The organism is Rhodococcus sp. SJ-2 (assembly GCF_053750035.1).
On record NZ_CM132340.1, the window covers coordinates 5,149,859 to 5,265,201 of the forward strand.

Annotated in this window: 107 protein-coding genes, 2 tRNA genes, 3 rRNA genes and 1 riboswitch (2 of these 113 running past the window's edge); of the genes, 33 read left to right on the forward strand and 79 right to left on the reverse strand. The window is 65.1% G+C overall.

What is annotated here, in order from left to right; genetic code table 11:
• The 11 genes from gcvP to ACSYG9_RS24080 all read right to left on the reverse strand — a co-directional run.
• Positions 1-1,048: the 5' portion of an aminomethyl-transferring glycine dehydrogenase gene (gene gcvP, locus ACSYG9_RS24030; RefSeq protein WP_440124825.1), read on the reverse strand. The gene continues 1,811 nt to the left of window position 1, outside the view; 1,048 of the gene's 2,859 nt are visible here — the first part of the coding sequence; it begins with the start codon at positions 1,046-1,048; its stop codon lies off the left edge, out of view.
• A gap of 166 nt (positions 1,049-1,214) precedes the next feature.
• Positions 1,215-1,312, reverse strand: a riboswitch (glycine riboswitch).
• 68 nt (positions 1,313-1,380) lie between these two features.
• Positions 1,381-2,007 (reverse strand): MerR family transcriptional regulator, encoded by a 627-nt coding sequence (locus tag ACSYG9_RS24035; protein WP_374229952.1) that lies wholly within the window; start codon positions 2,005-2,007, stop codon positions 1,381-1,383.
• Positions 2,008-2,257: 250 nt separating this feature from the next.
• A complete protein-coding gene (locus ACSYG9_RS24040) occupies positions 2,258-2,731 on the reverse strand; it encodes a bifunctional nuclease family protein (protein ID WP_169690164.1) in 474 nt (157 codons plus the stop codon).
• A gap of 157 nt (positions 2,732-2,888) precedes the next feature.
• The gene (gene ftsR / locus ACSYG9_RS24045; protein WP_440124826.1) at positions 2,889-3,626 is read right to left on the reverse strand and encodes a transcriptional regulator FtsR; all 738 of its coding nucleotides are present in this window, start codon (positions 3,624-3,626) and stop codon (positions 2,889-2,891) included.
• Entirely contained in the window at positions 3,626-4,090 is a 465-nt protein-coding gene (garA, locus tag ACSYG9_RS24050; protein WP_169690162.1) for a glycogen accumulation regulator GarA, read from the reverse strand. Before garA ends, ftsR begins: the two co-directional genes overlap by 1 nt.
• Before the next feature lie 152 nt (positions 4,091-4,242).
• Positions 4,243-4,647 (reverse strand): glycine cleavage system protein GcvH, encoded by a 405-nt coding sequence (gcvH, locus tag ACSYG9_RS24055; protein ID WP_440124827.1) that lies wholly within the window; start codon positions 4,645-4,647, stop codon positions 4,243-4,245.
• A 43-nt stretch (positions 4,648-4,690) separates the two neighbouring features.
• Positions 4,691-5,428, reverse strand: a complete 738-nt coding sequence (locus ACSYG9_RS24060) for a DUF881 domain-containing protein (protein WP_440124828.1) — start codon at positions 5,426-5,428, stop codon at positions 4,691-4,693.
• A 3-nt stretch (positions 5,429-5,431) separates the two neighbouring features.
• Complete coding sequence (locus ACSYG9_RS24065) at positions 5,432-5,791, reverse strand: small basic family protein (RefSeq protein ID WP_378565832.1); 360 nt, start codon at positions 5,789-5,791, stop codon at positions 5,432-5,434.
• The gene (locus tag ACSYG9_RS24070; RefSeq protein ID WP_440124829.1) at positions 5,788-6,651 is read right to left on the reverse strand and encodes a DUF881 domain-containing protein; all 864 of its coding nucleotides are present in this window, start codon (positions 6,649-6,651) and stop codon (positions 5,788-5,790) included. Before ACSYG9_RS24070 ends, ACSYG9_RS24065 begins: the two co-directional genes overlap by 4 nt.
• Entirely contained in the window at positions 6,648-7,268 is a 621-nt protein-coding gene (locus tag ACSYG9_RS24075) for a CDP-alcohol phosphatidyltransferase family protein (protein ID WP_440124830.1), read from the reverse strand. Before ACSYG9_RS24075 ends, ACSYG9_RS24070 begins: the two co-directional genes overlap by 4 nt.
• A gap of 75 nt (positions 7,269-7,343) precedes the next feature.
• Positions 7,344-7,961 (reverse strand): NUDIX domain-containing protein, encoded by a 618-nt coding sequence (locus ACSYG9_RS24080; RefSeq protein WP_440124831.1) that lies wholly within the window; start codon positions 7,959-7,961, stop codon positions 7,344-7,346.
• A gap of 147 nt (positions 7,962-8,108) precedes the next feature.
• Here ACSYG9_RS24080 and ACSYG9_RS24085 point away from each other — a divergent pair, with 147 nt between their 5' ends.
• Entirely contained in the window at positions 8,109-9,128 is a 1,020-nt protein-coding gene (locus ACSYG9_RS24085; RefSeq protein WP_440124832.1) for a phosphotransferase, read from the forward strand.
• Positions 9,129-9,137: 9 nt separating this feature from the next.
• Complete coding sequence (locus ACSYG9_RS24090) at positions 9,138-9,533, forward strand: MmcQ/YjbR family DNA-binding protein (protein WP_440124833.1); 396 nt, start codon at positions 9,138-9,140, stop codon at positions 9,531-9,533.
• Between the two features lie 36 nt (positions 9,534-9,569).
• Here ACSYG9_RS24090 and ACSYG9_RS24095 read toward each other — a convergent pair whose 3' ends face one another.
• Both ACSYG9_RS24095 and ACSYG9_RS24100 read right to left on the reverse strand, forming a co-directional pair.
• The gene (locus ACSYG9_RS24095; RefSeq protein WP_440124834.1) at positions 9,570-9,986 is read right to left on the reverse strand and encodes a VOC family protein; all 417 of its coding nucleotides are present in this window, start codon (positions 9,984-9,986) and stop codon (positions 9,570-9,572) included.
• Positions 9,987-10,108: 122 nt separating this feature from the next.
• Positions 10,109-10,759 carry an NAD(P)H-binding protein gene (locus ACSYG9_RS24100; protein ID WP_440124835.1) on the reverse strand — a complete coding sequence of 217 codons (651 nt, stop codon included), beginning with the start codon at positions 10,757-10,759 and terminating at the stop codon, positions 10,109-10,111.
• 141 nt (positions 10,760-10,900) lie between these two features.
• Between ACSYG9_RS24100 and ACSYG9_RS24105 the strand changes: the two genes are divergently transcribed.
• Positions 10,901-11,908, forward strand: a complete 1,008-nt coding sequence (locus ACSYG9_RS24105) for a cupin domain-containing protein (protein WP_440124836.1) — start codon at positions 10,901-10,903, stop codon at positions 11,906-11,908.
• Positions 11,909-11,982: 74 nt separating this feature from the next.
• On the opposite strand, the gene ACSYG9_RS24110 is transcribed toward ACSYG9_RS24105, so the two are convergent.
• The 40 genes from ACSYG9_RS24110 to infC form a co-directional block, all read right to left on the reverse strand.
• Positions 11,983-12,056 (reverse strand) — tRNA-Pro (locus tag ACSYG9_RS24110).
• A 91-nt stretch (positions 12,057-12,147) separates the two neighbouring features.
• Positions 12,148-13,578 carry a ribosome biogenesis GTPase Der gene (gene der / locus ACSYG9_RS24115; protein WP_440124837.1) on the reverse strand — a complete coding sequence of 477 codons (1,431 nt, stop codon included), beginning with the start codon at positions 13,576-13,578 and terminating at the stop codon, positions 12,148-12,150.
• Positions 13,575-14,237 carry a (d)CMP kinase gene (gene cmk, locus ACSYG9_RS24120; RefSeq protein ID WP_440127785.1) on the reverse strand — a complete coding sequence of 221 codons (663 nt, stop codon included), beginning with the start codon at positions 14,235-14,237 and terminating at the stop codon, positions 13,575-13,577. Before cmk ends, der begins: the two co-directional genes overlap by 4 nt.
• Before the next feature lie 29 nt (positions 14,238-14,266).
• Positions 14,267-15,319 (reverse strand): pseudouridine synthase, encoded by a 1,053-nt coding sequence (locus tag ACSYG9_RS24125; RefSeq protein ID WP_440124838.1) that lies wholly within the window; start codon positions 15,317-15,319, stop codon positions 14,267-14,269.
• A gap of 10 nt (positions 15,320-15,329) precedes the next feature.
• A complete protein-coding gene (scpB, locus tag ACSYG9_RS24130; protein ID WP_440127786.1) occupies positions 15,330-15,962 on the reverse strand; it encodes an SMC-Scp complex subunit ScpB in 633 nt (210 codons plus the stop codon).
• 89 nt (positions 15,963-16,051) lie between these two features.
• Complete coding sequence (locus ACSYG9_RS24135; RefSeq protein WP_440124839.1) at positions 16,052-16,930, reverse strand: segregation/condensation protein A; 879 nt, start codon at positions 16,928-16,930, stop codon at positions 16,052-16,054.
• Positions 16,931-16,933: 3 nt separating this feature from the next.
• Entirely contained in the window at positions 16,934-17,782 is an 849-nt protein-coding gene (locus tag ACSYG9_RS24140) for an AAA family ATPase (RefSeq protein WP_440127787.1), read from the reverse strand.
• Between the two features lie 360 nt (positions 17,783-18,142).
• Positions 18,143-19,069, reverse strand: a complete 927-nt coding sequence (gene xerD / locus ACSYG9_RS24145; RefSeq protein ID WP_440124840.1) for a site-specific tyrosine recombinase XerD — start codon at positions 19,067-19,069, stop codon at positions 18,143-18,145.
• The gene (locus tag ACSYG9_RS24150) at positions 19,066-19,692 is read right to left on the reverse strand and encodes an NUDIX domain-containing protein (RefSeq protein ID WP_440124841.1); all 627 of its coding nucleotides are present in this window, start codon (positions 19,690-19,692) and stop codon (positions 19,066-19,068) included. Before ACSYG9_RS24150 ends, xerD begins: the two co-directional genes overlap by 4 nt.
• Positions 19,693-19,695: 3 nt before the next feature.
• A complete protein-coding gene (locus tag ACSYG9_RS24155; RefSeq protein ID WP_440124842.1) occupies positions 19,696-21,456 on the reverse strand; it encodes a CTP synthase in 1,761 nt (586 codons plus the stop codon).
• A gap of 172 nt (positions 21,457-21,628) precedes the next feature.
• The gene (locus tag ACSYG9_RS24160) at positions 21,629-22,573 is read right to left on the reverse strand and encodes a copper transporter (protein WP_440124843.1); all 945 of its coding nucleotides are present in this window, start codon (positions 22,571-22,573) and stop codon (positions 21,629-21,631) included.
• Positions 22,570-23,754 (reverse strand): putative cytokinetic ring protein SteA, encoded by a 1,185-nt coding sequence (steA, locus tag ACSYG9_RS24165; protein WP_440124844.1) that lies wholly within the window; start codon positions 23,752-23,754, stop codon positions 22,570-22,572. The genes ACSYG9_RS24160 and steA overlap by 4 nt, the downstream gene beginning before the upstream one ends.
• A gap of 98 nt (positions 23,755-23,852) precedes the next feature.
• On the reverse strand, positions 23,853-25,622 hold the full coding sequence (gene recN, locus ACSYG9_RS24170; protein WP_440124845.1) for a DNA repair protein RecN: 1,770 nt from the start codon (positions 25,620-25,622) through the stop codon (positions 23,853-23,855).
• Positions 25,623-26,567 carry an NAD kinase gene (locus ACSYG9_RS24175; protein WP_440124846.1) on the reverse strand — a complete coding sequence of 315 codons (945 nt, stop codon included), beginning with the start codon at positions 26,565-26,567 and terminating at the stop codon, positions 25,623-25,625. It lies immediately after the preceding gene.
• Positions 26,564-27,388 (reverse strand): TlyA family rRNA (cytidine-2'-O)-methyltransferase, encoded by an 825-nt coding sequence (locus tag ACSYG9_RS24180; RefSeq protein WP_440124847.1) that lies wholly within the window; start codon positions 27,386-27,388, stop codon positions 26,564-26,566. Before ACSYG9_RS24180 ends, ACSYG9_RS24175 begins: the two co-directional genes overlap by 4 nt.
• Before the next feature lies 1 nt (position 27,389).
• Entirely contained in the window at positions 27,390-27,608 is a 219-nt protein-coding gene (locus ACSYG9_RS24185) for a hypothetical protein (RefSeq protein WP_440124848.1), read from the reverse strand.
• 53 nt (positions 27,609-27,661) lie between these two features.
• The gene (locus tag ACSYG9_RS24190; RefSeq protein WP_440124849.1) at positions 27,662-28,678 is read right to left on the reverse strand and encodes an HAD-IIA family hydrolase; all 1,017 of its coding nucleotides are present in this window, start codon (positions 28,676-28,678) and stop codon (positions 27,662-27,664) included.
• Complete coding sequence (locus ACSYG9_RS24195) at positions 28,675-29,841, reverse strand: tetratricopeptide repeat protein (protein ID WP_440124850.1); 1,167 nt, start codon at positions 29,839-29,841, stop codon at positions 28,675-28,677. The genes ACSYG9_RS24190 and ACSYG9_RS24195 overlap by 4 nt, the downstream gene beginning before the upstream one ends.
• A 250-nt stretch (positions 29,842-30,091) precedes the next feature.
• Positions 30,092-30,208, reverse strand: a 5S ribosomal RNA gene (gene rrf / locus ACSYG9_RS24200).
• A 91-nt stretch (positions 30,209-30,299) separates the two neighbouring features.
• A 23S ribosomal RNA gene (locus tag ACSYG9_RS24205) occupies positions 30,300-33,434 on the reverse strand.
• A gap of 304 nt (positions 33,435-33,738) precedes the next feature.
• Positions 33,739-35,260 (reverse strand): 16S ribosomal RNA (locus tag ACSYG9_RS24210).
• Together the 16S, 23S and 5S rRNA genes form the textbook arrangement of a ribosomal RNA operon.
• Positions 35,261-35,728: 468 nt before the next feature.
• A complete protein-coding gene (gene tyrS / locus ACSYG9_RS24215; RefSeq protein WP_454840269.1) occupies positions 35,729-37,006 on the reverse strand; it encodes a tyrosine--tRNA ligase in 1,278 nt (425 codons plus the stop codon).
• A gap of 22 nt (positions 37,007-37,028) precedes the next feature.
• The gene (locus ACSYG9_RS24220) at positions 37,029-37,634 is read right to left on the reverse strand and encodes a DNA-3-methyladenine glycosylase (protein WP_440127788.1); all 606 of its coding nucleotides are present in this window, start codon (positions 37,632-37,634) and stop codon (positions 37,029-37,031) included.
• Positions 37,631-37,852, reverse strand: coding sequence for a Trm112 family protein (locus ACSYG9_RS24225; protein ID WP_054807378.1), 222 nt, complete (start codon positions 37,850-37,852; stop codon positions 37,631-37,633). The genes ACSYG9_RS24220 and ACSYG9_RS24225 overlap by 4 nt, the downstream gene beginning before the upstream one ends.
• 38 nt (positions 37,853-37,890) lie before the next feature.
• Complete coding sequence (locus tag ACSYG9_RS24230) at positions 37,891-40,878, reverse strand: alpha/beta fold hydrolase (RefSeq protein WP_440124852.1); 2,988 nt, start codon at positions 40,876-40,878, stop codon at positions 37,891-37,893.
• Between the two features lie 131 nt (positions 40,879-41,009).
• Positions 41,010-42,434 (reverse strand): argininosuccinate lyase, encoded by a 1,425-nt coding sequence (argH, locus tag ACSYG9_RS24235; RefSeq protein ID WP_440124853.1) that lies wholly within the window; start codon positions 42,432-42,434, stop codon positions 41,010-41,012.
• Positions 42,435-42,436: 2 nt separating this feature from the next.
• On the reverse strand, positions 42,437-43,636 hold the full coding sequence (locus ACSYG9_RS24240) for an argininosuccinate synthase (RefSeq protein WP_169686759.1): 1,200 nt from the start codon (positions 43,634-43,636) through the stop codon (positions 42,437-42,439).
• Between the two features lie 57 nt (positions 43,637-43,693).
• The gene (locus ACSYG9_RS24245) at positions 43,694-44,203 is read right to left on the reverse strand and encodes an arginine repressor (protein WP_440124854.1); all 510 of its coding nucleotides are present in this window, start codon (positions 44,201-44,203) and stop codon (positions 43,694-43,696) included.
• A 2-nt stretch (positions 44,204-44,205) separates the two neighbouring features.
• Positions 44,206-45,135: an ornithine carbamoyltransferase gene (argF, locus tag ACSYG9_RS24250; RefSeq protein ID WP_440127789.1), complete on the reverse strand. Its 930-nt coding sequence runs from the start codon at positions 45,133-45,135 to the stop codon at positions 44,206-44,208.
• Between the two features lie 2 nt (positions 45,136-45,137).
• Positions 45,138-46,328 (reverse strand): acetylornithine transaminase, encoded by a 1,191-nt coding sequence (locus tag ACSYG9_RS24255; protein WP_440124855.1) that lies wholly within the window; start codon positions 46,326-46,328, stop codon positions 45,138-45,140.
• A complete protein-coding gene (gene argB / locus ACSYG9_RS24260) occupies positions 46,325-47,236 on the reverse strand; it encodes an acetylglutamate kinase (RefSeq protein WP_440124856.1) in 912 nt (303 codons plus the stop codon). The genes ACSYG9_RS24255 and argB overlap by 4 nt, the downstream gene beginning before the upstream one ends.
• A gap of 40 nt (positions 47,237-47,276) precedes the next feature.
• Complete coding sequence (gene argJ / locus ACSYG9_RS24265; RefSeq protein ID WP_454840272.1) at positions 47,277-48,533, reverse strand: bifunctional glutamate N-acetyltransferase/amino-acid acetyltransferase ArgJ; 1,257 nt, start codon at positions 48,531-48,533, stop codon at positions 47,277-47,279.
• On the reverse strand, positions 48,530-49,603 hold the full coding sequence (gene argC / locus ACSYG9_RS24270; protein WP_440124858.1) for an N-acetyl-gamma-glutamyl-phosphate reductase: 1,074 nt from the start codon (positions 49,601-49,603) through the stop codon (positions 48,530-48,532). Before argC ends, argJ begins: the two co-directional genes overlap by 4 nt.
• Positions 49,604-49,669: 66 nt before the next feature.
• A complete protein-coding gene (locus ACSYG9_RS24275; RefSeq protein WP_454840274.1) occupies positions 49,670-50,086 on the reverse strand; it encodes a PspA/IM30 family protein in 417 nt (138 codons plus the stop codon).
• Between the two features lie 40 nt (positions 50,087-50,126).
• Complete coding sequence (gene pheT, locus ACSYG9_RS24280; RefSeq protein ID WP_440124860.1) at positions 50,127-52,613, reverse strand: phenylalanine--tRNA ligase subunit beta; 2,487 nt, start codon at positions 52,611-52,613, stop codon at positions 50,127-50,129.
• Between the two features lie 79 nt (positions 52,614-52,692).
• Positions 52,693-53,763 (reverse strand): phenylalanine--tRNA ligase subunit alpha, encoded by a 1,071-nt coding sequence (gene pheS / locus ACSYG9_RS24285; RefSeq protein ID WP_440124861.1) that lies wholly within the window; start codon positions 53,761-53,763, stop codon positions 52,693-52,695.
• Positions 53,764-53,844: 81 nt separating this feature from the next.
• Positions 53,845-54,657 carry a TrmH family RNA methyltransferase gene (locus ACSYG9_RS24290; RefSeq protein WP_440124862.1) on the reverse strand — a complete coding sequence of 271 codons (813 nt, stop codon included), beginning with the start codon at positions 54,655-54,657 and terminating at the stop codon, positions 53,845-53,847.
• A 38-nt stretch (positions 54,658-54,695) separates the two neighbouring features.
• On the reverse strand, positions 54,696-55,076 hold the full coding sequence (rplT, locus tag ACSYG9_RS24295) for a 50S ribosomal protein L20 (RefSeq protein ID WP_440124863.1): 381 nt from the start codon (positions 55,074-55,076) through the stop codon (positions 54,696-54,698).
• Between the two features lie 63 nt (positions 55,077-55,139).
• Positions 55,140-55,334 carry a 50S ribosomal protein L35 gene (gene rpmI / locus ACSYG9_RS24300; protein ID WP_054807968.1) on the reverse strand — a complete coding sequence of 65 codons (195 nt, stop codon included), beginning with the start codon at positions 55,332-55,334 and terminating at the stop codon, positions 55,140-55,142.
• A 68-nt stretch (positions 55,335-55,402) separates the two neighbouring features.
• Complete coding sequence (infC, locus tag ACSYG9_RS24305) at positions 55,403-56,233, reverse strand: translation initiation factor IF-3 (RefSeq protein ID WP_440124864.1); 831 nt, start codon at positions 56,231-56,233, stop codon at positions 55,403-55,405.
• 218 nt (positions 56,234-56,451) lie between these two features.
• Between infC and ACSYG9_RS24310 the strand changes: the two genes are divergently transcribed.
• On the forward strand, positions 56,452-56,817 hold the full coding sequence (locus tag ACSYG9_RS24310; protein WP_440124865.1) for a DUF1844 domain-containing protein: 366 nt from the start codon (positions 56,452-56,454) through the stop codon (positions 56,815-56,817).
• A 26-nt stretch (positions 56,818-56,843) separates the two neighbouring features.
• Here the strand turns inward: ACSYG9_RS24310 and uvrA are convergent, their stop codons facing one another.
• Positions 56,844-59,777 (reverse strand): excinuclease ABC subunit UvrA, encoded by a 2,934-nt coding sequence (gene uvrA / locus ACSYG9_RS24315; protein ID WP_454840279.1) that lies wholly within the window; start codon positions 59,775-59,777, stop codon positions 56,844-56,846.
• A 126-nt stretch (positions 59,778-59,903) separates the two neighbouring features.
• On the opposite strand from uvrA, the gene ACSYG9_RS24320 reads away from it, so the two are divergent.
• The 4 genes from ACSYG9_RS24320 (at position 59,904) to ACSYG9_RS24335 (ending at position 64,933) form a co-directional block, all read left to right on the forward strand.
• On the forward strand, positions 59,904-60,593 hold the full coding sequence (locus ACSYG9_RS24320) for an MBL fold metallo-hydrolase (protein ID WP_454840281.1): 690 nt from the start codon (positions 59,904-59,906) through the stop codon (positions 60,591-60,593).
• Between the two features lie 407 nt (positions 60,594-61,000).
• Positions 61,001-62,026, forward strand: a complete 1,026-nt coding sequence (locus tag ACSYG9_RS24325; protein WP_440124868.1) for a DoxX family membrane protein — start codon at positions 61,001-61,003, stop codon at positions 62,024-62,026.
• A 121-nt stretch (positions 62,027-62,147) separates the two neighbouring features.
• Positions 62,148-64,496: an ATP-binding domain-containing protein gene (locus ACSYG9_RS24330; protein WP_440124869.1), complete on the forward strand. Its 2,349-nt coding sequence runs from the start codon at positions 62,148-62,150 to the stop codon at positions 64,494-64,496.
• A gap of 50 nt (positions 64,497-64,546) precedes the next feature.
• Positions 64,547-64,933, forward strand: a complete 387-nt coding sequence (locus tag ACSYG9_RS24335; protein WP_440124870.1) for a DUF732 domain-containing protein — start codon at positions 64,547-64,549, stop codon at positions 64,931-64,933.
• A 2-nt stretch (positions 64,934-64,935) separates the two neighbouring features.
• Here the strand turns inward: ACSYG9_RS24335 and ACSYG9_RS24340 are convergent, their stop codons facing one another.
• The 3 genes from ACSYG9_RS24340 to uvrB all read right to left on the reverse strand — a co-directional run bounded on the left by ACSYG9_RS24340 (position 64,936) and on the right by uvrB (position 68,639).
• Entirely contained in the window at positions 64,936-65,388 is a 453-nt protein-coding gene (locus ACSYG9_RS24340) for a universal stress protein (protein ID WP_440124871.1), read from the reverse strand.
• A 158-nt stretch (positions 65,389-65,546) separates the two neighbouring features.
• Positions 65,547-66,419, reverse strand: coding sequence for an SCO6745 family protein (locus ACSYG9_RS24345; protein ID WP_440124872.1), 873 nt, complete (start codon positions 66,417-66,419; stop codon positions 65,547-65,549).
• A gap of 60 nt (positions 66,420-66,479) precedes the next feature.
• Positions 66,480-68,639 (reverse strand): excinuclease ABC subunit UvrB, encoded by a 2,160-nt coding sequence (gene uvrB / locus ACSYG9_RS24350; RefSeq protein ID WP_440124873.1) that lies wholly within the window; start codon positions 68,637-68,639, stop codon positions 66,480-66,482.
• A 91-nt stretch (positions 68,640-68,730) separates the two neighbouring features.
• On the opposite strand from uvrB, the gene ACSYG9_RS24355 reads away from it, so the two are divergent.
• The 3 genes from ACSYG9_RS24355 (at position 68,731) to ACSYG9_RS24365 (ending at position 71,555) form a co-directional block, all read left to right on the forward strand.
• Positions 68,731-69,240 (forward strand): DUF402 domain-containing protein, encoded by a 510-nt coding sequence (locus ACSYG9_RS24355; protein WP_440124874.1) that lies wholly within the window; start codon positions 68,731-68,733, stop codon positions 69,238-69,240.
• 489 nt (positions 69,241-69,729) lie between these two features.
• Positions 69,730-71,427 carry a sodium:solute symporter family protein gene (locus tag ACSYG9_RS24360; protein WP_454840285.1) on the forward strand — a complete coding sequence of 566 codons (1,698 nt, stop codon included), beginning with the start codon at positions 69,730-69,732 and terminating at the stop codon, positions 71,425-71,427.
• Positions 71,424-71,555 carry a putative transporter small subunit gene (locus ACSYG9_RS24365; RefSeq protein WP_440124876.1) on the forward strand — a complete coding sequence of 44 codons (132 nt, stop codon included), beginning with the start codon at positions 71,424-71,426 and terminating at the stop codon, positions 71,553-71,555. The genes ACSYG9_RS24360 and ACSYG9_RS24365 overlap by 4 nt, the downstream gene beginning before the upstream one ends.
• 162 nt (positions 71,556-71,717) lie before the next feature.
• On the opposite strand, the gene ACSYG9_RS24370 is transcribed toward ACSYG9_RS24365, so the two are convergent.
• From ACSYG9_RS24370 to coaE, 3 genes are all read right to left on the reverse strand, one after another.
• Complete coding sequence (locus ACSYG9_RS24370) at positions 71,718-72,341, reverse strand: FMN reductase (RefSeq protein WP_454840288.1); 624 nt, start codon at positions 72,339-72,341, stop codon at positions 71,718-71,720.
• On the reverse strand, positions 72,338-73,477 hold the full coding sequence (locus ACSYG9_RS24375) for a CE1758 family FMN-dependent luciferase-like monooxygenase (protein WP_440124878.1): 1,140 nt from the start codon (positions 73,475-73,477) through the stop codon (positions 72,338-72,340). Before ACSYG9_RS24375 ends, ACSYG9_RS24370 begins: the two co-directional genes overlap by 4 nt.
• Positions 73,478-73,600: 123 nt before the next feature.
• The gene (coaE, locus tag ACSYG9_RS24380) at positions 73,601-74,818 is read right to left on the reverse strand and encodes a dephospho-CoA kinase (protein WP_440124879.1); all 1,218 of its coding nucleotides are present in this window, start codon (positions 74,816-74,818) and stop codon (positions 73,601-73,603) included.
• Positions 74,819-75,032: 214 nt separating this feature from the next.
• On the opposite strand from coaE, the gene ACSYG9_RS24385 reads away from it, so the two are divergent.
• Complete coding sequence (locus ACSYG9_RS24385) at positions 75,033-75,245, forward strand: hypothetical protein (protein WP_440124880.1); 213 nt, start codon at positions 75,033-75,035, stop codon at positions 75,243-75,245.
• Positions 75,246-75,434: 189 nt separating this feature from the next.
• Here ACSYG9_RS24385 and rpsA read toward each other — a convergent pair whose 3' ends face one another.
• The 3 genes from rpsA to ACSYG9_RS24400 all read right to left on the reverse strand — a co-directional run bounded on the left by rpsA (position 75,435) and on the right by ACSYG9_RS24400 (position 79,317).
• Complete coding sequence (rpsA, locus tag ACSYG9_RS24390; protein WP_440124881.1) at positions 75,435-76,901, reverse strand: 30S ribosomal protein S1; 1,467 nt, start codon at positions 76,899-76,901, stop codon at positions 75,435-75,437.
• A gap of 182 nt (positions 76,902-77,083) precedes the next feature.
• A complete protein-coding gene (locus ACSYG9_RS24395) occupies positions 77,084-77,761 on the reverse strand; it encodes a DUF305 domain-containing protein (protein WP_454840291.1) in 678 nt (225 codons plus the stop codon).
• Positions 77,758-79,317 carry an LVIVD repeat-containing protein gene (locus ACSYG9_RS24400; protein ID WP_454840293.1) on the reverse strand — a complete coding sequence of 520 codons (1,560 nt, stop codon included), beginning with the start codon at positions 79,315-79,317 and terminating at the stop codon, positions 77,758-77,760. Before ACSYG9_RS24400 ends, ACSYG9_RS24395 begins: the two co-directional genes overlap by 4 nt.
• 137 nt (positions 79,318-79,454) lie before the next feature.
• Here ACSYG9_RS24400 and ACSYG9_RS24405 point away from each other — a divergent pair, with 137 nt between their 5' ends.
• On the forward strand, positions 79,455-80,351 hold the full coding sequence (locus tag ACSYG9_RS24405; RefSeq protein WP_440124884.1) for a methyltransferase domain-containing protein: 897 nt from the start codon (positions 79,455-79,457) through the stop codon (positions 80,349-80,351).
• A gap of 22 nt (positions 80,352-80,373) precedes the next feature.
• Here ACSYG9_RS24405 and ACSYG9_RS24410 read toward each other — a convergent pair whose 3' ends face one another.
• The 4 genes from ACSYG9_RS24410 to ACSYG9_RS24425 form a co-directional block, all read right to left on the reverse strand.
• The gene (locus ACSYG9_RS24410; RefSeq protein WP_440127790.1) at positions 80,374-81,126 is read right to left on the reverse strand and encodes an ATP-binding cassette domain-containing protein; all 753 of its coding nucleotides are present in this window, start codon (positions 81,124-81,126) and stop codon (positions 80,374-80,376) included.
• Between the two features lie 38 nt (positions 81,127-81,164).
• Positions 81,165-82,142 carry an ABC transporter permease subunit gene (locus tag ACSYG9_RS24415; RefSeq protein WP_440124885.1) on the reverse strand — a complete coding sequence of 326 codons (978 nt, stop codon included), beginning with the start codon at positions 82,140-82,142 and terminating at the stop codon, positions 81,165-81,167.
• 11 nt (positions 82,143-82,153) lie between these two features.
• Positions 82,154-83,008, reverse strand: coding sequence for an ABC transporter substrate-binding protein (locus tag ACSYG9_RS24420; protein WP_440127791.1), 855 nt, complete (start codon positions 83,006-83,008; stop codon positions 82,154-82,156).
• A gap of 161 nt (positions 83,009-83,169) precedes the next feature.
• On the reverse strand, positions 83,170-84,303 hold the full coding sequence (locus tag ACSYG9_RS24425; protein ID WP_440124886.1) for an isocitrate/isopropylmalate family dehydrogenase: 1,134 nt from the start codon (positions 84,301-84,303) through the stop codon (positions 83,170-83,172).
• Between ACSYG9_RS24425 and ACSYG9_RS24430 the strand changes: the two genes are divergently transcribed.
• The 3 genes from ACSYG9_RS24430 (at position 84,302) to trxA (ending at position 86,392) form a co-directional block, all read left to right on the forward strand.
• Positions 84,302-84,820 carry a 2'-5' RNA ligase family protein gene (locus ACSYG9_RS24430; protein ID WP_440124887.1) on the forward strand — a complete coding sequence of 173 codons (519 nt, stop codon included), beginning with the start codon at positions 84,302-84,304 and terminating at the stop codon, positions 84,818-84,820. The two genes, ACSYG9_RS24425 and ACSYG9_RS24430, sit on opposite strands and share 2 nt — an antisense overlap.
• 75 nt (positions 84,821-84,895) lie before the next feature.
• On the forward strand, positions 84,896-85,909 hold the full coding sequence (locus ACSYG9_RS24435; RefSeq protein WP_440124888.1) for a helix-turn-helix domain-containing protein: 1,014 nt from the start codon (positions 84,896-84,898) through the stop codon (positions 85,907-85,909).
• A gap of 111 nt (positions 85,910-86,020) precedes the next feature.
• Positions 86,021-86,392 carry a thioredoxin gene (trxA, locus tag ACSYG9_RS24440; protein ID WP_169686676.1) on the forward strand — a complete coding sequence of 124 codons (372 nt, stop codon included), beginning with the start codon at positions 86,021-86,023 and terminating at the stop codon, positions 86,390-86,392.
• Positions 86,393-86,469: 77 nt separating this feature from the next.
• Here the strand turns inward: trxA and polA are convergent, their stop codons facing one another.
• The gene (gene polA / locus ACSYG9_RS24445; RefSeq protein WP_440124889.1) at positions 86,470-89,193 is read right to left on the reverse strand and encodes a DNA polymerase I; all 2,724 of its coding nucleotides are present in this window, start codon (positions 89,191-89,193) and stop codon (positions 86,470-86,472) included.
• A gap of 75 nt (positions 89,194-89,268) precedes the next feature.
• Complete coding sequence (locus ACSYG9_RS24450) at positions 89,269-89,880, reverse strand: response regulator (protein WP_440124890.1); 612 nt, start codon at positions 89,878-89,880, stop codon at positions 89,269-89,271.
• 111 nt (positions 89,881-89,991) lie between these two features.
• Here ACSYG9_RS24450 and ACSYG9_RS24455 point away from each other — a divergent pair.
• Positions 89,992-90,068 (forward strand) — tRNA-Leu (locus ACSYG9_RS24455).
• Between the two features lie 156 nt (positions 90,069-90,224).
• On the opposite strand, the gene ACSYG9_RS24460 is transcribed toward ACSYG9_RS24455, so the two are convergent.
• Complete coding sequence (locus ACSYG9_RS24460) at positions 90,225-90,905, reverse strand: IclR family transcriptional regulator domain-containing protein (protein WP_440127792.1); 681 nt, start codon at positions 90,903-90,905, stop codon at positions 90,225-90,227.
• Between the two features lie 71 nt (positions 90,906-90,976).
• On the reverse strand, positions 90,977-92,434 hold the full coding sequence (locus ACSYG9_RS24465; RefSeq protein WP_454840297.1) for an APC family permease: 1,458 nt from the start codon (positions 92,432-92,434) through the stop codon (positions 90,977-90,979).
• Between the two features lie 457 nt (positions 92,435-92,891).
• On the opposite strand from ACSYG9_RS24465, the gene ACSYG9_RS24470 reads away from it, so the two are divergent.
• The 11 genes from ACSYG9_RS24470 (at position 92,892) to ACSYG9_RS24520 (ending at position 101,276) form a co-directional block, all read left to right on the forward strand.
• Positions 92,892-93,479, forward strand: coding sequence for a MauE/DoxX family redox-associated membrane protein (locus tag ACSYG9_RS24470; protein ID WP_440124891.1), 588 nt, complete (start codon positions 92,892-92,894; stop codon positions 93,477-93,479).
• A gap of 43 nt (positions 93,480-93,522) precedes the next feature.
• Entirely contained in the window at positions 93,523-94,122 is a 600-nt protein-coding gene (locus ACSYG9_RS24475; protein ID WP_454840299.1) for a redoxin domain-containing protein, read from the forward strand.
• Positions 94,123-94,246: 124 nt separating this feature from the next.
• Positions 94,247-94,864 (forward strand): methylamine dehydrogenase light chain, encoded by a 618-nt coding sequence (locus ACSYG9_RS24480; protein WP_440127794.1) that lies wholly within the window; start codon positions 94,247-94,249, stop codon positions 94,862-94,864.
• A complete protein-coding gene (locus ACSYG9_RS24485; protein WP_454840301.1) occupies positions 94,861-96,168 on the forward strand; it encodes a hypothetical protein in 1,308 nt (435 codons plus the stop codon). Before ACSYG9_RS24480 ends, ACSYG9_RS24485 begins: the two co-directional genes overlap by 4 nt.
• Positions 96,169-96,203: 35 nt before the next feature.
• A complete protein-coding gene (locus ACSYG9_RS24490; protein WP_440127795.1) occupies positions 96,204-97,781 on the forward strand; it encodes a multicopper oxidase domain-containing protein in 1,578 nt (525 codons plus the stop codon).
• 10 nt (positions 97,782-97,791) lie between these two features.
• Positions 97,792-98,133, forward strand: a complete 342-nt coding sequence (locus tag ACSYG9_RS24495) for a plastocyanin/azurin family copper-binding protein (RefSeq protein ID WP_440124894.1) — start codon at positions 97,792-97,794, stop codon at positions 98,131-98,133.
• An 11-nt stretch (positions 98,134-98,144) separates the two neighbouring features.
• On the forward strand, positions 98,145-98,480 hold the full coding sequence (locus ACSYG9_RS24500) for a cupredoxin domain-containing protein (RefSeq protein WP_440124895.1): 336 nt from the start codon (positions 98,145-98,147) through the stop codon (positions 98,478-98,480).
• A 46-nt stretch (positions 98,481-98,526) separates the two neighbouring features.
• Entirely contained in the window at positions 98,527-99,363 is an 837-nt protein-coding gene (locus tag ACSYG9_RS24505) for a methylamine utilization protein (protein ID WP_440124896.1), read from the forward strand.
• Between the two features lie 242 nt (positions 99,364-99,605).
• Entirely contained in the window at positions 99,606-100,178 is a 573-nt protein-coding gene (locus tag ACSYG9_RS24510; RefSeq protein ID WP_440124897.1) for a hypothetical protein, read from the forward strand.
• A 103-nt stretch (positions 100,179-100,281) separates the two neighbouring features.
• Positions 100,282-100,548 carry an Atu4866 domain-containing protein gene (locus tag ACSYG9_RS24515; RefSeq protein WP_440124898.1) on the forward strand — a complete coding sequence of 89 codons (267 nt, stop codon included), beginning with the start codon at positions 100,282-100,284 and terminating at the stop codon, positions 100,546-100,548.
• Positions 100,545-101,276, forward strand: coding sequence for an SDR family NAD(P)-dependent oxidoreductase (locus tag ACSYG9_RS24520; protein WP_440124899.1), 732 nt, complete (start codon positions 100,545-100,547; stop codon positions 101,274-101,276). Before ACSYG9_RS24515 ends, ACSYG9_RS24520 begins: the two co-directional genes overlap by 4 nt.
• Here the strand turns inward: ACSYG9_RS24520 and ACSYG9_RS24525 are convergent, their stop codons facing one another.
• Positions 101,277-102,149 (reverse strand): MmyB family transcriptional regulator, encoded by an 873-nt coding sequence (locus ACSYG9_RS24525; protein ID WP_440124900.1) that lies wholly within the window; start codon positions 102,147-102,149, stop codon positions 101,277-101,279.
• 211 nt (positions 102,150-102,360) lie between these two features.
• Between ACSYG9_RS24525 and ACSYG9_RS24530 the strand changes: the two genes are divergently transcribed.
• Entirely contained in the window at positions 102,361-103,443 is a 1,083-nt protein-coding gene (locus ACSYG9_RS24530) for an ABC transporter ATP-binding protein (RefSeq protein ID WP_454840306.1), read from the forward strand.
• A gap of 65 nt (positions 103,444-103,508) precedes the next feature.
• On the opposite strand, the gene ACSYG9_RS24535 is transcribed toward ACSYG9_RS24530, so the two are convergent.
• Positions 103,509-104,180: an HAD family hydrolase gene (locus ACSYG9_RS24535; protein WP_454843034.1), complete on the reverse strand. Its 672-nt coding sequence runs from the start codon at positions 104,178-104,180 to the stop codon at positions 103,509-103,511.
• An 8-nt stretch (positions 104,181-104,188) separates the two neighbouring features.
• On the reverse strand, positions 104,189-105,037 hold the full coding sequence (locus ACSYG9_RS24540) for a DeoR/GlpR family DNA-binding transcription regulator (RefSeq protein WP_454840307.1): 849 nt from the start codon (positions 105,035-105,037) through the stop codon (positions 104,189-104,191).
• A 318-nt stretch (positions 105,038-105,355) separates the two neighbouring features.
• Here ACSYG9_RS24540 and ACSYG9_RS24545 point away from each other — a divergent pair, with 318 nt between their 5' ends.
• From ACSYG9_RS24545 to ACSYG9_RS24560, 4 genes are read left to right on the forward strand one after another with little or no spacing between them, the layout of a single operon-like run.
• Positions 105,356-106,318 (forward strand): carbohydrate ABC transporter permease, encoded by a 963-nt coding sequence (locus ACSYG9_RS24545; RefSeq protein WP_454843035.1) that lies wholly within the window; start codon positions 105,356-105,358, stop codon positions 106,316-106,318.
• Positions 106,315-107,214, forward strand: coding sequence for an ABC transporter permease subunit (locus ACSYG9_RS24550; protein WP_440124903.1), 900 nt, complete (start codon positions 106,315-106,317; stop codon positions 107,212-107,214). The genes ACSYG9_RS24545 and ACSYG9_RS24550 overlap by 4 nt, the downstream gene beginning before the upstream one ends.
• A gap of 53 nt (positions 107,215-107,267) precedes the next feature.
• A complete protein-coding gene (locus ACSYG9_RS24555) occupies positions 107,268-108,656 on the forward strand; it encodes an ABC transporter substrate-binding protein (protein WP_440124904.1) in 1,389 nt (462 codons plus the stop codon).
• Entirely contained in the window at positions 108,656-109,432 is a 777-nt protein-coding gene (locus ACSYG9_RS24560; protein ID WP_454840310.1) for a glycerophosphodiester phosphodiesterase, read from the forward strand. Before ACSYG9_RS24555 ends, ACSYG9_RS24560 begins: the two co-directional genes overlap by 1 nt.
• Before the next feature lie 19 nt (positions 109,433-109,451).
• Here ACSYG9_RS24560 and nuoN read toward each other — a convergent pair whose 3' ends face one another.
• The 5 genes in view from nuoN to ACSYG9_RS24585 are tightly spaced (at most 53 nt apart) and all read right to left on the reverse strand, a layout consistent with a single transcriptional unit that may run on beyond the window.
• Positions 109,452-111,101, reverse strand: coding sequence for an NADH-quinone oxidoreductase subunit NuoN (nuoN, locus tag ACSYG9_RS24565; RefSeq protein ID WP_454840311.1), 1,650 nt, complete (start codon positions 111,099-111,101; stop codon positions 109,452-109,454).
• Entirely contained in the window at positions 111,098-112,798 is a 1,701-nt protein-coding gene (locus ACSYG9_RS24570) for an NADH-quinone oxidoreductase subunit M (protein WP_440124907.1), read from the reverse strand. Before ACSYG9_RS24570 ends, nuoN begins: the two co-directional genes overlap by 4 nt.
• A gap of 15 nt (positions 112,799-112,813) precedes the next feature.
• Positions 112,814-114,706: an NADH-quinone oxidoreductase subunit L gene (gene nuoL / locus ACSYG9_RS24575; protein WP_454840313.1), complete on the reverse strand. Its 1,893-nt coding sequence runs from the start codon at positions 114,704-114,706 to the stop codon at positions 112,814-112,816.
• A gap of 53 nt (positions 114,707-114,759) precedes the next feature.
• A complete protein-coding gene (gene nuoK / locus ACSYG9_RS24580; RefSeq protein WP_054719375.1) occupies positions 114,760-115,059 on the reverse strand; it encodes an NADH-quinone oxidoreductase subunit NuoK in 300 nt (99 codons plus the stop codon).
• A protein-coding gene (locus tag ACSYG9_RS24585) for an NADH-quinone oxidoreductase subunit J (RefSeq protein WP_454840315.1) crosses the window boundary here: on the reverse strand, positions 115,056-115,343 show its 3' end. 546 nt of this gene lie beyond the right edge of the window; only the last 288 of its 834 coding nucleotides appear in the window; the start codon falls outside the window, past its right edge; the stop codon is at positions 115,056-115,058. The genes nuoK and ACSYG9_RS24585 overlap by 4 nt, the downstream gene beginning before the upstream one ends.

A 115,343-nucleotide genomic window follows, 5' to 3' on the forward strand; every position in this document is an offset into this window, starting at 1 on the left:
TCGCGGCGAGAACCGCCAGAAGCACCTGAGCGGTACAGATGTTGCTGGTCGCCTTCTCACGGCGAATATGCTGTTCACGGGTCTGTAGCGCAAGCCGGTAGGCAGAGGCACCGTCAGCATCGACCGAGACACCGACGAGACGTCCCGGCAGATTCCGCGTGTGCGCAGCGTTCACAGCCAGATATCCCGCGTGTGGGCCACCGAATCCCATGGGCACCCCGAATCGCTGAGTGGTGCCGAAGCAAGCATCAGCGCCCTTCTCCCCGGGCGGAGTCATCAGCGTCATTGAAAGGAGGTCCGCGCCCACCGCGACCATCGCACCGCGCTCATGTGCCGCATCGATCACGGGCGCAACGTCGAACACTCGGCCCGACGCACCCGGTACCTGCAGGATTACACCGAAGAACTCACCCTCGGGCAGTCCCTCCTCCACAAGGTCAACGGTGACGAGCTCGATGCCGAGCGGCTCGGCGCGGGTTGCGAGCACCGCGGCGGTTTGAGTGAACAGGTCGGAATCGACGACGAACCGGTGGCTCTGGGACTTGCGGTTGGCACGACGCAGCAAGGTCATCGCTTCCGCCGCAGCAGTGGCCTCGTCGAGCATCGAGGAGTTCGCGACTTCCATACCGGTCAGGTCCGCGACCATCGTCTGGAAATTGAGCAACGCTTCGAGCCGACCCTGACTGATCTCCGGCTGATACGGCGTGTAGGCCGTGTACCAAGCGGGATTCTCGATGATGTTGCGGAGCAGCACCGGCGGAGTGAGCGTGTCGTAGTAACCGTGCCCGATCATGGAGGTGGCGACCGCGTTGCGCGACGCCAAGGCTTTCAGACCGGCGAGAACTTCGTGTTCGCTGAGCGGCGCATCCAGGACACCGAGCCCGTCGGCCACTTCGCCGGCACAGTGGTCGAGAATGCCCGCGGGCAGCGCCTTTGCGACGAGGTTCTCGAGCGTATCGACTCCGACAACGTCGAGGATCCGGCGCATTCCCTGCGCATCAGGTCCGATGTGACGGTCGGCGAAATTCCAGGTGACGGCATCTGTCATCGCAGCTCCCAGGCTGGTCGGCGAGGTTCACACGTGCTCGGTCGGCACGGGCGCTTCCTCCCCCTCTGTCCTGAGCTCGCGAGGCGAGCGCCTGAGAGATTCGGTCCTGGTCGGCGAACCTTTCCCCGTGGGCGGGTGGGTGCTCCCACCACTTTCCAGAGACGTCGTAGCTCACGCGGTCCTGGGTGCCTGAGAGATTGACGGGGAGGTGCTGCTCCTTCGGCGCCCGGACATGTTGGTCCGGGGCTCTCCCGCGGGACGGCGACGCACACCGATTCTAGAGCACGAGCGGGCCGATCGAGTCCACGCTCTCCCGGCGGGTGACGTATGCCCTATCCGATGCGGCGGTTGATACGGTTTCGACGGCGGGAAGCCAGTTCGTCCTCGGGCTTCTCTTCGACGTCGTATCCCTCGGCGCGCTCGGCCGGGAAATCCGCGATACTGCCTGTCAATTCTCGGACTGCCCCACTGACTGCGATACCGAACACACCTTGCCCGCCTTGGAGCAGGTCGACGACCTCTTCCGGGGAGGTGCATTCGTAGACAGTGGTGCCGTCGGAGAAAAGGGTGATCTTGGCCAGGTCCCGTACGCCACGGCTCCGGAGATGATCGACCGCTACGCGAATGTTCTGCAGAGAGACTCCGGTATCGAGGAGGCGCTTGACTATCTTGAGGACCAGAATGTCCTTGAACGAGTACAGGCGCTGGCTTCCGGAACCCGCCGCGCTCCTGATCGAAGGCACTACCAGATTGGTTCGTGCCCAGTAGTCGAGTTGACGGTAACTGATACCTGCAATCTGGCACGCGATCGGGACCCGATAGCCGACAAGTTCATCGGGGACCGAGTTGTCGGGAAACAGCCCCGGCTGCAGATCCTCGGAAGTGTCCGATACCGGTACCGGAGCCACGCGATCGCCGGTGCCGGCACCGAGTTGCTGTCCTTGCGGCCGATCTCGCACTTTGTGACTTCCTCTCGCGCGCCCCGTTGTCCCTCGCCACCACCGACCAGGCGGATCTCCTCCGCATCCGATCCCGTACATCCCCCGGTTCACCCGACTTGTCCCGTAACGGATCAACCAAGCGTACGCCCTGTGTGATTCAGGTCGAGCAGCAACACGCCGACTCGGAAAGTAACGTTCGACATTACACGGGTTCGTCGCAGTGCGTCGTCGAACAACTTCGACCCGAGCCGTCGGCGCGACGAGCAGATCAGCCGTCGGTTGCCTTGAAGTCGTCGGGCGAGACCGATTCGAGGAATTCCTTGAACTTCTCGACCTCGTCCTCCTTCTCCTCGGGCATCGCGAGGCCGGCTTCTGCCAGAACTGATTCCTCGGCAAACACCGGTGCACCGGTGCGCAAGGCGACGGCAACTGCGTCCGAAGGACGACACGAGACCCGCATCTCCCCCTCGAAGAGGAGATCGGCGTAGAACGTACCCTCCTGAAGATCCACTATCCTGACCTCGAGGAGGGCATGACCGAACGCGTCGAGAAGATTCTTGATCAGGTCGTGCGTGAGCGGCCGGGCCGGCTCCACTCCCTGCTGTTCCAGCGCAATGGCGGTGGCCTCCATCTGACCGATCCAGATCGGTAGGTACCGCTCGCCCTCTGCTTCGCGCAGCAGAAGGACAGGCTGGTTCTGGGGTTGCTCGACTCGGATACCGACTATCCTCATCTCGCTCATAGCGGCGCCTCCGTCCCGGTGCCTGTCAGTCGCGTGGTCGCTGACACGTACTGCCTGAATTCTAGTGCGCTCGTTCGTGTACGTCAGGTGCCCGAATCCGGAAGGTGCACCGCTTCCCGTGCTCAATACTGCTGCAGGGCTGCCTCGACGATCGAGGTCAACGATCGAGTGAACCCTGCACCGCCGACTTGACGAGGCACGTGTGCAAGGTCAGAGATAGCGCAGCCAACTCACGAACCATCTCTTCTGCGCGTTCCCGCGCCCCTGCATCGCGTCCCTTGGCGACAGGACCGGCGATCTGGGCGACGAGGCCCGCTTCGCGGTCTGCCGCCAACTTGAACGCGCGTAGGTGCCGGACTTCGAGTCCGAACTGGGACATCGCCTTCGCTGTCCGCGCCAGCAATACCGCATCGTCGTCGAAGAAGCCTGCGGCACCCGGCGTGAGGAGCCCCGCGCCCACCAGCTCGGTGAGGAACACGGTGTCGATACCGGCCCGTTCACAGAGATCGTCTCGACCCACTCGGATCTGGCGGTCGGTACGAAGGTCCTCGGGAGAAACCTCGCCCCGCGCGACCGCGAGCTGGCGCGGTCGCTTGGGGCGAGTTTCGACGGCCCCCACCGTTGCGGCACCACGGTCGATCGCCTCGAGCTGTTCCTTGATCACCTTCAGCGGGAGGTACTGATCGCGCTGCGCGGTGAGCACGTACCGGAGTCGCTCACAGTCCGCGATCGAGAACCGCCGGTAACCCGACGGTGTGCGCTCCGGACTGATCAGTCCTTCGGCTTCGAGAAATCTGATCTTCGAGATCGTCACGTCCGGGAACTCCGGGCGGAGTCGATCGAGCACGGACCCGATCGACATACCTGCCGGCGCCGGCTGGCGGGCAGCGGTCATCAGCTACCTGCGCCCTGAGTGCCCCGCGGGCCGGTCAAGAACACCAGACGGAACTTTCCGATCTGGACCTCGTCGCCATTCGCGAGTACTGCCGAGTCGACGGGCTCACGATTGACGTAAGTACCGTTGAGGCTTCCCACATCGACGACCTGGAATTCGCCGTCGTCCTGGCGGAACTCTGCGTGACGACGGCTGACGGTGACATCATCGAGGAAGATGTCGCTGTCGGGGTGTCGCCCGGCGGACGTGGTGGGCTGGTCGAGCAGGAAACGCGACCCCGCGTTGGGACCGCGCTTGACGACGAGCAGGGCCGCCCCGGCCGGAAGACCTTCGACTCCCGAGACCGGTGCTTCGGTCGTCGCAGCCGCGCCGGTGTTCTCCAATTCGTTCAGGAAGTCGGCACGAAACACCGAAGTGGTTTCCGCTGGGGTCTCTTCGTAGCCCGCGTTGCCGTTCTCGCTCACCGTTTCTCCTTATCCGTTCGATCGTCCGGGTAGTCCCGGACGATCGTCATTCGTTCGCCACCACCACGGTCGGACACGGCACACGCCATACCCGACCGTACCCTGCGCATGCCCCTGGTGCAGGTAGTCGCGGTTACGTCACCCAGGGGATCTCATCCTTCTGTGATCGTTCTGTATCCGGCGGCGTCGAGGGTCCGTTCCAAGGCGGCGTCGAGATCCGACTCGCTACTCGATTCGATATCGATCAACCATCCTTCTGTGTACGGCGCGCTGTTGACCAACTCGGGGCTCGCCTCGAGGTCGCCGTTCACCGCCGCGACCGTCGCGGCGAAGGGCGCATAGACATCCGAGACACTCTTCGTGGATTCGACCTCACCGAACGAATCGCCCGCAGCGAAAACGGATCCGGCGTCCGGCAACTGCACGAACACCACATCACCGAGCTGGGATTGAGCGTAGTCGGTGATGCCGATCCGGGCGGTGGTCGCCCCAGTCCGCTGGACCCACTCGTGCTCCGCGGTGTATCGCAGATCGGCGGGCGTCTCGAACTCACTCACGGCAGTTCCTTTCGGAGGCGACGATTCGGCACGAACGTCTGTTTCAGTTTCCTGGCTGAGCGTATTGGCGTGGTTCGATCTCCCGCAAGGCGGGCACCTCGACCTGCGACAACTGCTCGACAGTCAAAGTTCCACCGCGGCGAGCGACCGTATCCACCACACCGCCGGGGATGTTCAACGCCGCAGCGAGCGTCGGCCCGTCCCCGATAGCAGTAACCGTATAGGGCGCCGGGAGGTTTCGATCGTCGACAATGATATCTCCGCCCTGCCCTCCGACCCACGAGTCGACGCCGATGCGCACCGCTGTTCCGTCGGCTCCGGTGATCTGCATGGTGTCCGCACCCGCCGCACGTAATTCCTGGATCGTGTCGAGGACGACCTCCGGGCCGACTCCGCCGAGCGGGTCGTCGATCGTCAGGACGACACCCGGCCCTGCCGCGGGAACCGTACCGAGTTGGACCGACAGGTTCTGCAGACGAGCGCGGGCCTCCGACAGAGCAGCATCCGAACCGTTCTGCTCGAATCCTTCGAGAGTGCGTTCGAGGCCAGTGATCTCTTGCCGCAGCGCCGCCTCGCGTCGATTGAGACTGTCGAGGAGCACAAGCAGATCCGCGGGGCGGGCGGAGTCGAGGTTGTCCCCCGTATCAGTGTTCTTCACCTGGGTGGCGATAGCCGTGCCGAGCAGGGCGACGAGCAGCATCGCAAGCATCGCGTACACCCGGCGCTTGCGCCGGGAGTCCGGTGTGCCCGACAGAGCTTGTTCGGAGGTGTCCTCGACCATCGCTCACGCCCCGAAAAGTCTGCGGCGCAGTGCCGACGCGTTCCCGAAAATGCGGATCCCGAGGACGACGATGACCGCGGTGGAGAGCTGGGTGCCCACACCGAGCTGGTCCCCGAGCCACACGATGAGTGCGGCTACGAGAACGTTGAACACGAAGGAGACGACGAAGACCTTCGCGTCGAAAATGTCGTCGAGATAGGCACGCAATCCACCGAACACCGTATCGAGCGCGGCGACCACCGCAATCGGCAGGTACGGCTGGACCACGTCGGGCACCTGGGGACTGAACACGATTCCGGCAACGATGCCGATCACGAGTGCCAGCACCGCATACAGCGCCTGGCCGTGCCGAAGGTGCTTCACCGATTCCCCGCTTCCCGAGCCGATTCGACTGTACGTACCGTGGCTGCAGGCAGTTCGAGCTCTCCGGCCTCGGCGATCGTGAAACCTACCCCGTAGAGCTGTTTGATGCCCGAGAGCCTGAGGTAGGCGTCACTCACCACGAAATCCGTCTGCATTTGGGCCTGCGGTCCGACGGCGGAGACGACGTAGGGCGAGAACACCGGCCGGTTGTCGACGAGCATCGCTCCCCCTGCCTGCCGGATGGTGACGCCGGGGCCGATGCGCACATCGCCGACCGACACTGCTTCGGCACCGCCGGCCCACAGCGCGTTGACCACCGATTGCAGGTCTCGATCGAGGACTGTCGCGGCGTCGCCGGTGTCGTGCACAGACGGGTCCGACAGGTTCGGCCGACCCGTCGGATCGGAAAGGGTGACGGTGATCCCTGGGCCGATGACAGGCGCGCCGGCAGCCGCGATCTGCGCCGCGCGCAACGCGTCGAGAGTCGTCGCACCCTCCGCATCGTGGGCCACCAGTTCAGCGCTGCGCTGCTCGACCGTGTCGGTCAGTTCATCGCGGCGGGCCACAAGGGTTGCGATGCGTTCCTCACTGGTACGTAGCGAGTCGAGGATCTCGGCGCGCGCCTGATCTGCCCCCGGTTCACGATCGGTGTTTTCGGCGTAGGCCGCGCCGAGTACGAGACCGGCAAGAATGCAGCCGATGACGAGCCAGACCGTGGTGCGTGCCGGCGATGCGGCAGCGCGACCCGCTGCCCGGTCCTCGGCGGCGGCACCGTAGCCGGGGTCGAGGTGGTCCTCGAGCAGCGACTTGAGCAGCGAGGGGACCGGGTTCCGGGGGATCTGTTCCCAACGACGGTTCACTCGGCTGGTCGCTCCTCGTTCGGAGGCACTGCACGGGCGATCCATACGGCCTGGCCGATGTAGAGCAGCCCGGTCCAGATGTAGAGCGCCGAACCCCAGATCAGGGCAGCCCAGCCGAGTGGGTGCGCCACGACGGACGTGGCGGGTGACGCCAGGTCGAGCAGCAGCAGCGGCAATGCGCACATGAGGAGGAAGGTCGCGCCTTTACCCAGGTAGAGAACGTCGGGCGGGGGCATGCCCCGACGCCGGTATACGGCGAGGGTCGGGACCAGCACGAGTTCGCGCCCGACCAGGATCGCGGCGATCCACCACGGAAGGACGTCCCGCGCGACCAACGCGAGGAGCGTGGTCACTATGTAGAGCCGGTCGACCATGGGGTCGAGCAGCGCGCCGAGCCGGGACGCCTGGTCGAGCAGGCGGGCGAGCTTGCCGTCGGCCCAGTCGGTGAATCCGCTGAGGAAGAGGATCGCGAGGGCCCATCCGTCCGCGTGGACAACGAGGATCAAGTAGAGAAAGAGAGGTATTCCGAGAAGCCGCACGAAGCTGAGCAGGTTCGGGATGGTGAGGATGCGATCGGCACCCGGGCGGACGTCGTCCGGAGTGGTCACGTCACCCATCGTGCCCCCTGTCTGATCTACGCGGTACGGTCCACCAACCTTTTCACACCGGCCGTGGGGGTCGTCGCGAGGTGGTCAGCGCCATGCGAACACCGGTTGCTCGAGTCCGTCGATACGAGTGTGCCGACCATGGAGGGCAACTTCACGGAACTGGTAGACCACTGCGGCGGTGGGTGCGTGAATGAGGTGACCACGAAACGGCCACTGGATGACCGGCTTATCGGACTCGGGGATATCCACGAATCGAGGCTCGCTGTCCAGTTCGGTCTCCGTGACGGAGAACAGGACGTCGACCTCGTCAGGGCTCGGTTTCAGATCGGCGATCGCTGTGTCGGACCACACGACGAACGGTGACATCACATATCCGGATCGGGTGACGTAGTCGTCGAGGCGCCCGACGATGGAGTTCGGCGCGGCGTCGAGTCCGAGCTCCTCGTGCAGTTCCCTCAGCGCCGCTTCCTCGGGTGTCTCCCCGGGGTCGAGTCGCCCGCCGGGGAGCGCGAACTGGCCGGGATGTGCACGTAATCTCGTCGGCCGGCGGGTCAGAGGCATGACGGGATTGCCTGCATCATCGTTCAGAACAGCGATGACGACCGCTGCATGGCGGCGCCCTTCGAGCGGAATCCGACGCGACTCGAAGCAGGCAAGCGAGTCCTGAAGTGTTGTGTGCGTCAGTGCGTTCGATACGGACATGGTGCGACATTATCTCACGCGATTTCGGTTTAACTCGATATTCCGTGCAATCCGAAATCCTTCTACCTGTGGGGACAGGTGTATTCAGTTGCGACTACGCTCTCTCCCAGGTTCCGCCGAACCCCACCGAAATCCGCGGAGGACATCATGGCTGCCGACCCCGCAGGACTGGACACCGCAGTACTTCGCACCCATCTGCAGACCGCCGCCCCCGGTTTGCTCGACGGGGCGCTGACCGCCCGCCTCATCAGCGGCGGGCGATCGAACCTCACCTACGGTGTGAGCAACGGTGAGCGGGAGCTGGTCCTGCGGCGCCCACCGCTCGGGCATGTACTGGAGACCGCGCACGACATGGCACGCGAGCACCGCGTGATCACGGCGCTGGCAGGAACCGAGGTGCCTGTGCCGCGTACTCATCTCCTGTGCACGGACACCGAGGTCATCGGCGCACCGTTCTACCTCATGGATCTGGTCCCGGGCACGCCCTTCCGTACTGCCGAGGAACTCGCTCCGCTCGGGGAGGATCGGGTGCGTGCGATCTCCGAGCGGACGATCGACACGCTGGCGAGACTCCACGCGGTGGAGCCTGCGACGGTGGGGCTCGCGAACTTCGGCCGTCCCGAGGGCTTCCTCGGACGACAGGTGCACCGATGGAAGACTCAGCTCGATGCGTCCCGGAGCCGTACGCTCGACGGTGCCGACGAGCTTCACCGGTTACTGGTCGAGCACCTGCCTTCGGCAAGCGGCGCTGCGATCGTGCATGGCGACTACCGCCTCGACAACGTACTCATCGACGAACGTGATCAGGTTGCGGCGGTGCTGGATTGGGAGATGGCGACCCTCGGCGATCCGCTCACCGATGTCGCGCTTCTCGTGGTCTACCAACAGCTCGCGGACCGGGACGGGCCAGTACCGGTGTCGACCGTATCGCGTGCCCCGGGGTTCCTGAGCGAGGACGCGATGGTGTCGCGCTACGCAAACGCGAGCGGCAGGAACCTGTCGGGGATGGCTTTTCATCTCGGCCTGGCCTATTTCAAGCTCGCGGTGATCCTCGAAGGTATTCATTTCCGGTTCCTGCAGGGTCAGACCGTGGGCGACGGCTTCAGTGCATTCGGTGATGCTGTGGAACCCCTCCTCCGCGAGGGGCTTTCGGCCCTGCGACGGTAAGGTACATTCATGCCGCATCCGATCATGTTCGACGACACGGATCCGTTGCTGGCTCGGGTGCGCACCCTCGCCCTCGCATACCCGGGCGCACGAGAGAAGGTCTCGCACGGCCGTCCGTTCTTCTTCACCAAGACCTCGTTCGCGGTCTACGGCGGCTCCGAGAAGGACACCCGGGCCCCGTTTCCTCGATCGTTGATCGTCAAGCCCGAGCGCGACGAACGTCTTGCCCTCCTCGGTGAACCCCACACGTATCTGCCGATGTATCTGGGTCCGTCGGGGTGGATCGGGTACGACCTCGGCCGCCGGGAGGTGGATTGGGCGGAGGTTGCGGAACTGATCGACATGTCGTTCCGCGAGACTGCTCCTGCGAAGCTGGTACGCGAACTGGACGCGCGTCTCGGTTGAGTCGCGCGTCCAGCGCGTGTGCGGGTTCCCGCTCGATCAGTCAGGACTGCCGCTGATGTTGACCATCCACTGGACACCGAACTTGTCGATGCACATTCCGAAGCTGTCTCCCCAGGGCGCCTTCTCGAGGGGCAGCGCCTCGGTGCCGCCGGCGACGAGTTCATTCCAGTAACCGCGGAGTTCGGATTCGTCGTCGCCGCTGAGGGATATCGAGTAGTTGTTTCCCGGGGTATGGTCCATTCCCGGGGGCGTGTCCGAGGCCATGAGCACGAAACCGCTGTCGGTGGTGAGCATCGCATGCATTACCTTGCTGTCCACCGCGGCGTCGCCGGTAGGTTGCCCCTCCCCGAACGTGCTGATATCGAGTTCCCCGCCGAAGACGGTCTTGTAGAACTCGATCGCGTCACGCGCGTTGTCACGGAAGCTGATGTACGGATTGAGTCGAGTGGTCATCGCGAGCTCCTGATCTGTTCGGAGGGAGGATGAGTCGGCACTACACAGAGGGACTCTGCGCATTGCCGTTTCTCATCGTGTCCTTTCCCGCTCACTCGCGGAGCCTTTCGACGGATCCCGGCTCAGGACACCGACACGGTTCGCCGCACGTTCTCTTCGTCGTCGACAGCGGAGGCGAGAACCCGACCGACCTTGTTGCGCGCGACCTGCCAGCCTGTGATCTCGCCGCTTGTCGAGGTGAACGCCTCTCCGCCGTCGGTCGAGTCGGTCAGGTTGACCGGTTGTACGAGGGTCCAGTCGAGGCCGCTCTCGTGCACGAAGCGATCCTGGATCACGGTGTCGGCGACCTGTGGCCCGAGAAGCAGCGAGAACATGAGCTTGTAACGCAACGGCAGGCGGCCATCGGTGTCACCCACTCCGTAGGTGGTCTGGACGATCAGGCGCCGCACACCGTGACGTTGCATCGCGTCGATGATGTTGCGGGTGCCGGTGGACCGCACGTCGAGTGCAGTATGCGCCGGGCCGCGCAGCCGCACTCGGACGGGGTTCTCGGTGATGCCGAGGGTGACGATGACAGCGTCCTGTCCGCGGACCGCGCGGTCGACGTCATCGAGACAGGTGGCGTCCCCGATCACGCCTAGGGTTCGGTCGCCGAATGTGTGCTGTGCGTCGGGTGTGCGGACCATGACGGTCACGTCGTGGCCGCGGGCGAGGAGTGCGGTGACGGCTGCGCGACCGGAGCCGCCTGTGGCGCCGATGACGAGTACTTTCATGATGTTCTCCTGAGTTCGTTGGGGACGATGTGTCCACCGTATGAACGTTCCTCGAGACGTTCTATGGTTCTCCGTCCGTCCCTTGTGTTCATTCGTCCTACGGGGCTGGACGAATGGATACCCAGCGGCGAGGGTGGACATATGACGATCGACAGGGTTCGGGAGACCGCCGACGTGCTCTATCCGTGGACACCGGTCGATCCCCTCGCACATGCCCTTCACCTGCTGCGCATGCGCGGCGGCTTCTACTGTCGGTCGGAGTTGAGCGCGCCATGGGCGCTGGAGATGCCACCGGTGGCCGACAGCGTGAGCTTCCATCTGGTCGTCTCTGGCGAAATGTGGCTCGAGGTCCCCGGTTCGGCATCAGCGCGGCTCCTCCCCGGGGATTTCGTCATCGTCCCGCACGGCTCGGGGCACGTGATGCGCAGCGACCCGAGCATCACCGGCACGGGGAGTCGGGGACGCGTGGATCTACTCCCCCAGACGATGATCGGCGACCACTATTCGGTTCTGCACTACGGCGGAGGTGGAGAGCACTCCACCTTGGTGTGCGGGGTCGTCGAGTTCGATCATCCGACTGCGCGACGTCTGGTGGCGTTGCTGCCGCCCCTCCTGCGGATGGACACGACCGGGTCGGCGAGGCACAGCGCGCCGACACAGGTGTTGTCGTTGATGGCCGAGGAAGCGCAGCACGTGCAGCCCGGTGGCGAAGCGGTGCTCACTCGACTGGCGGACATTCTTGTGATCATGGCAATCCGGAGTTGGATCGACTCCGCGCCGGCGGCCCGACACGGATGGATCGGCGCTCTGCAGGACCCACAGGTGGGCCGTGCGCTCGCCGCGGTTCACCACGCCCCCGAGCGGCCGTGGACAGTCGAGTCTCTCGCGCGGGAAGCGGCGATGTCGCGGTCTGCGTTCGCGGCACGGTTCACCGAGCTGGTCGGCGAACCCGCAATGCGGTACGTCGGTCGCTGGCGGATGGAGTCGGCGACCGTCGCGTTGCAGGACGGCGCGACGATCGCCGAACTCGCGTCGAGATCGGGCTACGAGTCGGAAGCGGCGTTCTCGAAGGCCTTCAAAAGGATCACAGGCCTATCTCCCGGATCGGTCCGCCGCCGCACGGACGGCACATTCGCCTGCCGGCGGTAGCGCAGGCCGGCGCGGTGCCGGCCCCGCGATACGAAGAAGCCCCGGTGAGATCAGATCTCACCGGGGCTTCTCGGTCGGGCTGACAGGATTTGAACCTGCGACCACTTGACCCCCAGTCAAGTGCGCTACCAAGCTGCGCCACAGCCCGCCCGCGCTCTCGTCGAGCGCTCGTTGAGATTACAACAGGTGCGGACCGAAAGGCGAATCGGCTGGTCAGCGCCGTTTCCGGGGATTCGGGTCTACTTGCGGCGGTCGCGCTTCTCCCGCACTCGCACGGATATCCGGACAGGGCTGCCGTCGAAGTTGAACTCCTCACGCAGCTTCCGTTCGAGGAAGCGGCGGTAACCGGCCTCGAGGAAGCCGGTGGTGAACAACACGAACGTCGGCGGACGCGTCGCTGCCTGGGTAGCAAACATCACACGGGGCAAGCGTCCCCCACGCATCGGCGGCGGAGTCGCGGCCACCACTTCCTTGAGCCAGGTATTGAGCCGGCCCGTGGAGATGCGCTTGTCCCATGATTCGAGCGCGGTCTCCATCGCCGGCACGAGCTTCTGCACGGCACGGCCGGTCTTGGCCGAAATGTTGACTCGCGCCGCCCACGGCACCCGCAGCAGATCACGCTCGATCTCGCGGCCCAACTCATGACGTCGGTCCTCGTCGACGAGGTCCCACTTGTTGAACGCGATCACCAGTGCGCGACCGGATTCCACGATCATGGTGATCACCCGCTGGTCCTGTTCGGTGATCGGCTGCGAGGCGTCGATGAGCAACACCGCCACCTCCGCGGCGTCGATCGCCGCCCGGGTGCGCAGCGAGGCATAGAACTCGGCGCCAGACGCGTGACTGACCCGCTTGCGCAGGCCTGCTGTGTCGACGAACCGCCACGGTTTGCCACCGAGTTCGACGACCGAGTCCACGGGGTCGACGGTGGTACCCGCGACGTCGTGCACCACCGAACGTTCGTCGCCCGAAAGCTTGTTGATCAGGCTGGACTTCCCGACGTTCGGCTTGCCGACCAAAGCGACACGGCGGGGTCCTCCCCCACCCGTGCCCTCACGCGGGGTGGGCGGCATCTTCTCGAGCAGGTCGTCGAGCAGATCACCGGTGCCACGACCGTGCGTGGCGGACACCGAATAGGGCTGGCCGAGCCCGAGCGACCACAATGCCGCGGCTTCGGCTTCGACGCGGTCGTCGTCGACCTTGTTCGCGACGAGCAGCACCGGCGTCTTCGACCGGCGCAGCACCTTGGCGACGGCCTCGTCGACCGATGTCGCGCCGACGGTGGCGTCGACAACGACAAGGATCGCGTCGGCGGTACGCATGGCAACCTCGGCCTGACGAGCAACCGACTGCTGCATCCCTTTGGCGTCGGGTTCCCAGCCGCCGGTGTCCTGGACCATGAAGCGTCGGCCGTTCCAGTTCGCCTCGTACGACACGCGGTCGCGGGTCACGCCCGGGATGTCCTCTACGACGGCTTCCCGGCGACCGATGATGCGGTTGACCAGGGTGGACTTTCCGACGTTGGGGCGGCCGACAACCGCGACTGTCGGGATGGGCACGAACTCTTCGAGTTCGGCTCCGGTTTCGAAGTCGAGGTCCCAGTCCGATTCTTCGGACCAGGTGCCGTCGGAACCCTCGTCGGTGTACTCCGTTGTGACGTCGTCGCTCACAGCGCCGCTCCCGTCTGTTCGGTGACCAGTGCCGTCAGCATCGAGGTCACCTCGTCGATGTCCATGTCGCTGGTGTCCACGACGACGGCGTCGTCCGCGGCGCGCAGAGGCGACACTGCGCGTGTGGAATCAAGGTGGTCACGGCGCTGCACCGACGCGAGTACCGCGTCGTAGTCGTCACCGCGGCCTTCCACGATGTTCTGGGCGTTGCGGCGCTGTGCGCGTGCTTCCGCGGATGCGGTGAGGAAGATCTTCACATCGGCATCCGGGAATACCGCCGTGCCGATGTCGCGTCCTTCGACAACGACTCGGTGCGCTGCGAGTCCGAGACGCTGCTGCGCAGCGACGAGCAGTTGGCGTACTTCGGGGACCGCGGAGACGGCGGAGACCGCTGCGGTGACCTCCCCGCCGCGGATCTCTCCGCGCACGTCCTGGCCGTCGAGTCGAATGTCCTCGACGTCGGGGTCGGTACCGATCGACCAGGGCAGGCCGGCGACAGCCTCGGCGATCGCGGCAGGGTCGGTCAGGTCAGCGCCCCGGCGCAGCACGTACAAGGTCGCGATCCGGTACATGGCGCCGGTGTCGAGGTATGCAGCGCCGAGGTGGCGTGCGAGCCGCTTGGAGACGCTGGACTTGCCCGTTCCCGATGGGCCGTCCATCGCGACGATCAATGCGCCTACGGTATCGGTCACAACCCCACCGCCTGGTAGAGACCGCCGACCTCGTTGCGCCCGAGGACACGAAGTGTGCCGGGCCGCTGATCGCCGAGCGCGACGGGACCGATATTGGTACGCACGAGCCGGATCACGGGGTGGCCCACGGAGTCGAGCAGTCGACGCACGATGTGTTTGCGGCCTTCGTGCAGGTCCAGGCGCACGAGGGACTGGCCTTCGTTCACCTCGAGCAACGCGAACCTGTCGACTTTGGCGGGGCCGTCCTCGAGCTCGACGCCCGTCTTGAGCTGCTTGCCGACGCCTCGCGCGAGCACACCCTTGACCGTGGCAAGGTAGGTCTTGTTGACCTCGAAGGACGGGTGCATGAGGCGATGTGCGAGTTCACCGTCGTTGGTCAGTAGCAACAGCCCCTCGGTGTCGGCGTCGAGCCTTCCGACGTGGAAGAGGCGTTGACCTGCGGCGACACGCTCTGAAACGATGTCGCCGACACAAGGGCGACCCAGATCGTCCGACATGGTGGACTGCCACCCGCGTGGCTTGTTGAGCACGAGGTGAACGAGATCCTTCTTGACGACCACACGGACACCGTCGACGCGGATCACGGCGTTCTCAGGGTCGACACGCAACCCCTGCTCTCGAACGATGACGCCGTCGACTTCGATGCGGCCGCGGTCGATCATTTCCTCGGCGGCACGGCGTGAGGCCACCCCTGCCTGGGCGAGGACTTTCTGCAGTCGCACGCCTTCGCCCGCAGGCAGCTTCGCCGGTGCGGCTGTGCTGTGTTGGTGGCGGGCGGGCTTGGCGTTGCTGATGGTCGGCGTTGCCGAGGCCCGGCGGGCCTGGGGTTTCGGTGCAGCAGGCCTGCCTCGCTTGTTCAGCGGAGCGCTTCCTTGACCCCGATGGGGCTTCTTCGCTGCCCCCGCGTTCCCTGCGGTGGAGCTCGGAGCGTCCTGAGTGCGGGGATCCGACCGGCGGGCGGACGAAGATCTGCCGGTGGCCTGGCCCTTCACGGGGCGGGCGGTTCGTTTACGGTCCGGTGTGCCATCACGGCGAGCGGGCTTTTTCACTTTTTTCCTGTCAGTTCTCTGGATCGAACTCCGCGTGCGAGAGTGTCTCGGCGCGCGCGTTCTTTCCTATTCTCTCAAACCTCGGGTCTGCTTCGAGGCTGTCGCTGATGTCATCGATCACATCTACATCGGGTAACAGGGGACCGACCGGTGGTAGATCGCTCAGCGACGCAAGGCCGAGACGTTCGAGGAACAGTTCGGTGGTGATGTAGAGGGTACCGCCGGTCTCGGGATCGGTGCCCGCTTCGGCGATGAGATCCCGCGCGAGCAAGGTGCGCATCACTCCGTCGACGTTGACGCCGCGCACGGCGCTGACGCGGCTACGGGTCACCGGTTGCCGGTAGGCGACGACCGCGAGGGTTTCCAACGCCGCGCGGGTGAGTTTGGTGCGCGCCCCGCCCTGGAGGAGCTTCTCGACGTAGGGTGCGTAGTCGCGGCGGGTGTAGAACCGCCAGCCGTCACCCGCGAACCGCAGATCGATTCCGGAGCCGCGCGCATCCAGGCAGGCCGCGAGCGCACGGAGGGCACGCTCGGCGCGGTCGGCGGTGACACCGATCGCGGCAGCGAGCTGGTCGGCGGACGCGGGGGTGTCGACCATCAGGAGCAGTGCTTCGAGCGCGGCGGTGAGTTCGTCATCGGCCATGTCGAGCAGTTCACCGTCCCAGGCCCGCTCGTCGCCGGACGGATCGGGTTGCTGCTGCGCGGGCAAGGCGCGGTCTGGGATGTGCGCACTCACCCGTAGTCCTCCTCGAAGTCGATGGCGTTCTCGTCGTTCTCACCGGTCCAGGCCACCTGGAGTGGCCCGAGTGGGTCGGGTTGCTCGAAGGTGACTGCACGTTCGCGATAGAGCTCGAGCAGCGCGAGGAACCGCGCGACTACGAGCAGTCCGTGCTCGCAATCTGCGGTAAGGACGTCGAAGCCGATCCATTGTCCGGCACCGTTGTCCCTCAGCAGAGCGAGAATGTATGCGGCCTGCTCCGGCACCGACACCGTCTGGACGTGCAGGTGGTCGAGCCCTACGCTGGGTGTCGGTTTCGGTCGGAACGCCGCCGCTGCGATCTCGGCGAAGCGCTGTGCATCGACACCGAGAACGACCTCGGGCACGAGATTTTCGAAGCATTCCTCGAGGGATACCGCGCGCGGGTAACGACGGAGGGCAGCGCTTTCGAGTTCGGCGAAGTGCTCGGCGATCTGTTTGTAGGCCCGATACTGCAACAGCCGCGCGAACAGCAGGTCGCGCGCCTCGAGCAACGCGAGGTCCTCTGGATCGTCGACGTCGCCGGCAGGCAGCAGGCGAGCCGCTTTGAGGTCGAGCAGAGTCGAGGCAACGACGAGGAACTCGGTTGTCTGGTCAAGACCGAGTTCCGGACCGAGTTTCCTCGTGTATGCGATGAAGTCGTCGGTCACCTCATGCAATGCGACTTCGGTGACGTCCAGGCGACGCTGTGAGATCAGAGTGAGTAGCAGATCGAACGGGCCCTCGAAGTTGCGGAGCCGGACCTGGAATCCGCCGGTGACAGTGGGTTCCGAGGTCTGGTCGGTGGCCGACGCCTCGTCGGTGACGGGAGCAGCGGATTCCGCCTCGGCGGAATCCTGGGTGGGGGCAGACACGGATCAGCGGCCGGTCCGATGGATCACTTCGCGGGCGAGCGACCGATACGACTCGGCACCACCGGATTTCGGCGCCCAGGTGATGATCGGTTCGCCGGCGACGCTGGTTTCGGGGAATTTGACAGTGCGGGAGATGACGCTGTCGTAGACGAGGTCTCCGAAGACCTCGACCACCCGGGACATCACTTCACGACCGTGCAGTGTCCGCGAGTCGAACATGGTCACGAGGATCCCGGCCACGGCGAGGCGTGGATTGAGCCGGTCCCTGACCTTGGCGACGGTGTCGTTGAGCAACGCCAGACCGCGAAGGCTGAAAAACTCGCACTCCATCGGGATGAGAACCGAATCGGCGCAGGCCAGAGCGTTGACGGTGAGCAGGCCGAGAGACGGTTGGCAGTCGACGAGGATGTAGTCGTAGCGCTCGAGGACGGGGAACAAGGCGCGGCCGAGAGCCTGTTCGCGCCCGACCTCGGAGACGAGTTGGATCTCGGCGGCGGACAGGTCGATGTTGCTGGGTAGCAGATCGAGGTTCTCGATGTGTGTGTCGAGCAGTACGTCGTCGGTGTCCGCGCGGGGTTCGACAAGCAGGTTGTGGACGGTCGACTCGAGGTCGTGGTGGGCCACGCCCAGGCCGGCTGACAGGGCTCCCTGGGGGTCGAGGTCGACGAGCAGTACACGGCGTCCGCATTCGGCGAGGGCAGCACCCAGGTTGATAGTGGAGGTGGTTTTGCCCACTCCGCCTTTCTGGTTGCACATCGCGATGATCTTGGCGGGTCCGTGCGAGGTCAGTGCCGGTGGTTCGGGAATGCGCCTGCGCGGACGGCCGGTGGGGCCGAGGTCGGAGTCGTCGATCGACGCGGTTTCTCTGAGATCGGCGTCGGTGTCGTCACCGGGGTCGTCGGTTCCTGACGGTCGTGGTTCGGCAGGTGGACGGTAGCCGGCTACGGACCGAACCGGCGTCGGCCAGCCCTGCGTCGCCGCGTGTGCAATGTTCAGGTGTGTGTCGTCTGTGGCAGATGGCCGAGGTGTGCCCACGAGCGGTGCTCCCCCTGTTCTGCGTCCCACTGTGCGTCTAGCGAGCAATATCGTTGCCGTCGGGTTGTCGAACGGATGCTGTTCCGTATCCGGAACGCTACCGCCTTTCTACCTCCTGAACGCTACCGCCTGGTCGACGTGTTGCGCGGGTGGACACGCGTTTCCGATGTTGCCCGATCAGCGTGCGCGCGGGTGCGCACCGGCCCAGACCTCCCGCAACGCACCCACGGTGACCAGCGTGTAGATCTGCGTGGTCGTCACAGAGGCATGCCCGAGTAACTCCTGCACCACTCGTACATCGGCGCCACCGTCGAGCAGGTGGGTCGCGAACGAATGCCGCAGTGTGTGCGGTGAAACCGCGGTGCTGACGCCCGCTCGCTCGGCCGCGGTCTGCAATACCTGCCACGCGCTCTGCCGCGATAGTCGTCCGCCGCGTGCGTTGAGGAACAGCGCGGCGGTGTGTCCGGCGGCAAGGACGGGCCTGCCCCGCACGAGATAGGCGTCGAGCGCCGCGAGCGCAGGACGCCCGACAGGCACGAGTCGTTCCTTGCCGCCCTTTCCGCGCAGGAGCACTGCGCGGGCGTCGGAGTCGACGTCGTCGACATCGAGTCCGACCGCCTCGGAGATGCGGGCGCCGGTCGAGTACAACAATTCCAGCAGCGCGCGGTCGCGCAGGCCGCGCGGACCGTCCGCTTCATTCCCGACCGCATCGAGAATCGCCGTCACCTGGGCGACGGTGAGCGACTTCGGAAGGCGTCGCCCCGCGGTGGGTGGTTTGACTGCACGTGCCACGTCGGTCGGGGTCCGGCCCTCGGCCGCGGTGAATCGGTGCAGGCCCCGGACCGCGATGAGGGCACGGGCCACCGAACTGGCGGCGAGCGCCGGACGATCCCGGTCCGGGTCGCCGCCACGCAACACCGCCACGAAGTCGGCGACGTGCGCTTCGCTGACCTGAGCGAGATCGCTGATACCGCAGTCCGTGAGGTAGTCGCGGTAGCGGTCGAGATCTCGCCGGTAGGACGACAAGGTGTTCGCGGCAGCGCCGCGTTCGACGGTGAGATGGTCGAGGTACGTGTCGAGCTGCCCCTCCAGCACCGAGGTCATTCCGCAGCGCGAGTGCGGGAGAAGGCGGAGGGCCGGTCGGGCCAGGGCGCGTCGGAGGGGCGCAGTCCGGTCCGGGAGGTACGTGTGGCGGACGATGCGAGGATGCCCGCCACCGCGGTCGCGTTGATGATCTCGCCCCGCAATGCCATCGACACCGCCTCCTCGAGTGGGACCTTGTGAATCTCGAGGTCGGCTTCCTCATGTTCGGGTTCGGGCCGACCCACCTCGGACAGGCCGCGAGCCACGAAGACACGGACTGCTTCGTCGGTGAAACCGGGCGAGAGTGCGACGTCGACGAGTGTGTCCCAGCGCTCCGCGGCGAGCCCGGTCTCCTCCGCGAGTTCACGTTTCGCGGCGTCGAGAGGCGACTCGCCGGCCTCGTCGAGGAGACCTGCGGGCAGCTCCCACAATCGTCGCCCGAGCGGATGCCGGTACTGGTCGACCAGGACCAGCCGGTCTCGATCGTCGATGGCGACGATTGCTACCGCACCGAAGTGCTCGACCACTTCACGGTGGGCGGAATGCCCGTCCGGCATCGTCACCTCGTCGACGCGCAGCGACACGATGGCACCTGTGTAGATGCGTTGCGTGGACAGGATCCGGAAGTCGTGTCGCTGCGTCACGTGTCAGTCCGCGTCGACGCTGCCGGACGCGGATGCCACGGCCTCGGCGGGCTCGTCGGCGTCGCGCTTGCGGTCGCCTCCGTGTACGTCGACGGGCAGGCGTTCGGCCGCCTTGTACCTCAGCGCCGCGGAGACCAGCCCTGCGAACAGCGGGTGCGGACGCGTCGGGCGGCTCTTGAGTTCCGGATGCGCCTGGGTGGCGACGAAGAACGGGTGGATGTCCGCCGGGTACTCGACGAACTCGACCAGCCGTCCATCCGGCGAGGTTCCGGAGAACACGAGCCCGGACTTCGCGATCCGGTCACGGTAGGCGTTGTTGACCTCGAAGCGGTGGCGGTGGCGCTCGGATACCTTGTCGCTGCCGTAGGCCTTCGCGACGACCGAGCCCTTGGCCAGAACGGCTGGGTACGCGCCGAGACGCATGGTGCCGCCCAGGTCGGCTTCACCGGCGACGGCCTGTTCCTGGTCGGCCATCGTGGAGATCACCGGCGCCGTGGTGTCCGGGTCGAACTCGGTGGACGACGCGTCGGCGATACCGACCGAGCGTGCCGCCTCGATGACGACGCACTGCAGCCCGAGACACAGTCCCAGGAGCGGGATCTTCCGGGACCGCGCGAAGCTGATCGCGCCGAGTTTGCCCTCGATACCGCGGATCCCGAAGCCCCCCGGAATCAGGACCGCGTCGACATCACCGAGGTGCGTCTGCGCGCCTGACTCGGTTTCGCATTCATCGGATGCGACCCAGCGGATCTTGACCTTCGCCCGGTGCGCGAATCCTCCCGCACGCAATGCTTCGGTGACAGACAGGTAGGCGTCAGGGAGGTCGATGTACTTGCCGACGAGAGCCACCTCGACGGTTTCCCGCGGCTTGTGGACGCGGTCGAGGAGATCGCCCCACACCGTCCAGTCGACGTCACGGAACGGGAGTCCGAGCTGGCGCACGACATAGGCGTCGAGGCCTTCGCTGTGCAGCACCTTGGGTATGTCGTAGATGCTCGGTGCGTCGGGACACGAGATGCATCCTGCGACGTCGACGTCGCACATCAGGGAGATTTTCGCCTTGAGGGACGCGGGTACGTCGCGATCGCATCGCAGCACGAGAGCGTCGGGCTGGATGCCGATGTTGCGCAACGCGGCCACGGAGTGCTGGGTGGGCTTGGTCTTCAGCTCACCGGAAGGACCGAGGTACGGCACCAACGACACGTGCAGGAAGAAACAGTTGTCACGACCCACTTCGTGACGTACCTGCCTGGCTGCCTCGAGGAACGGCTGGGATTCGATGTCGCCGACCGTGCCGCCGATCTCTGTGATCACGACGTCGGGTGTGTGGCCTTCGGTGTCGGGAGCCGACATCGCCAGGATTCGCCGTTTGATCTCGTCGGTGATGTGCGGAATCACCTGGACGGTGTCGCCGAGGTACTCGCCGCGACGTTCCTTCGCGATGACGGTCGAATACACCTGGCCCGTGGTGACGTTCGCGTCGGCGTTGAGGTTACGGTCGAGGAAGCGCTCGTAGTGACCCACGTCGAGGTCGGTTTCGGCGCCGTCCTCGGTGACGAACACCTCACCGTGCTGGAACGGATTCATCGTCCCGGGATCGACGTTGAGATACGGATCGAGTTTCTGCATGGTCACGCGCATTCCGCGCGCTGTGAGCAATGCACCGAGACTCGACGCGGTGAGTCCCTTGCCCAGCGAGGATGCGACGCCCCCACTGACGAAGATGTGCTTGGTAGGGGTACGCGATTGGCGTGACTGTGGCAACGAAGCTCCCGTGACGTCAGGTGCAGGACTTTTGGACTTCAGACGATACAGCTGGGGCCTGCCGACCCACGGAACTTCACGGTAACACCTGCAGCCGCCGCGGCGTACCCGGATCGCGGTTGTGAGGCTCCGGTGCTGCGGACGTCACAGCACCGGACAGTTGGGTGTTCGGTCACCGCGCGGTGGATCCCACGGTGACCGCAGCTGCGCCGGGCCCCGTTCCGTAGCGGCCTGCTCCGCCGTCGAACTGTTCACGCAGGGCCAGTATCACAGTGCTCCGTCCCGCTTCGCGGTCGAGATTGTCGACGGTCGACAGCCCCGCTGACAGCGCCGCGTCGGCGCGAACCACAGCGAGCGGTCCGTTGCCTACGGCCGATTCTGATCGTCCGGCAAGCACGGCCCCCGCACCACGGGTGTCGACGGCTGCTGCAAAACGGGCTATGAGTGCCCCGCGGTTGCCCCCGTCGACCTCTTCGACACCGGTACCGGTCAGAATCAGGGCGGATTGGGCCGGCTCGACTGTTCCGTCGTACGTGATGAACCCGCCGCTGCGCAGCGCGGACAACGCGAGTTCGCGTTCCTCCGGGGTGCTGCGCGGCGCACCGGTCCCCGGGTCGACGAGCAGTGCCGCACCGAGCAGATCACCCGCGAGACTGCCCGGGTCGACAGCCCCGGTCTGCAGTTGCACGCCGGCGGGGATGATGTTGGTGACCGTGGTACGGAGCATGTCGGCACCCGCGGCGTCGAGGAACGACTCCGTCAGCGACAGTCGACCGGTGACTGCGCCACCTGCGGAGGCCACCGCCGTCATCACCGCATCGAGATCGGCGGGATCGGTGTCGGGGGTCGTCGCCACGAGGACCGTACGGCCGGAGAGTTCATCGCGGACCACGCGGGGAGCGACGGTGGCGTCGTAGGCGTCGGCGGCACGCAGCTCGGAGTCGAGCCGGTTGGCTCGATCGTGCTCGGCCTGAAGCTCACGACCCATATCCGCTTTGTCATCGCGCAGACCTGCCACGAGACTGTTCGACAACAGCCCGGAACCGAGCACCACTCCGAGGCCGAGTGCCAAGAACACCGCGATCAGGGAGACGGCGTGCTGGCGCATCGAAATCACTCGAACTGACCCCGAACCCACTCGACGGAGTCTGCCGACCAGGTCGTGACCCAGTCGACGACATCGCCACCCAGATTGGACACGACCAATGCGGCGATGACCGCGATCAGCGCAGCGAAGACCAGAAGCGCGATCACCCCACCGGAAACCCGACTGCGATACAACGTGGCAACGGCCTTCGAATCGACCAGTTTCGGACCGACCTTCAGGCGCGTCATCACCGCGGAGGGGTTGGTGTCGCGACGACCCTGATCGAAGAATTCGTCGAGGGAGACCGTGCTGCCCACCGTGACGACGAGTGCCGCACCGTGATGATCGACGAGGAGCAGAGCGAGGTCGGTGGAGGTGCCTGCCGCGGGGAACGTCATCGCACCGATCCCGAGGTCCTGGATACGTTCGAGTCCGGGGGCGTGTCCGTCCGGGTCCGCGGGCAGGACCACCTCGGCACCGGACTGGAGGGTCGCGGTGCCGATGCCGTCCGGGTCACCGATGATCAGGTCGGGCCGGTAGCCGGCCTTGGTCAGGGCATCCGCACCGGAGTCGACACCCACCAGGATCGGTGCGTACTCCTTGATGAAGGGTCGCAGGTTCTTCAAATCCTGCACGTGGTCGGGACCGGGACTGACCACCACGACGTGCCGATCTCTCAGATCGAGATCGATCTCGGGAATACCCACCCCGTCGATGAGCAGTGGGCTCTCCGACCGGATGAATTCGATGGTGTTGCCCGAGAACGCCTCGAGATGGTCGACCAGGCCGGTTTTTGCTTCGATCATGCGATCGGAGATCTCGGCTTCGGTCTGTTCCTCACCTTCGACGAGCAGGCGCTCGCCGGCATAGAGTCCGCCCTCGTGCAGCCGGATCTTCGCGCCGTCCTTGACCTTCTTGAACAGATCCGACCCGACGCTGTCGATCAGAACGATGTCATTGGCGACAAGGACTTCCGGGCCGAGGTTCGGATAGCGACCGGAAATCGAAGCCGAGGCGTTGACGACCGCGGCGACCCCCGCTTCGACGAGTGCGTCGGCGGTGACCCGATCGAGGTCCACTGCGTCGAGGATGACGATGTCGCCGGGGCCGACCCGGCGGACCAGTTTCGCGGTGTTCTTGTCGACCCGGGCGATACCGCTCACTCCGGGCAGCGTTTCGTTGTTGCGGGACAGCAGCGCCGGCATCTTCATGGTGAGAATGATGCTCCTGAGGTGCGATGCGATTGTGGAGGCGCGCCGGACGACGCGGCTTTCACCCCCGCTTCACACCTCGTCGGTCGCGACGGCGCTCAGCTCTCCCGCTCGGCGTGCGCCATGGCGAGCAACTCCTCGGCATGTGCGCGTCCGGTCTCGGTGTCGTCGAGGCCGGCGAGCATCCGCGCCAGCTCGGTGACCCGCTCCGCCTCGGTCAAGGTGCGCACCCCGCTGCTCACCACACCCGCCCTGTCGTCGACCTTGTCGACCACAAGATGAGTGTCGGCGAACGCGGCAACCTGCGGCAGGTGGGTGACGACGATGACCTGATGTGTGCGCGAGAGCCTGGCCAGACGACGGCCGATCTCGACTGCGGCACGGCCTCCCACCCCGGCATCCACCTCGTCGAACACCATGGTGGCTCCGCGCTCCGAAGCGGCGAGAACCACCTCGAGCGCGAGCATCACCCGTGACATCTCACCGCCTGACGCACTACGCGAGATCGGCAGAGCCGTCGCGCCGGCATGCGCGGCGAGCCGGAACTCGACGTCGTCGACGCCCGACTCACCCGCGTGCAACGTACGATCGCCCACGGGAAGAGGCGCGGAATCGCCCGCACCGGCGTCACGATCACGGACATGTACATCGAGCACGGCGCGCCCCATCGCGAGACCGGCAAGTTCTCTGCTCACCGCTTTGGCGAGCTTGGTGGCCGCTCTACGTCGCGCGGTCGTCAACGCAGCTGCCGCTTCTGCGGTCGCCGCCGCTTCGCTGTCCACTTCGCCGGCCAGTTTCTCGAGCGCCTCGGACGACACATCCAGCCTCGACAGGCGATCACGCGCATCGTCCGCCCAGTCGAGCACCCCGTCGATGTCGGCGGCGTACTTGCGGGTGAGGGTCTTCAGTTCCGCTTGCCTGGTCAGCAGCGATTCGAGTGTGCCTTGATCGGACGGCAGATCACCCAGATAGCCGGAGAGGTCCGCCGTCACATCGGTGACCACCGTGATGGCCTCCGCCAGCCGCGGTCCGAGCTCGCGCAGCGCCGCATCGTCGCTCCCCTCCACACGGGACCGGGCCTCACCGAGCAGATCCAGTGCCGACGCGGCCTCTCCTGCGTCGGCACTGTCGTATCCGGCGAGGACGCCGTGTGCGGCGGCCGCCGCCTCGCGTAGCGAGTCGAGATCCGACAGGCGCAGGACGTCGGCGACGATCTGCTTGTCTTCGCCTCGCTCGGGAGCGACCGCGTCGATCTCATCCAGACCGAACTGCAGTCGGTCCGCTTCCTGAGCCAACTCGCGCGCCCGGTTCGTACGGTCGAGCAGTTCACTTCGAGCATCGAGCCACCGTCGCCGGTGTGTGCGGTAACGCTCCCGGAGCGATGTGACCGTCTTGCCACCGAATCTGTCGAGGGCAGCACGCTGTTGGTCGGGCCGCAACAATCGAAGTTGATCGTTCTGCCCGTGCACCGTCAGGAGCGGGCCGGTGAATTCGGCGAGCAATCCGACAGGAATGCTGCGGCCCCCGAGGTGTGCACGGGACCCTCCGTCGCTGTTGACCGTGCGCACTGCGATGATGCTGCCGTCTTCGTCGCGTTGTGCACCTGCGGATTCGAGCAGCCGCACCACTTCCTTCTCGACGTGACTGTTGCCCCCGTCGACGCTGAATCGACCTTCGACCACAGCACGCGACGCTCCCACCCGCACGCGCGCGGAATCCGCGCGCACGCCGGACAGCAGATGCAAGCTGGTCACGACCATGGTCTTGCCGGCACCGGTCTCACCGGTCAGCACGGTCAAGCCTCCGTCGAACCGGGCACTTGCCTCGGTGATCACACCGAGGTTGTCGATCCGGATCTCTGCGAGCACCTAGAGCTTCCTTCCCCGCCAGCCCTTCACCGGAAGTTCGAACTTGCGCACCATCCGATCGGCGAACGGCGCCGAATCCAGCCTTACCCATCGCACGGGATGTTGCCCTCGGACAACCTCGAGGCGGCCTCCGGCCGGGAGCTCGAGAGTGCGACGTCCATCGCAGAACACCAGCCCGGCATGGCTGCCAGCGAGGGTCTCGACCGCAATGATCGATTTCGGGCTGGTTACGAGCGGGCGCGCGAACAATGCGTGGGCGTTGCTCGGGATCACGAGTAGCGCTTCGAGTTCCGGCCACACGATCGGGCCACCCGCGGAGAAGGCATACGCCGTCGACCCGGTCGGGGTAGCGATCAGTACCCCGTCGCCGCCGAACGACGACACCGGGCGTCCATCGACTTCGAGAACCACTTCGAGGACGCCGAGCCGCGATTGATTCTCGAGACTGGCCTCGTTGAGCGCCCAGCCGCGATCGACGATCACATCGTCGACGCGGATCGTCACGTCGAGTGTCATCCGGTTCTCGACCGAGTACTGCTGTCGCACCACCTGATGCAAGGCCTCTTCGAGGTGGTCGGCTTCGGCCTCGGCCAGGAAGCCGATCCGGCCCAGATTGATGCCGAGCACAGGTACTGAGGCGTGTTGCGCGAGTTCGGCTGCCCGCAGGAAGCTACCGTCGCCCCCGAGAACGATGACCATCTCACACCCGGCAGCTGCGTCGGGACCCGATTCGACGATCCGGATCCTGCTGCCGGGAACCTCCGCCGCTCCGAGGCCGGTGCTGATCGATTCGTCCTCGAGGACTCGCAGGACGATGCCTGCGTCGCCGAAGAGTTTCGCGACCCGTTGGGCGGTCACGGCAATTTCGTCCCTGCCCGAGTGCGACACGAGCAGAACCTCGCGGCCCTGCGTCCCGGGCGTCGACTCGCCCGATCCTGTTGTCACTGAGGTCCTTCCTGCACCGCTTGCTCGACGAGTTCGATCACGCTGGTGTCGAGGTCTCCTGTGTCCGGCTCTCCGGCCCGTAGCCACAGGAAGTATTCGACATTCCCCGATGGGCCGGGCAGCGGACTGGCCACCGCGCCCAGTGTGCGGAGCCCGAGCATCTGGGCGTCCCGTGCCACGTCGAGCACCGCCTCGGTCCGCAACGCCGGGTCGCGCACGACTCCGCCACTGCCGACGCGCTCCTTCCCCACTTCGAACTGCGGTTTGATCATAGGGAGCAAGTCGGCACCGGGATTGACGCACCGTACGAACGCCGGGAGCACCAAGCGCAACGAAATGAACGACAGATCCGCCACGACAACGTCGACCTGCCCCCCGATCACCTCGGCATCGATGTTACGCACATTTGTTCGATCGATCACGTGGACGCGCTCGTCGGATTGCAGTCGCCACACCAGCTGGCCGTAGCCGACGTCGACCGCGACGACCTCGGAGGCGCCCTCGTGGAGCAGGACATCGGTGAATCCACCGGTGGACGCGCCCGCATCGAGGCATCTGCGGTCGGAGATCCGCAATCCGGACGGAGTAAAGGTTTCGAGGGCGCCGAGCAGCTTGTGGGCGCCTCGGGAGGCCCACGACACCTCGTCCGACACCTCATTGACGATCAGCGGTGTGTTCGCCTCCACAGCGGTTGCCGGTTTGGTCGCCACGGTTCCGGCGATCAGAACCCGCCCTGCCGCGATCAGTTCACTTGCATGCTCGCGCGAGCGTGCCAGTCCTCGACGTACCAGTTCCGCATCGACTCGTGCTCTCCGCGCCATGTCAGATCTTGTCCACGGTCGACAATGCCTGGACGAGCACCTCATGCGCCTGCTCGAGCAATTGCGCCTGCTTCCCGATTGCAACGGCCGGATCTCCGGCGACGCCTTCCTTCTGCACCTGCGCAAGTATGCGGTCCACCTCGACGTGCACAGCATCGGGATCGACGCTGGGTGCAGCGTCGGGAAGGTGTTCTCCTGGACGTGGAATCGACATGCTCATCGCCGACCACGCTAGTCCATGATCGGTACGACGGACACATCGCACGACCTCTGTCAGGACACCGGGGTCCATCGGGCGACGACGCGGCGGGCAACATCATCCAGACCCACGATGCTGCGGAAACCCGGGTGCGCCCACGCGAGGTCGAGGACGCCTCGCAGCGCCTCCATGGATTCGTCCTCGGAACCGGGTGCGGGTTCTCCGACGGTGGTGGACGCGAGGTGCAGGTCGTCGCCGTCGACTGCGACCGACCACTCGTTTCCCGGCTCCACTCGTAGCTTCGATGCGGCGGTGTCCAGGCTCTCCAGGGAGGCCGCGACGTAGGTGGGTCGTTGATGGGCAGGCGCACGCAACAGATCCTCGATCGTGCTCACGCCGGTCAGGACCAACAGCGAGTCTGCGCCTACAGCATTCGCTCCCTCGATGTCCGTGTCGAGCCGATCACCGATGACGAGGGGGCGATCGGCCGAGGACCGACGGATCGCATCCTGGAGAAGTGGTGCCGCGGGTTTCCCTGCCACGATCGGTGTGCGACCGGTGGCAGACTCCAGCGCCGCGACCATCGAGCCGTTGCCGAGGACGAGCCCCCGCTCGGTCGGGAGCGTGGAGTCGACGTTGGTGGCCACCCACAACGCTCCCGCCCGAATAGCGAGGGTCGCCTCCGCGAGGATTCGCCAACCGGTATCGGGAGAATGACCCTGCACGACCGCGACCGGCTGCGCGTCCGCCGTCCGGACCGGCTCCAGCGACACCGCGGCGATCTCCTCCGCGAGCGCATCCGTACCCACCACCAGAATTTTCGATCCGGAGGGGACACGTTCGGCCAGGAGCCGAGCCGCCGACTGTGAACTCGTCACCACGGAATCGGTCGCGGCCACGAACCCGAGTCCCTGCAAGTGCTCCGCGACCTCGACCGGACGGCGACTGGCATTATTCGTCACATACAGAATTCTGTCGCCGGCACTGAGGGCTTCGAGGGCCCCGGGAACCGCTTCAGCTCCGCGGTAGACGGTGCCGTCGAGATCGAGCAGCAACACGTCGTACCGGGAACGCAGGGTGTGCGAACTCACCTGTGGTCTCCGGTCAGTTCCTCCACCCGATCCTCTGCGTCGGTGACGCCCTCGAGATCGGCGGCCGCCGAGTGCAGGAACCATTGCAGGCCTTCGTCGGTACGACCGGCAGCCACCAGCGCATCGGCATAGGCGTAGAACAACCGTGCCGCTGGGGTACCTACCCGCTCCGGGTCGAGGTCCGGTGTCTGCAGGGTCACCACCGCCTGATCGATCTGACCGAGGTCCATCCGCGCACCTGCGACGACGATGCGCAACTCCGACGCTTCCTCACCGGTCAGCTTGCGCGCATCCTCGCTGCGGCCGAGTTCGACAGCCTTCTCGGGACGGCCGAGACCGCGCTCGCAGTCGGCCATGACTGCCAGCAGTCCGGTTCCGCCTGACATCCGACGTGCAGCGCGCAGCTCCGACAGTGCTTCTGCCCACTCCCCGGCGTGGTAGGCCGTGATACCCGCTGCTTCACGCACGACCGCGATACGACCGGCACGCTGTCTAGCGGCACGTGCGTGAGACAGTGCGGTCCGTGGATCGTCGTCGATCAGACGCCCTGCCATGACAAGGTGGCGCGCGACGGCGTTCGCATTCGCCTTGTCCAAGCTCAATAGGTCGCGGCGGATGGTCGGATCGAGCTCCGAGGCCTCGATGTCGTCCGGCAGATCCGGTTCGTCCGGGCGGGCCTCACGACGTTGGGGCCGAACCCCTTCGCGACCCTGAGGGTCGAAGCCGCCTTCGCCTCCTCGCCGACGCGGCGCTCCCCCGCTGTGACGATCCGGACCACTTCCACGCCGATCGCTTCCGCCACTGCGGCGGTCGGCTCCGCCACCGTGTCGTTCCGTGCCATGACCTCCACGGTTGCCATCCCGAGGCCGTCGGTCCTCGGAAGCACGACGGTCATCGGAAGACCGGTTGGAGCGTTCGGGATACCCGGGGCGGTTACCGCGCCGGTCCTCGTTTCCACTCCGGTCTGCACTGCCCCGCCGATCGTCACCGCCGCGCCGCTCATCACTGCGACCGAAGCCGGAGCCTTGTCGCCCCCGGTCGTCGCGTCCACGCTCGTTACGTCTGCGGTCTCCCTCGCTGCGTTCGCCGCCTGACGACCCCTGGCGCGGTCGATCCCCGTAGGGACGCCCACCGCGGGAATCGCCGCTCCGGCGATCGTCCACACGATGATCCTCGCGACCGCGAGCAGGCCGTCCGCCACCGCCGTAGGACGGTCGGCGGTCGTCTTTCCGCTCGTCATCGCGGGCGTTGTCTCGCCGGCGGTCATCGCCTCCTCGGCCCGACCACGGAGTAGATCCTCCGCTTCGGAAGGACCTACGTTCACCGTTGCTGTCGGACACAGCAAAATCCTTTCATGGAAAAACGAAAAACACGAAGGGGGACCCACAAAGTGAGTCCCCCTTCGGAACGGGTGCACGGCGGCGACCTACTCTCCCACACCCTGACGAGTGCAGTACCATCGGCGCAGACAGGCTTAGCTTCCGGGTTCGGAATGGGACCGGGCGTTTCCCCATCGCTATAACCACCGTAACTCTATGAAACACTGCAACACCCCACACCCACACAATGGATACGAAGCATGTGCTGTCTCAGACACCGCACAGTGGACGCGTAACACCTTCATGATAAGTCCTCGGCCTATTAGTACCAGTCACCTCCACACATTACTGCGCTTCCAGTTCCGGCCTATCAACCCGGTGGTCTGCCGGGGGCCTTACCCCAATAAAGGGTGAGAAACCTCATCTTGGAACAGGCTTCCCGCTTAGATGCTTTCAGCGGTTATCCCTTCCGAACGTAGCCAACCAGCCATGCCCCTGGCGGGACAACTGGCACACCAGAGGTTCGTCCGTCCCGGTCCTCTCGTACTAGGGACAGCCTTCCTCAAGTTTCTTACGCGCGCGGCGGATAGAGACCGAACTGTCTCACGACGTTCTAAACCCAGCTCGCGTGCCGCTTTAATGGGCGAACAGCCCAACCCTTGGGACCTACTCCAGCCCCAGGATGCGACGAGCCGACATCGAGGTGCCAAACCATCCCGTCGATATGGACTCTTGGGGAAGATCAGCCTGTTATCCCCGGGGTACCTTTTATCCGTTGAGCGACACCGCTTCCACATGCCGGTGCCGGATCACTAGTCCCGACTTTCGTCCCTGCTCGACCTGTCAGTCTCACAGTCAAGCTCCCTTGTGCACTTACACTCAACACCTGATTGCCAACCAGGCTGAGGGAACCTTTGGGCGCCTCCGTTACATTTTAGGAGGCAACCGCCCCAGTTAAACTACCCACCAGGCACTGTCCCTGAACCCGATCAGGGCCCGAGGTTAGACATCCAATACGATCAGAGTGGTATTTCAACAACGACTCCACAAACACTGGCGTGCCCGCTTCACAGTCTCCCACCTATCCTACACAAACCGAACCGAACACCAATACCAAGCTATAGTGAAGGTCCCGGGGTCTTTTCGTCCTGCCGCGCGTAACGAGCATCTTTACTCGTAATGCAATTTCGCCGAGTCTGTGGTCGAGACAGCAGAGAAGTCGTTACGCCATTCGTGCAGGTCGGAACTTACCCGACAAGGAATTTCGCTACCTTAGGATGGTTATAGTTACCACCGCCGTTTACTGGGGCTTAAATTCTCAGCTTCGCCACCACAAGGGCAGCTAACCGGTCCTCTTAACCTTCCAGCACCGGGCAGGCGTCAGTCCGTATACATCGTCTTACGACTTCGCACGGACCTGTGTTTTTAGTAAACAGTCGCTTCTCTCTGGTCTCTGCGACCCCACCCAGCTCACACCGTAAAGGCGATCACCAGACGAGGTCCCCCTTCTCCCGAAGTTACGGGGGCATTTTGCCGAGTTCCTTAACCACAGTTATCTCGATCGCCTCAGTATTCTCTACCTGACCACCTGTGTCGGTTTGGGGTACGGGCCATGTGAAAGCTCGCTAGAGGCTTTTCTCGGCAGCATAGGATCACTGAATTCACCACAACGGCTACGCATCACCTCTCAGGCACATGAGTGGCGGATTTGCCTACCACTCGCCCTACAGGCTTACACCGGCTATTCCACCAGCCGGCCCAGCTACCTTCCTGCGTCACCCCATCGCTTGACTACTACCACCGAAGGTCCCGTGCATCCACACACCCATCCCCCGAAGGGAACAGACCTGCTTCAGGACGGTTAGTACCAGTGATTCATCAGGGGCGCGTTCACACGGGTACGGGAATATCAACCCGTTGTCCATCGACTACGCCTGTCGGCCTCGCCTTAGGTCCCGACTCACCCTGGGCGGATTAACCTGGCCCAGGAACCCTTGGTCATTCGGCGGACGAGTTTCTCACTCGTCTTTCGCTACTCATGCCTGCATTCTCACTCGCATGGCCTCCACAACTAGTTCACACTGCTGCTTCCACGGCCACACGACGCTCCCCTACCCATCCACACCACTGCACAAGTTTCCGCAGAAACAAGCGTGTGTCATGCGAATGCCGCGGCTTCGGCGGTGTACTTGAGCCCCGCTACATTGTCGGCGCAGGACCACTTGACCAGTGAGCTATTACGCACTCTTTCAAGGGTGGCTGCTTCTAAGCCAACCTCCTGGTTGTCTCAGCGATCCCACATCCTTTTCCACTTAGTACACGCTTAGGGGCCTTAGCCGGCGATCTGGGCTGTTTCCCTCTCGACTACGAAGCTTATCCCCCGCAGTCTCACTGCCGCGCTCTCACACCCTGGCATTCGGAGTTTGGCTGACGTCAGTAACCTTGTAGGGCCCATCGGCCATCCAGTAGCTCTACCTCCAGAGTGAAACACGCGACGCTGCACCTAAATGCATTTCGGGGAGAACCAGCTATCACGGAGTTTGATTGGCCTTTCACCCCTACCCACAACTCATCCCCTCAGTTTTCAACCTAAGTGGGTTCGGGCCTCCACGACGTCTTACCATCGCTTCACCCTGGCCATGGGTAGATCACTCCGCTTCGGGTCTAGAACATGCCACTGCACCGCCCTATTCGGACTCGCTTTCGCTACGGCTACCCCACACGGGTTAACCTCGCGACATGCCACTAACTCGCAGGCTCATTCTTCAAAAGGCACGCCATCACCCACCAGCCACCAAAGACTGCACAGGCTCTGACGGATTGTAAGCGCACGGTTTCAGGTACTATTTCACTCCCCTCCCGGGGTACTTTTCATCTTTCCCTCACGGTACTAGTCCGCTATCGGTCACCAGGGAGTATTCAGGCTTATCGGGTGGTCCCGACAGATTCACACCGGATTTCACGGGCCCGGTGCTACTTGGGTATTCACATCAACAGTCACAGCGTTTTCGTCTACGGGATTCTCACCCTCTACGACAGGCCGTTCCAGACCACTTCGACTAACACCATGATTTCTTACTGTTGGCCGACTCAGCAGCGCCGACACAATGAACCCCACAACCCCACAAGTGCAACCCCTGCCAGGTATCACACACCCATGGTTTGGCCTCTTCCGCGTTCGCTCGCCACTACTGACGGAATCACATATTGTTTTCTCTTCCTGTGGGTACTGAGATGTTTCACTTCCCCACGTTCCCTCCACACGCCCTATATATTCAGGCGCGGGTAACACGACATCACTCGTGCTGGGTTTCCCCATTCGGAAATCCTCGGATCACAGCTCGGTTGACAGCTCCCCGAGGCATATCGCAGCCTCCCACGTCCTTCATCGGCTCCTGGTGCCAAGACATCCACCGTACGCTCATAAACACTTACAACAAAGATGCTCGCGTCCACTGTGCAGTTCTCAAACAACACACAACAACCCCTACCGGAACCCACCCTGAAGGCGGAAAACTTTCGCAGGTCATCGTCGCTGATCAAACACAAACAACGTGTTCTCTCAGGACCCAACAGTGCACCGATATAACCCCTCGAATTCGCCACAGTGGACAAACCCGGATGAGAAGTACTTGTCAGCGTTCCACCCATGAGCACCACCGGACAACATGTGTATCCGTAATGGCTCTGCCTGCTCCCCCGACACCAACGTGTCGATCCGAGACAGGAGATGCTCCTTAGAAAGGAGGTGATCCAGCCGCACCTTCCGGTACGGCTACCTTGTTACGACTTCGTCCCAATCGCCGATCCCACCTTCGACGGCTCCCTCCCACAAGGGGTTAGGCCACCGGCTTCGGGTGTTACCGACTTTCATGACGTGACGGGCGGTGTGTACAAGGCCCGGGAACGTATTCACCGCAGCGTTGCTGATCTGCGATTACTAGCGACTCCGACTTCACGGGGTCGAGTTGCAGACCCCGATCCGAACTGAGACCGGCTTTAAGGGATTCGCTCCACCTCACGGTATCGCAGCCCTCTGTACCGACCATTGTAGCATGTGTGAAGCCCTGGACATAAGGGGCATGATGACTTGACGTCGTCCCCACCTTCCTCCGAGTTGACCCCGGCAGTCTCCTGCGAGTCCCCACCATTACGTGCTGGCAACACAGGACAAGGGTTGCGCTCGTTGCGGGACTTAACCCAACATCTCACGACACGAGCTGACGACAGCCATGCACCACCTGTATACCGACCACAAGGGAAACCACATCTCTGCAGTCGTCCGGTACATGTCAAACCCAGGTAAGGTTCTTCGCGTTGCATCGAATTAATCCACATGCTCCGCCGCTTGTGCGGGCCCCCGTCAATTCCTTTGAGTTTTAGCCTTGCGGCCGTACTCCCCAGGCGGGGCGCTTAATGCGTTAGCTACGGCACGGATCCCGTGGAAGGAAACCCACACCTAGCGCCCACCGTTTACGGCGTGGACTACCAGGGTATCTAATCCTGTTCGCTACCCACGCTTTCGCTCCTCAGCGTCAGTTACTGCCCAGAGACCCGCCTTCGCCACCGGTGTTCCTCCTGATATCTGCGCATTTCACCGCTACACCAGGAATTCCAGTCTCCCCTGCAGTACTCGAGTTTGCCCGTATCGCCTGCAAGCCCGCAGTTGAGCTGCGGGATTTCACAGACGACGCGACAAACCGCCTACGAGCTCTTTACGCCCAGTAATTCCGGACAACGCTCGCACCCTACGTATTACCGCGGCTGCTGGCACGTAGTTGGCCGGTGCTTCTTCTCCAGGTACCGTCACTTGCGCTTCGTCCCTGGTGAAAGAGGTTTACAACCCGAAGGCCGTCATCCCTCACGCGGCGTCGCTGCATCAGGCTTTCGCCCATTGTGCAATATTCCCCACTGCTGCCTCCCGTAGGAGTCTGGGCCGTGTCTCAGTCCCAGTGTGGCCGGTCGCCCTCTCAGGCCGGCTACCCGTCGTCGCCTTGGTAGGCCATTACCCCACCAACAAGCTGATAGGCCGCGGGCTCATCCTGCACCGAAAAACTTTCCACCAAAAACCATGCAGCCTTTGGTCATATCCGGTATTAGACCCAGTTTCCCAGGCTTATCCCGAAGTGCAGGGCAGATCACCCACGTGTTACTCACCCGTTCGCCACTAATCCACCCAGCAAGCTGGGCTTCATCGTTCGACTTGCATGTGTTAAGCACGCCGCCAGCGTTCGTCCTGAGCCAGGATCAAACTCTCCGTTAAAGACTCATAATCAAAACCCCGAAGGGCTGATCAGTCAAAGACATCGAGCCAAATCACTAGCAAAAAAACTCAAACTAGCAAAACACTGACCACCACAGACGGAAGAATGTGATGATCAGCAAATTCGACCACCGAACATCATCGGCGATCGCACCAAAATAATTGGCACTGACATTCATCGGCACACTGTTGAGTTCTCAAAGAACACGCACACACCATCGCTGTTCGAACTTGCTTCAACCAGCTCCGGGGCAACCGTTCCAACCTATCACAGCCAGCATACAGGGTGCAAACCCTCGTTCTGTTCCTGCTGTGATTGTTCTTGCGGACCTGAACATTACCATATCCCCGACCCTCTCAGCTCGGGTTGGTGTCCCTGTCGCTCGAACAACGACAAAGTTACGCCACCGCTAACAGAGCGTCAAATCGCCTGGTAGACGCCCTGACAGCGGTGGCGCCGCTACGTTGTCAGCTCTGCACGACGCGCACACCGGCGAAGTTCCGTTTGCCGCGACGTACGACCATCCACTCGCCATGGAGTAGATCGTTGCCCGACGGCGTCCAGTCCTCGCTGGAGACGCGGACGTTGTTGACCGACGCACCGCCCTCCTTGACGGTCCGTCGAGCCGCCCCCTTGCTCTCACACAGTTCCGTTGCGACCAGAAGGTCGACGATGGTGTTCGGATCGCCGGCTCGGACCTCGGCTACCGAAGCCTCTGTCAACGCGGCAGCCAGCGTCCCCTCGTCGAGCTCCGCGAGTTCGCCGCGCCCGAACAATGCCCGGCTGGCGTGTTCGACCGCGTGAGTGTTCGCTTCACCGTGGACGAGGGTCGTCATCTCTGCTGCGAGACGCTTCTGGGCCTCGCGTGCGTGGGGACGTTCGGCGGTCGCGGTCTCGAGCTCGGCCAGTTCGTCCCGTGAGAGGAATGTGAACCATCGCAGGTACTTCATGACGTCGGCGTCTGCCGCGTTGACGAAGTACTGGTACCACGCGTACGGGCTCGTCATAGCCGGGTCGAGCCACAGGCTTCCACCGCCGGTCGACTTTCCGAACTTCTTGCCGTCCGAAGAGGTCACGAGCGGAACGGTCAAGGCATGCACCGAGGCTCCGTCGGTGCGCCGGTTCAGTTCGACACCCGCGATGATGTTGCCCCACTGATCGGAGCCACCGACCTGGAGCACGCACCCGTGTTTGCGGCGAAGTTCGACGTAGTCGTTGGCCTGGAGCAGCATGTAACTGAATTCCGTGTACGAGATTCCGTCGCCCTCGAGGCGGCGCTTGACCGTGTCGCGCGCGAGCATGACATTGACGGAGAAGTGTTTACCGACATCACGCAGGAAATCGACGACACTGAGCTGGCCCGTCCAGTCGAGATTGTTCACCACTACCGCGCCGGTGTCCGGGTCCCCGAAATCGACGAACCGTTCGAGTTGGCCACGGATGCGATCAGACCAATCGGCGACTGTATCGGCGGACTGCATGGTCCGCTCCCCCACGTCGCGTGGATCGCCGATCATGCCCGTCGCACCCCCGGCGAGCACGATCGGCCGATGTCCGGCTCGCTGGAAGCGCTTGAGTGCGAGGAGCGGCACGAGATGACCTGCGTGCAGGCTCGGCCCCGTGGGATCGAATCCGGCGTAGAGCGTGACCGGACCTGCATCGAGGTCCCGTCGAAGTGCGTCGAGATCGGTCGATTGGGCAATGAGCCCGCGCCAGGTCAGTTCGTCCAGAATTTGCTCAGTCACCGTTCGATCATCCCACTACGGCTCAGAGGATCGGAGCGCGTGGGCTCCTTCGGTATGCGGAGACGCCGACCCCACCGCGGATCCAGAACCGCCACGGCCGGTCCGCAGCGACGCTGATTCCCACCCTCGGTCCCGCCTCCACCTGTGTCACCACTTCGGCGAGGGTGACCGATACCCGCGCACCCGGCGCGAATACATCCAGACCGTTGTCCTCGAGGGTCAGCCCGAGTGCTTGCGCAAGATTTCCCGGGCCCCGAGCGAGATTCTCCACGGGGGTGCCGGGCGTCCGCCGAGTCCGTACTGCGGTTTCACCGGTGAGCACTTCGGCACCGCGCAACAGCACCGCGGACGCCACGCCGGGGGCACCGACCGAGATGTTCGCGCAGTGATGGATTCCGTAGCTCCGATAGACGTACAGGTGTCCGGCAGGACCGAACATGACTCGATTGCGACCGGTCGGGCCCCGGTACGAATGCGCGGCCGGATCCGGCCACGGGCTGTCTTCGGGTCCGCCGTAGGCCTCGACCTCGGTAACACGCAGTGTCACCTCGCCAACTCTGATGTGAGCAGTCAGCACGGCGCGCGCTGCAGCAACCGGATCGAGAGCCGAGAGGCGGTCCGAGCTCAGCTCGCCACCCACCCGGCGACACCGCGCGCGACGAAATCCTCGTGCTCGGCGTCGGAGACGTCACGTGCATCGTCGACGAGCAGAACCGGAATTCCGTTCTCGATGGGATAGGCGCGGCGCAGCCTGGGGTTGTACAGCACCGTGTCGTCGACTAGCAGAAGCGGACCCTTGTCCTGCGGGCAGGCCAGGATGCTCAACAGTGTGGGATCGACGGCCACGGAGGTCCTCTCGACGGTTGGTGGTGAACGCGCTCAGGCTACCGCGCGACCGGGCCGGAGCGGTCCGTGCCCGACGTCCACTTCGTCCATACCGCCTTGGTGAACCGTCGGTACGCCCCCGTCGCGGGGTCTGCATACCAGGACCGGACGCTGGGAGCAGGTAACCCTCGTGCATGCAGAACCTCGGTGACCGGGCGATACGACGGTCCGAGAGCTATCTCCGCAACCACATGAACCAGATCCGGTCGCTCGTCGACCGGCAGGGCGTCGAGGGCCACTGTGATCTCGGACGCGGTCGGCGCCCGGTTCTCGCGGAGCGTGATTGCCGCCACTGCGATATCGGCGTGGCCGACGGACACTCCGTACGACACTGCGAGGTCGACGCGCGGGAGACTGCCGAGAACATCGACGACCGGCTGCGCATAGACCGGGCCGTGCGGTGTCACGATGACCGAACGCTTGTTGTCGAGGAGCCAGAAGTCCCCGTCGGCATCGCGCCGGAACAGATTGTCGGTAGGGACCCAACTGTCGCCCGGCTCGAACACACCCCGCATCACTGCGGTGAGGCTTTCCGCCGAGTGACCCCGTCGGCCGAGCAGCAACCCGACTTCATCGGAGTCACATTCACGGACGAACCCGCGGTCGCCCTCGACAAGTCGTCCGGCAATCGCGTCGTAGGCAGCCAGTCGGACCTCGGCGCTGCCTGGCAAGGGACGCCCTTTCGAACCGATCTTGGCCCCGGACACATTCGCCAGCACGATGTCGCCCTCGGTCGACGCGTAGAACTCGAGGACCCGCGCCGGCGCGAATCGCTCCAGGGTGCGCCGCCACAGGCCCGGTGTCATACCGGACCCGAGGAACAATCGGATGGGATGGATATCGTCGGAGTGCCAGGAGGAGCTGCCGAGGACAGTGTGGAGCATCGACCAGGTGTAGGTCACCACCGTCACCCCGTAGCGGTGGATCTCCTCGCGGAACCGCGCCGGGTCCAATTCCCGCGACAGAGCGATTCGGGCGCCACCCGCAAGAGCTCCCCCGAGCCCGACCAGCAAACCCGACGAATGATACAGAGGTGCAAGGCAATACATGGTGTCGCCGCGGTCGAGGGCCGCTGCGGTCGCAGTGCCGAAGGCCGACAACGCCCACCGGTGATTCGTGATCCGCTTCATCTCGAGTGCGTCGCCGCTACCCGTGAACAGTATGAACGCCAGTTCGCGAGCGAGCCCTGGATTCGGCACGTACCAGCCCGGCAGCTCCACGGCCGACACGTCGAGCCGTTCGAGATCGACGACGTCAGCACCGGGCGGAACATCCAGGTCGCGAACGTCGCCACCGCCGAGGACCAGCGCGGGCAGACCGGTAGCGGCGGCGCGGTCGAGGTTCTCCGGATCGGTGATGACCTTCTCGACGGCGCCGAGCCTGATGGCCTCGGCGAGGTCCGGACCAGGGGCCAGCATCACCGACACCCCGCCGAGCCGCGACACCGCAGCAACTGCCGCCATAGCGCTGGGACGAGTTCCCATCAGGATGCCGACGTGCATGGCCGGGCGGATTCCACAACTGACGAGACCGAGGACGATGGCGTCGATCCGAGCGTTGACGACCGCGTACGTGTACACGCGGTCGTCGTAGATGAAGCACTCGCGTTGAGCGGCCTTGCTGCCCTGTTCGGCGAGCAATCCTCCGACAGAGACACGAGTGTGGGATTGGAGTTGCCGCAACCGAGCAAGCCGCGGTAGAGCACGTATCGCTTCCCCCGACAGTTCGCGGGCACCCCGTACAGCGCCGACGGCGATGTCTGCGACGCCTTCGACGAGTTCGGTACCCACCTCGGCGATCGTCGTGGCTGTGTGAGTGATGCGATTACCGATTGTCACACCGGTCTCGTCTTCTCCGTGCGGATTCGGCGTTTCCATCGGAACCACTCCGACGGGCCGGTCCGATTGGCCGTCACGCCAGTGCACCCATTCACTCACAGCCGGCCACGTCTGTTGTGCAGCAACCGATCCCACGACGAGACCGAAATGACCCGCGCGCAGCGAATACTCGTACACGTCGGCGCGAGGCGCGGCCTTGCGGATGCCTCGAACCGCGAGCGGTTGGCCGATGTCGTCGACCTCACCGACGAAAGCGAGTATCGGGCAGGTGATCTCAGCGAGACTGACCGCGCGGTCGTTGATCACGAACCCGCCGCTCATCATCCGGTTGTGCGCGATGAACTGCCGCAGCAGTTCTGCGACGGCCGGCCCCGACCATGCCACCCAACCTTCCGTATCGAGGAACCTGCGCTGCGGTTCACGCGGAAGGAGTGCCTCACGGTCGTGCAACTGCATGAGGAAGTCGATGCGTGAGCGTACGGTCTTGACGGGATCGAGGAACTGGAAGCCGGTGCGCGCCATCCAGCCCGAGATCGCAAGCCGGTTGAATACGTGGTCGGCCAGGAAGTCCGCGGATCTGACCGCGAGGGCATCGGGAATACCGAATGGGAGCGCTGCCAGGGTGTCGACGGGGCTCCCGAACGTCACGAGGCTCGCGATGTTGCGGCTCCGCCGGTATGCCGCAGCCTGATAACAGAACATTCCGCCCTGCGAGTACCCGGACAGGTGGACGTCGCGACCCGTGTACTCGTGGACCCGATCGATGATGTCGTCGAGGGCCACGATGTGATCGGTCAGCGTGCGTCCCCACCCGCCTTCTTCTTGGTCGGGCGACCCGAAATCGACTACCCACGGGTCCAGTCCCAGCGACTGCAGCATCCCGACAGCACCCGCGTCGGGGGTGACGTCGTACACATCAGCCGCCATCATCATCGGAGGCACGAGCACGATCGGAATTCCTGAGCGGGCGGTGTCGGCTTCGGGAAAGTACCGACGGAGCCGGTACATCGGGGTACGCACGACGACCTGGAACGGAGACGGCGTTGCCCCCGATTCCAGGCCGCCGAAACGGACCACCTCGAGACCGTTCTGTGCCGTGGCAATGATGCGCCGCAGGGACCCGATCACCGCGTCAGAACTGAGTTCCACCTACCGCCCCCTCCACCTGGCGTCCGACGTCCCGGTTCACGGTCTCAGAGTGCCACACGGCCCGCCCCTGTCGGTGGTGCCCCACGAAGTGTCGCCCGATGGCAACAGATCGTGGTCCGAGCTCTACTCGGTCAGGCGCGCACCCACGAGCGCAGGTTCTGCGTTTCGGCCCGCACGTCGTCGAGCTGCTCGGCGACGCGGACACCTGCCGTGCCGCCGCGCGCATTCCTCGAGGCCACCGATCCCTCGACCGTGAGCACCTCACGGACAGAAGGAGTGAGGGCGGGATCGACCGCAGCGAGCTCGTCGTCAGTGAGCTCATCGAGTCCGACACCACGTGCTTCTGCGACACGTACGCACGCCCCGGCCGCTTCGTGTGCAACCCGGAAGGGCACGCCCTGCCGGACCATCCACTCCGCGATGTCGGTCGCGAGGGTGAAACCGGCCGGTGCGAGTTCTGCCATGCGGTCGGTGTGGAACGTCAGTGTCGCTATCAGCCCGGTGATGGCGGGCAGCAACAACTCGAGTTGCGCAACCGAATCGAAGACCGGTTCCTTGTCTTCTTGGAGGTCTCGGTTGTAGGCGAGCGGTTGTGCCTTGAGCGTGGCCAGCAGACCGGTGAGGTTGCCGATCAGACGCCCGGCTTTTCCGCGCGTGAGCTCGGACACATCGGGGTTTTTCTTCTGCGGCATGATCGACGACCCTGTTGACCATGCGTCGGCGAGTGTGACGTACCGGAATTCGGGTGTGCTCCAGAGGATCACCTCTTCCGCCATCCGCGATAGGTCGACCGCGATCTGCGCGAACACGAACGCAGCCTCGGCCGCGAAGTCGCGCGAACTGGTCGCGTCGATCGAGTTGTTCGCAGCGGAGTCGAACCCGAGATCCTCGGCGATCGCATCCGGGTCCAGCCCTAGCGACGACCCCGCCAGCGCGCCCGACCCGTATGGCGACACGGCAGCGCGCTTGTCGAAATCGCGCACGCGGTCGACGTCTCGCAGCAGCGGATGCGCGTGCGCGAGCAGGTGGTGTGCAAGGAGCACAGGCTGCGCGGCCTGCAGGTGCGTCTTGCCCGGCATGATCGCGTCCGGGTGCGCCGCAGCCTGCCCGGCGATCGCCTCCACGACGTCGAGAACTCCGTCGCCGATACGCCGGGCCGCGTCTCGGAGCCACATCCGGAACAACGTGGCGACCTGGTCGTTTCGCGACCGTCCCGCCCGCAGCCGCCCACCGATCTCGGGACCGACGCGCTCGATGAGTCCGCGTTCGAGCGCACCGTGGACGTCCTCGTCGGATTCTGCCGGGGTGAACGCCCCTGAGGCGACGTCCGTGGCGAGCTGTTCGAGACCGTCGAGCATCGTCGCCAGATCGGACTCGGTCAGCAACCCCGCACGGTGCAGGACCTTCGCATGGGCCTGCGAGGCGCGCACGTCGTACGGGGCAAGCACCCAGTCGAAGTGCGTGGACTTGCTCAGAGCCGCCATGGCGGCGGCCGGTCCCGATTCGAACCGGCCGCCCCACAGGGCACCTTCGTTGGTGCCGTGAGCCTGAGTCATTGTTACAGGCCCAGATCGCGCTTGGCCGCGACCTTCGAGGAGAGGCCGTGGATCTGCACGAAGCCCTTGGCGTTCGACTGGTCGAAGCTGTCCCCCTCGTCGTAGGTGGCGAGGTTGAAGTCGTACAGCGACTCGGGGCTGCGGCGACCGTTGACCGAGATATGACCGCCGTGCATGACCATTCGGATGTCGCCGGTGACGCGTTCCTGCGTCTTCTCGACGAATGCGTCGAGCGCGTACTTGAGCGGGGAGAACCACAGGCCGTCGTAGACGAGCTCGCTCCACCGCTCTTCGACGCGACGCTTGTAGCGGCCGAGCTCGCGTTCGAGAGTGACGTGCTCGAGCTCCTGATGAGCCGTGATCAACGCGATCGCGCCGGGAGCCTCGTAGATCTCACGGCTCTTGATGCCGACGAGACGGTCCTCGACCATGTCGAGTCTGCCCACACCCTGGGCACCGGCACGCTTGTTGAGCTGCTGGATCGCTTCGAGTGTGGTGACGTGCTTGCCGTCGATGGCGACAGGACGTCCCGCTTCGAAGCTGATGATGACCTCGTCGGGGGCCTGCCAGTTGAGGGTCGGGTCTTCGGTGTAGTCGTAGACGTCCTTGGTCGGAGCGTTCCACAGGTCTTCGAGGAAGCCGGTCTCGACAGCGCGACCCCACACGTTCTGATCGATCGAGAACGGAGACTTCTTCGTCACGTTGATCGGCAGGCCGTGCTCACCAGCGAACGCGATCGCCTTCTCACGGGTCCAGGCGTAGTCGCGGACGGGCGCGATGACCTGCAGGTCGGGAGCGAGGGCGCCGAAGCCGACCTCGAATCGAACCTGATCGTTGCCCTTGCCTGTGCAGCCGTGCGACACGATGGTGCCGCCGTGCTCCCGTGCAGCCTGCACGATGTGCTTGACGATCAGCGGACGGCTGATCGCAGACACCAATGGGTAGCGGTCCATGTACAGAGCATTGGCCTGCACGGTCGGCAGGCAGTACTCGGTCGCGAACTCGTCCTTGGCATCGACGACCACGGATTCGACAGCCCCGCAGTCGAGGGCGCGCTGACGCACGACCTCCATGTCCTCGCCGCCCTGGCCGAGATCGATGGCGACGGCGACGACCTCCTTGCCGGTCTCCTTGCCGATCCAGCTGATGGCAACGGAGGTGTCCAGCCCGCCCGAGTAGGCGAGTACGACGCGATCGGCCATGGTGATTGTGCTCCTTCTTATCTTTCTTGTCTTTGACGTCTGTCGATCAGTGGTAGGTCAGGCGAGTGATTCGATTTTCGCAGCCAGGTCGGCTCCGGTGTTCGGTTCCCGGGCGATCACAGCGATGGTGTCGTCACCCGCGATCGTGCCGACCACTTCCGGTAATGATGCACGATCGAGTGCACTGGCCAGATAGTGCGCTGCTCCGGGAGGGGTACGAAGCACCGCGATGTTGCCGCTCGAGTCGGTCGACACGAGCAGTTCGCCGAGAAGTTTCGACAGTCGGTCGGTGCCACCCGTGACGCCGCGGACCGGACTTCCGTCCTCAGGGACGACATACACGCCTGCTCCCCCGTCGGCCGCCCGGAGCTTGACGGCTCCGAGTTCCTCGAGATCACGGGAGAGCGTGGCGGTCGAAACTTCGATGCCCTCATCGGCAAGCATGGCCGCGAGCTCGGTGTGACTGCGCACCGCGCGTGCGGCCAACAACGCGATGATGCGTGCTTGCCGGGCCGCCCGAGTCGGAGCGCTCACCGCAATGTCGTCTCGGTCGGGCGCGGTGCTCATCGTCAGCTCCGGCTCTGTTCGAGCAGCCACACGAGCAGTGCTTTCTGCGCGTGCAGACGATTCTCCGCTTCGTCCCACACGACCGCGCGGGGACCGTCGATGACCTCGGCTGTGATCTCTTTGCCCCGGTAGGCGGGAAGGCAGTGCAACACGATCGAGTCGGACTTCGACAGTGCGACGATCTCGTCGTTCAGCTGGAACGGCCGAAACACCGCCTCTCGGTCGAGGCCGTCGTTCTCCTGTCCCATGGACACCCAGGTGTCGGTGACGAGGACGTCGACATCCTCCGCCGCGGCCCGCGGCTCACCGGTGATCGTGATGCTTCCGCCGGTCTGCTCGGCACGGACACGGGTGGCCTCGACGACATCCGGGTCGGGGGCGAACCCTTCTGGGGTGGCGACGGTGACGTGCATGCCCGCGGTGACGCCGCCGAGCATCAGCGAGTGCGCCATGTTGTTGGCGCCGTCACCGAAGTAGGTCATCTTCAGGCCTGCGGTGCTGCCCTTGTGCTCGCGGATGGTTTGCAGGTCTGCGAGAACCTGGCAAGGGTGGAAGGTGTCGGTGAGCGCATTGACCACGGGCACGTCGGAGTGAGTGGCGAGCGTCTCGATACGGTCCTGACCGTACGTGCGCCAGACCACCGCCTTCGTGAAGCGGGAGAACATGCGCGCAGTGTCGTCGAGGGTTTCGCCCTTGCCGATCTGGGTGGCGCCCGCATCGACGACGATCGCGTGTCCGCCGAGTTGTGCGATGCCCGCATCGAACGAGAAGCGGGTCCGTGTGGACGTCTTGTCGAAGAGGACAGCGACGCTGTACGGGCCTTCGAGTGGGCGACGCGAGAGCGGATTCTTCTTCAACTCTGCGGCGAGTTCGAGGACTTCGTTCTGTTCCGCCGGGGTGAGATCGTCGTCGCGGAGGAAATGTCTGACCATGGTCACCGGCCCCCTTCCTGGGATGCGGTGTCGAGGATGCCTGGCAGTGCGGTGACGAATCCGTCCGCCTGCTCTTGGGTGAGGATGAGCGGCGGCGCGAGACGAATCACATCGGCTGCGGCCGCGTTGATCAGGTACCCGGCGTCGCGCGCGGCGGCTTCGACAGCACCGGCCTTGGTGCCGGTGAGCACGATGCCGAGAAGCAGGCCCGAACCGCGCACGTGATCCACGAGCGGATGACCGAGTTCTTCGATTCCGGCGGAGAGCGCCTTGCCCACCGAATCGACGTGGGCGAGCAGATTCTGTTCGTCGATGGTGCGCAGCACGGCGAGCGCCGCAGCAGCGCACACTGGATTGCCGCCGAAGGTGGTGCCGTGCTTGCCCGGGGTGAGCAGATCGGCGGCGGATCCGGTTGCGAGGACCGCGCCGATGGGGAGGCCTCCGCCGAGTCCCTTGGCAAGCGTCATCACATCGGGGACGATTCCTGCCGCCTGATGCGCGAAGAAGGTGCCGGTGCGGCCGATGCCGGTCTGCACTTCGTCGAGCACGAGCAGCGCGCCGTGTTCGGAGGTGAGGCGACGAGCACCTGCCAAGTATCCCTCGGGCGGTACGACGACGCCCGACTCACCCATGATCGGTTCGAGGAACACGGCGGCGGTGGTGTCGTCGATCGCGGCGGCGAGTGCGTCGAGGTCGCCGTAGGGAACGAATTCCACGCCTGCCGGCATCGGTTCGAACGGTGCGCGCTTGTCAGGTTGACCCGTGAGTGCAAGGGCACCCATCGTACGACCGTGAAATGCCTTCTCGGCGGCGATGATCTTGGGACGGCCGGTGAGCCGCGCAATCTTGAACGCGGCTTCGTTGGCTTCGGTCCCGGAGTTGCAGAAGAACGCGCGACCCGGGTGCCCCCAGCGTCCGAGGAGTTGTTCGGCGAGGTCGAGAACCGGCTGAGAGGCATACAGATTCGACACGTGCCCGAGTTGGCCCAGCTGCGCGGTGACGGCCTCGATGACGGCCGGGTGGCGGTGACCGAGGCTGTTGACTGCGATGCCGCCGAGCAGATCGAGATACTGCTTACCGTCGGCGTCGGTGAGGACGGCGCCGTCGCCCGCGACGAGCGCGACCTTGGGCACCCCGTAGTTGTTCATGAGTGAGCCGGCCCAGCGCTGCTGGAGCTCGGACGTGCCGGTCATGCGGCGCCTTCCTGGTCGTGGGCAGGCACCACCATGGTGCCGATACCTTCTTCGGTGAACAGTTCGAGCAGGACGGAGTGCGGCTGGCGCCCGTCGATGACGTGCGCGCTGGGAACTCCGCCCTGTACGGCGCGCAGGCACGCCTCCATTTTCGGGACCATCCCGGAGTCGAGGGACGGAAGGAGCGCCTCGAGTGCGACAGTGTCGATCGACGAGGTGAGCGAGCTACGGTCCGGCCAGTCGGTGTAGAGACCTTCGACGTCGGTGAGGACGACGAGTTTCTCCGCGCCGAGCGCTTCGGCGAGGGCTGCGGCCGCGGTGTCGGCGTTGATGTTGTGCACGACGCCGTCCGCGTCGGGCGCGATGGTCGACACTACGGGGATGCGTCCTGCCGCAATGAGGTCGAGCACCGCCGCGGGGTCGACGGTGGTGACGTCGCCGACGAGCCCGATGTCGGTATCGGTTCCGTCTACCAGGACGGTGCGCCGGGTCGCGGTGAACAGCTGCGCGTCCTCACCGGAGATCCCGACCGCGTAGGGCCCGTGGCTGTTGATCAGGCCGACGAGTTCGCGGCCGACCTGTCCGAACAGCACCATGCGTACGACATCCATGACGTCGGGGGTGGTCACCCGGAAACCGCCGCGAAACTCGCCTTCCATGCCTAGCCGCTTCAGCATGGTGTTGATCTGTGGGCCCCCGCCGTGCACCACCACCGGATGTATGCCGACGGTGCGCAGGAACGCCATGTCGGCAGCGAACGCAACTTTGAGGGCGCCGTCGGTCATGGCGTTGCCGCCGTATTTGACGACGACGATCTTGTCGCGGAATTTCTGCAGCCACGGCAGAGCTTCGGCGAGTACGAACGCCTTCTGGTGCGAGGTCAGGCTCGCGATGAGGTCGTCGGTCATGGGGTCTCCTGTATCGACCGGTGATCTGGGGGCCGCTCGATCAGGACGAGTAGGCCGAGTTCTCTTCCACGTAGGCGTGCGAGAGGTCGGTGGTACGGATGGAGGCTTCGGCGTCGCCGACACCGAGGTCGATCTCCAACGCGATGTCGATGCCGGACAGGTCCACCTCACGGGCGCCGGGAGCGCCGACTCCGTCGATGCACACCGGGCTGCCGTTGAAAGTCACCGAGATCTTGTCGGGGTCGAGTTCGATGGGGGCGATGCCGATCGCAGCGAGGACACGGCCCCAGTTGGGATCGGAGCCGAAAAGCGCGGTCTTGACCAGGCTGTCGCGGGCAACCGTGCGGGCGCCGATCAGGGCATGGGCCTCGGAAGCGGCACCGCGCACCGTGACGATGACGCGCTTGGTGACGCCTTCGGCGTCGGCCATCATCTGCGCTGCCAGGTCGTCACATACCGCGAGGACGGCAGCATCGAGTTCGTTCTGCGTCGGGCTCACACCGCTGGCGCCGGATGCGAGGAGCAGGACCGTGTCGTTGGTACTGGTGGCACCGTCGATGTCGAGTCGGTCGAATGTCATGCGGGTCGCGCCGCGCAGCGCTCGGCTGAGCTGTTCGGCGGTGGCGACGGCGTCGGTGGTCACCACGCACAGCATGGTGGCAAGCGCAGGTGCCAGCATGCCCGCGCCCTTCGCCATGCCACCCACATTCCACTTGTCGGCGTGATGCAGAGCAGCCTGCTTGGGCACGGTGTCGGTGGTCATGATGGCGTAGGCGGCGTCGGTACCCCCGGAGATGCCACCGGCAAGTTCGTGCACGATGTCCTGGACGCCGGAGAGCACCTTGTCCATGGGCAATCGGTCGCCGATGAGTCCGGTCGAGCACACGGCGACCTCGCCGGCGCCGGTCTCGGTACCCCAGTTGCTCAGCGCCTCGGCGACGGCTTCGGCGGTGGCATGGGTGTCCTGGAATCCGCCGGGTCCGGTGCATGCGTTGGCTCCCCCGGAGTTGAGGACCACGGCGCGTAATGCGTGCGAGGCCAGCACCTGCTGGGACCACAGGACGGGTGCGGCCTTGACCTTGTTTGCCGTGAACACACCGGCGGCAGTGAGGTCGGGGCCTTCGTTGAACACGAGCGCGAGATCGGGCCTGCCGGAGACCTTGATACCTGCGGGAATTCCTGCGGCGCGGAATCCGGCGGGGCTGGTGACGCCCTGGCTGCGGATGAGCCGTCCCCCAGCGATGTCGACCGCGTCGCTGTAGACGTGGTCTGCGTGCTTGTCGGTGCTCTCGGTCACGGTGCAACTCCCACTGTGGGCAGGCCCGCGGTCTCGGGTAGACCGACGGCAAGGTTCATGGATTGGACGGCACCGCCTGCGGTGCCCTTGGTGAGATTGTCGATCGCGGCGATTGCGACCAGAAGTCCGGCGTCGGTGTCGACGGTGACCGAGATCTGCACGGCGTTGGATCCGACGACGGCGCCGGTCGCGGGTAGCACGCCGTCGGGAAGCAGATGCACGAATGGTTCGTCGGAATAGGCCTTTTCGTATACGGCGCGCACCTCTGCGATCGACGCTGTGGTCGGGGCGGTGCACGTGGCCAGGATCCCGCGCGGCATCGGGGCCAGCACGGGGGTGAACGAGACCGTCACCGGTGCGCCTGCGAGCGCGGACAGATTCTGTTTGATCTCCGGCGTGTGCCGGTGTGCGCCCGCGACGCCGTAGGCGCGCGCCGAGCCCATCACTTCGGAACCGAGCAGGTCGACTCGAGGGGACTTGCCTGCGCCGGAGGTTCCGGAGACCGCCACGATCCGGACTGCCGGTTCGACGATGCCTGCAGCGACGGCCGGGGCCAGCGCGAGTGTCGCGGACGTCGGGTAGCAGCCGGGGACCGCAATGCGGGTGGCGCCGGTGAGCTGCTCCCGCTTTCCGGCGAGTTCCGGAAGTCCGTAGGGCCAGGTGCCTGCATGGTCGGTTCCGTACCAGCGTTGCCAGTCGTCGGAGTCCTCGAGCCGGAAGTCTGCGCCGCAGTCGATCACGACAGTAGTACCGGGCAGTTGCTCGGCGAGCGCGGCGGAGTGGCCGTGCGGCAACCCGAGGAAGACGACGTCGTGACCGGCAAGCGAGTCGAGGTCGGTCGGCGCCAGCACTCGCTCCGCGAGCGGGTGCAGGTGCGGATGGAACTCGCGCAGGGCGGCGCCCGCGTTGCCACCCGCGGTCAGTGCACCGATGACGAGGGATCCGTCCAGGTAGGCGGGATGCGCGAGAAGCAGGCGTAGGACCTCGCCACCCGCGTAGCCGCTGGCGCCCGCTACTGCGACCCGGAGTGGCGACTGCGGTGTCGCTGTGAATGCCGGTGAGTTACCCATGCGATTGATTATGCACGCTCATGCAAATTATTTCATCACTGGGTTCCCATACCGGGCTTTCCCCGATCAGGTCTTCTTCATCGACTGCCGGATCTCGTCCAATCTGTCGGCCGCGGCCTTCCTGTGCTCCTCGTACTGCTCATCGAGGCTCCGTCCCGCGGCACTCTCGTGGGCCAGCTCCTCCATGCCGGTCGCTGTACCGGCTCGCCGCTCGATCTTGTCGCGCACCGAGTCGAAGGTCGGTACCCCGCCCTCCGTGTACCCGGTCACCTCCTCGATCGTCGGCGCTCGTGTCCCGGTCGGTGTGATGTCGGGATCGGGCGATGGTTCCGGATCGATAGGTGGAACGTCGGGTATCGATGGACCGGGCGGTACATCGGGCACCGACGGCGTGTCGGGCCCCGCCGGTGTCACATCCGGTACCGGTTCCTCCGGACTGTCGGGATCCGGTACGCGCTCTGGGGACGATTCGTGCGTGCTCATCTCCTCAGGCTACGTCGCGCACCCGCCCGCCGCTGCCGCGTCAGCCGCGAAGTTCCGCTCCTACTGCGGCCGAGGCAGCAGCGACAGCGGAGTCGCGAGCCGCGCTCGCCTCATCCTCGGTGAGGGTGCGGTCGTACGCACGGAACCGCAGCGCGAAGGCGAGTGACTTTCGTCCGTCGCCCACTTGCGAACCTGTGAAGACATCGAACAACCGGATGTCCTCGAGCAATTCGCCGCCACCGCTACGCAGGGCCGCTTCCACTCGCGCAGCAGGCACCTCGTCGGCGACAACGACCGCGACGTCCTGCAGAACTGCGGGGAATGGCGACACGATGGGGGCAGGCAGCAACTCCACGATCGGCAGCGCATCGAGATTCAGCTCGAAGGCGCACGTCCGGGCGGGGAGCCCGGACCGTTCGACGACGGCCGGGTGAAGTTCACCGGCATGACCGACGACGACCCCGTCGACGAGCAGTTCCGCGCAACGGCCCGGGTGCCACGGCAGGTACTGCGCTGCCCGACGCTCGAGTTGCACGCCCGCAGCCCGGGCAACGGTCTCGGCTGCCGCAAACGCGTCGGCCGCGTCGGAGACCCGGCCGGGGCCCCAGGGGCCTGCGGGCTCCCGCAAACCGGACAGGACACCGCCGATATGCACGGGTTGCTCAGGCAGGGACCGTTCCAGGAGTGCGATCTCGTCGTCGGTGGGGCGCCGATCGACGGGAAGCGCCGCGACCGAGGTCGTCTCGGGGCCGGGGTGGACCACCTGCGCGATCGAGAACAGCGCGACGTCACGCTGTCCGCGCGACACGTTGCGCGAAAGTACTTCCAGCAGGCCCGGCAGCAGCGTTGTCGCCAACTCGGGTCGATCCGACTCGAGCGGGTTGAGGACCTTGGTGGTGGTGCGGCGCGGGTCTTCGGCGCCCAGCCCCCACGTGTCGAACACGCCCGCGGGCAGAAAGACCGGAGCGAGGACCTCGATGTATCCGTCGGAAGCGAGCGCACGTCCCACCGCGCGACGACGACGCTGGCTCGGGGTCAGTCCGCGTCCCGCGGGCGCGGCGGGAACGACAGACGGGATCTGTTCGAGTCCTTCGAGACGGAGGACCTCCTCGACGAGATCCGCGGGCTGGCGCAGATCGGGACGCCACGACGGAGGCGCGACGACCAACTGGCCCTTCCCATCGTCAGCGACACCGACCTCGACGGCACACCCGATCTGTGTGAGTCGACGTGCGGCGGTGCCGTTCGCGTAGCCGACACCGGCGGTGCGATCGGGAAGGTCGATGTCCATGCGGATCGAGACGCTCTCGGTCGGCACGGAGATGTCGGTCAGCGTCGGCTCGACACGACCGCCCGCGATCGAGGTGAGCAGCGACGCCGCACGATCGAGCGCCGCGAGCGCAACCTCGGGGTCGACGGTGCGCTCGAAGCGTTTGCCTGCCTCGCTGCTGAGCTTGTGCCGGCGGTTGCCACGAAAGACCGCAAGCGGATCCCAGGTCGCAGCCTCGAGGAGGATGTCGGTGGTGTCGTCCCCGACCTCGGTGGTGGCGCCGCCCATGATTCCGGCGAGGGAGATGACACCGCTGTCGTCGGTGATGACGACGTCCTCGGGATCGAGCACGCGTTCCACCCCGTCGAGCGTGGTGAGCTTCTCCCCCGCTACAGCGCGACGGATGACGATCTCGCCCTGCAAGGTCGCGGCGTCGAACGCGTGCAGGGGCTGGCCCAGTTCGAGCATCACGTAGTTGGTGACGTCTACGGCCGGTGAGATCGGGCGGACCCCAGCGGTGTGCAGGCGACGCTGCATCCACCACGGCGTGACCGCGGTGGGGTCGATACCGGTAACCTTCCGCGCCGCGAATCGCGTCGCTCCTGCTTCCGGTTCGAGCCGGATCGGGTAGCTCTGTCCGCCATCGGACGGCAGCGACGGGATCTGGGCCGGATCGATGAACTCGAGGTCGAAACCACACGCGAGTTCACGGGTGAGGCCGCGCAGGGAGAAACAGTAGCCGCGGTCGGGGGTGATGTTGAGCTCGATCACGGTGTCGCCGAGTCCGAGCAGGTCGTTCGCGTCGTCACCGGGCTCTCCGGATCCCGGCTCGAGGACGAGAATGCCGGAATGGTCCTTGCCGATGCCGAGTTCGGCGACCGAGCAGATCATGCCGTCGGACACGTGGCCGTACGTCTTGCGCGACGCAATGGCGAACCCGCCCGGGAGCACCGCGCCGGGCAACGCGGCGACGATGAGGTCGCCTACCGCGAAATTACGGGCACCGCACACGATGCCGCGGGGGACGTCTTCACCGACGTCGACCTGGCAGAACCGAATGGGCTTCTTGAAGCCCTCGAGTTCGGTGATCTCCACGACACGTCCGATGACGAGATGGGCGACGCGCCCCAGGGTCTCGATGTCCTCGACCTCGAGACCGACCCGGACGAAGCCTGCGTCGAGTTCCTCCGGGGTGACGTTCCACTCGGGGGTGGCGCGCTGCAGGATTTCCGCCAGCCAGGATTGCGCTACTCGCACTTGAGCTCAGCTTTCTCGTTCGATGTCGGTCACGGGTCAGGGCATCGGCGCCGGATCCCGTCGGTCAGGGGTCAGGGCGTCAGCCCTGCACCCCGAAGGGAAGGGTGAAGCGGATGTCGCCTTCGACGATGTCGCGCATGTCGGAGATACCGTTGCGGAACTGCAGGGTGCGTTCGAGGCCCATGCCGAACGCGAATCCGCCGTACACATCGGGGTCGATACCGCTCGCGCGGAGCACATTGGGGTTGACCATTCCGCAGCCACCCCACTCGACCCAGCCTGCGCCGCCCTTCTTGTTCGGGAACCACACGTCGACCTCGGCGGACGGTTCGGTGAACGGGAAGTAGTTCGGCCGCATCCGGGTAGTGGTCTCCGGACCGAACAGGGCACGGGCGAAGGCGTCGAGCGTGCCCTTGAGGTGCGCCATCGTCAGGCCCTTGTCGACCGCGAGTCCCTCGATCTGCGAGAACACCGGGGTGTGGGTGGCGTCGAGTTCGTCCGTGCGGAAGGTACGCCCGGGACACACCACGTATATCGGGATGTCCCGGCTGAGCATCGTGCGGACCTGCACCGGGGAGGTGTGCGTGCGCAACACCTGCCTCGAACCCTCGGGCGCGATGTGAAACGTGTCCTGCATCGTCCGGGCCGGGTGGTCGGGCAAGAAGTTCAGTGCGTCGAAGTTGTAGTGCTCGGTTTCGACTTCCGGTCCCTCGGCGATCTCCCAGCCCATCGCAACGAACACGTCGGAGACCTGTTCGGAGATGATGGTGATGGGATGTCGCGCGCCGAGCGCACGGCGGGTGGCGGGCAGGGTCACGTCGATCGACTCGGCGACGAGGACCGCGGCGTCGCGCTCCGCCTGCAGTTCTTCGCGACGCGAGTCGAAGGCGGCCTGCACTGCGGTGCGGTGGACGTTGACACGTTTCCCGGCGTCGGCGCGTTCGGGACCGGGCAGGGAGCCGAGCGCGCGCTTCGCCAATGAGATGGGCGCCTTGTCCCCCAGGTGCGCAATCTTCGCCTGGGCGAGTTCGTCGAGGTTACGGGCCGCGCTGAATCCTTCGAGGGCTGCTTTCTGTGCCGCCGCGAGGGCGTCCTCGGTCAGCGCTTGGGGATCGACTTCCGGCGGAGTGCCGCCCTCTTTCTTGGCCACGACCGGTGCAACTCCTTCTTGGGGCGAGCGGTTCTTCGTCGGTGGGTGAAGCCGGTGCAACGAGGCTGCACCGTAGAAATCCTAGGTTAAGCGCGTAGCCGACCGATGCTGCACCCTGGCACTTGCATACATGCAGATCGCAGCGGCGGTCGCGAGGTTGAGGGATTCGGCACGACCGCGGATCGGAATGCGCACCCGATGATCGGCGCGGGCGGCGACCTCGGGCGGCAGCCCGTGGGCTTCACTGCCGAAGAGCCAAGCCGTGGGACCTGCGAGCAGTTCGTCCGCTTCGTCGAGATCGACCTCACCGTCGGCCGCGGTCGCGAGGACTCGAACTCCCGCGGCGGTCACGGCGTCGAGCACGCGGCTGGTGTCGCGTTCTCTCACGAGCGGCAGATGGAAGACGCTGCCTGCCGAGGAACGCACGCATTTTCCGTTGTGCGGATCGACGCTGTCTCCCGCGAGGATCACCGCGTCGGCACCGACAGCGTCGGCGACGCGGATGAGGGTCCCTGCGTTGCCGGGCTCCCCCATCTCGACCGGGATCGCGAGTAGCCGTGCCCCGGAGTCGAGTGCCGAGCCGAGGGGCACGTCGAGGGTGTCGCACACCGCGACGAGTCCCGGCGGTGAGACGGTGTCGGACAGTCGCCCGGCGGCGCGGTCGGTCACGAGGCCCACGCGGATGCCGCGTTTCTGCGCGGTGGTGACGAGATCCCGGTAGCGCTCGGCGGCGTCTTCGGTCACGAATATGTCGTGCACCACCCCGGCGGCGAGGGCCGCGGTGACCGAGTTCTCACCTTCCGCGAGGAAGCGTCCGGTTTTACGCCGCTCAGCGGCGCGGAGCAGTTTGACAGCAGAAACGACCCGTGGGGTGCGCTCGGTGAGCGGGTCCACGGGCCGTTCCTGTGCTGGATTCTCGTTCAGCGTCGCGCTCAGGCAGCCGGAGCGTTGACGTCGGCGGGCAGCGCGGCCTTCGCGACAGCCACCAAGCCTGCGAATGCCTCGGTGTCGGAGACGGCAAGCTCAGCAAGGATCTTGCGGTCGACCTCGACACCGGCAGCCTTGAGGCCCTGGATGAACCGGTTGTAGGTGATGTCGTTCGCGCGGGCCGCAGCGTTGATGCGGGTGATCCACAGCTTGCGGAAGTCGCCCTTGCGCGCGCGACGGTCGCGATAGGCGTAGGTCAGCGAGTGAAGCTGCTGTTCCTTGGCCTTGCGGTACAGACGCGAGCGCTGCCCGCGGTAGCCCTTGGAGGCCTCGAGAATCGAACGGCGCTTCTTCTGGGCGTTGACGGCCCTCTTCACGCGTGCCACTGATATGTCCTGTCAGGTTCGGGGGGCTGGTACTCGGCCCCCGGGGTGATCGGTCGGGAAGGCTCAGATGTCGAGCAGGCGCTTGATGCGCGGCGCGTCGGCGGGCGCGACGACGGCGGTCCCGTCGAGGCGACGCGTGACGCGCGAGGACTTGTGCTCGAGCAGGTGGCGGCGACCGGCCTTCTGGCGCAGGATCTTTCCGCTACCGGACACCTTGAAACGCTTTGCGGTGCCGCTGTGGGTCTTCGACTTGGGCATGGAGTCCTCAGTTCTTGTCGTGGATACATCGGTGCTCGCGCGCAGCACCGGATGTGCTGCCGGAGCGGCTAGCTGGTCTGTGCCTCTCCCGATTGATCCTGCTGCTCCTGCGCCGCAGGTGCGGCGGGTTCTGCAGGTACCGCGGGGGCAGGCCGGGAAGACTTGGCCGGAGCGGCATGCGCGGCTTCCTGAGCCTTGGCGCGGGTCTTCGCTCCCTTGTGCGGGGCCAGGACCATCGTCATGTTGCGGCCGTCCTGCTTCGCGGACGTCTCGATGAATCCCAGGTCGGCGACATCGGCGCCGAGACGCTGCAACAGACGGAATCCGAGTTCGGGACGCGACTGCTCACGACCGCGGAACATGATGGTCACTTTGACCTTCGAGCCGGCCTCGAGGAAGCGAACGACGTTCTTCTTCTTGGTCTCGTAGTCGTGGTCGTCGATCTTGGGACGGAGCTTCTGCTCCTTGATCACGGTCAGCTGCTGGTTCTTGCGCGATTCGCGCGCCTTCTGCGCGGCTTCGTACTTGAACTTGCCGTAGTCCATGATCTTGCAGACCGGCGGGCGGGCGTCGGGGGCCACCTCGACGAGGTCGAGGTCGGCTTCGATGGCCAGGCGGAGTGCATCTTCGACACGCACGATTCCGACCTGTTCACCACCCGGTCCGACGAGTCGGACCTCGGGAACACGGATGCGTTCGTTGATGCGGGTCTCAGCGCTGATGGGGCCTCCTAGGTAGAAATGCGGTGTGGTCTTCCTGACCGCACCGCAGCACGCGGGGCCCGGCGATTCCTCGACGAAAAAACCCCGCTGCAGTGCTGATACACCTGGCGGGGTCCGTACCGACCGGTCGACGCGCCGCGGCACCGCCGCGACCACGTTCCATACCCTTGAGGGCATGAACTCTCCGAGCGCCGAAACGTTCGAAGGACCGGACCACTGCGCCGCAAAAATCACACGGCCAGAGGTGGGAGTCGGACTCCACTTGCTGCCCGCGCGGGTACGCGCAGGCGGTCGTAGCGATCAGTCTAGCAAAATATGCACGTCGGCGCCGAATCGGGCGTCGATGGACGCACCCGGGACACGAGCACCGCTGCGCTGGTGGGATCCTCGAGGACATGACCGACACCCCCGATGTCCCCCACCACGATGATCAGCCCGCGGATATTCGCGACCTCGCCGACATTCCCGCGGTCGAGGTGATCAGCCGCGCTGCGGTGATGCTGATGAGTTCCGCCGCAGAAAAGCTGGGCCTCGCCGACGACGATCCCGACGCGAGCGACCGCTTGGACCTCGATGAGGCGCGCCGTGTGATCACAGCCCTCGCCGGGCTGGTCACTGCCTCGGTCGAGTACCTCGGCCCGCACGCCGGTCCGATCCGTGAGGGTCTGCAAGCACTTCAGAAGGCATTCCGCGAGGCTTCGTCGGTACCGGATGCACCCGGCCAGGGTCCCGGCGAGAAGTACACCGGCCCTGTCTACTGACCTTCAGCGCATGCTCGCCTCGCCCGTCAGCCTGCGACTGCCTTCTTTCGGGGCGCACGCTTGCGGGCGGGACGAGCAGACTTCTTCTCCTGAGCCGGGACGGATTCCGCGAGGGATTCCGCAACGAATCGGCCTGTATAGCTACGTTCGACCGCCGCGACATCCTCGGGTGTGCCTTCCGCAACGACCATGCCGCCGCCGGACCCTCCTTCCGGCCCCATGTCGATGATCCAGTCCGACGTCTTGATCACATCGAGATTGTGTTCGATGACGATGACCGTGTTGCCCTTGTCGACGAGGCCGTTGATGACGCCGAGCAACTTCCGGATGTCGTCGAAGTGCAGACCGGTAGTCGGCTCATCGAGGATGTAGGCGGTTCGTCCGTTGGAACGTTTCTGCAGTTCGGCAGCGAGCTTGACACGCTGAGCCTCACCACCGGACAACGTCGTCGCCGGCTGACCCAGTCGGACATAACCGAGACCCACCTCGACGAGGGTCGCAAGGTAGCGGTGGATCGAGGTGACCGGTTCGAAGAACTCGGCGGCCTCCTCGATCGACATGTCGAGCACCTCAGCGATCGTCTTGCCCTTGTAATGCACCTCGAGTGTTTCCCGGTTGTACCGGGCGCCGTGGCATACTTCGCACGGCACGTACACATCGGGGAGGAAGTTCATCTCGATCTTGAGGGTGCCGTCACCCGAGCACGCTTCGCAGCGACCGCCCTTGACATTGAACGAGAAACGTCCGGGCTGATACCCGCGCACCTTCGCCTCGGTGGTCGCAGCGAAGAGGGTGCGGATCTTGTCGAACACTCCGGTGTAGGTCGCGGGGTTCGACCGGGGTGTCCGGCCGATCGGTGATTGGTCGACCTGCACGAGCTTGTCGAGCTGATCGAGACCGTTGATGCGGGTATGCCGCCCGGGCACCTGCCGCGCACGGTTGAGCTTGTTGGCCATCACCGTCGCGAGGATCTCGTTGACGAGCGTCGACTTGCCAGAGCCCGACACGCCGGTCACGCAGGTGAGTACCCCCAGCGGGAATGCGACGTCGATCTCACGGAGATTGTTCTCCCGGGCACCGATCACGGTGACCTGACGTTTCGGATCCACGGGTCGGCGCACGAGTGGAACGGGAATCGATTCGCGACCCGACAGGAACGCGCCGGTGATGGATTCGGAGTTGTCGAGAAGCCCCTTGTAGGTGCCGCTGTGGACGACATGCCCGCCATGCTCGCCGGCGCGCGGTCCGATATCGACCACCCAGTCCGACGCGCGGATGGTGTCCTCGTCGTGTTCCACGACGATCAGAGTGTTTCCGAGATCGCGCAGCCGGGTGAGGGTATCGATCAATCGGCGATTGTCGCGCTGATGTAGACCGATGGACGGCTCGTCCAGTACGTAGAGGACACCGACGAGACCTGAGCCAATCTGGGTAGCGAGCCGGATACGTTGAGCTTCGCCACCGGACAGGGTGGCGGCCGCCCGAGCGAGAGTGAGGTAATCGAGACCCACGTCGAGCAGGAAGCCGAGCCGTGCCTGCACTTCCTTGAGGACCTGGCCGGCGATCGCCGCCTCCCGGGGCCCGAGGGTGAGGTTGTTCAGGAAGTCGGCGCACTCGGCAATCGACAGCTCGCATACCTCGGCGATCGACTTGGCGCCGAGGTTGTCCGCGGTGATCGTGACCGCCAGGATCTCGGGTCGTAGCCGGGTGCCGCTACACGTCGGGCACGGAATGTCGCGCATGTAGCCGTCGTAGCGTTCCTTCATCTGTTCCGACTCGGTCTGCTCCATGCGGCGATGCAGGAACGGCATCACGCCTTCGAATTCGGCGTAGTAGGAGCGGACTCGGCCGTAACGGTTCTTGTAGCGGACGTGCACCTGCTCGGTACTGCCCTCGAGCACCGCCTTACGAACTTTTGCGGGCAGCTTCTTCCACGGTGTGTCGATGTCGAAGCCCATGACGTCGGCCAGCCCGGTCAGCAGACGGGTGAAGTATTCGGAACTCTGCCCCATCGACCACGGTGCGATCGCGCCGTCGGCGAGGCTGCGGTCCGGGTCGGGTACCACCAGGTCGGTATCGACCTCCTTACGTACGCCGAGGCCGGCGCAGTCGGGGCACGCACCGTACGGGGAGTTGAAGGAGAACGAGCGCGGCTCGAGGTCGTCGATCGCGAGGGGATGCGCGTTCGGGCAGGCCAGGGATTCGGAGAATCGACGTTCGCGATCGGGGGCGCCCTCGTCGCGGTCGACGAAGTCGAGGACGACGATGCCTTCCGCGAGGCGCAGCGCGGTCTCGACGGAATCGGTGAGACGCTGCTTGGCGGAGGGCTTCACCGCGAGGCGGTCGACGACAACCTCGATGTCGTGTTTCTCCTGCTTCTTGAGCTTGGGCGGCTCGGAGAGCGGATACACCACCCCGTCCACCCGGACGCGGGAGTAGCCCTGCACGGTGAGGTGCTCGAACAGGTCGACGAACTCGCCTTTTCTGGTCCGTACCACGGGCGCGAGGATCTGGAAGCGCAGACCGGCTTCCATCTCGAGCACCTGGTCGACGATCTGCTGCGGCGACTGGCGGGCGATCTTCTCGCCGCACACGGGGCAATGCGGAGTACCGGCACGCGCATACAGCAGCCGGAGGTAGTCGTAGACCTCGGTGATGGTGCCGACGGTGGAACGGGGGTTCCGGTTGGTCGATTTCTGGTCGATCGATACCGCAGGCGAAAGTCCCTCGATGAAGTCGACATCCGGCTTGTCCATCTGGCCGAGGAACTGCCGCGCATACGCGGACAGCGACTCGACATAGCGGCGCTGGCCCTCCGCGAAAATCGTGTCGAACGCAAGGCTCGACTTGCCGGACCCGGAGAGGCCGGTGAACACGATAAGACTGTCGCGCGGCAAATCCAGGTCGACACCGCGCAGGTTGTGTTCGCGCGCCCCTCGTACGATCAGGCGATCCGCCACGCCAGTTCCTTCCTTGTCGACAAGGCCGCATTCGGGCCCTTGCCCATCGTAGGCGCGTGCACCGACACGTTCCGGTCTGCGGCCACTCGACCTCGGACGATGCGGCGCAGAGGTAACGTGCGGCACATGACGCAGCAGCCTCTCATCATCGATGACCACTACACCGGCGAGGTCTCCCCGGGCGGCCCCGCGCAGCGACGCAGCATCCCCGGTGCGACTATCGTCAAGCTCTCGGTCGGTCAGATGGACAACAACACCTACCTCATCACCGACACCCGAACCGGCAAATCTCTGTTCATCGATGCAGCCAACGAACCGGACCTGCTCGTGCCCTATCTTGCCGAGCATGCGCCGAATCTCGAACTGATCCTCACCACGCATCAGCACTGGGACCATTGGCAAGGCCTCGAGCAGGTCGCTGCCGCCACGAAGGCACCGACCGCAGCGCACCCTCTCGACGCCGAACCGCTGCCGGTGACCCCGGATCGTCTCCTCGAAGAGGGCGACACCATCCGGATCGGCGAACTCGGCCTCGAGGTGCTTCACTTGTCCGGGCACACCCCCGGTTCGATCGCACTCGTACTCGAGGAGGCCGGTACCGGACGCCATCACGTCTTCACCGGCGACTGCCTCTTCCCCGGCGGGATCGGAAAGACCGCCGATACAGCGAAGTTCACTTCACTGCTCGACGACGTCGAGGCGAAGCTCTTCGGACGGTTCGGTGACGACACGGTGATCTACCCGGGCCACGGCAAGGACACCACGCTCGGAGCCGAGCGTCCGCATCTGCAACAGTGGCGTGAGCGCGGCTGGTGACATCGCAGGTGCGGGGCCCAGGACCATCAACCATCACCCCGCCGGACATCCTGACTCGACCCTTCTGCCCGAGCTCCGATCCTGCAGGAGCACAACCACATACGCACATCGGTGCGAGCACTCCGCCTCGGCGCGTTCACGGAAGCGGAACGCGTGTCTCCCGCCTGTCCATCCGGGTCACTTCGTCGATTCGAGGATGATCGGCGGGGGATACCGACCGGAGGCCACGATCGGAACTGTCAGGGGCGACGAGTGGCCACGCCGACAATTATTCGGCATATTATGGGATTCCGTCCGGTCCGAATTCGATCGCAGCACATCCTCAGCCAGATCTCGCATACTTCCGATCCGATCCGGGTACACGTGGCAGGGTCTGAAACAAAGCGACGCGGAGAAAGAGGCTGCACATGATCGTCCGAAGGATTGCTCGCCCGATGCTCGCATCCATCTTCATCGCAGGGGGAGTCGACGCCCTGCGCAATCCCACTCCCAAGGCCACCGCGGCCCAGACAGGGCTGGACCAGATGCTCGGCGTCGCACCCGATTCGGTCACCGACCGGCTACCCAGCAATCCGGAGACCCTGGTGCAGATCAATGCCGCGGTCCAGGTCGGGGCGGGCGCGCTTCTCGCCATCGGCAAGTGGCCGCGGATCTCCGCCCTGGCCTTGGCAGGCACCGTTGTCCCGACCACCATCGCCGGCCACGACTTCTGGAATTACGACGACCCTGCCGCACGCGCCCAGCACCGCACACAGTTCCTCAAGAACGTGGGCCTCCTCGGTGGACTGCTTCTCGCATCCGTCGATACCGAAGGCAAGCCGTCACTCGGCTGGCGAGGCAGGCGCGCCGCGCGTCATGCCCAGGAAGCCGTGGTGGCCGCCTTGCCCGGATCGACGTCGGATCATGCGACCGGCGACGCCCTGCACACTGTTTCCGAACGAGTGAAATCGCTCACCGATGACGCGAGCCAGCAGGGAAGCGCCCTCTTCGAGAAGGCCAAGGAACGTGCACCCGAACTCGCCGAGGTAGCGCGCGAGCGCGGAACGGAAATCCTGGGAGTTGCCCGTGAGCGAGGTCCCGAGCTCGCCTCGGTCGCGCGTGAACGCGGCGCCGAGCTCCTCGATGCAGCCAAGGAGCACACCCCGGAGCTCACGGACGCCGCAAAGGATCGCAGCAGCGAATTGCTCGAACGTGCACGAAACCGCGCCCCCGAGTACGCCGAGGTCGCGCGACGGCGCGGCTCGAAATTGTGGGAGACAACCCGCGATCGAGGGACCGAACTGGCGCATCTCGCCGAGGAACGAACCTCGGAACTGAACGCGAAAGCACTCGAGAACGCGCACCGGGCACAAGCACGCGCGGAGAAGACGCGGACGAAGGCAGAGAAAGCGCGAGCGAAGGCGGAGAAGGCGCTTCAGAAGAAACTCGGATAGCGACCGGAGCCGGGGCGGACACACCGAGATTTCTGCACACGGGCCCCCGCCGAACTAGACTCCTTGGACACTTTCCTCGACGTGCCTGCGCGTTCGAATCGTTCCAACCCGAGGAGTTCATGTGCCGGATGATGGCGCGCCCCATCCCGACCTCGAGCACGAGCAGCGTTACCTGTCGATGCTGTACACACAGCTCGACGCACTGCGGGAGTACACCCGGACGCGCTTGAAGCGAGTGCTACTGGAGACGGGCGGCACTCCCCAGGCGCGTAGCGAGCGCGAATCGTTCACCCAGATGTATACCGAGGACCTCGCCAAGTACGACGCGGCCGAACACGGACTGTGTTTCGGCCGCGTCGACGTCCGCGAAGCCGCACACAGCGGCGACCCGGACGGTGACGGTGGGAGCATCGAAGCGCGGTACATCGGACGCATCGGCATCCTGGACGAGGACAACGACTACGAATCGTTGTTGCTCGACTGGCGCGCTCCTCTCGCCAGACCCTTCTATCTGGCCACCCCCGCAGCACCGGAGGGGGTGGTACTGCGCCGACACATCCGCAGCCGCAACCGCACCGTGACTGCCCTCAACGACGAGTACCTCGACCTCGACACTGCACGCGAGCACGCAAGCGTCGGATCCGCTGGTGGCATGGCCGGCGAGTCTGCGCTCCTCGACGCGCTCAACGCAGCCCGCACCGGGCAGATGCACGACATCGTCGCGACCATTCAATCGGAACAGGACGCGATCATCCGCTCCGAGCACAAGAGCGTGCTCGTGGTTCAGGGCGGCCCCGGCACCGGCAAGACCGCGGTCGCTCTGCATCGCGCCGCCTACCTTCTGTACACCTACCGCAAACAACTCGCCAAGAGCGGCGTGCTCATCGTCGGGCCCAACTCGACGTTCCTCGACTACATCGGTCAGGTGCTTCCGTCCCTGGGCGAAACCGGCGTGCTGCTGTCCACTGTCGGCGACCTCTATCCCGGGGTCACGGCCACCCTCGACGACGGTTTCGAGGCCGCAGAGATCAAAGGCTCCCTCGACATGGTGGACATCCTGAAGACGGCGGTCCGCGACCGGCAGGAAGTGCCAACGAAGCCCGTGCACCTCACCTTCGACACCTATCGACTCACGCTCGACCGCAAGATTGTCACGCGCGCCCGAGGCCGCGCTCGGTCGTCCCGTCGCCCCCACAATCTGGCACGGCCCATCTTCGTCTCCGCTGTCATCGAAGCGCTCGCGGATCAGATGGCAGAGCTCATCGGAGCGGATCTCGTCAATGGCGGAAATCTCCTGAGCCGCGAGGACATCGGCGACATCCGCTCGGAGATGCGGGCCGATCCCGACATCGTGACCGCAATCGACGCACTGTGGCCGACACTGTCACCGCAACGCGTGCTGTCGGACCTGCTGGCGTCGAAAAAGCGTCTGACCGCAGCCGCCCCCGGTCTCACCGAAGCACAGATCGACGCTCTCCATCGCCCGGGCCTACACGCTGGTTTCAGTGCCGCGGACGCACCACTGCTCGACGAACTCGCCGAACTGCTCGGCATCGACGATGCGGCAGAACGCGAAGGGGCCGCCAAGCGGTGGCGAAGGCAGATCGCCGACGCCCAAGGTGCATTGGACATCCTCACCGGTTCGGCGCCACAGGATCTGGAGGACGAACTCGATCCCGAACTGTTGATGGCATACGACCTGATCGATGCGTCGCAACTCGCCGAGCGTCAGGACATGAAGCAGCACCGGACGACGGCCGAACGAGCGGCAGGTGACCGGACCTGGACGTACGGGCACATGATCGTCGATGAGGCGCAGGAACTGTCGGCCATGGCGTGGCGCATGCTGATGCGCCGGATCCCGAACCGGTGGATGACCCTGGTGGGCGACACCGCTCAAACAGGTGACCCCGCCGGAACCTCGTCGTGGCACCGGATCCTGGAGCCGTACGTGAAGAACCGGTGGCGCAAGGCAGAGCTGACGGTCAACTATCGGACGCCCGCCGAGATCATGCACATCGCGCACGACGTGCTCGCCGAGATCGATCCCGAACAGGTTCCGCCTCGCTCGGTGCGCGATTCCGGATTCGAGCCCTGGGCGCGCCAGGTCGATCGGAATCACCTCGTCGATGTGGTCCGTGAGGTCCTCGATGCCGAGGTCGGCCCCGGCCTCACCGCAGTGATCGTTCCGCCGCGCCTGGTGCACGAATGGGCGCACCTGGCCTCGGATTCGGTGCGGGTGGCAACCGTCAAGGATGTGAAAGGACTCGAATTCGATTCGGTGGTGCTCGTCGAGCCGGCCGAGATCCAGGAGGAATCTCCGCGCGGACTCAACGACCTGTATGTGGCGTTGACGCGCGCGACCCAGCGCCTCGGGGTGGTCCACACTGCACCACTGCCGCAGGTACTCGGCGGGCTCACGACCTCGCTCGGGGCGAGTGACGCGGCGGAGAATCCGGCGCCGTGCTGATCCGTAGGTGGTCGTCCCCCCGGGAGGCCGGCCGTCGAGCAGCTCGACCGATGGTGCTGGGGGTGCTGGTGGGGGTCGTCGCCGCGGCGGTCTCGTGCGCCGACTCCCCCGATCACGTGGAACACGCACACGCCCCCGCCGCGACCTCGACGACGACTGCTCGTCCGGAGCAGAAGGCGCCGTTGCTCGATGCGCATGCCCTTCGGTTCAGGAATGCGTTGGCCGACTCCGGGTTGGCGGCGGGCGTGCCCGACGAGACACTGCTCGCGGTGGGCCGAGGGGTGTGCAGCCGATTGGCATCCGGCGCTCCGGAGGAAGAGGTGATCGGGGTGGTCCGTCCGATCGCGGCGTATGCCGCGACGGTCTCGGAGACGACGATGCCGGGCGACGAAGCCGCCCGGCATTACATCATGATCACGCGCGAGAAGTTCTGCTGACGTCAGCGCACCGTGTGCACGATCAGCACGTCGGAGGTGGACTTGCGGGCAACGTCCGACGGCACCGACCCGAGAAGGCGACCGGTCAGAGTGTTGAGTCCGCGATTGCCGATGACGACGAGGTCTGCATCGACCTCTTCGATGAGGGTCAGCAGGGAGTCGACGGGCGCGCCCACGATCGGCCGCTCGACGACGTCCTTCGCACCCGCTACCGTCGCCTTCTCCCGAGCGGTGCGGAGGATGTCGTAGGTCGGTGCGGAGCCGGTGACCTGATACGCCTCGTCGCGGAGGACGTCGGCCGCCTGGGCGGTATCACGGGCGTCAACGGGGTAGTACGCGCATGCGATCACCAGTTTGGCTCCGGCGTCCGCAGCGAGAGCGGCCGCCTTCTCCACGGCGCGGTACGACGACTCCGAGCCGTCGGTGCCGACGACAATGGTCCGGTAAGCGGTCATTCAGTCCTCCATCGATGATGTGTCGGCGCGGTGGCCGATCGGTGGCGACGGATCGAACAGGCGATCCCCCACACCTGATGCTGGCAAAGACACTAGCGGTCGCGGGGGTACGGGTGGGATGTTTGGGGTCGACACCTCATCAGAACCCGTTGTGTGTGTTACCTCGCGTCACCGAAACGTGGTCCGAACATGCCTCCGGGGAGCGGCCCGACATCAGCGATCGTGTCGCGCCACGGTACGGCAAGGTCGAGCAGCCGCTCGACCACTTCCTCACCGGCTGCCGCCCACGGTGCCACCCCGAGATCGTCGGTGAGATCCTCGACCAGCTCACGCACTTCGAATCCGTCGCCCGTCAACGTACCTGCGCGGTCGAGCAGTCCCGCCCCACGCAAGGCGGACTCGGCCCCATCCCATTCTTCGGCGGTCCAGCCTCTGTTCGCCTTCACGAATTCTGTGGTGAAGCCGATCCCGCTGGCGGTGTGTGTCACGAGCGCGTCGAGTCCCGTGAGCCCGGCGCCCTGCAACGCTGCGACGTGTCCGTCCCCACGGTATTCACGAAGCAGGGTCAACGCGTGCCAGAACACCAGGTGCGGCGCCTCCGGCCACGGCTGATCAGCGTACCCGGCGAAGAGTGCCCTGCCTTCGACGCCGGGGATCGACCGGGCAACGATCGCAGCCAACTCCGCGGCCTCGACCATCTCCTGTGACGCGATGACATCCGCTCCGAGCCACCGCGTCATCGCGGCATCCACTCCACGCACGCGAGCCGCATACACCGCGGACGGTGCGGCGATCTCCCATGCCGCGGGCAACGCTGCCCCGATCAGTCGCGGCGCGAAGTTGTAGAAGGTCGCGGTCGCGACGGCCGGCCCGACCGTGCCCATCGGCGCGACTCGGGACGCCACATACTTCATCGCAGAGCCCTTCAGCCCGAGCTCTCCCAGCTCCGAATGCACTTCCGGAGCGAAGTAAGTGAACGAATGAAGGAGCTCGAGGGCGCGAGCGGCGCGACCGGCGGCAGCAGAATCCATGAACCGGAACACTACGGCACCCGGCGGCGCGACCCGGGCGTGATTTCTGCCCAGGAGTGATTACTGGAGTCCAGCGGCGTCCATACCTCGCAGCTCCTTCTTGAGATCCGAGATTTCGTCGCGTAGACGCGCGGCGAGCTCGAACTGCAGGTCGCGAGCCGCCTGCATCATCTGGTCGGTCAGTTGCTGCACGAGATCGGCGAGTTCCGCGCGAGGCATCGATTTCGCGTCGCGACCCTCGACCACACCTGAACTTCCGATCCTCCCCGATTCGCCTGCAGCCCGGCGGCCGCGGCTCGCGTTGCGGCCCGACCCGCCCACCTCGATCTTCTCGGAGTCCTCGGCCTCCTCGTAGACCTGATCGAGGATGTCGGCGATCTTCTTGCGCAACGGTTGCGGATCGATACCGTGTTCGACGTTGTACGCGATCTGCTTCTCACGGCGCCGTTCGGTTTCGTCGATGGCGCGCGCCATCGAGTCGGTGATCTTGTCGGCATACATGTGAACTTCGCCGGAGACGTTGCGGGCCGCACGACCGATCGTCTGGATCAGCGACCGGGTCGAGCGCAGGAAGCCTTCCTTGTCGGCGTCGAGGATCGCCACGAGCGACACCTCGGGAAGATCGAGACCTTCGCGAAGAAGGTTGATGCCGATGAGGACGTCGTATTCCCCGAGTCGGAGCTGACGGAGCAGCTCCACGCGCCGCAGGGTGTCGATATCGGAGTGCAGGTACCGTACGCGCACCCCGAGCTCGAGAAGGTAGTCGGTGAGATCCTCGGCCATCTTCTTCGTCAGAGTGGTCACGAGAACGCGTTCGTCGCGCTCGACACGCCCCCTGATCTCGTGCAGAAGATCATCGATCTGCCCCTTCGTGGGTTTGACGACAACCTTCGGGTCCACGAGCCCGGTGGGCCGAATGACCTGTTCGACGAACTCGCCGCCCGCCTGCCCGAGTTCGTAGTCGCCGGGGGTCGCCGACAGATACACGGTCTGGCCGATCCGGTCGGAGAATTCCTCCCAGGTCAGAGGACGATTGTCGACGGCGGACGGAAGCCGGAACCCGAATTCGACGAGGTTGCGCTTGCGCGACATGTCGCCCTCGTACATCGCGCCGATCTGCGGCACTGTCACGTGGGACTCGTCGATGACCAGCAAGAAGTCTTCGGGAAAGTAGTCGATGAGGGTAGCGGGCGCCGACCCCGGGCCGCGCCCGTCGATGTGTCGCGAGTAGTTCTCGATGCCCGAGCAGAAGCCGACCTGACGAATCATCTCGAGATCGTATTGTGTGCGCATCCGAAGCCGTTGCGCCTCGAGGAGCTTTCCGCGGTTCTCGAGATCGGCGAGGCGCTCCTCGAGTTCGGATTCGATCGAGTTCACGGCGCGTTCCATGCGTTCAGGGCCGGCCACGTAGTGCGTTGCGGGGAAGATACGCAGCGAATCCACCTTGCGGATCACGTCGCCGGTGAGCGGATGCAGGTAATAGAGGGCGTCGATTTCATCACCGAAGAACTCGATGCGGACTGCGAGCTCTTCGTAAGCAGGGATGATATCGACGGTGTCACCCTTCACGCGGAAGGATCCACGTGTGAATGCCATGTCGTTGCGGGTGTACTGCACGTCCACCAGCAGACGGAGCAGGGCGTCGCGGGGTACTTCGACACCGACCTCCAGCTGCACCGACCGGTCGAGATAGGACTGCGGCGTGCCGAGTCCGTAGATGCACGAAACGGACGCAACAACCACGACGTCGCGACGCGAGAGCAGTGCCGAGGTGGCGGAGTGCCGCAATCGTTCGACGTCGTCGTTGATGGACGAGTCCTTCTCGATGTAGGTGTCGGTCTGGGCGATGTACGCCTCGGGTTGGTAGTAATCGTAGTAGGACACGAAGTACTCGACCGCATTGTGGGGAAGCATCTCGCGCAGCTCATTGGCGAGCTGCGCGGCGAGAGTCTTGTTCGGTGCCATTACCAGTGTGGGGCGCTGCACCCGCTCGATCAGCCATGCTGTGGTCGCGGACTTACCGGTGCCCGTGGCACCGAGGAGTACTACGTCCTTCTCCCCCGACTTCAGGCGGCGCTCCAGTTCGTCGATGGCGGCGGGCTGGTCGCCCGCGGGCTCGTACTCGCTGACCACTTCGAAACGTGCGTCGGTGCGCTCGATCTCTCCGACCGGGCGGAACTCGGAATGGGCAACAACCGGATGCTCGCTTGCGAACGCCATGCGATCCAGGGTAGGCGCTGCCACCGACATTCCGGCACCACCGAGCACACGGTCTCGCACTGGCCGCAACAGGTCGCGGTAGCGTGCCCACATGGTGCACCGTCTTCATCCGATCAAGGTGGAACGATTCGACGTGACCGCCCGGACCAACACCGACCCGAAGGGCACGGTGCGACCGGTCGAGTGTTTCCGAGTACTTCCGTGGGGCTTGTACATGGCCCGACCCGCAGATCACGTCCAGTTCGACTACCTCGAATCCTGGCTGTTGCCCTCTCTGCATCTACGAGCATCGATCTTCCACTTCCGACCCGGACACGAACGCGATCAGGACCGCTACGTCGACGTCGGAGCGTTCTGGCGTGACGGTGACGTCTGGCATTCACGCGACCACTACCTCGATCTGGTGGTCTCGACGGGGCGCAGTACCCGTGTCGAGGACATCGACGAGTTGTTCGCAGCCGTGGCAGCCGGGGTGCTCGACACCGACGATGCCGAGCGGGCGGTCGCCACCGCTGTCGCAGCGGTCGACGGAATCGCCTCCCACGGCCATGATCTGGACGCGTGGCTCACCGCCCAGGGTTTTCCTGTCGAATGGCGCTGAATCGATTCGATGCGCGCAGTGAACCGTTCACGCGCATTTTCACGTCGATATCGTTGGGCCGAACATCCGAAAACTCCTGGAAATCACATAATTCGACAACCTCGACGAGACCCACGCAAATACCTGCAGACCCCGCATGTTACTGTTTCGCGGTCAGCGAGCATTTGCATCACACGTGAAAAATCTCCGGACGAACGACCGGAGGGCAATCGGTGTCGACAGGGCGAGGAAACCCCTTCCTGTCGGCATGCGTGGCGCCGAAACACTTTCTCGAGCGCGCAGCAGCACAGCTGCTGTCCCGTTGACGTGCGCCCACAAATGGGCGTTGACCAGCAGGATACGTGCCCCGCGTGTCCGGAGCGGGCCGTGGCAGCGTCGCATCCCCTGGCCGTTCGGGTATACCGTCGACCCGCCGGTGGATAGCCGAAACCGAATTCGTGTCGCACTGTGCCCCGCGCCGGGCACCACGTCAATACGAAGGAGGTCGCATTGAACAGCACCGAGCTCGTTCAGTTCAGTGCCGTGACAGTTGTTCTGTTGCTTGTCTTATTCTATGGTGGAACATTTATCATTTCGGCCCGGATCGGCAAGAAGGACGAAAATGCCGACGGGTACATGACTGCCGGAAACAAAATTGGATTCGGCGTCTCGGCAGCGAGTATGACGGCCACATGGATCTGGGCGTCCTCACTATATGCGTCCGCAACCTCGGGATATACCTACGGAATCTCCGGTCCTATCCACTACGGACTCTGGGGCGCGTTGATGATTCTGTTCATCTACCCCTTCGGCAAGAGGATCCGCGCGGTCGCGCCCAAGGCACACACCCTGGCCGAGGTGATGTACGCACGACACGGGGCGTCGAGCCAGTTGATGCTCGCCGGATCGAATGTGGTGGGCAGCCTCATCAGTCTGATGTCGAACTTCATCGCGGGCGGCGTCCTCATCTCGATGCTTTCGCCCTTCTCGTTCGTCCAGGGCGTGGTGTTCATCGCGGCCGGCGTGCTCCTGTACACGCTGTGGTCGGGGTTCCGAGCGTCGGTACTCACCGACTTCGTCCAAGTGGTGGCCATGCTCGGAGCGGTTGTGGTGATCGTCCCGGCCGTCTTCTTCATCACTGGATTCCCCGACGCCTTCGAGACAGGTGCGAGCAACCTCAGCGAGCAGCAGAGCAACTTCTTCTCCAGCGACGCATTTCTCAACCAGGGCGCCCCTTATATCGCAGCGGTACTCGCCTATGCGATCGGAAACCAGACCATCGCGCAGCGTCTGTTCGCGGTACGTGAAGACCTGATCAAGCCCACTTTCATCACCGCAACCGTGGGCTACGGCGCGACGGTCATCGGTGTCGGAATGTTCGGTGTCCTCGCGCTGTACCTCGGGATCGACCCGATGGACGGGGACGTCAACAACATCATTCCGCAGATGGTCGCGTCGTATCTGCCGACGGTCCTGGTGGTGCTGTTCTTCGTCATGATCATCGGGGCACTGTCGTCGACGGCGGATTCCGACCTCGCCGCCCTGTCTTCGATCATGATGGCCGATGTGTACGGCCAGAACATCGCCGGTGGCAAGAAACACGCCGACCCGCAGCGCATGCTGTTCGTAGGCCGGGCCACGATGGTGCTCGCCACCGCGGCAGCAGTCGGATTCGCCAGTATGCGCTTGAACATCCTCGACCTACTGGTATTCGTCGGTGCGCTGTGGGGCGCGCTCGTCTTTCCGGTGATCGCCAGCTTCTACTGGGGCAAGGTCACCAACGAGGCGTTCACCAGCTCGGTGGTGCTCGCACTCGCCTTGTTCCTCCCGGTGCGATTCGAGTGGATCGCGATGGACGGCGCGGTCGGTTACCTCGTCGATATCGTCTCGGTCATCGGTGTAGGCGTGATCGCCGGCCTGATGGCATTCGGCTTCTTCGGGCTGCGGGTCGCGCGGGTCGTGGGCGTCGTAGCCGCGCTGATCGCCGCTCCGTTCTCGATCGGCTTCCTGCACGACTACGCAGTCCTCAGCGCATCGCTGGTGGCGTACGCGGTCAGCACGCTGGTGTGCTGGGCAATATCGGTGAACAGCAAGGAAGAGTTCGATTTCGATGTAATCGCACAGCGTGTCGGCGATTTCGACCCCGTGGAGGCCGACTCTGACGAAGATCCCGACAACGACCCGACCCTGACGAAGGACCGCGCATGAGTACCGTTGCCCTGACCATCTACGTCCTGATCTGGCCAGTCCTGGTGGCGCTGGTGTTACTTGTTCTCGGCCGCGGCTTCACCAAGGAATGGCTCGAAGCCCGACGGAACGGTGAAGATCTGGTCTGATCCACCTTCGTGCCGCATCCGGCTCGGCCCGCAGGAACGACACTGCCGTCGTCCTGCGGGCCGAGTCACGCAAGGGCCGAGTCACGCAAGGGCCGAGTCACGCAAGGGCCGAGTCACGCAAGGGCCGAGTCACGCAAGGGCCGAGTCACGCAACGGCGATGGTCATTTCAGGTGAGACTGGAGCAACGCTTCGAATGCCGAGCCGCCCCTGTCCTCCGACACAGCGGACGCGGTGTTGCCGGTCACCATCATCGCCGCGAGTTCGTCGGCGGCTCGGCGGATACGTCGCGGCAGTCCATCCTCTCCCCGGTTCTCCCCGCCCCCGAAATCTTCGGTGGCGGCAAAGATTCCCGTGGGTACCACGACCGCACCCAGGAACGCGAACAATGGGCGCATCGCGTGGTCGAGCACGAGCGAGTGCCGTGCACTGCCCGCGGTGGCCGCGATGATCGTCGGGGTGCCGCGTAGGACATCGGGGTCGAGGGCGTCGAAGAACATCTTGAAAAGTCCGCTGTAGCTTGCTGTGAACACCGGGGTCACAGCGATGAGCCCGTCCGCTCGTGACACTCGTTCACGGATGTCGGCCAGCGCGGGTGTCACCACCTGCGTGCTCATCATGGTTGCAAGGTCTCCGGCGAGGTCACGCAGTTCGACGATATCGACGTCCAGCGATTCACCGCGCGCTCCGATCGCAGCGATCACCGCATCGGCGATCCGATCGGACAGCAGTCGCGTGGACGACGGTTGCGACAGTCCCCCGGTGACAACGATTACGCGGCGAGTCATTTCGACGCTCCCGCGGCCTCCGTGTCGATCGTGGCGGGCACGACGAGTCGGTGCGGCGAGTCCGGTCCGGCCGCCAGCAGGGAGGCATGGGTCGGCGGATCCGAGGGCACGTGTGCCGGACGGCGACGCTCGAACTCGGTACGCAGCACCGGAACCACCTCACGACCCAGGATTTCGATCTGGTCGAGAACAACGTCGAGCGGCAGGCCCGCATGATCCATGAGGAAGAGCTGACGCTGGTAGTCCCCGGCGTAGTCGGCGAACCCGAGGGTGCGCTCGATGACCTGCTCGGGCGTACCGACCGTCAGAGGCGTCATCGCACCGAACTCCTCGAGCGACGGTCCGTGCCCGTACACGGGGGCGTTGTCGAAATACGGCCGGAACCGGCTCTTGGCCTCGGCTTCGGTGTCGGCCATGAACACCTGCCCCCCGAGCCCGACGATTGCCTGCTCCGCGGCGCCGTGCCCGTACTGCTCGAACCGGGTGCGGTAGAGCGTGATCATCTGCTGAATGTGTTCCCTGTTCCAGAAGATGTTGTTGTGGAAGAACCCGTCGCCGTAGAAGGCAGCCTGCTCGGCGATCTCGGACGAGCGGATCGATCCGTGCCAGACGAAGGGCGGGACGCCGTCGAGGGGCATCGGAGTGGAGGTGTAGCCGTGCAGCGGGGTGCGGAACTTACCGTCCCAGTCGACGACCTTCTCACGCCACAGGCGGCGCAGCAGGTGATAGTTCTCGATCGCGAGGGGGATGCCCTGCCGAATGTCCTTGCCGAACCACGGGTAGACGGGTCCGGTGTTGCCGCGTCCCATCATCAGATCGACGCGCCCACCGGAGAGGTGTTGCAGCATCGCGTAGTCTTCGGCGATCTTTACCGGATCGTTGGTGGTGATGAGGGTCGTCGCTGTCGAGAGGACAAGGTTCTCGGTCCTGGCTGCAACCCAGCCGAGCATCGTCGTCGGCGAGGACGGCACGAAGGGCGGATTGTGGTGCTCGCCGGTGGCGAAGACGTCGAGCCCGACCTCTTCGGCCTTGAGAGCGATCTTCGTCATGGCGACGATGCGGTCGTGTTCGGTGGGTATTTGCCCCGTCGTGGGATCGCGGGTCACATCTCCGATAGTGAAAATCCCGAATTGCATTCCCGAACCTCCGTCATGTCGTTGAACAGTCAACTACTTCAACGGTCTGCTCCGGCGGTTTGTTCCCCCGACCCGAGACAACGTTCGTGGGCGCAACGACGTGCCTTGTCGATGCCGAAAGTACTAGATCGACCAATCGGTCGCGTCCGCCCAATCCGACGCCCGGCGGTAAGCCCGGTCGAACCACGGCTCCTTGATTTCTCGGTACACCGCCGCCGCACGCAGAGGATCGGGCTCGTCGGCAGCCGACTGCGCCGCTGCGCGCTTGACTTCCGCATACTCCTGAACGGCCTCCGCGTCGGCCCGCAACCAGTCGCGCAGAAGTAGGGAGAACCGTTGCCCGGGCCACCCATCAACTCTCAGCGCCACGCGCGCGGGGCGGCCGGGATCGGCACTACCGTGCAACCTCATCGACCACACTGCGGGATCGGTCTCACCGCTCGCACTGTAGGACGGCTTCGGAATGTCATGGTCGATCTGCTCGATCCGCGGGAAGCCCGCCGCCGCAAGCGGCTCGAGGAGTGCATCGGCGTCCGCGAGGTCCGCGACGGTGACCTGAAGATCGAGCATGTCCACCGCGTCGAGTTCGGGCACCGCAGTCGATCCCACATGGTCGATGCGCACCGCAAGCCCACCACACGCGAGAGCCAGTCGCGCTACGAGACGCCGGGCCTGCTGCTCCCATCGAGCCTGTGCCGGTCCGAGAACCGGCTCGGCATGCACGGCTGTGCGAGTACGGAGGTTCTCCTCGAACGGCACCAGTCGCTGCTCCCACAGCTGCCGGACCGCCTCGACAACGGCGCCGGGCTCACCGGTGTTGTCGAGCCAGACGTCGGCGACTTCACGACGCTGCTCTTCGGTGGCCTGTGCGCGGATCCGGGCCTTCGCATCGGATTCGGGCATCCCCCGCAGTGCCACGAGCCGACGCAGACGTTCCTCCTCACCGGCATGCACGACCGCGACGAGGTGGAACGCGGGGGCCATGGAACCTTCGACGAGCAGCGGAATGTCCTGCACGACAATCGCATCGTCTGCGGCTTCCTCGACGAGTTCGGCCGTGCGACGACCGACCCGGGGGTGGGTGATCGCATTGAGCACAGCGCGCGCTTCGTCGGTCGCGAACGCCTTCTCCGCGAGCACCGGGCGATTCAACGAACCGTCTGGAAGCAGGATCTCGTCGCCGAACGCATCGACGAGTTCTTCGAGTCCCTCCGATCCCGGCGCCACGATCTCCCGCGCAATCACGTCGGCGTCGACGAGAACCGCTCCGAGTGCAACAAGCTCCCTCGCCGCGGTCGACTTCCCCGCGCCGATGCCTCCGGTCAACCCCATTCGCAACACGTCGCCCAGTCTTGCATCACCGACCGTGATATCGGAACTCGGGCTGCCGCAGTCACATCGCGGTCACGAGCGGGTCACAGGCCGATCGCGAGTGATCCACCACGAGTGAAACACGCCTCTCACCTGCGCCAAATGCAGCATTTGCATCTCTCGGTCGGATATCGTCGTCCAGAAGCGTCCGACCACAGAGTCCAGTCCACTCGAGAAGGCAAGAATGCGATCCTCCCAGTCATCACCCGGTCGGCATCGCCTCGGTATGGAAAACGGTGTTCACTGCATCCTCATCCCCGAGGTGGCCGCCGCACTCACAGAGCACCGACGCAATTGGCTCACGATGCTCCTGACCAACGCGCGCCACAGCCAGGCCGCCATTCGTAAGCGCGCAACTGGACTGCCTTCCCAGTGGGCGACGCCCGCAGTGGGCTGATCACCCGGAGAGCATCCGGTACCACACGGATTCCGGGCACGACTCGACCGGCGGCCTCTCCCATGCGGGAGGGGCCGTCGGTGTCGGAGGGGCTCAGTCCTCCCAGCCCCTCGGCGCCATGCCGAACAGTTCCGGGAAAGCGGACGACCCCGCACCGGATGGTGCGGGGTCGTCCGTCGAAGCGCTCTATCAGGCGTTGCCCGACAGCTTCTCGCGCAGTGCAGCGAGCTGAGCATCGCTGGCGAGCGAGCCGCCACCGGTGGTCTCGGTCTCGCCGGTCTCCGGGGCCGAATCCGAGGAGTAGTTGCTGCTGGACACGCCGGCAGCAGCCTCGGCAGCCTCGTCGGCAGCCATCTTCTCGATCTGAGCGGTGTGCATCTTGTGACGACGCTCGGCCTCCGCGTAGCGGGACTCCCACTCCTCACGCTGCTTCTCGAAGCCCTCGAGCCATTCGTTGGTCTCGGGATCGAAGCCCTCGGGGAAGATGTAGTTGCCCTGCTCGTCGTAGCTGTCGGCCATGCCGTACTTCGACGGGTCGAACTCGGCCGTGTAGTCCTCGTTCGCCTGCTTGAGCGACAGCGAGATACGACGACGCTCGAGATCGATGTCGATGACCTTGACCATCGCGTCGTCGCCGACTGCGACAACCTGGTCCGGAACCTCCACGTGGCGCTCGGCCAGCTCGGAGATGTGCACCAGGCCTTCGATTCCCTCTTCGACGCGGACGAACGCACCGAACGGAACGAGCTTGGTGACCTTGCCCGGAACGATCTGGCCGATCGCGTGGGTCCGGGCGAACTGACGCCACGGATCTTCCTGCGTCGCCTTGAGCGACAGGGACACGCGCTCGCGGTCGAGATCGACGTCGAGAACCTCGACGGTGACCTCGGTGCCGACCTCGACAACCTCGGACGGGTGGTCGATGTGCTTCCAGGACAGCTCGGAGACGTGCACGAGGCCGTCGACACCGCCGAGATCGACGAAGGCGCCGAAGTTGACGATGGAGGACACGACGCCCTTGCGGACCTGGCCCTTCTGGAGCTGGTGCAGGAACTCGCTGCGGACCTCGGACTGGGTCTGCTCGAGCCATGCGCGGCGCGACAGAACCACGTTGTTGCGGTTCTTGTCGAGCTCGATGATCTTGGCTTCGATCTCCTTGCCCACGTACGGCTGGAGGTCGCGGACGCGACGCATCTCGACGAGCGATGCAGGCAGGAAGCCGCGCAGACCGATGTCGAGGATCAGGCCGCCCTTGACGACCTCGATGACGGTGCCCTTGACGGCCTCGTCCTTCTCCTTGAGCTCCTCGATCGTGCCCCACGCGCGCTCGTACTGCGCACGCTTCTTGGACAGGATCAGGCGGCCTTCCTTGTCCTCCTTGGTGAGGACCAGGGCCTCGACCTCGTCGCCCACCGACACGACCTCATTGGGGTCGACGTCGTGCTTGATCGAGAGCTCGCGGGACGGGATGACGCCTTCGGTCTTGTAACCGATGTCGAGCAGCACCTCATCGCGATCGACCTTGACGATGGTGCCTTCGACGATGTCGCCATCGTTGAAGTACTTGATCGTGGCGTCGATGGCGGCGAGGAAATCCTCGGCGGAGCCGATGTCGTTGACGGCTACCTGCGGCGAGGTGACGGTGGTGGAGGCCATGTGTTTGAGTTGCTCCGGACGGGTTGATAGTCGGTTGATTAACGCTTTCGGACAGGTGGACCGGCGCTGACGTGCACATCGCGCACTTTCCACCACGAGTGCCCTCGCGCAGACCGGTGAAGGACAGAACTCGGGACACTCGCGTGCACTAGGCTACGCGGTCCGGTATCGCCCCGGCAAACTCACCCGGCAGGAAGCGCCCCGCGTTCCGCGAGCATGATCGTCATCAGACCCGATTCTTTGCTCTGCTCCTGCATCATTGCGCGCGCCATCCGCTTCACGGGACCGTCGTCGAGCAGAAGATCCACCGACCGCGCCATGGCGACTCCGCCCTCGTGGTGCCGTCGCATCAACTGAAGGAACAGCACCTCCCCGTCGCGACCACGAGCTGCCGACAGAGCGTCGAGTTCCGCGAGTGTGGCCATCCCCGGCATGCTCTCACCGGCACCGGCACCGGCACCGGCATTCGAACCGACGGCGCCTGCATGTGTGTGCGCGGCGCGGTGCCACCACATCGGATCGGGATTGGTCGGAGGCGCTTCTGCCAAGGTCAGCCAGCCGAGCAGAGTTCCGAGTTCGATCCGCTGCGCGGCATCGATCCGGTCGGCGAATGCGACGACGGTGGGATCGAAGTCCGGTGACAGCCGCGCCGTCATCTGCAACGCCTGCTGATGATGGATCACCATGTCCTGCACGAATCCGACTTCGACGTCGTTCAACACCGGTTCACCCGCGTCCGGCGGTTCCACCAGCGGCCGAAACGCCGCACCGACGACCAACAGGAGACCCGAGAGCGATACCAACGCCAGGACCCCGACCATGATGCTGGGCGCTCGGGAGAGGCCTCCTGCTCCGTTCATGACCCGATCGTGGACAACTGGTCGGCGGGTGGGGTGTAGACGTCCTCGCGCAGACGCAGCGTCATGAACCCGTTGTCCGAACAGCTGACCCACAGCTCGTTGCCTCGCCATTCCGGGGGCGAGAAGCACCAGTCGCTGGACAGGTCGCCGGCAACTACCATGCCGCTGCGTGACGAGCCCGCCTGGGCGAGATCGAACTGCCCTCCGATCGCGGCCTGCAGCACCGCGGGCGCACTGAGAATCGGTACACCGATCACGGATGCCAATGCGTGCGGCGAGTTCGGCCGCTCGAGATTACGCGCGGTCATCGCCGGTGGGTTGTAGTAGGCGATCTCCTTCACGTCGAACGGGTCACGGACGTCGAAGACGCGGATACCGGAGGACACCCATCCGCACGCCAGGGCCGTGGGATTCACCGGCCGGTCCGCCGAGCAGTAATGCGATTCGTAGGAGAACGCCGAACCACCCATTCCTGACGCGACCTGACTGTCGATGTTCTCCGGCAGATTGATCTCGAGCTTGACCGAATTCACGATCGTCGGTTTCGTCTCGTCCCCCACGTCGATGAGCTTGACCCCACCCGACCCACCTTCGTCGACCGTGAACAGGTACGGATGTCCCTCGTAGGAGACGGGAATGCTGTGCTGGGTGGCCCAGCCGTCCGTCCATGACATCGAGGCAACCTGAAGGACCTGCGCGCCTGGGTCACGGCGTTGCACGGCGCTGATGTCGAGCACCGTCAGGCCGCCGAAGTTGTTGGACAGGTACAGCCGGTCGCCGTCGGGCGAGATCCCGAACCCGTGCCCGGACATCCCCATCCAACCCTGCCAGATGACCCTCGGATCGGTCGGCTCCGTCAGGTCGACGGCGCTGAGCACCCCTTCGGTACCCGATGACCAGTAGGTGAGGCCATCGGGTGAGAATCCCCCCTCGTGCGCGGTGATCGGGAGCGGCATCCGCGGGTCGGTACCCGTACCGGGGTTGAGCAGTCGCGGGTGCGAGCAGTCGGAGACGTCGTACACCGACAGCAGCCCCGCACCGAACAACGCCGGAACACCTGTTCCCACCAACAGTTTTCGTCCCGGATGCACTTTGAGACTCTCCCAGGTTCCTGCGAGCATCGCCGGTTCGGTGAGTGTCACGGTCGGTCTCGGATCTGCGGGGTCCGACCCGTCGATCACCTGTACGCCCGTTTCCGGTCCGACGAGACTACCGGGGAAGATACTTCCCATGTAGGCGCAGTGGTCATAGCTTGCCGAGACAATGCCCGCGCCGTCACCCGCGAACCCGCCGAGCCGCGTGATGTTGCATTCGTAGCCTTCAGCGCTGCGTCCGCTGGCGCGATCAGCAGCAGGCACGTCGCCCTGCAACCCGGGCTCGGGTCGTGATCCGGGCCCGCATTCTGCGCGCGCCGCCGCATGCCGCCCGAACTCGCCGGCCTCTCGGACTACGCCGGACGAGTCCTGCGGCGGTGGACCCGCCGCGGCGATCCCCGCCGGCACCAAGAGCGCCGCCGCCGCGACGACGGCCGTGTAGCGGCCACGATTCCCCCACATGACATCCCCCCTTCACACCGGGCATCGATGCCCGGGCCCCGCGGTGAGTATGTTCGACATCACACAGCCACGTCAACGCCTTCCCATTGCGAATCCCAATGGCGAACCGTCTGCAGTGCACGTCCTACGCTGTTTCCATGTCCGACCCGTCGCTACCGCCCGATCCTCGTCACGCCACTGCCAATGAACTGCTCGGCACGTCGAAGGCAGGCCGTGCACGCGTGGGCAGCCGCGACAGTGAGCATGCCAGCCGCACGTGGTGGGACGCCGACGCCGGTGACTACCACCGCACCCACGGTGACTTCCTCGGCGCGGACTCACCCGCGGGCGAATTCGTGTGGTGTCCGGAGGGCCTGCACGAAGGCGACGTCCGCCTTCTCGGCGATGTCCGAGACAAGGACGTCCTCGAACTCGGTTGCGGATCGGCGCCGTGCGCGCGCTGGCTCGCCGGTGAGGGTGCCCGCGCCGTTGGACTCGACCTGTCGATGGGCATGCTGTCGCGCGGTGTCGAGGCGATGGATCGAGGTGGACCGCGCGTGCCGCTCGTGCAGGCAGGCGCCGAGAATCTCCCCTTTCCCGACAACAGTTTCGACATCGTGTGCTCCGCGTTCGGCGCTGTCCCGTTCGTCGCGGATTCGGCGCAGGTGATGAGGGAGGTCGCACGGGTACTGCGTCCGGGTGGACGTTGGGTGTTCTCGGTCAACCACCCGATGCGGTGGATCTTCCCCGACGATCCGAGCGAGCGCGGATTGGTCGCGATGTTCCCCTATTTCGACCGCACACCGTACGTCGAGGTCGACGACGATGGCATACCGACCTACGTCGAGCATCACCGCACCATCGGCGATCGTGTCCGCGAGCTCGTCGCAGCCGGCTTCGAGATCTACGACATCGTCGAACCCGACTGGCCCGAGCATCTCGACCGGGAGTGGGGACAGTGGAGCCCGCTGCGCGGCGAGATCTTTCCGGGGACCGCGATCTTCTGCAGCCGCGCGCCAGGCGACGCGACCAGCGCGCGACCAGCCCTGATCTGACCGAGTCGTCGATCACGCGAGCTCAGAGCAGGCGGGCCAGGAACTCGCGGGTGCGGTCATGCTGCGGATCAGTGAGCAGGTCGTCGGGCGCGCCCGCCTCGACGACCACCCCGCCGTCCATGAACACCAACTGATCGGCGACCTCTCGCGCGAACCCCATCTCGTGGGTGACCACCACCATGGTCATGCCGCCGTCGGCGAGATCGCGCATCACGGAGAGCACCTCCCCCACGAGCTCCGGGTCGAGAGCCGAGGTGGGCTCGTCGAACAGCATGAGCTTCGGTTCCATCGCCAGCGCCCGCGCGATGGCCACGCGCTGCTGCTGTCCGCCCGACAGCTGGGCCGGGTACGCATCGGCCTTGTTGCCCAATCCCACCTTCGACAGCAGGTCGCGGGCAATTTCGGTGGCTTCGCTACGGCGCATCTTCTTCACCAGCATCGGCGCTTCGATGATGTTGGCGATCACCGTCCGGTGCGGGAACAGGTTGAAGTGCTGGAAGACCATTCCGATCTCGCGGCGCTGTTTCGCAGCCGTGCGCGGATGCAGTTCGTGGAGTTTGCCACCGCGTTCGGCATAGCCGACGAGTGTGCCGTCGACGTAGAGCCGCCCCGCGTCGACACGCTCGAGGTGGTTGATGCACCGTAAGAACGTCGATTTACCTGAGCCCGACGGGCCGATCAAGCACGCGACCTGGCCACGCTGCACCTCGAGCGAGATCCCTTTGAGCACTCGGACGGCACCGTAGTTCTTGCATACCCGATCGGCCCGCACCATGGGCACGTTGTTCGGCTCGGTCGTCCGGCCTGACGCGGTCACTTGCGCTCACCCCCGGGGATGGTCGGATCTGTCGGCGGTTCCGGTTGGATGACGACGGCCTTACCTTCGGCGTCGGCGAGGGCCTGCAACTGGCGAGCCGTCAGGTGCCGGGTCATGCCCTTCGAATAATGCTTCTCGACGAAGTACTGGCCCACCATCAGGATGCTCGTGATCGCCAGATACCACGTCGCTGCGACGAGGAACAGCGGAATCGGCTGAAAGTTCGCACCTGCGATGTCTCGTGCCCGGGCATAGAGTTCAGCGGTGTACGGCACGGCCGCAACCAGCGAGGTGGTCTTGAGCATGCTGATGAGTTCGTTGCCGGTCGGCGGGATGATCACGCGCATGGCCTGAGGGAGCACGGTCCGCCGGATCGTCTGCGCCCACGACATTCCCAAGGCGGTGGAGGCTTCGAGCTGTCCTTCGGGAACCGAGCCGATTCCGGCGCGGACGATCTCGGCCATGTATGCGGCCTCATTGAGGGCGAGGCCGATCACCGCGAACAGGAACGCCGCATTCAGTGACTGCAGATCGATGTGGAAGAACTGGTGCACGAACGGGATTCCGATGTCGAGCTGCTTGTAGATCGACGGGAACAGGCCCCACAGCACGAGCTGAACGTACACCGGGGTGCCGCGGAATACCCACAAATACACCCACGCCACCGATTTGAGCACCGGGTTCGGCGACAAGCGCATCACCGCGAGAACCACGCCCAGCACAACGGCAATGAGCATGGCGAGCACGGTCAGCTGAACCGTGTTCCATGCTGCCTCGCTGATGCGCCGGTCGAACAAGTACTGCCCGTAGATGTCCCAGCGATACGCCTCGTTGGTGGCGGCGCCCCACACGAGCAGGATCAACGCGATCACCACGACGGCGCCCGCGATCCACCGGCCTGGACGCCGCAACGGGACGGCCTGTATCGGTTCCGGTTCGGTCTCGGCCGCGCCGGATTCGGTGTGCTGATTCATCGGGCCCTTCCTCAGCTCGTCGCCGCATTGATCTGCGACTCGGTGATCGTTCCCTCTGTCACGCCCCAGCGGTCGGCGATCTGCTGGTACTTTCCCGAGTCGATCAGGTGCTGCATCGCCTGCTGCAGGACCGGACCGATGGGAGCGCCCTTCCCGACGACGAAACCGTACGGCGCGGCGTCGAACAGCGGACCTGCCGACTCGAGCCGACCCTCGCTGCGTTCGATCACGTAGGCGGTGACCGGCGAATCGGCGGACAATGCGTCGACCCGGCCGAGGATCAGCGCATTGGCGGCTTCGTCCTGGCTGTCGTACTTGATCTTCTCGATGGGAGGAAGTCCCGCATCCACACAGGCCTGACTCTTCGCCGGGACCTCATCGATGTCTTCGATTGTCGTGGTCTGCACCGCCACTCGCAGTCCGCAGGCATTGTCAGGATCGACAGGTTCGCCGAGTCGCTGCGCCCATTGGATTCCCGCGTTGAAGTAGGTGACGAAGTCGACGGACTGCTCGCGCTCGAGAGTGTCGGTGAACGACGACGAGCCGACATCGAAGGTACCGGACTGCACTGCGGGAATGATCCGGTCGAAGTCCGACTCGTAGAACACGGCTTCGATACCGAGCACGTCGCCGAGCGCCTGCACGAGTTCGACGGCAAAACCGACGATGGTGCCGTCGTCGTCCTTGAATTCGTTGGGGGCGTATGGCACGTTCGTGCCGACCTTCAACACGCCTGCCGACGCCGTCGAGGGTGGGAGCTGTGCAGCGAGCGCATCGACGCGCTCGGCATGTACCCGGTCGCCGGGAGGCACGGTGGATTCGGTGTTGACCACGCAGCCCGTCACGGCCGCGAGGAGCAGCAGCACTGCGGCTACAACACCGCCGGGCCGGGGCCGTCGGGCACGAGAGTGAGCTGGTCCATCCACATCCGCACAGTAGACCGGAGCGCTCTGTGTGTCTGCAAATCTGTGCTGTGTGATCTCGCGGGCCGATCCCGTGCCGTGTCGCGAGCGTCGCACGCCCTCCCTCACGGGGTGCTGATGTGCTCGATCACCGCATCCGTGAACTCGCTTGTCGATGCCCTCCCGCCGAGATCTGCGGTGGCGACACCGTCTCCGATCGTCTCCGTGACGGCTCGCTCGAGCGCGCGCGCCGCACCGCCTAGGAACGGGTCCCCGTTGACGGCGAGACGGTCGAGGAGCATCGCCGAGGACAGGAAGAGGGCGGTCGGGTTGGCTCGACCTGATCCGGCGATGTCGGGTGCGGCGCCGTGGACCGCCTGCGCCATTGTCTTACGTGCGGACGCATTGATCGAAGGGGCGCTGCCGAGTGAGCCGGACAGCTCACCTGCGAGGTCGGACAGGATGTCTCCGAACAGGTTCTCGGTCACGATGACGTCGAACTCACCGCCGCGTCGGACGAGCAGCGCGGCCATCGCGTCGACGTGCTCGTCGTCGACGTCCACGCTCGGATACATGCGTCCGATCTCGCGGCACACATCCCTGAACAACCCGGTCGTCTTCGACAGCACATTCGCCTTGTGCACGATGGTGACTCGCTTTCGTCGACGTGAAGCCAGATCGAAGGCGGTGTGCGCAATCCGTTCGCAGGCCGCACGGGTGACAACACCGACGGCGAGGGCGACGTCGGGTGTCGGCATGAATTCACCGCTGCCTACCGCCATGTTGCGGTCGGCGTAGAAGCCTTCGGTGTTCTCACGTACGACGACGAGATCCATCTCGGGTACCACGGCGCGGGTGCCCGGCAGTGCTCGGGCGGGACGGATGTTCGCGTACAGGTCGAAATGCTTCCGGATCTGACCGCCCGGAGGTAACGCTGTACGAAATGGTTCGCGGTAGGACGCGCTGTCGTGCGGCCCCAGAATCCAGCCGTCGAGCTCGGTCAGCACCTCGAGTGTCGATTTCGGTACCGGGGTGCCGTGACTGCCGATGGCATCGGCCCCGAGCGGCAACGGTACCCACTCGACGCCCGACCCTCCCGCGGCCTCGATCGCCGCGTCGACGACACGGCGGGTTGCGGGAACGATCTCGTGGCCGATGCCATCACCTTCGATCAGGCCGATGCGCTGGGGCTGCGAGAGTGCGGTCTCATGGGTTGCCGTTGCAGTCTCGTGGGTCACCGCGCCATCATTGCGCATCATGGTGCAGTCGGTGGAGCTACTACTCGATGACCGCCTCGACGGTTACGTCCGCGCGCAGTGGAAGAGCCTGCGCGCGGCCGGTGTCGACAGTCAGGAGCGAGTCCGGGCCGAATCGAATCGGCCACACGTCACGCTGTTCGTGGCGGAAACGATTCCGCCTGACGTGGAGGAGGCTGCGCGTGAAGCCGTCTCGAGCATCGAACTACCGATGCTCCTCGGCGGTGTGATTCTGTTCGGAGGCCGCCATGCGACGGTGGCGCGCCTCGTTGTGCCCTCGGTGCCGCTGTTGGAGCTGCATGCCCGGTTGTTCGCCTCGTTCTCGCAGTGTCCCGGGATTCCGGCGCACATCCGTCCGGGTGAATGGACCCCGCACGTGACGCTGGCACGGCGGGTCCCCGCCGATCGGGTCGGCGCAGCAGTGATCGCCGCCCACCGGACGCCGGGCGATCCGGCCGGTACGGCAGGCCGGATCCGGCGCTGGGACGGCACCGCGAAACAGGAATGGCGGCTCTGCTGACCCTGCGGACAGCCGCGGTGGCAGAGTTGAGGTAATCGTTCGATTTTCTGCCACTGCGCGGGGAGACTGGGTTTCATGCTTCGCAACGTGGTCGTCCCTCTCCTCCCGCGCATCGTGATGTTCGAACTCGGTGTCGCCTGCGAGGTCTTCGGAGGCGAGCTCGCGGACGACGGCTTGCCCGAATATGAGTTCGCGCTCGTCGCGGGCAGCACCGAACCCGTCACCACGAAGTACGGCTACTCCATCGATGTGCCGTACGACCTCGACCGTCTCGACGACGCCGACCTGATCATCGTGCCTCCCGGTGGCACCGGGGCAGGGGAACTGACCGATCCCGAGTTCGTGCGCAGCGGCAGCCCCGATCTCGCCGTCCTCGAGCCGCTGTTCGGGAAACTGCGGAGCGCAGTCGATCGGGGAACTCCGGTCGCGAGTCTGTGCACAGGCGCTTTCGTCCTCGCTGCCGCCGGTCTTCTCGACGATCGCCGCTGCACCACCCATTGGCGGTACGCAGACCGGCTCTCCGCGATGTATCCGTCGGCCCGAGTCGATCGCGACGTGCTGTATGTCGACGAGCATCCGGTGCTGACGAGTGCAGGCACCGCGGCCAGCATCGACCTGGTCCTGCACATCGTGCGGACCGCCCAGGGTTCGCAGGTCGCCAACGCGATAGCTCGGGGCATGGTCGTACCACCACACCGCGACGGCGGGCAAGCTCAGTACATATCCAGACCACTTCCCGAGTGCACCGATGACTCGATCGGCCCGCTGCTCGATTGGATCACCGAGAATCTGCACCGCGAATTGCCGGTGACCGTGCTCGCCGAGCAGGCACACATGTCGTCCAGGACCTTCGCGCGACGGTTCACGGAGGAAACCGGCACCACACCGGCGCGATGGATCCGCGGGCAGCGGGTGCTCGCAGCGCAACAGCTTCTCGAGAGCACGGATCTGCCGATCGATGTCGTCGCCGACCGTGTCGGCTTCGGCACCGCGCCTGTGCTCAGGCAGCATTTCCTGCGCTTTCGCCGCACCACGCCCCAGGCGTACCGCCGAACCTTTCGATCCGCGGAGTCGACCCTGGTCGAGTGACGTCGACCGCGCAACCGCCGCCCCGTGTCGCCCACCTCGCGTAGCGTGGCGGAAGAAATGGGGGCGGCTCGCTGTTGCACCCGTCGACACGCCCGAACCGAAAGGACCACCGTGGCAACCCAAGCTCTCACTCAGCAGAACTTCGACGAGGTCGTCACCAGCAATGACATCGTGCTCGTCGACTTCTGGGCCGATTGGTGTGGCCCATGCAAACAGTTCGCACCGACCTTCGAATCGTCGTCCGAGCAGCATCCGGACGTTGTGCACGCAAAGGTCGACACCGAGGCCGAGCAGTCGATCGCGGCTGCCGCGAACATTCGCTCGATCCCGACGATCATGGCGTTCCGTGAAGGAATCCTGGTCTACAACCAGGCAGGTGCACTGCCGCCTGCAGCACTCGAAGACCTCGTCTCACAGGTCAAGGCGCTCGATATGGACGATGTGCGCAAGCAGATCGACGAGGCGTCGAACGCTCAGAGCTGACTCGACCGACCGCGACGCGGCTCGACTCCTGTCCGGGAACCGAGCCGCGTCGCTGTGAGCGGCCCAACTCGCTTGGCTCAGTGGGCGGCGGCATCCCAGCTACGGCCATAGCCGACCGACACTTCGAGCGGCACCGACAGATCGATCACCGAGTCCATCTTGCTGCGGACCATCTCCTCGACACGTTCACGTTCCTCATCGGTGACTTCGAGGACGAGTTCGTCGTGGACCTGCAGCAACATCCGTGAGCGCAGGCCTGCGTCGTCGAGTGCTTTCTGCACCTCGATCATCGCAACCTTGATGATGTCGGCTGCGGTGCCCTGGATCGGCGCGTTGAGCGCGGCTCGCTCGGCGACCTCGCGCCGCTGCCGGTTGTCGCTGGTCAGGTCGGGCAGGTACCGGCGACGCCCGTAGAGCGTGGAGGTATAACCGACCTTGCGGGCCTCTTCCACGACGTTGTGCAGGTAGTCGCGCACACCACCGAAACGGGTGAAGTATGCCTCCATCTGCTCGCGGGCGTCGTCGGTGGAGATCTTCAGCTGCTGCGCGAGACCGTAAGCGCTCAGACCGTACGCCAGACCGTAGGACATCGCCTTGACCCGTCGGCGCAGTTCGGGGGTGACCTCTTCGATCGGCACGCCGAACGCGCGGGCACCGACGAAACTGTGTAGATCCTCTCCGGTATTGAACGCCTCGATCAGTCCTTCGTCGCCGGATAGATGCGCCATGATGCGCATCTCGATCTGGCTGTAGTCGGCGGTCAGGAGCAGGTCGTATCCGCCGCCGACGACGAAGCCGTTGCGGATCTGCCTACCCGCGTCGGTGCGGACCGGGATGTTCTGCAGGTTTGGTTCGGTGGACGACAGGCGGCCGGTCGCCGCGACCGTCTGGTTGAACGTGGTGTGAATGCGACCGTCGTCGGCCACCGACTTGATGAGACCGTCGACGGTGGTCTTCATCTTGGTCGATTCGCGGTGCGCGAGCAGATGCTCGAGAAACGGATGCTCTGTCTTCTCGAAGAGGTTCTGCAGAGCATCGGCGTCGGTGGTGTAGCCGGTCTTGGTCTTCTTGGTTTTCGGCATCTCGAGTTCGTCGAACAACACGACCTGGAGTTGCTTCGGCGAACCGAGGTTGATCTGCTTGCCGATCACCTCGTACGCGGAGTTCGCGGCGGCGGCGACGTCGGCGGCGAAGCCCGCCTGCAGGTCGTGCAGGTGATCGGCGTCGACGGCGATGCCGGTGGCCTCGAGATCGGCCAGGACCTCGAGCAACGGCAACTCCATCTCGGTCAGCAGCCGCACCGATTCGATGTCTGCGAGTTCGGAGTCGAGCGCCGCGGCGAGGTCGACGACCGCGCGAGCCCGCAATATTTCACCTTCTGCGGCCTGGTTGTCCGCCGCGTCTTCGTCGTCGAGCAGGGACAGTTGCTGGGCGCCGGAATCTTCCACTCGCAGCTCCCGTTTGAGATAGCGCAGCGAGAGGTCGTCGAGTTTGAAGCTGCGCTGACCCGGGCGCACAAGATACGCCGCCAACGCCGTGTCGCTGGTGACTCCGGCGAGAGTCCAGCCCCGCCCACGCAGCGCGTGCATGGCCGACTTGGCCTCGTGCAATGCTTTCTCCACGGCAGCGTCGGCGAGCCATGCAGCGAGCGCACTGTCGTCTTCCGGTGTCAGCGCCACTGTCGTGACGTACGCGCCCTCGCCGTCATCGGCCGCGATCGCGATGGCCACTGCATCGCCGCCGTACGGAGTACCCGGCCCGGCAACGGACAGTCCGTGCCGCTGTCCTGCAACGGCGTGCTCTGCGAGCCAGTCGCCGAGGGCACCCGGCTCGATGATGCCGCCGCGCACCTCGAATCCTTCGTCGGCTTCGGGCTCGGCAGACGCGAGGGTCTCGAAGAGACGATCACGCAGGACCTTGAATTCGAGGTCGTCGAAGAGCCGGTGGATCTTGTCGCGGTCCCATGGTGCGAGCGCGAGAGCATCCGGCGTGTACGGCAGCGGCACTTCCCGCACCATCTCGGTGAGCTGGCGATTCATCAGCACGTTCGACAGGTTCTCGCGGAGCGCATCCCCGGTCTTTCCGCGCACCTCGTCGACCCGGTCGACGAGGTGGGTGAGGCTACCGAACTCGCGGATCCACTTGGCGGCGGTCTTCTCGCCGACTCCGGGGATGCCGGGGAGGTTGTCGCTGGGGTCGCCGCGCAGCGCGGCGAAGTCCGGGTACTGCGCCGGGGTGAGTCCGTACTTCTCCTCGACGGCCTCGGGAGTGAAGCGCGTCAGTTCGGAGACGCCACGTTTCGGGTAGAGCACCGTGACAGCGTCGGTGACCAGCTGCAGGGCGTCACGGTCGCCCGTGACGACGAGCACCTTGTAACCGAGGGCGGTGGCTTGGGTGGTGAGGGTCGCGATGATGTCGTCGGCCTCGTACCCTTCCTCCGCCATGACGGGGATACCCATGGCGCCGAGCACCTCTTTGGTGACGTCGATCTGTCCCTTGAACTCGTCGGGAGCTGCGCTGCGCTGCGCCTTGTAGGGGGCATACATTTCAGCACGGAATGTCTTGCGGCTCACGTCGAATGCTGCTGCCACATGCGTGGGTTTCTCGTCGCGCAGGAGGTTGATGAGCATCGAGGTGAACCCGTACACCGCGTTGGTGGTCTGCCCGCTGGTAGTTCTGAAGTTCTCGGCCGGTAGCGCGTAGAACGCGCGGAACGCCAGCGAATGTCCGTCGAGCAGCAGAAGGGTCGGGCGGTCGTCGGCGGCCGGGGTGGTCGAGGGCGAAGCGGATGCACGGGTCACGCGTGCCAGTCTAGGGACCGGGTACGACGTCCACGACCACCCGGACGGACTGCGCGGTGCGACCCGCGCCGACACTCAGCCGGCGGTCTCCCCCAGGCTCTCGATGATCACCTCGGCGACCTGCTTCATCGTGGTGCGCCGGTCCATTGCCGCGCGCTGGATCCAGCGGAAGGCCTCGGGTTCGGTCATCGCATGCTTGTCCATCAACGTCCCCTTGGCCCGGTCGACGAGCTTGCGGGTCTCGAACCGCTCGGACAGCCCCTGGACTTCGCGTTCCAGTTCGCGGACTTCGGCGAACCGGCTCACCGCCACCTCGATGGTCGGAACCAGATCGCTCTTCGAGAACGGCTTCACCAGGTACGCCATGGCTCCCGCGTCACGCGCCCGTTCGACGAGTTCGCGCTGACTGAATGCTGTGAGAATGACCACAGGGGCAATGCGCTTCTGCGCGATCTCGGATGCGGCGTCGATTCCGTCGCGGCGCGGCATCTTGACGTCCATGATCACGAGATCCGGTTTCAGTTCCTCTGCGAGTTCGACGGCGCGTTGCCCGTCGCCCGCTTCACCGACCACGTCGTAGCCCTCTTCGCGCAGCATTTCGACCAGATCGAGCCTGATCAACGCCTCGTCCTCGGCGACGACGACTCTCTTCGTCCCGGCGTTGTCGTCCTGCGGCACGGCTGTCATGGCGGGCCCTTCCCCTCTCGCTGCGGATGCCCCCGTGAGGGAATCGAACGTTAGAAGGGTACCGGTGTTCGCCCCCTGTCCATCCATCCCTTACAGTGGTCTCCGCACCACGCCCCCGTATCCCAATTGGCAGAGGAAACGGATTCAAAACCCGTCCAGTGTGAGTTCGAGTCTCACCGGGGGCACCATCGCACTGCCGACCTCCGATCGGAGTGCCGAACAGTCGCGGTCACACGTGTCCGCTGACGAATTGCCGCTGCGACGAGAACTGCCACGACCGTCCCGGCTGCCGGGGCAGCGATCGCGGATGCCATCACCGACACACCGGAACTCCCCGATCGCACTTACAGCAGCCCGGTGAGCCGACGGGACCCCTCGTAGAGAAACCTCAACTGCTCGAAGTCCGACGGCGATACCCGAAGCGGCGAGCCCTGGAGACACAGTCCCCCGACCACCTCGGCGCCGTGGTTCCGGATCGGGACGGCCAACGCCGACCGGCCGATGCGACATTCCTGATTTTCGAAGGCGTGCCCGTCGAGTTGTATGCGGGACAGTTCGTCGCTGAGCCCTTCCGGGTCGCACACGGTCGCCTCGGTCAATCGTCGCAGTTCGATTCCTGCTCGCAGCGCGGGATTGTGCGCGAGCATCACTTTGCCGAGTGCGTTTGCATGCAGGTTCTTGGACAGCACCGCGATACCGACGATCTCATGGTCGGGGTCCTGATCGACGAAGCGGAGCCTGCCACCGGCGAACGACGCGACATGCAGACCGAACCGGGTGTGCGAACGGAGGTCTTCCACCGTCTCGTGCAGTGTCGGTGAGGTGTCGGTGGCCACCGCGGCTCGGGACAGTTCGGCTGTTCGGCGTCCGAGCGCGAAACCCGACAGGTCGGGAACCCGCACCAGGAATCCCTCTGCAACAAGGAGGTTGAGCATCCGATAGGCGGTGGTGGGTGCGACACCCGCAAAGCGGGCGATCTCCTTGGCCGTAGCACCGGGACCGAGATGCGCGACCGCCTCGAGCATGCAGAGAGCCTTCTGCACCGCTCTCGGTTGCTGCCCACTGAACCCGGTCTCGGCGACCACGTGAGCGGTCCTCACGAGGACTCCGGCCGCGGATGCGCCGACACCAACTGCGGTTTGCCCACGTCGTCGAGAACGAGAACACCGGAGCCTGGAAGCAGGTCGGCCGTCTCGACGCTGTCGAAGGTGCCCATCGTCGCGAGTGATCCGGGTTTGAGCCGCTCGAGCACAGCCACCCACAGTCCACCGGAGGCCGCAACCACGAGCACCGCGATCGGGATTCCCCATTCCCCGCGTGCCGCACCGTCGATCACCAGATAACCCAGCAGACCTGCTCCGGTACTCGCGACCGCCAGGGCGACGACAGTGGTCCACGGTGCGTCCTCCCCGATCCTGCGGAGGAACTGTAGGCACGACACCGCCAGCAAGGTGTATGCGATGACGATGGCGACCTCGACGAACCCGTCGTACAGGCCGGATTCGCTGACGAACAACTGCAGATGGATCGCTGCGCCCACGAAACTCAGCACGGTGAACCAGGCAATCGCAACGCAGGGGGTGCGCCGACCCGGATGGACACGCGACAACGCCCTCGGCGCGGTTTCTTCGATGCCCATCGCCAGCAACAACCGCGACCCGGCCTGCGCACAGCCGAGGGTCGACGCGAACCACGAGAACGTCACAGCGACCTGCACCGCGACCACCATCGCCGGACTCGCACCGGAGGCGGTGCCGTCGAAGTACGCGGCGACGACGGCGTCGGCACGCCCGGTCAGCGCTGCCCACCCGGCGAAGACGAAGAGCGAGCCGCACACCACCGGGGTGACGAGCACCGCCCGGGACACGGTGGTCAGGGGCCGCCGCGCTTCGGCGCCGAAGAACGCCGCGCTCTCGAAACCCGCCATCCCGAACACGACAACCAACGCCAGAAATGGCAGAGAAGCAGACAAACTCGTGGTTTCCGTTACGACGGTCGCGCCGGAACCGGTGACCATCAGTGCGCAGATGAGTACGAGCGAGCAGAGTTCGACCACGAGGATCGCGCGGGTCGCGACACGTACGCCACTCACCGCGATCACCGCGGCCACAGCGGTGACGATCGCGGCGGTAATCAGGGGGAGATGGCTCCCCGACCACGACAGACCCAGCGTGATCGCTACTCCCAGCACACTCTCGGCGGCGTTGGCCGACACCGAAATCGAGATGCCCAGATAGCCGAGGAGCAACGCCGCGCCCACTGTCAACGTCGCACGGCGCGGCAGCCCGTGGAATGCGAAGCTGTACAGCGACCCCGCAGCAGCAAGCCGCCGGGTGAACTGGGTGACGCAGTAGGCAACTGCGACAACGCATGCGGTTGTACCGAGGATCGCTGCCAGACCACCGACGCCGGGTTCGGCCCCGATGATCCACGACGCGATGAAGATCATCCCTGTCGCCGGCGCGACGGTCGACAGGGATTGCCCGACCAGGTCCACTTGCGAGAGTCTGCGACGACCCAGCCCCCTCAAGGGCGAGTACACCGGTGTGGCCACCGGCTCGCTGCTACGCGACGTCGAGATCGCGGCAGCGAGCGCTCCGCCGATCCATGAACCTCTATTACCACGTCTGCCGCTACTCACTCGGCGCCTCTCTTCGATTGTGGGCCCGTCATCCGAACGGACCACCGTTCGGGGAACTTTAGGATTGTCGTGTTTCCGATCGGTGTTCCGAATCCCGCCGGACGACTCGTGGTGTAACGGGAGTGTTTCCGTCGTGTCAGCGACATGATCCCAAGTGGAAATCGTGTCGGACTCTGCACCGAGCAGACCGTGCCGGGCATCACCTCCGCAGAGCCGCACGCGTCGTGCCCGACCACGTCACCTGCGCGGAAGTGGTTCCTCCTGGTGCATGCGCATTCCCACTCGCCGACACGACGGTCGTTTCACCGACGACTCATCAATGCCCCATCGCGCCAGCACGATTGGTCCGACGACAGAGAGGGCGTGATCCATGTTGTGGGTGATGGTCGCATCGATCATCGGTGGGACGCTCCTGATCGCGGGCATTCCGAAGCTCCGCGACCGGGACGGACTGCTGACGGTGGTCAAGGGATACCGGCTCCTGCCGGACCGAGCGGAACGTACGGTCTCAGCGACACTGCCGATCGCCGAGACGCTGGTGGGCGTCGCATTGATCATCGGCGTCGGTGGCCGGTGGCCGGCTGTGGCGGCCGCGCTGCTGTTCGTGGCGTTCACGATGGGGCTCACCGTGAATCTCGCCCGCGGGCGGAGCGATCTCGACTGCGGCTGTTTCGCCTTCGGTGCGCACGAGATCCCCCGCATCGGCTGGTTCCACGCCGTCCGTGCTGCGACGTTCGCGGCGACGGCGACGGCACTCGCAGTGGCCGGTTCGCCGGACGTCACTGTGCCGGAACACCTGGCCGGCACCGCAGGTGGTGCGCTGATCGTGCTGGCCGTCGTTGCGGTCGCATCGATCCGGTCGGTCGTGCATCTCGGCCGGCGCCCGGTCGACGACTATCTGAGTAACGCCTCGATCAAGCTCCGGGCGGTGAGTACCACGTCTCGATTCGACTCGTGATCACTTCTTCGTCAACAACTTTCGTACAGACAGGACACGTTCGATGACAACATTCCTGGTAGTGGCCGTTGTGGTTCTGGCAATCGCGGTCGCGCTGCTGCTCCTGATGACGCTTGCGCTCGCCCGAGAAATCGGGCGCGTCCAGGTGCGCCTGGGCCCTCTCGGCGCACGGATGATGGACACGGGTCCGAAGGTCGAGCAGGCCGGTCCCTCGTTCGCCGGGCTCGTCGACCACGCCGGACGCTCGGTTCGCGTCGGTGGACATCGTGAGAAGGCACAGCTGCTCATGTTCACCGCTCCGAGTTGCAGCACATGCAAGAGCCTGCTGCCCGGTTTGCGTGCGATGGCGCGTGCGGAGACCGACCTCGAGGTCGTGATCGTGTCCGACGGCACCCCCGAAGAGCACAAGGCGTTCCTGGCAGGCAGCAACATCGGCACCGAACTGAGCTACATCGATGCTCGCGACGTCGGCATCGCATACCAGGTCGGCACCACGCCGTACGGGGTGATTCTCGACGAGCACGGCAAGATCCGCGGCAAGGGCCTGTGCAACCACATGGCGCAGGTCGAGAGTCTGCTCAATGCCCTCGAATCCGGCACTCCGTCCCTTCAGCACCTGCACGCGCAGGCGAAATCCGCCTGATCCATTCACCCGAGACCCTGATCCATTCACCCGAGACAAGGAGGCGTACGCCGTGGAAGAACACCGTACGACCGAGAATCGATATCCGGTCGACGAAGACACCGTCCGCGAGCAAGCAGCGTGGATGGCCGGCCAGGGTGGTTCCCTCGCGAGCCGCGCGGGACGCACCCTGTCCGAGCGCACATCGCGTCGGTCGATGCTCAGCAGGATCGGCCGCTGGACGATGGGCGTCTCGGGTGTCGCGCTGATCAGTTCGCTCCCGGTCACCCGCAGCGCGATGGCGCAGGACCTACCGCCGGCCGCCCCGGCCCCCGACGCACCGGATCCGCAGTTCATCGCTTTCGACGGCAAGGATCCCGCGGAATGCGAGTACTGGCGCTGGTGCAACATGGACGGCACCTCGTGCGCGGCCTGCAACGGCGGAGGCGTCACCACCTGCGCCCCCGGCAGCAAGCCGGGCGCCGAGTTCTGGGTCGGCTGCTGCACCAATCCCGACACCGGAAAGACCTACCTGATCGCCTATTACGACTGCTGCGGCGCACCGTCGTGCTCCAATGCGTTCTGCGGGGAACCCGACATGCAGGCGATCATGTACAACCCGGTCTCCGGCAGCTACGACCAGGAAATCATCTGGTGCGTCTCCGACGAGTCGCAGTCGTACACCTGCACCATGGCCCCGATCATCGGCGAGGACTGCCAGACTCGACCGGCCGCACGTCCGAAGGTCGGTGCGGGAGCATGAATTCTGCACTCACCAAGCGCCTTTCCCGCTCCAGCGTGGTAGCGATCCCGCTTGCCGCCGCGCTCGTCCTCACCGGATGCAGTTCGAACGACGACGCCACCGTCGACGGCGAGGTCACATATCCCACCGTTCCCGTCATTCCGCCGGGTGAGGGTATCTCGCTCGGCCACGACGACCAGGAGATCGGCGCCACGATCCCCGAACCGGTACACGTCGGCGACATCGAGCCGATCAAGGCGACCGACCTTCTCGCTGTCGTCAATACGGGTCTCGAGGTCGAGCTCAATGCACTCGACCCGGTGACCGGTGTGGCGGGCAACAGATTCGTCGTCGGGCCGGGCATCTGGTCGCCCGTGATCCACGGATTCGTCGGCGAGACATCCAGCGATCCCGCGGTGCTCGCGGCCGAGGTGTGGCGACCGCGAGGCTCTCGCGGCACCGCTGAATTCACAGTCAGCACCTACTCGGGCAACCTGCTCGAACCATCCGAGGTGCTGCTCCCCGATTACGCCCGCGCCCATTCACGGGAGGGCTCGAGTGCGGTGACCTCGGACGGTAGGTTCTTCGTGACCTGGGACGACGGACTGTACGGCATCCGCGTCGTCGACCTCGAGGCGAAGAAGGAGAGCGGCTCCCTCCAGATCATCGGCTGCGGGCCGTTCACGTGGCTCGACGGGCACGAGCTCTACAGCGTGTGTGAGGATACGCGCGAGCTGATCCAGTTCTCGATCGACGACGCCGGAGTCCCGACCGAGACGAGCCGCTCGAAGGTCCTCCCCGAGGACTTCGTCAGCACCCGTACGGTGACGTGGGCCGCGGAGGCGAAGAAGTCCCTGTTGGTCGGTGCGAACGGCGACGTCTACGTCTTCGACTTCTCGGAGGGTCTGCCGGCTACGGAAGTCACACCGATCGGCAATGCCGGACAGGACGGCGGCCGGTTCGCCGACAACGAGATCGACAACACCGGCTCCCGAATCGCGATCGAGTACACGGATTCGGTGGTCCACCCGCACTCCGCCCGCGGCGGTGACGTGGTGAAGGTCGAACTCGTCGACGCGGCGACCTTCGCCCCGATCAAGACTCTCGATCTGCCGACTCTCGGTCTCACCGAGATCTCGAGCAGCGCATTCTCGGTCGACGGCAGCATCCTGTACGTGGTCGGATCCGGTCCCGAGGTCGACGGCGAGACCACTCAGATGATCGTCGGAATCGATGCCGCCACAGGAGATCAGGTCAGCTCCGTTGAGGTCACCGGCACCGTCGACGACATCGGGTCGCTCATCACCCCCCAGGTGCTGGAATGACGCGGTCGCGTGCTGCAATGATGTCGCGTGCTGCAATGATGCGGTCGGGACCGACCCTCGACCGTCGTCGATTCCTCCGCATCGGCGCCCTCGGAGCCGGTGCGGTGGGGTTCGGCGTACTCGGTTTCGGTGCGGCATCGTGCAGTTCGGCCGATGCGACGGGCGGCCCTCCGCTCGAGTACATCTCCCCTACCGATCCGGAGATCCTGGCGGCGGAAGCCGCGCGCGGATGGAACGGGCGGGAAGTGCCCGTCGCGCTGACCGCCGCGGTGGCCACCGTCGACCTCGGTGGCCGGCTCGTCGACACCTGGTCGTACGGCGGCCGCGCGGTGGCTCCGGAACTGCGGGCGAGCGTCCGCAACAAATTGCTCGTGTCGGTGCGCAACGACCTCGCAGTGGACACGACGTTGCACTGGCACGGGATCCGCATCCGCAACGACATGGACGGTGCGGCGCCGGTGACGCAGGATCCGATCGGCCCGGGTGGTGATTTCCTGTACGACTTCATCGTCCCGGACCCGGGCACACACTGGTACCACTCGCACAGCGGCCTGCAGGCCGACCGTGGACTGTTCGGCGCCCTCATCGTCGAGGATCCGCACGATACCTCCGGCGCCGACGTCGACGCCGTTCTGGTCCTCGACGATTGGGTCGACGGCCTCGGAACCACCCCCGAGGCAGTGCTGGCGGCGCTCAATCCCGCGATATCCGGCGGTCACGCAGGGCATGGCGGAGGCGGCGCACCGGCCGAACAGACCACCGAGGAAACCGCTGCGGCGCAGTCGCTCGTATCGGGAGGTCACGGTTCGTCGGGGCCTCTCGGCGGGATGACCCAGCACATCGGCTACCCGATGCACCTGATCAACGGGCGTCCGCCCAACGACCCCGAGACGGTGACCGCGGCACCCGGGAACCGGGTGCGGCTACGGATCGTCAACGCAGCCGCCGAGACGCCGTACCGCTTCGCAGTCGCGGGCCACGAACTCACGGTGATCGCTGCGGACGGCTTCGATTGCGTCCCGACCACCGTCGATACCCTGATCGTCGGCATGGCCCAGCGGTACGACGTGCTGCTCACCCTGAAGTCGGGTGCGTGGCCGATCGTGGCGAAGGTGGAGGGCCGGGACGGATACGCGTCAACGGTGCTGCGCTCGAACGACGCGGCGCCCCTGCCGAATCCGGATGTGGGCGGATTCGTCCCGGAATTGTCGGGTCGCCTGCTCGCTGAGAGCGACTTGCGACCGGTCGACGCAGTCCGGTTGGATTCTCGCACCGCAGACCGGGACTACCGGGTGGAGCTGATCCAGGCCGGAGATCGGTACGTGTGGGGTATGGCCGGGCCGGATGCCGGAAAACTGGTGATGCGGCAGGGAGAGCGGATCCGCATCACGATGGCGAACAACACGACGATGTGGCATCCGATGCACACCCACGGCCACACGTTCGCGGTCCCCGACTACGGCGGACTCCGGCGCGACACCGTCAACGTGCTACCCGGCACCGAACTTGCCATCGAGTTCGACGCCGACAACCCTGGGGAGTGGATGTTCCACTGCCACAATGCCTATCACTTCGAAGCCGGGATGACCGCGAACCTGCGATACATCCGATGAGAGGACACCTGTGAAGAAGCTGCTGCCACTCATTGCCGCGCTGATCGCCACCGTCGGACCGACCGCGTGCGGTTCGTCGGCGGCGGACACCGAACCCGCCGTGGTGATCGACGTGACGAACATGTCGTACTCACCCGCCTCGGTCACGATCGAGCAGGGCCAGACGGTCCGGTGGAAGTTCGACGACAACGGACTCCCCCACGACGTCGCCGGCGACGGACCCCTCGAAGGCCTGCTGCAGAGCGAACTGCTCACCGAGGGCACCTACGAGTACACCTTCGACGACCCCGGCACGTACACCTATCACTGCACGCCGCACGCGTCGATGGTCGGCACCGTGATCGTCCGGTAGTGCGGCCGTCCATGATGCAGGGCCCCGGGCGGGCCTGGAGCCGGTGGGCACTCACCATCGGCGTCGCGGCACTTGCATCGACCGGATGTTCCGCCGCCGGGCCTGACACGGTGATCGAGATCAGCAACGTGCGGTACAACCCGATGGATGCCACGGTGTCGGCCGGCGACACCGTCGAATGGCGATTCGACGACGGCGGCGTCCTCCACCGCGTGGAGTCACCCGGTGAGTTCGACAGCGGCATCACCGGCGAGGGCACCTTTTCGCACACGTTCGACAGTCCGGGCACCTACAGCTACATCTGCTCGATCCACCCGTACATGAACGGAACAGTCACCGTCCGCTGATACCCGAGCGGGAATTACTACACAGCAACGATTCTGGAGGTTACCGATGACGACTGTCCTCACCCATGAACCGATCGACACCGATCTACCCGATATCCGTCCGACGCTCGCCGGTGCCGTGTCGGCGCAGACCCGCCTCGGCCTCGCGGCCGGTGCCTCAGTGGCCGGGGCGGGGTCCGCCGCCCTGGCCTCACCGACGACGGCAACGGCCCTGACGGTCGCTGTCGTCGGAGCCGGGCTCGTCACGTCCCTCGCTGCCAACTGGTCCACCTGCGGCATGTCCGTGGCGGGTGTCGTCGCCGCTCCGAAGCAGCCGGGCCGGAAAGGATCGTCCACACCGGTGCGGCGCCTGGCCTGGCATGCGCTCGGCTCTGTCGGTACGGGTGCCGTGACCGGTGCGCTGCTCGGCACGATCGGCTCGGTGACCGCTGCGACGCTGTCGCCCTTGTGGCTGCTCGCCGGATGGGCAGTGTTCGCGCTGGCGTACGGACTGCACGAGATCGGTGTTCTGACGATGCCCACACCGATGCGACGGCAGCAGTTGCCCCGGCACCTTCGTCGGACAATGGCTCCGTGGAAGGTGTCGCTACTGTTCGGCGCGATCATCGGCCCCGGTTTCCTGATCTTCATCCGGTCCAGCGCGTACTACCTGCTGGTGCTCGGGGTGCTCGCGGCCGGATCGCCGGCGCTCGGTGCCGCGATGTTCACCGTCGTGTCACTCGGCCGGTGCATGCCGAGCGTCGCGGCCATCGCACACACTCGCCGCGGTGGATCGATGCCCGGTTTCCTGTCGGTGATGTGCGTCGTCGATCGCCGGGTGCAGGCCGTGACCGGCGCTGCTCTGGCGGGCCTCGCCGTGTTCGCGGGCGTTGCGCTGATCTGATCGATTCCGATCCACGCGGATGCCGGGACCTGTGCCCCGGGCTTCATGAGCCCGGGGCACACCTGTCTGTCGGTGGGTGCGGTTAGCCTGACTGCGGTATCGAACACAGATTCGGACATCGCCGACATGGAACGGACCACGACATGGCGCATCCCGTCATCCCGCCCACGCATCGAAGCTGTTCAAACGCGGTTCGGTCGCATTCCGGCCGGCCCCGCGGCGACCACGCCCGGGTTCGCGCGGTGTGCCGTTCGCAGGATCGTGCGGGCGGTCTCGTCATCCCCTTCGGGCGCGACGGCAACGGCAACAGCGTGGCGTGGGCAGTGACTGCCGGACGCAACCTTCTCGTGCATCAACGCGACACGGAGAACTTTCCCAACCTGCCACTCACCCTCGTCGCAACGGGCGTGCTGTCCAGAGGCACCCACGAATTGTTCGTCGCCGATCCGCATCATCGCCACCACTGGCTCGCCGGGTCCCCGAAGGCAACCGAATGGGACGCCTCGTGGGCGGACACTCCGGAGCGGATCGGCCGAATGCTCGCCGAGTTGGACTCAGCAGCCGCCGGGCCTCGGCGGCTGTTGCTACTCGCGGGACTCTCGACGACGATCGCGAAATTGGATCTCCCCGACCGCGAGCGATTGACGGACCTGGTGACCACTGCTCACGCACGCAACCTCACCGTCGTCGCGACCAGCAGCGATCATGGCGCGCGGTGGTTCCCGGACGGCCTGATCGCCGCGTTCGACGATGTTCTCGTACGCGAGAACGGCTGCTCCAGCGTGTATCGGAATCCACTCGGTCACGGAGGATGACGTCTGTGGCCAGGCAGGGTGCGCGGCACCCGGTCTCACCACGTCCTGCCCACGCGCCCTGAATCTCGCAAGACTCGGATCACCGAGTCGAGAAAGGGTAGTGATGGAGCAAACGGAAACCGAGAGCCAGGCCGACGTCGTCGGCATGTGGGTGACAGCAGACGGATTCATTCGCCAGGAGTTGCGGTCCGATGGGCGCTACGACGAGGCACGTGGCGCACGGCGGAGTGCGTACACCGGAAATTACACCGTGGCAGGGAGTCATCTCGAGTACGTCGACGACAGCGGTTTCACCGCAACCGGAGATCTTCGCGACGGGGTGCTCTTTCACGAGCATCTCGTCCTGTACCGAGAGGGCACACTGTCGTGATCGAACCCAAAACAGTCCTGATCACGGGAGCGAGCAGCGGGATCGGCGCCGCGACCGCACGCGCCCTCGCCGACGATGGCCACCAGGTGTTTCTCGGTGCGCGGCGTACCGAACACCTCGAGCACCTGGTGCAGGAGATCATCGCTGCTGGCGGCGTCGCAGCGTGTCGCAGAGTCGACGTCACGGACACAACCGATGTCCGCTCGTTCGTCTCGTCGGCGCATGAACATTTCGGTCGCGTCGACGTGTTGGTGAACAATGCCGGCGTCATGCCGTTGTCTCCGCTCGCGGCCCTGAAGGTCGACGAATGGAGCCGGATGATCGACGTGAACATTCGTGGCGTTCTCAACGGCATCGCCGCAGCACTACCCGTGATGCAGGCGCAAGGGCGCGGACATATCGTCAACATCGCGTCGGTCGGCGCGCACGAAGTGGTTCCGACGGGGGCCGTCTACTGCGCGACCAAGCACGCGGTGTGGGCGATCTCCGAGGGACTGCGCCAGGAATCGTCCGGGGAGGTGCGTGTCACCGTTGTCTCTCCCGGGGTGACGGAATCCGAATTGGCGGAGAGCATTTCGGATGAGTCTGCCCGCGAGGAGATGAGAGCGTACCGTGCTGTTGCACTTCCTGCCGAGGCGATTTCCCGCGCGATCGCGTACGCAATCGGCCAACCGGCAGACGTCGATGTGAACGAGATCATCGTGCGCCCCGCCGCCAGCGCACAGTAATCAGGCCGGCCGGGACGGGAGATCGCTCCCTGCAGTTGCGTTCTCTCGTTCCCGGTCGCTCGTCGCAATGAGGGAGCCGAGCAGCCGCAGCGCCTCATCGCTCGGAGATCCCCGTTCCGCCCGGTAGATCACCATCTGCAGACCAGGTTGTTCGCGCACATCGAACGCATGGAAGGTCAATGTCAACGCACCCACTTGGGGGTGAACGAACTTCTTCGCTTCCATGGTTTTGCCTCGCACCTCCCCTTCATCCCAGAGTTGCCGGAACTCAGGACTCACCGCCGAGACCTCGTCGACCAAGCGCGCCAGACGCGCATCATGCGAATCATGCCCGACGGCCAACCTGAGCGTCGCGACCGTGGCCTGGGCCGCGCGACGCCAGTCGGCGTAGAACAAGATGCCCGCCGGATCGGTGAACACCATCCGCACCAGGTTGTCGGCACTGGCGAACGGCGAGAAGAGTGCCACGGCGAGCGGGTTGCATGCCACGATGTCGAGCGTCCGATTCAGTACGAATGCCGGGGTGGAATCGAATGTATCCATCAACTGGAGGAGTGCGGCACCGACGGATTCGGGCGCACCTGACCCGTGGATGCTCGGCACCAGCCCTGCCAGCCTGTACAGGTGCATCTCCTGGTCTGCGTCGAGCCGCAACGCACGAGACAGGGCGTCGAGAACTTGCACGGAGGGGTGTCGTTCTCGCCCCTGCTCCAATCGGGTGTAGTAGTCGGAACTGAGCCCACCGGTGATCGCAACTTCCTCACGCCGAAGTCCCCGGACCCGCCGAGTGCCGTAGCTGCGAAGCCCCACCTCCAACGGAGAGATCTGCGCGCGACGTGACCGAAGGAAATCGCCGAGTTCACTGGAAGGCATGTTCCGATGGTAGTTCCGTGTCCGTCGGTCACGGGTGGGTGCACTGCACCCACCCAGCGACGACGCCTCGAATTGTCGTCGAGTGCGACACCACCCGTTCACCATCGAAGCGGCATCCGTTCACACACACAGAGTGAGATCCAAGGGATCGGACGCTCGTCCCTTCACCACGGATCGTCGGGCACGTTCCTGCCCGTGAAAGGGAGCCCTCATGGCCACAGTTACTTTCGACGGCGTCACTCGTCGCTACCCTGATTCCGATCGCGCCGCGGTCGACCGACTCGACCTCGAGATCGCCGACGGCGAGTTCCTGGTTCTCGTCGGCCCGTCCGGCTGCGGGAAGACCACCACATTGCGCATGCTCGCGGGCCTCGAAGAAATCGACGACGGCAGACTGTTCATCGGCGACACCGATGTGACCGACGTCGATTCGAAAGATCGCGATATCGCGATGGTCTTCCAGAACTATGCGCTCTACCCGCATATGACCGTCGCCGAGAACATGGGTTTCGCGCTGAAGATCGGCGGAGTGTCGAAACAGGAGCGCGATCGTCGTATCGCCGAAGCTGCACGCATGCTGGATCTCGATCCGTATCTGGATCGCAAGCCGAAGGCGCTGTCCGGGGGGCAACGTCAGAGGGTGGCGATGGGCCGGGCAGTCGTGCGCAACCCGCAGGTATTCCTGATGGACGAGCCGTTGTCGAACCTGGATGCGAAGCTGCGCGTGCAGACACGCAACGAGATCGCGCGACTCACACGTGCACTCGGCGTGACCACGATGTACGTCACCCACGATCAGGTCGAAGCCATGACGATGGGCGATCGCGTTGCGGTGCTCGACGGCGGTGTGCTCCAGCAGATCGACACCCCGCGAAATCTCTATGCGCGTCCTGCGAACCGGTTCGTCGCCGGGTTCATCGGATCACCGGCGATGAGCCTTCTCGATCTTCCGATCGTCGACGGCGGAGTCGATTTCGCCGGCGTCACCGTTCCCGTCGAACGGTCGATACTCGGTGCTGTCCACACTGATTCCGTGACGATCGGCGTCCGGCCGGAGTCGCTGCGATTGACCGGCGGCCGGGACGGCATCGAGATGATCGTCGACGTGGTGGAGGAACTGGGTGCCGACGCATATCTGTACGGACACATGAACGTAGGAGGTTCGCGTCATCAGGTCACCGTCCGCACCGACGGCGCCGCTGTCCCCGCCGCCGATGCGGTCGTGCGGGTGCGTCCCGATACGGCGGGTCTGCACGTGTTCGACAACAAGACCGGGCTACGTCTGAGCGCCTGACGCGCGAGCGGGTGGATCCGGTCGATCCGGATCCACCCGCTCGACGTGCTGGAGCAGAGCGGTCGTCAGTGTGCTCCGACGAGCTCCGTCAGGTGCGCGACGCCCCGCCCTTCGAGGGTCGACCATACGATATGACCGGGACCGTCGGGCAGCGACACCATGTTGGGCACGCCGATGGTGACGACACCGGCAGCGGTGGCCGAAGCCAGGCCCGGCAGCGAATCCTCGATCGCCACGATTCGATCGAGCGACAGATCGCCCCGGATGGCTCGAAGGTTCTCCACCGCGATCCGGTACGGTTCGGGATCGGGTTTGCCTCGACCGACCATGTCCCCGGTGACCAGGAATTCGAATGTTCCTCCGGGAAGCAGGTCGACGATCTCCGACGCGAGGCGCTGCTCACTCATCGTCACCATCGCACAGGGGATGCCGGCACCGCGCACTTCTGCGAGGAGTTCGCGAGCACCCGGCCGCCACGGGACTGCCTGCCGAACCTGCTCGATGACGGATTCGAGGAGCATATCGATTATTGCCCGGACATCGAGGCCCACGCCGGCATCGCGCAAGACCGCAGCCGACGTCGGAAGCGCATTGCCGACGAGAGCAGAGGCCTGTTCGTCGCTCCATGGAATCCCGTATGCCGCACAGAGTTCCGTTTCGGCCCGGAACCAGTACGGTTCGGTGTCGACGAGTGTGCCGTCCATGTCCCACAAGACGGCGTGCACGCCGGTCTCCATCTGAATCACTACTTCTCCTCGTTGTGCTGATCCGCGGCCTCGGTGCCGGGTGCGGGTTCTGTGGTGCGCGGGGCCGGGTCGACTACGGTGACGGTCACTCCGCGCGACCGCAACGCGTCGAGCAGGTCTGCGGGCGCATCGACGTCGGTGATGAGGTCGTCCACCGCATCCCACTCCGAGATCTGGTGCAGCGACGTGTCGCCGAGTTTGCCGGAATCGACGAGGAGCACCCGTCGGCGCGCGGAGCGCAGCATCTCGGACTTCACCGCGACGATCGATTCCTCTTGGTGGTAGAGGCCGTCGGCGTCCGCAGTGGTGGTCGAGAGGAACGCGGTGTCGACACGCAATGCCCGGATCGCGCCCACGGCGCCCAACCCGAGGAACGATTCGTGTCCGACATCGAACGTTCCACCGATCGCTGCGACGGTGGGGCCGCCCTCGTGCGCAATGCGTGTCAGCGTCGGGAGGTAGTTGGTCACGATGTGCAGTTCTTCGATCCCGAGCAGATGGTCGAGCGTCATTGCGACGGTGGTCGAATCGTCGAGAAGCACGGACTGGCCCGGTCCGACCATCCGCGCGGCTGCCGCGGCGATGGCCTTCTTCTGCGGTACCGCCACGAGCCGTCGAAGCGGTGCGCTGATCTCGTACGTGCTGGTGCGCGCCACGCTGACCCCGCCCCGGAACTTACGGACGACACCGCGCCGCTGCAGTTCGTCGAGGTCGCGGTGCACCGTCATGAGCGAGACCCCGAACCGTGTCGCAAGCGACTGCGCCGATTCGGTCTCGTCGGCGAGCAGGCATTCGAGGATCGCGTCGAGGCGTCCCCGTCGGGAGTGACTGATGATCCGTTGCGACATTGTCGGTCGGCCTTTCGCTGCGCTGGTGTCGTCGACACTGTTTATATCACTTGAAGTGTGATTAACGGTCCATGAACAGATGTCGAAGAATTGCCGGATTTCACCCGAACCATACACATTCCACCCCTCTGGGCCGACCCACATAAATGACTTAATTACATTGTGTACCAGTCTTTTTAAATCAGTACTGCCGCAAGAGTCGGCATGTTCCACCCTCGGGGGAGGCGCTTTGACGGTTCCGTTGCCGAGTGCCAACATGATCGCGTCGACGGTACTTGTAACAATCGAGTGATATGTGAAAGGAGGGTGGACGTGTCCATGACAGCCGAGCGCCCTGTGCCCACAACATCGGCGAAGCCTCGTGAGCGCCCCGGCGCGGAGCCGGTGCAGCATCGCAACCGATCCCGACGCCTGCGACGGGAGTACCTGCTGTTCGCCCTGTTCGCGTTTCCGAACCTGGCACTGATTGCGGTGTTCGCGTACTGGCCCGTCATCGGCAACGCATACCTGAGTCTGACGCGCTGGGACATGATCGCGCCGAGCCCCACCTTCGTGGGATTCGAAAACTACATCCACTTGCTCACCGACCCGTCGTTCCTTCGGGTACTGCGCATCACCGCCATCTGGGTTGTCGTGGTCGTGGGAGTGAGTCTGATCGGTGGTCTCGCCCTGGCACTGCTCTTCACCACCGCAGCACGCGGCCGATCGGCAGCCTCGGCGCTCGCCTTCTCCCCGCACATCCTGTCGGGGGCCGCGGTCGCCGCGGTGTGGCTGTTCCTCTTCGATCCCAATTACGGACTCTCGCGCGCCCTGTTCTCCCTGTTCGGGCTGGATTCACCGCATTGGACGACATCCGGCCAGTGGGCCTTGCCTGCGCTGATCATCGTGTCGATCTGGAAGGGCGTGGGCTTCGTCGCCATCGTGTATCTGTCTGCGCTGCAGTCCCTTCCCGGAGATGTCCTCGAAGCGGCGAAGCTCGATGGCGCCAATCGCTGGCAGGTGTTCCGGTATGTGAAGCTGCCGTTACTGTCGCCGACCACGCTGTTCCTCCTGGTCACCCAGGTGATCGCGGCGTTCCAGTCGTTCGACCTCATCGCCATGATGACCGGTGGCGGGCCCGCCGGCGCGACCACCACGTTGAGCTGGTTCATCTACAACGAGGGATTCCGGCAGTTCAAGGCGGGATCCGCGGCCGCAGGCGCAATGATCATGTTCGTTCTGCTGATGGTCGTCACGGTGGTCCAGATGCGATTCGTCGAGAAGAAGGTGCATTACCGGTGACCGCCACGATCGAATCCCAGTCGCAGCAATCACCGCAGACCACGCCCGCGCACTCGGGTGCACGACGTCAGCGCCTGGTCCCGCCCCGCACTCTCGGTGCCACGCTCGGCTTGATCGCCGTCGGCCTCGTGTTCCTCATCCCGTTCTATTGGATGCTGTCGTCGGCATTCAAACCGGAGACCGAAATCTACCGTTGGCCCCTGCAGTGGATTCCCACCACAGTCACGTTCGACCACTTCGTACGTGCGTGGGAGGCCGTCCCGTTCGGGCAGTTCTTCGTCAATTCCGTCATCGTGACCGCGGCGGGTTCGACACTCAAGGTCCTGCTCGCGGTGTTCAGTGCGTATGCGTTCGCGTTCCTGCGATTCCCGGGCAAGAAGGTGGTGTTCTTCGCGGTGCTCGGCGCTCTGATGGTGCCCGGGCATGTCACGTTGCTGATCAACTACATCACGATCGGCAATCTCGGCCTGATCAACACCTACGCGGGCATCTTCCTGCCGGGCCTGGCAAGCGCATTCGGGACGTTCCTGTTGCGGCAGCACTTCCTGTCCCTCCCCAAGGAAGTCCTCGAGGCCGCCGAACTCGACGGCTGTGGCCACCTGCGCCGACTCGTCCATTTCGTGCTGCCGATGTCGAAACCCGCGGTGGTGACGGTTGCGCTGATCGCGGTGATCGACGAGTGGAACGACTTCATCTGGCCACTGCTGGTCACCAACACCCTTCAGGCACGCACTCTTCCGATCGGTCTGATGTTCCTGAAGGAAACCGAGGGCGTCGACCAGTGGGGTCCGATCATGGCGGGCACGAGCCTCGTCATCCTACCGATGCTGCTGTTGTTCCTGTTCGCGCAGCGTTACATCGTCGACGGTCTTGCCGGCGCCGCAGTTCGACGTTGACCACTTTCCCCTCCCCACGCTTCCGCCACCTTTCGAAACCGAGGAGAAATCCCATGTCGCTGTTCACCAGAGGACACTCGCTGAGTGCGTCACAGCTCAGCCGCCGCCGTTTCCTGACCATCGCAGGCGGCGCCGCCGCATCGATTCCGATCCTCGCGGCGTGTGGTGCGCCCGGGGGCGGCCCGTCGTCGGGCGGGTTCGCGCAGCCGGATGTCTCTCCCCCCGCGCAGTTCGCAGGACGCACGAATGTCGTGTTCTGGAGCGGATGGTCGGGCACCAACGGTGAGGTCCTCGCGAATCTCATCAACAAGTTCAACGAGTCCCAGTCGGACATCTACGTCGAGGTCCAGGTGTTCCAGGGCTACGACGGACTGACCGAGAAACTGTCCGCCGGACTGCAGGCACGGCAGGTTCCCGAGCTCGCCATCTTCTCCGATGTGTCGTGGAACAAGTTCTTTCTGTCGGGTCACATGGAGCCGCTCAGCAGTTACTTCACCGATTCGTGGAACGCCGACACCTACCACGACCGCCTCTACGCCGAGGGTGTGGTGCGCGAGGAGCCGTACTGGCTCCCGTTCGGCCGCTCGACTCCGCTGTTCTATTACAACAAGGAGATCTTCTCGCAGGCCGGTCTTCCCGACCGCGCACCCGAGACGTGGGACGAATTCCGGGACTGGGGCAACCGGATCACGGGGCGCGACTACCGGGGCAACAAACTGATGATGCGCGCGTACACCGGTTCCGACGACTGGTACTTCCAGGGACTGCTGTGGAACTACGGTGGAGCGATGTCCGAGGGTTTGGATGTCATGGTCGACTCCGCCCGTGCGATCGCGGCCGCCGAGTTCGACCGCGCGTGCGTCAACGACGACAAGATCGGGTACCTCGCCCAGGAGATCAACACCGACTTCACCAATGGTCTCGTCGCGACGATCACCAACTCCACGGGATCGCTCACCGGCCTGAGCAAGGGCTCCGAAGCTGCAGGATTCGAGCTCGGTGCCGGTTTCCTGCCGGTCGCCACGGACACGGGTGTCCCGACCGGCGGCGCCGGCCTGGGCATCCTCAAGAACGCCGACCCGGAACGCAAGGCCGCTGCTGCGAAGGTGATCGAGTTCCTCGCGGGTGACGACGAGGCCGCCGAGTGGGCCGTCGGCACCGGCTATCTGCCCGCGACGAAGGGTGCCACCCAATCGCCGATCGTCACGACCCGCATCGCCGAGGACCCCAACTACGGACTGGCCGTGGCCCAGCTGGACCGGGCTCGTCAGCCCGACCCCGCCCGTCTGTACGTGGGCTCGACCATCCTCGAGATGCGCACCGTCATCCAGAAGCTCTACACCGAGAACGCCGATCCGGCAGCCGCACTCGGTGCTGCCGCCGCGGTCATTCGCCGCGACATCGAAGACGTCCGTCCGCAGTACGAGGAGCTGGTGGCCTGATGACCTTGCAGACATTCACACAGAACGGCCGGCGCGACACGTATGCCGTTGTCGGACATCGCGGTGCACGGGATCTGTCGCCTGAGAACACCCTCGAATCGTTCCGGCTCGCCGAGGAGATCGGGGTCGACGAACTCGAATTCGACATCCGGTTGTCCGCCGACGGTGTCGCGATCGTGCTGCACGACGCGACCCTCGACCGCACCGCAGCGTCCGAGGACGGGCGTGGCCTCGGCCCCGTCGCAGACCTGACGTACGAGCAGATCGCAGCGGTCGATGTCGGTGCCGGACGCCACGTGCCGACCCTGGCGGAGGTGATTGCCGCGACGACGGTGCCGCTGCAGGTCGAGATCAAGGCCGTCGACGCGTGCGACGAGATCGCCCGGGTCGTCGACGGAGTGCATCCGGCCGACGCCGAACGCATCCGGTTCACGAGCTTCCAGCCGGAGGCGCTGCGCCGCATGCGTTCCCTCGTACCGGAGATCACACGCGGGTTGATCACGCACGGCTACCCGGACACCGAGCATCACCCGAACGGCATCGAGCGGGTCCTTGCCGAGGTGGGGGCCGCCGCGTTCTACTGCGGTTGGGACGGCCTGACCGACGCGCTCGTCGAACGGATCCACGACGCCGGCTACGAGATGGCAGCGTGGCCGGTCCGGAGCCTCGATGAGGTGCGCCGCGGACTCGAACTCGGTTTCAACGGCGGCACCGTCGACGACCCGCGAGCTGGCGTCGAGTGGCTCGCGCAGGCCCGCGCACAGCTGCCGAACTGACCGACGCCCGCGACCCCGGTCAGGACAGGAAGTGCGCTGCCTGCCCCGCCAGATCGAGCAACGGTTGCGGCACGATACCGAGCAGCAGCGTGATCACGGCGGTCACCGCGATGGTGACCGTCGTGAGCACGCTCGGCATCACGATCGCGGGCGCAGCGGACGGTGGGTCGCGGAAGAACATGAGCACGATCACCCGAACATAGAAGTAGGCGGCGATCGCGCTCGCGACCACGCCGACGATCACCAGCGGCACCGCGCCGCCCGAGATCGCAGCGCTGAACACGCTCAGCTTTGCGATGAAACCGCCGGTGAGTGGGATCCCTGCCATCGACAACAGGAACAGCGCGAACACGCCGCCGAGCACCGGTGAACGACGTCCCATTCCCTCCCAGCGCGACAGGTTCCAGGCTTCGCCGTCGGAGTCGCGGATCAAGGTGACCACCGCGAACACACCGATGGTGCCGATCCCGTAGACGGCCAGATAGAACAGCGTCGACGAGATGCCCTGCTCATTGGCGGCGACGACACCGGTGAGCACGAAGCCGGTATGGCTGATCGCCGAATACGCCAGCATCCGTTTGACATCGGTCTGCGTCACCGCGAGAACGGCACCGACCAGCATCGTGGCGATGGCCACGGCCCACAAGATCGGGCGCCACTCGCCGCTCAGGCCCGGCACCGCGACGTAGAGCACTCGCAGCAGCGCTCCGAACGCCGCAATCTTCGTTGCCGCGGCCATGAATGCGGTCACCGCGGTGGGCGCCCCCTGATAGACGTCGGGTGTCCACGAGTGGAACGGCACCGCACCGATCTTGAACAGCAGGCCCACCGACAGCAGACCGACACCGATCAGGGCGGTGATGTCGCTGCCACCACCGGACTCCACGGTGTCGGCAATTCCCGCCAGCGAGATCGTTCCCGCGTAGCCGTAGAGCAACGCGACACCGTAGAGGAAGAACGCCGACGAAAACGCACCGAGGAGAAAGTATTTGAGTGCTGCCTCCTGCGACAGCAAACGACGTCGCCGCGACAGCCCACACAGCAGATACAGCGGCAGTGAGAGCACTTCGAGTGCGATGAACATCGTCAACAGGTCATCCGAGGCGGGGAAAAGCATCATGCCACCGACTGCGAACAACGCCAGCGGGAACACTTCGGTGCGTGCAATGCCCGCATCGGTGGCTTCACGTTCGGCGGCGCTGCCGGGTACCGCTGCGGCCTGCGGAGCAAACGCGTCTGTTCTCGTCCGGGTCGATCCCGGACCGACCGCGGCTCCCGCGGTATCCAGGGCCACCGCAGCATCCACCGTCGTTCGTGCACCCTCGACACCACGCTCGGCGATGAGCGCGACCGCGAGAATCGATACGACCAGGATCGCGGCCTGCAGGTACAGAGCCGGGCCGTCGATCACGACCGCCCCGGCGGCGGTGGTGGTCTCGGTTCCCGCAAGCAGGACGACCGCAACGAGCGCCGCCAACAGGCCCGCGAAGGCCAACACCACGTGGCTCGCGTAGCGTGCGCGGGCGGGTGCGAACGCCTCGACGACGACACCCACCACCGCGACCCCGAACACGATGAGCATCGGGCTGAGCACGCCGTAGTCGATATCGGGCGCGGGAAGCGCCTGAGCGAGAACCGCAGTGTGGTCGAGATTGTCGAAGGATCTCACCTGTGCGTACCTCCTCCGGAGCCGACGACGGTCTCACCTTCGGCCACTGGTGTCTCGGGTGGAACGAGCGGTACGGGATCCTGCTCGCCGACCGTCACGAGCGTGTGGTCCACAGCTGGAGTGATCACGTCCAGCACTGGTCTCGGATAGACCCCGAGGACGATCAGCAGGGCGATCAAGGGTGCGACCACGAGGATTTCGCGGGGTACGAGATCAGTGATCGAAGTTCCGTGTCTCTCACCCGAACCCTCGCCCAGAGGATCACCCGGCGACGGTCCGGGGTCGGCGAGCACCGGTCCGCCCATCATGCGCTGGTAGAGCCACAGCACGTACAGCGCGGACAGAACAAGCGCGATGGTGGCGATGATCGCTGCGACCTGGTAGCGCGGATAGGTGCCGACGAAGACGAGGAACTCGCTGACGAATGGCGCGAGGCCCGGTAACGACAACGTGGCGAGACCCGCGATGAGGAACGTGCCTGCGAGAATCGGAGCGATCTTCTGGACTCCGCCGTACGCCGCGATCGCACGGGATCCGCGCCGCGCGACCAGGAACCCTGCGATCAGGAACAGCGCAGCGGTGGAGATGCCGTGATTGACCATGTATAGCGTCGACCCCGCCTGGCCCTGACTGGTCATCGCGAAGATCCCCAGAATGATGAAGCCGAAATGCGAGATGGAGGTGTATGCGATCAGTCGCATCACGTCGGTCTGCCCGATCGCGAGCATCGCGCCGTAGACGATGCCGATCACCGACAGGGTCACGACCAGCGGTGCGAAGTAGACCGAGGCGTCGGGGAACAGTTGCAGGCAGTACCGCAGCATCCCGAATGTACCGACCTTGTCGACCACCGCCATCATCAGCACCGCGGACACCGGGGTCGTCTGCACCGCGGCGTCGGGTAGCCAGCTGTGCAGCGGCCACAGCGGCGCCTTGACGGCGAACGCGAACATGAATCCGAGAAACAGCGCATTGAGAACGGCGGGGGTCGCGCCGAGCTCACCCGAGGAGGCTGCGTCGACGATGCGCCGGAAGTCGAAGGTACCAACGGTGCCCGACTCCCCCAGCCCCGCCTGCTCGGTGACCACATACAGCCCGATGACCGCGGCAAGCATGATCAGACCGCCGAACAGGTTGTAGATCAGGAACTTCACCGCGGCTCTGGAGCGTTGGGCCCGTTCGCTGCCGCGACCGCCGAACCCACCGATGAGGAAATACATCGGGATGAGCATCGCTTCGAAGAACACGTAGAACAGGAGAATGTCGAGCGAGACGAAAGAGATGAGCACCATCGCCTCGACGAGCAGGATCAACGCCGTATAGGTGTGAGCGGCTCGACGGCGGGATGCGGGAGCAGCCTCGACGACGGCATGCCGGTCGTCGTGCCATCCGGCGATGAGGAGCAGCGGCACCAGCACCGTGGTCAACAGCACGAGCACCAACGCGATGCCATCGATTCCGAGCGTGTACCCGGCCCCGAAAGCCGGAATCCACGAGTGTGATTCGACGAACTGGAACTGTTCTCCGCCGGGTTCGAACATCACCGCAAGCACCACCGCAACCGCGAGGGTCAGCAGACCTGCGACGACGGCGACGCTCTTGGCGAGGGTCCGCATCCGCGCGGGCAACGCGAGAACGACGACGGCACCGGCAACCGGGAGCACCCACAGAATCGTCAACCACGGAAATTCGTTCATGCTCGGTTCACCCCCTCACAACCGCACCAGCATCAGCGCTGCGACCACGACGGCCGCACCGGCGAACATGTACAGGGCGTACGAACGGACGAAGCCTGTCTGCAGGCGTCGCAACGAACCCGAGAGCGTCCCGACGGCGCTCGAGATTCCGGAGACGCCGCCGGTCACACCGGTGTTCTCGACTGCGACCAGCGTGCGCACCATTCCCTGACCGGGGCGCATGAACGCCGCTTCGTCGAACGCATCTCCGTAGAGGTCGTTGCGCGCGGCCACGGTCAGCGCCGACACATCGTCGGGAGCCGTGTCGGGGATCTGGCGGGTCGCGTACTGCCGGTAGGCGGCCCCGACACCGGCGAGGACCACCGCGAGTGTCATGAGCGTGACCAGCCATACCGGCAGACCACCCTCGTGGTGCGCGGATCCGACGACCGGTTCGAGCCAATGCTGCAGCGACCCACCGAGAACGAGCAGAGCACCGGCGGCAACCGAGCCCACGGCGAGCAGGATCATCGGCCACACCATGATGCCCGGGGATTCGTGGGGATCGGCATCCTCACTCCAACGACGTTCCCCGAAGAACGTCATGATCATCACGCGGCTCATGTAGAAGGCGGTCAGGCCTGCGCCTAGCAAAGTGGCGGCACCGAGGATCACGCCCTTCGCGCCCGGCTCGGCGAACGCCACTTCGATGATCTTGTCCTTGGAGAAGAAGCCTGCGAAGGGAGGGATACCGATGATCGCGAGATACCCGAGCCCGAATGTGATGAACGTGAGCGGCATGAGTGTGCGCAGACCGCCGTAGCGTCGCATATCGGTCTCGTCGTTCATCCCGTGCATCACCGATCCGGCGCCGAGAAACAGCCCGGCCTTGAAGAATCCGTGAGTGAGCAGATGCAGGATCGCAAAGGCGTAGCCGGCCGGACCGAGCCCCGCCGCGAGCACCATATATCCGATCTGGCTCATCGTCGACGCTGCGAGCGCCTTCTTGATGTCGTCCTTCGCGCAGCCGATGATCGCGCCGAACAGGAGGGTTGCGGTGCCCACGACGACAACCGCGAGTTGCGCCACGGGTGCTGCATCGAAAACCGTGTGGGCACGGGTGATGAGGTAGACACCTGCGGTGACCATCGTCGCGGCGTGGATCAGAGCCGACACCGGTGTGGGCCCTTCCATCGCGTCGCCGAGCCACGACTGCAGCGGCAATTGTGCGGATTTCGCGCATGCGGCGAGCAGCAACGCCAAGCCGAGTGCAGTGATCGTGCCTTGGTCCGCGAAAGGAACTGCTGCGAACACCTCGTCGTACGACAGCGTGCCGAAAGTCGCGAACATCACCATGAGGGCAACGAGCAGACCGATATCGCCGACACGGTTGACCACGAATGCCTTCTTCGCCGCGGTCGCGGCGGTGGGTTTGTGCTGCCAGAACCCGATGAGAAGGTACGACGCCAATCCGACGCCTTCCCAGCCGAGATAGAGGCCGAGGAAGTTGTCGGCGAGCACGAGCAGCAGCATCGCGGCGAGAAAGAGGTTCAGGTACGCGAAGAAACGACGTCGGGCGGCGTCGTGCGCCATGTAGCCGATCGAGTAGAAGTGGATCAGCGAGCCCACCCCTGTGATCAGCAGGACGAAGCACATCGACAGCTGATCGAGCTGCAACCCGAAGTCGACCTGCAGGCTCTCCACCGGGACCCACACGAACAGGGTCTTCTGTGCTGTGCGTTCCGCGGTCGCGGCGCCGAGCATGTCGGCGAAGGCGACGAGTCCGAGTACGAACGACGCGAGCGCGGTAGCGCATCCGAGCAGATGCCCCCACGGGTCACTGCGGCGCCCGGCCAGCAGCAGTACGGCGGCGCCCACGAGTGGCAGAGCCGGAATCAGCCAGATGATCGTGGCGATCGACGAGCTCATGACGCACGTCCTCTCGTCGCTTCATGTGGAGTCACACTCACCCGTCCTGACGGTCAGTACTTGAGGAGGTTGGCGTTGTCGACGGACGCCGAACGGCGGCTCCGGAAGATCGTGACGATGATCGCGAGTCCCACCACCACTTCCGCGGCGGCCACGACCATCGTGAAGAACGCGAACACCTGGCCGTGCAGATTGCCATGCATCCGGGCGAACGTGACGAATGCCAGATTGGCGGCGTTGAGCATCAGTTCGATGCTCATGAACACGACGATCGCGTTGCGCCGCAGCAGCACTCCGGATGCGCCGATCGTGAACAGCAGTGCGGACAGATACAGGTAGTTCTCCGGATTCACACCTGACCCCCCTTCTCCGTGGTCTTCCGGACCGGGTCTTCCTCCTGGGAACGTCCCCTCTCCCGAAGCGTCGTCGGACCGGGTACACCCAGATCTGTTGGTTCCCAGCCGCGGCCGATCCGCCGGAGCAGTGGACCGACGGACTCGTCGGAGAAGGAGCCGTCGGGCAGCAGTGCCGGGACGTCGGCGGCGTTGTGCCGTGCATACACACCCGGCGAGGGCAGCGGGGTGACCCGACCACCCTCTCGGAACCGGCGCTCTGCCAGTTCCCGTTGCGTTTCCCG

Bases quoted from the DNA above. Each gene is read 5' to 3' on its own strand.
- ACSYG9_RS24240 (WP_169686759.1), bottom strand. From the start codon at position 43,636: ATGGCCGATCGCGTCGTACTCGCCTACTCGGGCGGGCTGGACACCTCC.
- uvrB (WP_440124873.1), bottom strand. From the start codon at position 68,639: ATGGCGTTCGCAAGCGAGCATCCGGTTGTTGCCCATTCCGAGTTCCGC.
- ACSYG9_RS24345 (WP_440124872.1), bottom strand. From the start codon at position 66,419: ATGGATTCTGCTGCCGCCGGTCGCGCCGCTCGCGCCCTCGAGCTCCTT.
- steA (WP_440124844.1), bottom strand. From the start codon at position 23,754: ATGAAGATGCCGGCGCTGCTGTCCCGCAACAACGAAACGCTGCCCGGA.
- ACSYG9_RS24185 (WP_440124848.1), bottom strand. From the start codon at position 27,608: ATGAGCATGTCGATTCCACGTCCAGGAGAACACCTTCCCGACGCTGCA.
- ACSYG9_RS24500 (WP_440124895.1), top strand. From the start codon at position 98,145: ATGATGCAGGGCCCCGGGCGGGCCTGGAGCCGGTGGGCACTCACCATC.
- ACSYG9_RS24405 (WP_440124884.1), top strand. From the start codon at position 79,455: ATGTCCGACCCGTCGCTACCGCCCGATCCTCGTCACGCCACTGCCAAT.
- ACSYG9_RS24415 (WP_440124885.1), bottom strand. From the start codon at position 82,142: ATGAATCAGCACACCGAATCCGGCGCGGCCGAGACCGAACCGGAACCG.
- ACSYG9_RS24335 (WP_440124870.1), top strand. From the start codon at position 64,547: ATGGTGCTGGGGGTGCTGGTGGGGGTCGTCGCCGCGGCGGTCTCGTGC.
- argB (WP_440124856.1), bottom strand. From the start codon at position 47,236: ATGACCGACGACCTCATCGCGAGCCTGACCTCGCACCAGAAGGCGTTC.
- ACSYG9_RS24090 (WP_440124833.1), top strand. From the start codon at position 9,138: ATGCCGCATCCGATCATGTTCGACGACACGGATCCGTTGCTGGCTCGG.
- scpB (WP_440127786.1), bottom strand. From the start codon at position 15,962: ATGGCCGATGACGAACTCACCGCCGCGCTCGAAGCACTGCTCCTGATG.
- ACSYG9_RS24475 (WP_454840299.1), top strand. From the start codon at position 93,523: ATGACAACATTCCTGGTAGTGGCCGTTGTGGTTCTGGCAATCGCGGTC.
- ACSYG9_RS24275 (WP_454840274.1), bottom strand. From the start codon at position 50,086: ATGAGCACGCACGAATCGTCCCCAGAGCGCGTACCGGATCCCGACAGT.
- ACSYG9_RS24095 (WP_440124834.1), bottom strand. From the start codon at position 9,986: ATGACCACTCGACTCAATCCGTACATCAGCTTCCGTGACAACGCGCGT.
- ACSYG9_RS24505 (WP_440124896.1), top strand. From the start codon at position 98,527: ATGACGACTGTCCTCACCCATGAACCGATCGACACCGATCTACCCGAT.
- ACSYG9_RS24570 (WP_440124907.1), bottom strand. From the start codon at position 112,798: ATGAACGAATTTCCGTGGTTGACGATTCTGTGGGTGCTCCCGGTTGCC.
- ACSYG9_RS24100 (WP_440124835.1), bottom strand. From the start codon at position 10,759: ATGAAAGTACTCGTCATCGGCGCCACAGGCGGCTCCGGTCGCGCAGCC.
- ACSYG9_RS24340 (WP_440124871.1), bottom strand. From the start codon at position 65,388: ATGACCGCTTACCGGACCATTGTCGTCGGCACCGACGGCTCGGAGTCG.
- ACSYG9_RS24370 (WP_454840288.1), bottom strand. From the start codon at position 72,341: ATGACTCGCCGCGTAATCGTTGTCACCGGGGGACTGTCGCAACCGTCG.
- ACSYG9_RS24085 (WP_440124832.1), top strand. From the start codon at position 8,109: ATGGCTGCCGACCCCGCAGGACTGGACACCGCAGTACTTCGCACCCAT.
- ACSYG9_RS24525 (WP_440124900.1), bottom strand. From the start codon at position 102,149: ATGCCTTCCAGTGAACTCGGCGATTTCCTTCGGTCACGTCGCGCGCAG.
- ACSYG9_RS24255 (WP_440124855.1), bottom strand. From the start codon at position 46,328: ATGACCGGCACGTCCGAGCTCCAGCAGCGCTGGGCCGGCTCACTCATG.
- ACSYG9_RS24365 (WP_440124876.1), top strand. From the start codon at position 71,424: ATGAGTACCGTTGCCCTGACCATCTACGTCCTGATCTGGCCAGTCCTG.
- ACSYG9_RS24080 (WP_440124831.1), bottom strand. From the start codon at position 7,961: ATGTCCGTATCGAACGCACTGACGCACACAACACTTCAGGACTCGCTT.
- nuoL (WP_454840313.1), bottom strand. From the start codon at position 114,706: ATGAGCTCGTCGATCGCCACGATCATCTGGCTGATTCCGGCTCTGCCA.
- argH (WP_440124853.1), bottom strand. From the start codon at position 42,434: ATGACTCAGGCTCACGGCACCAACGAAGGTGCCCTGTGGGGCGGCCGG.
- xerD (WP_440124840.1), bottom strand. From the start codon at position 19,069: ATGACCTCGGTGCTGGAGGGGCAGCTCGACACGTACCTCGACCATCTC.
- ACSYG9_RS24485 (WP_454840301.1), top strand. From the start codon at position 94,861: ATGAATTCTGCACTCACCAAGCGCCTTTCCCGCTCCAGCGTGGTAGCG.
- ACSYG9_RS24075 (WP_440124830.1), bottom strand. From the start codon at position 7,268: ATGGGTGACGTGACCACTCCGGACGACGTCCGCCCGGGTGCCGATCGC.
- ACSYG9_RS24535 (WP_454843034.1), bottom strand. From the start codon at position 104,180: ATGGAGACCGGCGTGCACGCCGTCTTGTGGGACATGGACGGCACACTC.
- rpsA (WP_440124881.1), bottom strand. From the start codon at position 76,901: ATGGCCTCCACCACCGTCACCTCGCCGCAGGTAGCCGTCAACGACATC.
- ACSYG9_RS24060 (WP_440124828.1), bottom strand. From the start codon at position 5,428: ATGGTCGAGGACACCTCCGAACAAGCTCTGTCGGGCACACCGGACTCC.
- ACSYG9_RS24515 (WP_440124898.1), top strand. From the start codon at position 100,282: ATGGAGCAAACGGAAACCGAGAGCCAGGCCGACGTCGTCGGCATGTGG.
- ACSYG9_RS24325 (WP_440124868.1), top strand. From the start codon at position 61,001: ATGATCGTCCGAAGGATTGCTCGCCCGATGCTCGCATCCATCTTCATC.
- infC (WP_440124864.1), bottom strand. From the start codon at position 56,233: ATGCCCTCAAGGGTATGGAACGTGGTCGCGGCGGTGCCGCGGCGCGTC.
- ftsR (WP_440124826.1), bottom strand. From the start codon at position 3,626: ATGACCGCTGCCCGCCAGCCGGCGCCGGCAGGTATGTCGATCGGGTCC.
- ACSYG9_RS24545 (WP_454843035.1), top strand. From the start codon at position 105,356: ATGACAGCCGAGCGCCCTGTGCCCACAACATCGGCGAAGCCTCGTGAG.
- ACSYG9_RS24320 (WP_454840281.1), top strand. From the start codon at position 59,904: ATGACGCAGCAGCCTCTCATCATCGATGACCACTACACCGGCGAGGTC.
- ACSYG9_RS24425 (WP_440124886.1), bottom strand. From the start codon at position 84,303: ATGATGCGCAATGATGGCGCGGTGACCCACGAGACTGCAACGGCAACC.
- ACSYG9_RS24385 (WP_440124880.1), top strand. From the start codon at position 75,033: ATGCGATCCTCCCAGTCATCACCCGGTCGGCATCGCCTCGGTATGGAA.
- ACSYG9_RS24410 (WP_440127790.1), bottom strand. From the start codon at position 81,126: ATGGTGCGGGCCGATCGGGTATGCAAGAACTACGGTGCCGTCCGAGTG.
- ACSYG9_RS24530 (WP_454840306.1), top strand. From the start codon at position 102,361: ATGGCCACAGTTACTTTCGACGGCGTCACTCGTCGCTACCCTGATTCC.
- argF (WP_440127789.1), bottom strand. From the start codon at position 45,135: ATGGTCAGACATTTCCTCCGCGACGACGATCTCACCCCGGCGGAACAG.
- ACSYG9_RS24105 (WP_440124836.1), top strand. From the start codon at position 10,901: ATGACGATCGACAGGGTTCGGGAGACCGCCGACGTGCTCTATCCGTGG.
- ACSYG9_RS24310 (WP_440124865.1), top strand. From the start codon at position 56,452: ATGACCGACACCCCCGATGTCCCCCACCACGATGATCAGCCCGCGGAT.
- ACSYG9_RS24180 (WP_440124847.1), bottom strand. From the start codon at position 27,388: ATGGCGCGGAGAGCACGAGTCGATGCGGAACTGGTACGTCGAGGACTG.
- ACSYG9_RS24400 (WP_454840293.1), bottom strand. From the start codon at position 79,317: ATGTGGGGGAATCGTGGCCGCTACACGGCCGTCGTCGCGGCGGCGGCG.
- ACSYG9_RS24490 (WP_440127795.1), top strand. From the start codon at position 96,204: ATGATGCGGTCGGGACCGACCCTCGACCGTCGTCGATTCCTCCGCATC.
- ACSYG9_RS24555 (WP_440124904.1), top strand. From the start codon at position 107,268: ATGTCGCTGTTCACCAGAGGACACTCGCTGAGTGCGTCACAGCTCAGC.
- ACSYG9_RS24040 (WP_169690164.1), bottom strand. From the start codon at position 2,731: ATGAGCGAGATGAGGATAGTCGGTATCCGAGTCGAGCAACCCCAGAAC.
- ACSYG9_RS24435 (WP_440124888.1), top strand. From the start codon at position 84,896: ATGCTTCGCAACGTGGTCGTCCCTCTCCTCCCGCGCATCGTGATGTTC.
- ACSYG9_RS24460 (WP_440127792.1), bottom strand. From the start codon at position 90,905: ATGCTCGAGGCGGTCGCGCATCTCGGTCCCGGTGCTACGGCCAAGGAG.
- ACSYG9_RS24560 (WP_454840310.1), top strand. From the start codon at position 108,656: ATGACCTTGCAGACATTCACACAGAACGGCCGGCGCGACACGTATGCC.
- ACSYG9_RS24245 (WP_440124854.1), bottom strand. From the start codon at position 44,203: ATGAGCACCGCGCCCGACCGAGACGACATTGCGGTGAGCGCTCCGACT.
- ACSYG9_RS24395 (WP_454840291.1), bottom strand. From the start codon at position 77,761: ATGAACGGAGCAGGAGGCCTCTCCCGAGCGCCCAGCATCATGGTCGGG.
- ACSYG9_RS24430 (WP_440124887.1), top strand. From the start codon at position 84,302: ATGGTGCAGTCGGTGGAGCTACTACTCGATGACCGCCTCGACGGTTAC.
- rpmI (WP_054807968.1), bottom strand. From the start codon at position 55,334: ATGCCCAAGTCGAAGACCCACAGCGGCACCGCAAAGCGTTTCAAGGTG.
- ACSYG9_RS24375 (WP_440124878.1), bottom strand. From the start codon at position 73,477: ATGCAATTCGGGATTTTCACTATCGGAGATGTGACCCGCGATCCCACG.
- ACSYG9_RS24470 (WP_440124891.1), top strand. From the start codon at position 92,892: ATGTTGTGGGTGATGGTCGCATCGATCATCGGTGGGACGCTCCTGATC.
- ACSYG9_RS24450 (WP_440124890.1), bottom strand. From the start codon at position 89,880: ATGACAGCCGTGCCGCAGGACGACAACGCCGGGACGAAGAGAGTCGTC.
- cmk (WP_440127785.1), bottom strand. From the start codon at position 14,237: ATGGACGGCCCATCGGGAACGGGCAAGTCCAGCGTCTCCAAGCGGCTC.
- argC (WP_440124858.1), bottom strand. From the start codon at position 49,603: ATGGGTAACTCACCGGCATTCACAGCGACACCGCAGTCGCCACTCCGG.
- ACSYG9_RS24540 (WP_454840307.1), bottom strand. From the start codon at position 105,037: ATGTCGCAACGGATCATCAGTCACTCCCGACGGGGACGCCTCGACGCG.
- ACSYG9_RS24355 (WP_440124874.1), top strand. From the start codon at position 68,731: ATGGTGCACCGTCTTCATCCGATCAAGGTGGAACGATTCGACGTGACC.
- ACSYG9_RS24480 (WP_440127794.1), top strand. From the start codon at position 94,247: ATGGCCGGCCAGGGTGGTTCCCTCGCGAGCCGCGCGGGACGCACCCTG.